The 115343-nt window shown below is 57.0% G+C and carries 103 protein-coding genes, 1 tRNA gene, 2 pseudogenes and 1 riboswitch (1 of these 107 running past the window's edge); of the genes and pseudogenes, 40 read left to right on the top strand and 66 right to left on the bottom strand.

Going from position 1 to position 115343, the window contains the following annotated elements:
• From lipA to SCD_RS00480, 11 genes are all read right to left on the bottom strand, one after another.
• Positions 1-93 carry the 5' portion of a lipoyl synthase gene (lipA, locus tag SCD_RS00530; protein WP_009207099.1) on the bottom strand. 855 nt of this gene lie to the left of the window's left edge, so the window shows 93 of its 948 coding nt (coding positions 1-93); the start codon lies at positions 91-93; its stop codon lies beyond the left edge, outside the window.
• Positions 94-131: 38 nt separating this feature from the next.
• Complete coding sequence (lipB, locus tag SCD_RS00525; RefSeq protein ID WP_232504468.1) at positions 132-677, bottom strand: lipoyl(octanoyl) transferase LipB; 546 nt, start codon at positions 675-677, stop codon at positions 132-134.
• A gap of 128 nt (positions 678-805) precedes the next feature.
• Positions 806-1072, bottom strand: coding sequence for a YbeD family protein (locus SCD_RS00520; protein ID WP_009207101.1), 267 nt, complete (start codon positions 1070-1072; stop codon positions 806-808).
• A gap of 1 nt (position 1073) precedes the next feature.
• The gene (locus SCD_RS00515; protein ID WP_009207102.1) at positions 1074-1925 is read right to left on the bottom strand and encodes a D-amino acid aminotransferase; all 852 of its coding nucleotides are present in this window, start codon (positions 1923-1925) and stop codon (positions 1074-1076) included.
• Positions 1922-3061 (bottom strand): D-alanyl-D-alanine carboxypeptidase family protein, encoded by a 1140-nt coding sequence (locus SCD_RS00510; RefSeq protein WP_009207103.1) that lies wholly within the window; start codon positions 3059-3061, stop codon positions 1922-1924. Before SCD_RS00510 ends, SCD_RS00515 begins: the two co-directional genes overlap by 4 nt.
• 18 nt (positions 3062-3079) lie before the next feature.
• Complete coding sequence (locus SCD_RS00505; RefSeq protein ID WP_070099564.1) at positions 3080-4003, bottom strand: septal ring lytic transglycosylase RlpA family protein; 924 nt, start codon at positions 4001-4003, stop codon at positions 3080-3082.
• Positions 4004-5110 (bottom strand): rod shape-determining protein RodA, encoded by a 1107-nt coding sequence (gene rodA, locus SCD_RS00500; protein ID WP_009207105.1) that lies wholly within the window; start codon positions 5108-5110, stop codon positions 4004-4006.
• Entirely contained in the window at positions 5103-7007 is a 1905-nt protein-coding gene (gene mrdA / locus SCD_RS00495; protein ID WP_009207106.1) for a penicillin-binding protein 2, read from the bottom strand. Before mrdA ends, rodA begins: the two co-directional genes overlap by 8 nt.
• On the bottom strand, positions 7004-7537 hold the full coding sequence (gene mreD, locus SCD_RS00490; protein ID WP_009207107.1) for a rod shape-determining protein MreD: 534 nt from the start codon (positions 7535-7537) through the stop codon (positions 7004-7006). The genes mrdA and mreD overlap by 4 nt, the downstream gene beginning before the upstream one ends.
• A gap of 2 nt (positions 7538-7539) precedes the next feature.
• Complete coding sequence (gene mreC / locus SCD_RS00485) at positions 7540-8445, bottom strand: rod shape-determining protein MreC (protein WP_009207108.1); 906 nt, start codon at positions 8443-8445, stop codon at positions 7540-7542.
• A 91-nt stretch (positions 8446-8536) separates the two neighbouring features.
• Complete coding sequence (locus tag SCD_RS00480; RefSeq protein ID WP_041673555.1) at positions 8537-9580, bottom strand: rod shape-determining protein; 1044 nt, start codon at positions 9578-9580, stop codon at positions 8537-8539.
• Between the two features lie 93 nt (positions 9581-9673).
• Here SCD_RS00480 and gatC point away from each other — a divergent pair, with 93 nt between their 5' ends.
• The 3 genes from gatC to gatB all read left to right on the top strand — a co-directional run bounded on the left by gatC (position 9674) and on the right by gatB (position 13026).
• Positions 9674-9961, top strand: a complete 288-nt coding sequence (gene gatC, locus SCD_RS00475) for an Asp-tRNA(Asn)/Glu-tRNA(Gln) amidotransferase subunit GatC (protein ID WP_009207110.1) — start codon at positions 9674-9676, stop codon at positions 9959-9961.
• A gap of 86 nt (positions 9962-10047) precedes the next feature.
• On the top strand, positions 10048-11523 hold the full coding sequence (gatA, locus tag SCD_RS00470) for an Asp-tRNA(Asn)/Glu-tRNA(Gln) amidotransferase subunit GatA (RefSeq protein ID WP_009207111.1): 1476 nt from the start codon (positions 10048-10050) through the stop codon (positions 11521-11523).
• A gap of 66 nt (positions 11524-11589) precedes the next feature.
• Positions 11590-13026, top strand: coding sequence for an Asp-tRNA(Asn)/Glu-tRNA(Gln) amidotransferase subunit GatB (gene gatB, locus SCD_RS00465; protein ID WP_009207112.1), 1437 nt, complete (start codon positions 11590-11592; stop codon positions 13024-13026).
• A gap of 43 nt (positions 13027-13069) precedes the next feature.
• On the opposite strand, the gene SCD_RS00460 is transcribed toward gatB, so the two are convergent.
• Positions 13070-13693, bottom strand: coding sequence for a DUF4124 domain-containing protein (locus SCD_RS00460; protein ID WP_009207113.1), 624 nt, complete (start codon positions 13691-13693; stop codon positions 13070-13072).
• 10 nt (positions 13694-13703) lie between these two features.
• Positions 13704-14345, bottom strand: coding sequence for an orotate phosphoribosyltransferase (pyrE, locus tag SCD_RS00455; RefSeq protein WP_009207114.1), 642 nt, complete (start codon positions 14343-14345; stop codon positions 13704-13706).
• A 32-nt stretch (positions 14346-14377) separates the two neighbouring features.
• On the opposite strand from pyrE, the gene SCD_RS00450 reads away from it, so the two are divergent.
• Together SCD_RS00450 and SCD_RS00445 are read left to right on the top strand one after the other, a co-directional pair.
• Positions 14378-15157: an exodeoxyribonuclease III gene (locus SCD_RS00450; protein WP_009207115.1), complete on the top strand. Its 780-nt coding sequence runs from the start codon at positions 14378-14380 to the stop codon at positions 15155-15157.
• Between the two features lie 180 nt (positions 15158-15337).
• Complete coding sequence (locus SCD_RS00445) at positions 15338-16201, top strand: FRG domain-containing protein (protein ID WP_041673262.1); 864 nt, start codon at positions 15338-15340, stop codon at positions 16199-16201.
• A 468-nt stretch (positions 16202-16669) separates the two neighbouring features.
• On the opposite strand, the gene SCD_RS00440 is transcribed toward SCD_RS00445, so the two are convergent.
• Positions 16670-17920: an AmpG family muropeptide MFS transporter gene (locus SCD_RS00440; protein WP_009207117.1), complete on the bottom strand. Its 1251-nt coding sequence runs from the start codon at positions 17918-17920 to the stop codon at positions 16670-16672.
• 41 nt (positions 17921-17961) lie between these two features.
• Here SCD_RS00440 and SCD_RS00435 point away from each other — a divergent pair, with 41 nt between their 5' ends.
• Positions 17962-18723 carry a sulfite exporter TauE/SafE family protein gene (locus SCD_RS00435; RefSeq protein ID WP_332370307.1) on the top strand — a complete coding sequence of 254 codons (762 nt, stop codon included), beginning with the start codon at positions 17962-17964 and terminating at the stop codon, positions 18721-18723.
• Between the two features lie 99 nt (positions 18724-18822).
• Here the strand turns inward: SCD_RS00435 and metW are convergent, their stop codons facing one another.
• The 8 genes from metW to gshA all read right to left on the bottom strand — a co-directional run bounded on the left by metW (position 18823) and on the right by gshA (position 26395).
• Positions 18823-19407 (bottom strand): methionine biosynthesis protein MetW, encoded by a 585-nt coding sequence (gene metW, locus SCD_RS00430; RefSeq protein WP_009207119.1) that lies wholly within the window; start codon positions 19405-19407, stop codon positions 18823-18825.
• The gene (metX, locus tag SCD_RS00425; RefSeq protein ID WP_009207120.1) at positions 19404-20546 is read right to left on the bottom strand and encodes a homoserine O-succinyltransferase MetX; all 1143 of its coding nucleotides are present in this window, start codon (positions 20544-20546) and stop codon (positions 19404-19406) included. Before metX ends, metW begins: the two co-directional genes overlap by 4 nt.
• A gap of 29 nt (positions 20547-20575) precedes the next feature.
• A complete protein-coding gene (gene ptsP / locus SCD_RS00420; protein ID WP_009207121.1) occupies positions 20576-22300 on the bottom strand; it encodes a phosphoenolpyruvate--protein phosphotransferase in 1725 nt (574 codons plus the stop codon).
• A 52-nt stretch (positions 22301-22352) separates the two neighbouring features.
• Complete coding sequence (locus SCD_RS00415) at positions 22353-22622, bottom strand: HPr family phosphocarrier protein (RefSeq protein WP_009207122.1); 270 nt, start codon at positions 22620-22622, stop codon at positions 22353-22355.
• A gap of 1 nt (position 22623) precedes the next feature.
• Positions 22624-23016: a PTS sugar transporter subunit IIA gene (locus SCD_RS00410; protein WP_009207123.1), complete on the bottom strand. Its 393-nt coding sequence runs from the start codon at positions 23014-23016 to the stop codon at positions 22624-22626.
• Positions 23017-23079: 63 nt separating this feature from the next.
• Entirely contained in the window at positions 23080-24180 is a 1101-nt protein-coding gene (locus tag SCD_RS00405) for an FAD:protein FMN transferase (protein WP_009207124.1), read from the bottom strand.
• Positions 24177-25127: a glutathione synthase gene (gshB, locus tag SCD_RS00400; RefSeq protein WP_009207125.1), complete on the bottom strand. Its 951-nt coding sequence runs from the start codon at positions 25125-25127 to the stop codon at positions 24177-24179. The genes SCD_RS00405 and gshB overlap by 4 nt, the downstream gene beginning before the upstream one ends.
• Positions 25124-26395, bottom strand: coding sequence for a glutamate--cysteine ligase (gene gshA, locus SCD_RS00395; RefSeq protein WP_009207126.1), 1272 nt, complete (start codon positions 26393-26395; stop codon positions 25124-25126). The genes gshB and gshA overlap by 4 nt, the downstream gene beginning before the upstream one ends.
• A gap of 168 nt (positions 26396-26563) precedes the next feature.
• Between gshA and SCD_RS00390 the strand changes: the two are divergent.
• Positions 26564-28170, top strand: a pseudogene (locus tag SCD_RS00390) (ABC-F family ATPase).
• A 49-nt stretch (positions 28171-28219) separates the two neighbouring features.
• On the opposite strand, the gene SCD_RS00385 reads toward SCD_RS00390, so the two are convergent.
• Entirely contained in the window at positions 28220-28753 is a 534-nt protein-coding gene (locus SCD_RS00385; RefSeq protein WP_232504420.1) for a TlpA family protein disulfide reductase, read from the bottom strand.
• 52 nt (positions 28754-28805) lie between these two features.
• Here SCD_RS00385 and hemJ point away from each other — a divergent pair, with 52 nt between their 5' ends.
• Positions 28806-29219 (top strand): protoporphyrinogen oxidase HemJ, encoded by a 414-nt coding sequence (gene hemJ / locus SCD_RS00380; protein ID WP_009207130.1) that lies wholly within the window; start codon positions 28806-28808, stop codon positions 29217-29219.
• On the opposite strand, the gene SCD_RS00375 is transcribed toward hemJ, so the two are convergent.
• The 3 genes from SCD_RS00375 to SCD_RS00365 are packed head-to-tail and all read right to left on the bottom strand — an operon-like array spanning position 29206 to position 33116.
• Complete coding sequence (locus tag SCD_RS00375; protein WP_009207131.1) at positions 29206-30870, bottom strand: AMP-dependent synthetase/ligase; 1665 nt, start codon at positions 30868-30870, stop codon at positions 29206-29208. The genes hemJ and SCD_RS00375 overlap by 14 nt on opposite strands.
• Before the next feature lie 54 nt (positions 30871-30924).
• On the bottom strand, positions 30925-32061 hold the full coding sequence (locus SCD_RS00370; protein ID WP_009207132.1) for a PilT/PilU family type 4a pilus ATPase: 1137 nt from the start codon (positions 32059-32061) through the stop codon (positions 30925-30927).
• Positions 32062-32072: 11 nt separating this feature from the next.
• Positions 32073-33116 (bottom strand): type IV pilus twitching motility protein PilT, encoded by a 1044-nt coding sequence (locus SCD_RS00365; RefSeq protein WP_009207133.1) that lies wholly within the window; start codon positions 33114-33116, stop codon positions 32073-32075.
• Between the two features lie 36 nt (positions 33117-33152).
• Here SCD_RS00365 and SCD_RS00360 point away from each other — a divergent pair, with 36 nt between their 5' ends.
• The 7 genes and pseudogenes from SCD_RS00360 (at position 33153) to SCD_RS00330 (ending at position 37384) form a co-directional block, all read left to right on the top strand.
• Positions 33153-33842 carry a YggS family pyridoxal phosphate-dependent enzyme gene (locus SCD_RS00360; protein WP_041673261.1) on the top strand — a complete coding sequence of 230 codons (690 nt, stop codon included), beginning with the start codon at positions 33153-33155 and terminating at the stop codon, positions 33840-33842.
• A 113-nt stretch (positions 33843-33955) separates the two neighbouring features.
• Positions 33956-34785 (top strand): annotated as a pseudogene (gene proC, locus SCD_RS00355) (pyrroline-5-carboxylate reductase).
• Positions 34786-34787: 2 nt separating this feature from the next.
• Complete coding sequence (locus SCD_RS00350; protein ID WP_009207137.1) at positions 34788-35363, top strand: YggT family protein; 576 nt, start codon at positions 34788-34790, stop codon at positions 35361-35363.
• Between the two features lie 3 nt (positions 35364-35366).
• Positions 35367-35666 carry a DUF167 domain-containing protein gene (locus SCD_RS00345; protein WP_009207138.1) on the top strand — a complete coding sequence of 100 codons (300 nt, stop codon included), beginning with the start codon at positions 35367-35369 and terminating at the stop codon, positions 35664-35666.
• Positions 35663-36682, top strand: coding sequence for a hypothetical protein (locus SCD_RS00340; RefSeq protein ID WP_009207139.1), 1020 nt, complete (start codon positions 35663-35665; stop codon positions 36680-36682). The genes SCD_RS00345 and SCD_RS00340 overlap by 4 nt, the downstream gene beginning before the upstream one ends.
• Before the next feature lie 43 nt (positions 36683-36725).
• A complete protein-coding gene (locus tag SCD_RS00335; RefSeq protein WP_009207140.1) occupies positions 36726-36974 on the top strand; it encodes a type II toxin-antitoxin system Phd/YefM family antitoxin in 249 nt (82 codons plus the stop codon).
• A complete protein-coding gene (locus tag SCD_RS00330) occupies positions 36971-37384 on the top strand; it encodes a type II toxin-antitoxin system VapC family toxin (protein ID WP_009207141.1) in 414 nt (137 codons plus the stop codon). The genes SCD_RS00335 and SCD_RS00330 overlap by 4 nt, the downstream gene beginning before the upstream one ends.
• 90 nt (positions 37385-37474) lie before the next feature.
• Here SCD_RS00330 and SCD_RS00325 read toward each other — a convergent pair whose 3' ends face one another.
• The 12 genes from SCD_RS00325 to leuS form a co-directional block, all read right to left on the bottom strand.
• Positions 37475-38818 carry an EAL and HDOD domain-containing protein gene (locus tag SCD_RS00325; RefSeq protein WP_041673260.1) on the bottom strand — a complete coding sequence of 448 codons (1344 nt, stop codon included), beginning with the start codon at positions 38816-38818 and terminating at the stop codon, positions 37475-37477.
• Between the two features lie 95 nt (positions 38819-38913).
• Entirely contained in the window at positions 38914-41277 is a 2364-nt protein-coding gene (locus tag SCD_RS00320) for a DUF1631 domain-containing protein (protein ID WP_009207143.1), read from the bottom strand.
• Between the two features lie 116 nt (positions 41278-41393).
• Positions 41394-41480, bottom strand: a riboswitch (cyclic di-GMP riboswitch).
• Positions 41481-41631: 151 nt separating this feature from the next.
• A complete protein-coding gene (gene rng / locus SCD_RS00315) occupies positions 41632-43083 on the bottom strand; it encodes a ribonuclease G (RefSeq protein ID WP_009207144.1) in 1452 nt (483 codons plus the stop codon).
• 190 nt (positions 43084-43273) lie between these two features.
• Positions 43274-43891: a Maf family protein gene (locus tag SCD_RS00310; RefSeq protein WP_009207145.1), complete on the bottom strand. Its 618-nt coding sequence runs from the start codon at positions 43889-43891 to the stop codon at positions 43274-43276.
• Positions 43892-43895: 4 nt separating this feature from the next.
• Positions 43896-44366 carry a 23S rRNA (pseudouridine(1915)-N(3))-methyltransferase RlmH gene (gene rlmH, locus SCD_RS00305; RefSeq protein WP_041673259.1) on the bottom strand — a complete coding sequence of 157 codons (471 nt, stop codon included), beginning with the start codon at positions 44364-44366 and terminating at the stop codon, positions 43896-43898.
• Positions 44363-44731, bottom strand: a complete 369-nt coding sequence (gene rsfS / locus SCD_RS00300; protein ID WP_009207147.1) for a ribosome silencing factor — start codon at positions 44729-44731, stop codon at positions 44363-44365. Before rsfS ends, rlmH begins: the two co-directional genes overlap by 4 nt.
• Entirely contained in the window at positions 44721-45392 is a 672-nt protein-coding gene (gene nadD, locus SCD_RS00295) for a nicotinate-nucleotide adenylyltransferase (RefSeq protein WP_009207148.1), read from the bottom strand. Before nadD ends, rsfS begins: the two co-directional genes overlap by 11 nt.
• Positions 45393-45496: 104 nt before the next feature.
• Positions 45497-45775 (bottom strand): hypothetical protein, encoded by a 279-nt coding sequence (locus tag SCD_RS00290; protein ID WP_009207149.1) that lies wholly within the window; start codon positions 45773-45775, stop codon positions 45497-45499.
• 28 nt (positions 45776-45803) lie between these two features.
• A complete protein-coding gene (locus SCD_RS00285; RefSeq protein ID WP_041673258.1) occupies positions 45804-47060 on the bottom strand; it encodes a glutamate-5-semialdehyde dehydrogenase in 1257 nt (418 codons plus the stop codon).
• Between the two features lie 19 nt (positions 47061-47079).
• Positions 47080-48087 carry a DNA polymerase III subunit delta gene (holA, locus tag SCD_RS00280; protein ID WP_009207151.1) on the bottom strand — a complete coding sequence of 336 codons (1008 nt, stop codon included), beginning with the start codon at positions 48085-48087 and terminating at the stop codon, positions 47080-47082.
• Positions 48074-48577: an LPS-assembly lipoprotein LptE gene (locus tag SCD_RS00275; RefSeq protein ID WP_009207152.1), complete on the bottom strand. Its 504-nt coding sequence runs from the start codon at positions 48575-48577 to the stop codon at positions 48074-48076. The genes holA and SCD_RS00275 overlap by 14 nt, the downstream gene beginning before the upstream one ends.
• A 13-nt stretch (positions 48578-48590) precedes the next feature.
• Positions 48591-51074: a leucine--tRNA ligase gene (leuS, locus tag SCD_RS00270; protein WP_009207153.1), complete on the bottom strand. Its 2484-nt coding sequence runs from the start codon at positions 51072-51074 to the stop codon at positions 48591-48593.
• Positions 51075-51332: 258 nt separating this feature from the next.
• Between leuS and SCD_RS00265 the strand changes: the two genes are divergently transcribed.
• Positions 51333-52235, top strand: coding sequence for a phosphoribulokinase (locus tag SCD_RS00265; protein WP_009207154.1), 903 nt, complete (start codon positions 51333-51335; stop codon positions 52233-52235).
• A 65-nt stretch (positions 52236-52300) separates the two neighbouring features.
• Here the strand turns inward: SCD_RS00265 and SCD_RS00260 are convergent, their stop codons facing one another.
• Both SCD_RS00260 and SCD_RS00255 read right to left on the bottom strand, forming a co-directional pair.
• Positions 52301-54172 carry a bifunctional acetyl-CoA hydrolase/transferase family protein/GNAT family N-acetyltransferase gene (locus SCD_RS00260; protein WP_009207155.1) on the bottom strand — a complete coding sequence of 624 codons (1872 nt, stop codon included), beginning with the start codon at positions 54170-54172 and terminating at the stop codon, positions 52301-52303.
• Between the two features lie 108 nt (positions 54173-54280).
• Entirely contained in the window at positions 54281-54529 is a 249-nt protein-coding gene (locus SCD_RS00255; protein WP_009207156.1) for a MoaD/ThiS family protein, read from the bottom strand.
• A 63-nt stretch (positions 54530-54592) separates the two neighbouring features.
• Here SCD_RS00255 and SCD_RS00250 point away from each other — a divergent pair, with 63 nt between their 5' ends.
• Positions 54593-56752, top strand: a complete 2160-nt coding sequence (locus SCD_RS00250; protein ID WP_009207157.1) for a UvrD-helicase domain-containing protein — start codon at positions 54593-54595, stop codon at positions 56750-56752.
• A 19-nt stretch (positions 56753-56771) separates the two neighbouring features.
• On the opposite strand, the gene SCD_RS00245 is transcribed toward SCD_RS00250, so the two are convergent.
• Genes SCD_RS00245 through SCD_RS00230 form a run of 4 tightly spaced genes read right to left on the bottom strand, consistent with a single transcriptional unit; the run spans position 56772 to position 59619 of the window.
• Complete coding sequence (locus SCD_RS00245; RefSeq protein WP_009207158.1) at positions 56772-57527, bottom strand: BPSS1780 family membrane protein; 756 nt, start codon at positions 57525-57527, stop codon at positions 56772-56774.
• A 10-nt stretch (positions 57528-57537) separates the two neighbouring features.
• Positions 57538-58485, bottom strand: a complete 948-nt coding sequence (locus SCD_RS00240) for a homoserine kinase (RefSeq protein WP_009207159.1) — start codon at positions 58483-58485, stop codon at positions 57538-57540.
• Between the two features lie 18 nt (positions 58486-58503).
• Positions 58504-58848 carry a DUF2782 domain-containing protein gene (locus SCD_RS00235; protein ID WP_009207160.1) on the bottom strand — a complete coding sequence of 115 codons (345 nt, stop codon included), beginning with the start codon at positions 58846-58848 and terminating at the stop codon, positions 58504-58506.
• A 42-nt stretch (positions 58849-58890) separates the two neighbouring features.
• Complete coding sequence (locus tag SCD_RS00230; protein ID WP_021035726.1) at positions 58891-59619, bottom strand: LOG family protein; 729 nt, start codon at positions 59617-59619, stop codon at positions 58891-58893.
• A gap of 137 nt (positions 59620-59756) precedes the next feature.
• Here SCD_RS00230 and polA point away from each other — a divergent pair, with 137 nt between their 5' ends.
• The 3 genes from polA to SCD_RS00215 all read left to right on the top strand — a co-directional run bounded on the left by polA (position 59757) and on the right by SCD_RS00215 (position 63973).
• Positions 59757-62477 carry a DNA polymerase I gene (gene polA / locus SCD_RS00225; protein WP_009207162.1) on the top strand — a complete coding sequence of 907 codons (2721 nt, stop codon included), beginning with the start codon at positions 59757-59759 and terminating at the stop codon, positions 62475-62477.
• A 90-nt stretch (positions 62478-62567) separates the two neighbouring features.
• Positions 62568-63185 carry a protein phosphatase CheZ gene (locus SCD_RS00220; protein ID WP_009207163.1) on the top strand — a complete coding sequence of 206 codons (618 nt, stop codon included), beginning with the start codon at positions 62568-62570 and terminating at the stop codon, positions 63183-63185.
• A gap of 170 nt (positions 63186-63355) precedes the next feature.
• Positions 63356-63973, top strand: coding sequence for a DUF2846 domain-containing protein (locus SCD_RS00215; protein ID WP_021035725.1), 618 nt, complete (start codon positions 63356-63358; stop codon positions 63971-63973).
• Between the two features lie 51 nt (positions 63974-64024).
• Here SCD_RS00215 and SCD_RS00210 read toward each other — a convergent pair whose 3' ends face one another.
• The gene (locus tag SCD_RS00210; protein ID WP_009207165.1) at positions 64025-64654 is read right to left on the bottom strand and encodes a MarC family protein; all 630 of its coding nucleotides are present in this window, start codon (positions 64652-64654) and stop codon (positions 64025-64027) included.
• 320 nt (positions 64655-64974) lie between these two features.
• On the opposite strand from SCD_RS00210, the gene dusB reads away from it, so the two are divergent.
• The 8 genes from dusB (at position 64975) to SCD_RS00170 (ending at position 73474) form a co-directional block, all read left to right on the top strand.
• Positions 64975-65976: a tRNA dihydrouridine synthase DusB gene (gene dusB, locus SCD_RS00205; protein ID WP_009207166.1), complete on the top strand. Its 1002-nt coding sequence runs from the start codon at positions 64975-64977 to the stop codon at positions 65974-65976.
• Complete coding sequence (locus SCD_RS00200) at positions 65973-66209, top strand: helix-turn-helix domain-containing protein (protein ID WP_009207167.1); 237 nt, start codon at positions 65973-65975, stop codon at positions 66207-66209. Before dusB ends, SCD_RS00200 begins: the two co-directional genes overlap by 4 nt.
• A gap of 101 nt (positions 66210-66310) precedes the next feature.
• A complete protein-coding gene (gene purH, locus SCD_RS00195) occupies positions 66311-67879 on the top strand; it encodes a bifunctional phosphoribosylaminoimidazolecarboxamide formyltransferase/IMP cyclohydrolase (protein ID WP_009207168.1) in 1569 nt (522 codons plus the stop codon).
• 41 nt (positions 67880-67920) lie between these two features.
• A complete protein-coding gene (gene purD, locus SCD_RS00190; RefSeq protein ID WP_009207169.1) occupies positions 67921-69216 on the top strand; it encodes a phosphoribosylamine--glycine ligase in 1296 nt (431 codons plus the stop codon).
• Between the two features lie 12 nt (positions 69217-69228).
• Positions 69229-69786 (top strand): L-threonylcarbamoyladenylate synthase, encoded by a 558-nt coding sequence (locus tag SCD_RS00185; protein ID WP_009207170.1) that lies wholly within the window; start codon positions 69229-69231, stop codon positions 69784-69786.
• 2 nt (positions 69787-69788) lie between these two features.
• Positions 69789-70688, top strand: a complete 900-nt coding sequence (gene hemF / locus SCD_RS00180) for an oxygen-dependent coproporphyrinogen oxidase (protein WP_009207171.1) — start codon at positions 69789-69791, stop codon at positions 70686-70688.
• Between the two features lie 98 nt (positions 70689-70786).
• Positions 70787-72109, top strand: a complete 1323-nt coding sequence (locus SCD_RS00175) for an alanine/glycine:cation symporter family protein (protein WP_009207172.1) — start codon at positions 70787-70789, stop codon at positions 72107-72109.
• Between the two features lie 6 nt (positions 72110-72115).
• Complete coding sequence (locus SCD_RS00170) at positions 72116-73474, top strand: sodium-dependent transporter (RefSeq protein WP_009207173.1); 1359 nt, start codon at positions 72116-72118, stop codon at positions 73472-73474.
• Positions 73475-73517: 43 nt separating this feature from the next.
• Here SCD_RS00170 and SCD_RS00165 read toward each other — a convergent pair whose 3' ends face one another.
• The 4 genes from SCD_RS00165 to ilvD form a co-directional block, all read right to left on the bottom strand.
• A complete protein-coding gene (locus tag SCD_RS00165; protein ID WP_009207174.1) occupies positions 73518-73859 on the bottom strand; it encodes a c-type cytochrome in 342 nt (113 codons plus the stop codon).
• A 43-nt stretch (positions 73860-73902) separates the two neighbouring features.
• A complete protein-coding gene (locus tag SCD_RS00160; protein WP_009207175.1) occupies positions 73903-75948 on the bottom strand; it encodes a thioredoxin domain-containing protein in 2046 nt (681 codons plus the stop codon).
• Between the two features lie 61 nt (positions 75949-76009).
• A complete protein-coding gene (locus SCD_RS00155; protein WP_009207176.1) occupies positions 76010-77797 on the bottom strand; it encodes a GspE/PulE family protein in 1788 nt (595 codons plus the stop codon).
• Positions 77797-79650 carry a dihydroxy-acid dehydratase gene (gene ilvD, locus SCD_RS00150; RefSeq protein ID WP_009207177.1) on the bottom strand — a complete coding sequence of 618 codons (1854 nt, stop codon included), beginning with the start codon at positions 79648-79650 and terminating at the stop codon, positions 77797-77799. The genes SCD_RS00155 and ilvD overlap by 1 nt, the downstream gene beginning before the upstream one ends.
• A gap of 75 nt (positions 79651-79725) precedes the next feature.
• On the opposite strand from ilvD, the gene lgt reads away from it, so the two are divergent.
• From lgt to SCD_RS00135, 3 genes are read left to right on the top strand one after another with little or no spacing between them, the layout of a single operon-like run.
• The gene (gene lgt, locus SCD_RS00145; RefSeq protein WP_009207178.1) at positions 79726-80508 is read left to right on the top strand and encodes a prolipoprotein diacylglyceryl transferase; all 783 of its coding nucleotides are present in this window, start codon (positions 79726-79728) and stop codon (positions 80506-80508) included.
• Between the two features lie 3 nt (positions 80509-80511).
• Positions 80512-81264 carry a DUF2189 domain-containing protein gene (locus SCD_RS00140; protein WP_009207179.1) on the top strand — a complete coding sequence of 251 codons (753 nt, stop codon included), beginning with the start codon at positions 80512-80514 and terminating at the stop codon, positions 81262-81264.
• The gene (locus tag SCD_RS00135; protein WP_161626917.1) at positions 81261-81644 is read left to right on the top strand and encodes a VanZ family protein; all 384 of its coding nucleotides are present in this window, start codon (positions 81261-81263) and stop codon (positions 81642-81644) included. Before SCD_RS00140 ends, SCD_RS00135 begins: the two co-directional genes overlap by 4 nt.
• A 19-nt stretch (positions 81645-81663) precedes the next feature.
• On the opposite strand, the gene SCD_RS00130 is transcribed toward SCD_RS00135, so the two are convergent.
• Positions 81664-82977 carry a pyridoxal phosphate-dependent aminotransferase gene (locus SCD_RS00130; protein WP_009207181.1) on the bottom strand — a complete coding sequence of 438 codons (1314 nt, stop codon included), beginning with the start codon at positions 82975-82977 and terminating at the stop codon, positions 81664-81666.
• Between the two features lie 197 nt (positions 82978-83174).
• Here SCD_RS00130 and SCD_RS00125 point away from each other — a divergent pair, with 197 nt between their 5' ends.
• Positions 83175-84557 (top strand): KamA family radical SAM protein, encoded by a 1383-nt coding sequence (locus SCD_RS00125; protein ID WP_009207182.1) that lies wholly within the window; start codon positions 83175-83177, stop codon positions 84555-84557.
• Between the two features lie 216 nt (positions 84558-84773).
• On the opposite strand, the gene SCD_RS00120 is transcribed toward SCD_RS00125, so the two are convergent.
• Positions 84774-85229 (bottom strand): bacteriohemerythrin, encoded by a 456-nt coding sequence (locus tag SCD_RS00120; RefSeq protein ID WP_009207183.1) that lies wholly within the window; start codon positions 85227-85229, stop codon positions 84774-84776.
• A 214-nt stretch (positions 85230-85443) separates the two neighbouring features.
• Entirely contained in the window at positions 85444-86733 is a 1290-nt protein-coding gene (locus tag SCD_RS00115; RefSeq protein ID WP_009207184.1) for an MFS transporter, read from the bottom strand.
• Positions 86734-86868: 135 nt separating this feature from the next.
• Here SCD_RS00115 and SCD_RS00110 point away from each other — a divergent pair.
• Positions 86869-86944, top strand: a tRNA-Ala gene (locus SCD_RS00110).
• 318 nt (positions 86945-87262) lie between these two features.
• A complete protein-coding gene (locus SCD_RS00105; RefSeq protein WP_009207185.1) occupies positions 87263-88705 on the top strand; it encodes a mechanosensitive ion channel family protein in 1443 nt (480 codons plus the stop codon).
• Positions 88706-88816: 111 nt separating this feature from the next.
• Here SCD_RS00105 and SCD_RS00100 read toward each other — a convergent pair whose 3' ends face one another.
• Positions 88817-89344: an adenine phosphoribosyltransferase gene (locus SCD_RS00100; RefSeq protein ID WP_041673257.1), complete on the bottom strand. Its 528-nt coding sequence runs from the start codon at positions 89342-89344 to the stop codon at positions 88817-88819.
• 242 nt (positions 89345-89586) lie between these two features.
• Here SCD_RS00100 and pepN point away from each other — a divergent pair, with 242 nt between their 5' ends.
• The gene (gene pepN / locus SCD_RS00095; protein ID WP_009207187.1) at positions 89587-92232 is read left to right on the top strand and encodes an aminopeptidase N; all 2646 of its coding nucleotides are present in this window, start codon (positions 89587-89589) and stop codon (positions 92230-92232) included.
• Positions 92233-92295: 63 nt separating this feature from the next.
• Here the strand turns inward: pepN and SCD_RS00090 are convergent, their stop codons facing one another.
• On the bottom strand, positions 92296-93264 hold the full coding sequence (locus SCD_RS00090; protein WP_021035724.1) for a PDC sensor domain-containing protein: 969 nt from the start codon (positions 93262-93264) through the stop codon (positions 92296-92298).
• Positions 93265-93407: 143 nt separating this feature from the next.
• On the opposite strand from SCD_RS00090, the gene SCD_RS00085 reads away from it, so the two are divergent.
• Positions 93408-94250 carry an NYN domain-containing protein gene (locus SCD_RS00085; RefSeq protein WP_009207189.1) on the top strand — a complete coding sequence of 281 codons (843 nt, stop codon included), beginning with the start codon at positions 93408-93410 and terminating at the stop codon, positions 94248-94250.
• A 23-nt stretch (positions 94251-94273) separates the two neighbouring features.
• Here SCD_RS00085 and SCD_RS00080 read toward each other — a convergent pair whose 3' ends face one another.
• The 7 genes from SCD_RS00080 to def all read right to left on the bottom strand — a co-directional run bounded on the left by SCD_RS00080 (position 94274) and on the right by def (position 103312).
• Positions 94274-96184: a potassium transporter Kup gene (locus SCD_RS00080; protein WP_009207190.1), complete on the bottom strand. Its 1911-nt coding sequence runs from the start codon at positions 96182-96184 to the stop codon at positions 94274-94276.
• A 115-nt stretch (positions 96185-96299) separates the two neighbouring features.
• Entirely contained in the window at positions 96300-97574 is a 1275-nt protein-coding gene (locus SCD_RS00075; RefSeq protein WP_009207191.1) for a sigma-54-dependent transcriptional regulator, read from the bottom strand.
• The gene (locus tag SCD_RS00070; RefSeq protein ID WP_009207192.1) at positions 97575-99701 is read right to left on the bottom strand and encodes a sensor histidine kinase; all 2127 of its coding nucleotides are present in this window, start codon (positions 99699-99701) and stop codon (positions 97575-97577) included.
• 25 nt (positions 99702-99726) lie between these two features.
• On the bottom strand, positions 99727-100353 hold the full coding sequence (locus SCD_RS16765) for a DUF4390 domain-containing protein (RefSeq protein WP_232504418.1): 627 nt from the start codon (positions 100351-100353) through the stop codon (positions 99727-99729).
• A gap of 34 nt (positions 100354-100387) precedes the next feature.
• On the bottom strand, positions 100388-101659 hold the full coding sequence (gene rsmB, locus SCD_RS00060) for a 16S rRNA (cytosine(967)-C(5))-methyltransferase RsmB (RefSeq protein WP_009207194.1): 1272 nt from the start codon (positions 101657-101659) through the stop codon (positions 100388-100390).
• 218 nt (positions 101660-101877) lie between these two features.
• On the bottom strand, positions 101878-102807 hold the full coding sequence (gene fmt, locus SCD_RS00055) for a methionyl-tRNA formyltransferase (protein ID WP_009207195.1): 930 nt from the start codon (positions 102805-102807) through the stop codon (positions 101878-101880).
• Between the two features lies 1 nt (position 102808).
• Positions 102809-103312 carry a peptide deformylase gene (gene def / locus SCD_RS00050; protein ID WP_009207196.1) on the bottom strand — a complete coding sequence of 168 codons (504 nt, stop codon included), beginning with the start codon at positions 103310-103312 and terminating at the stop codon, positions 102809-102811.
• Between the two features lie 117 nt (positions 103313-103429).
• Here def and SCD_RS00045 point away from each other — a divergent pair, with 117 nt between their 5' ends.
• The 4 genes from SCD_RS00045 (at position 103430) to topA (ending at position 108441) form a co-directional block, all read left to right on the top strand.
• The gene (locus tag SCD_RS00045) at positions 103430-104464 is read left to right on the top strand and encodes a LysM peptidoglycan-binding domain-containing protein (protein WP_009207197.1); all 1035 of its coding nucleotides are present in this window, start codon (positions 103430-103432) and stop codon (positions 104462-104464) included.
• A 26-nt stretch (positions 104465-104490) separates the two neighbouring features.
• A complete protein-coding gene (dprA, locus tag SCD_RS00040) occupies positions 104491-105579 on the top strand; it encodes a DNA-processing protein DprA (protein WP_009207198.1) in 1089 nt (362 codons plus the stop codon).
• Between the two features lie 42 nt (positions 105580-105621).
• Entirely contained in the window at positions 105622-106080 is a 459-nt protein-coding gene (locus SCD_RS00035; RefSeq protein WP_009207199.1) for a DUF494 domain-containing protein, read from the top strand.
• A gap of 78 nt (positions 106081-106158) precedes the next feature.
• Positions 106159-108441: a type I DNA topoisomerase gene (topA, locus tag SCD_RS00030; RefSeq protein WP_009207200.1), complete on the top strand. Its 2283-nt coding sequence runs from the start codon at positions 106159-106161 to the stop codon at positions 108439-108441.
• A 71-nt stretch (positions 108442-108512) separates the two neighbouring features.
• Here the strand turns inward: topA and efp are convergent, their stop codons facing one another.
• The 5 genes from efp to dnaA all read right to left on the bottom strand — a co-directional run bounded on the left by efp (position 108513) and on the right by dnaA (position 115330).
• Positions 108513-109073, bottom strand: a complete 561-nt coding sequence (efp, locus tag SCD_RS00025) for an elongation factor P (RefSeq protein ID WP_009207201.1) — start codon at positions 109071-109073, stop codon at positions 108513-108515.
• A 45-nt stretch (positions 109074-109118) separates the two neighbouring features.
• Positions 109119-110297 carry an elongation factor P maturation arginine rhamnosyltransferase EarP gene (gene earP, locus SCD_RS00020; RefSeq protein WP_051338755.1) on the bottom strand — a complete coding sequence of 393 codons (1179 nt, stop codon included), beginning with the start codon at positions 110295-110297 and terminating at the stop codon, positions 109119-109121.
• Positions 110272-112662 carry a DNA topoisomerase (ATP-hydrolyzing) subunit B gene (gyrB, locus tag SCD_RS00015; RefSeq protein ID WP_009207202.1) on the bottom strand — a complete coding sequence of 797 codons (2391 nt, stop codon included), beginning with the start codon at positions 112660-112662 and terminating at the stop codon, positions 110272-110274. The genes earP and gyrB overlap by 26 nt, the downstream gene beginning before the upstream one ends.
• A 31-nt stretch (positions 112663-112693) precedes the next feature.
• Positions 112694-113815 (bottom strand): DNA polymerase III subunit beta, encoded by a 1122-nt coding sequence (gene dnaN / locus SCD_RS00010; RefSeq protein ID WP_009207203.1) that lies wholly within the window; start codon positions 113813-113815, stop codon positions 112694-112696.
• Between the two features lie 186 nt (positions 113816-114001).
• A complete protein-coding gene (dnaA, locus tag SCD_RS00005) occupies positions 114002-115330 on the bottom strand; it encodes a chromosomal replication initiator protein DnaA (RefSeq protein WP_009207204.1) in 1329 nt (442 codons plus the stop codon).
• Between the last annotated feature and the right edge of the window lie 13 nt (positions 115331-115343).

Below are 115343 nucleotides of genomic sequence, written 5' to 3'. Positions count from 1 at the left end.
AATCCAGCTTGGCTTGCGCAACGGCTCGGAAGGGACGATCTTGATCGGGATGCGCGCGGTTTTTGCAGCGCCGGTTTGTCTGTTTTCAGCCATGGAATTTCCAAATACTCAGTTGAACCGCAGAGGCGCGATTAAAAATTTTGTCTCAATTTCACAGTCAATTTTTCACCGATAACCTCAAGATTATCGGTAACGCCGACATTACGGCACTGCGTCACGGCCAGCCCTTCGTAACCGCAGGGGTTGATCGCCGCATACGGAGACAGATCCATATCCACGTTCAGGCACAGGCCGTGGTAACAGCAGCCATTCTTGATGCGCAGCCCAAGGGCTGCGATCTTGGCGTTGCCGACATAGACACCCGGCGCCTTGTCGAGCCTCTCGGCCCTGGTGCCATATTCCGCCAGCAGATCGATCACCGCCTGCTCCATGCGCCGCACCAGTTCCTTGACGCCAATGTTGCGCCGCTTCAAATCCAGCAGCAGGTAAATGACGATCTGCCCCGGCCCATGGTAGGTGATCTGGCCGCCGCGGTCGATCTTCACGACCGGGATATCAGTTGCGCGCAGCAAGTGTTCCGGCTTGCCCGCCAAGCCCAGGGTGTAGACCGGCGGATGTTCCAGCAGCCATAGTTCATCGGGCGTATCCGGTCCGCGCGTGGCGGTAAAATCCTGCATCGCTTGCCAGGTCGGCAGGTATTCGACCAGACCTAAATTTCTGGTGAGGAGATAGGAGTGAGGAGTGAGGGGCAAAACCTCACTCTCCGCCTTTTTCTCCTCACTCCTCACTCTTCACCCCTCACGGTTCAAAGCGCCATCGACACCATCGGATGGCTGCTGATCTCGCGATACAGATCGTCGAGCTGGGCCTGGGAAACAGCGGTAATGGTGCAGGTCAGGGAAACGTACTTGCCGCTACTGCTTGCCTTCATTTCCGTACTTGCTGCGACAAAGTCCGGCGCGTGACGCAGCACGAGTTCCAGCATGGCATCGGCAAAGCCCTCTCTCGCTTCGCCCATGATCTTGATCGGGAAGTCGCAGGGGAATTCCAGCAGGGTGGTACGCTCTTCCATTTCAGCTTTCCTTGCGCATCACAGTATTCTTGTAATCCTGGTAAAGAGGGTACATCTGGCGGAACAAAGGACCGGGCCGGCCATCCGCGACAGGCTGGTCGTCCAGATGAGTGATCGCCAGCACTTCCTTGGTCGAGGAAGTGAGCCACAGTTCCTGCGCCGTCCTCACTTCATGCTCGCTGATGCGCCGCACCTCGGTTTTGAGGGATGCGGCCGCAGCGAGTTCCAGGATCACGTCGTAGGTAATGCCGGGCAGCATCAGGTTGTCTTTCGGCGGCGCCAGCAGGACAGTGTCGCGCACCACGAAGATGTTGCTGGCTGCACCCTCGGTGAGAAAGCCGTCGCGCAGCAGCAGGGTTTCGGCAGCGCCTGCATCTACCGCCAACTGGCGCAGCAATACGTTGGGCAACAAGGCTATTGCCTTGATGTCGCAGCGCAGCCAGCGATTATCCACCGCGCTTACCACGGCAACGCCACTTTCCACCAGCTCCGGCGTCGAAGTGACCAACGGGTTGCTCATCATGAACACCGTCGGCGCCACGCCCGGTGGGAAAGCATGGTCGCGCTTGGCCACACCGCGGGTCACATGCAGGTAGAGCGACTGATCTTCTTCTTCGTTGCGCTCGACCAGCTCACCGATCAGGCGCACCCATTCATCCTCGCTATGCGGATTGGCCAAACGGATGCCGTCCAGACTGTGCTGCAGGCGTTTCAGATGCTCGCGCAGGCGAAACGGCCGACGCGAGTAAACCGGGATCACCTCGTAGACGCCATCGCCGAAGATGAAACCGCGGTCGAGCACTGGTACGCGAGCCTCTTCGATTGGCATGAATTGGCCGTTAAGGTAGATCATTTGAACCACAGTTTCACACCATCCCAGCTACGCTTGAAGAAGTTTGCCCTGGCCACGCCTTCCAGCGCTACCAGCGGGTAGTCGGCATAAGGTTTATCATCCAGCATCAAACGGATAGTGCCGACTTCCTGCCCAGCGGAAAGTGGTGCCAGCAAGGGCTGCTTGCTGACCAGCGAGGCTTTGAGGCGCGCATATTGGCCCTTGGGCAGCGAAACATAGACATCCTGAGCAACGCCGGCCTTGAGAATATTTTCGCTTCCCTTCCACACCGGCAGGGAGGAAACGACCTGGCCCTTCTGGTACAGGTGGTGAGTGTCAAAATTCTGGAAGCCGTAATTCAACAATTTCTGGCTCTCGCTGGCGCGCATGCTTTCCGAAGTCGTACCCAGCACCACTGAAAGCAACCGACGTGTATCACGTTTTGCCGACGCGATCAGGCAGAAACCGGCAGATTCGGTATGCCCGGTTTTCATCCCGTCGACGGTAGGATCCTGCCACAGCAAGCGGTTTCGGTTGGCCTGGCTGATGTTGTTGTATTTGAATTCCTTCTGCGAATAGAGCGGATAGTAATCCGGAAAATCGCGAATGATCGCCCGTGCCAGCAGGCTTAAATCCCGGGCAGTGGTGTAGTGCTGCGGATTAGGAAGCCCGGTGGAGTTCATGAAATGGGTGCTTTTCATCCCCATACGCTGAGCCTCCAGATTCATGCGCCGGACAAACTCTTCTTCGCTGCCGGCAATGCCCTCAGCCAAGGCGATGCACGCATCATTGCCGGACTGAACGATCATGCCACGGATCAGATCGTCCACGACTACCGGTGTGCTTGGCTGAATGAACATGCGTGAACCCTCGGCACGCCAGGCCCGCTCTGACACCGGCAACGCCTGGGCAGACGCGATCACACCCTGACGCAGGGCGGAAAAAGTCAGGTAGGCCGTCATCAGCTTGGTTAGCGAAGCGGGCTCTATCCGTTCGTCCCCGCCTCGCTGAAGCAACGTCTGCCCGCTGAAAAAGTCCACCAGGATGTAACTTCTGGCGGCAATGTCCGGCGCTGGGGGCAGGGAAATGGCGGGAGATGATGCAAGCGCCGGAAGAACAGCAAATAGCAGTGCAAACGTAAGGAATTTTTTCATCATTAATAAACCTGTTGAAAATTAGCGGGTGGTCAACACTGTTTTGATGTTGAGCGAATTCTTGATCTCGGCTGCAATCTGACTGGCTTCGGCCAGGGTCTGGAACGGCCCGGCGCGCACCCGGAACAGGCCATCTGAAGAATGGATTTGCAACTTGTCGGCCAGCTGGGCCAGCTCAATCTTAAGCCTGCCACGGAAAGATTCCGCATTATCCTGCGCGCCGAACGCACCGAGCTGGACATAGTGGCCGGTAGTCGCTGCCGGCTGCAAAGGCGCCTCCGGCACCGCGACAACGCCCCCCTTGTCGGCCAAGGAAGCGGTGATCGGCGCTTCAGCCGGTTTTGCTGCGGCAGTGTAATTGGCTGGATCGATCGTCTCCACCTCAACCCGGGTGCTGCCCCCTGCGAGCACGCCCAGCTTGTAGGCTGCAGTGTAGGACAAATCGATCAGGCGGTCGCTATGGAACGGGCCACGGTCGTTGACCCGCACGATTACCGATTTGCTGTTCTGCAGGTTGGTGACGCGGACATAACTCGGGATGGCCAAAGTAGGGTGTGCTGCAGTCATACCGTACATGTCGTAGACCTCTCCGATCGAGGTTTTCTGACCATGATAGCGCCGGCCATACCATGAAGCCACGCCGGTTTCCTTGTAGGGCTTGAGGTAAGTATCGGGGGTATAGGTCTGGCCCAGTACGGTGTAAGGCCGGGTGGCGGCCTTGTGCAAAGGTTCTACTTTCGGTTCGGCATCGGGAATGGCATCGAGATTGGCTGGCGGGTTATCACCCGGGCCGTCGTCGAGGTAATAACCGCCCCCTTTTTTAGTCACCACAGCCGATTTTTCCTGTCTGGAAACAACCGGAGCATCCTGCCGTGGCGCGACGCTGCCGCAACCAACCAGAAGGGCGGCAAGTGGAACAAACAAGAACCAGCGGGACGTTTTCATTTATGACTGCACCAGTTTCCGGTGGGTTTGAATACTCATCAACATACCAAATCCAAGCAGTAGTGTCACCATGGAAGTCCCGCCGTAGCTGATCAGCGGTAACGGCACGCCAACCACGGGCAGAATACCGCTCACCATGCCCATGTTGACGAAGGCGTAGGTAAAGAAGGTCAACGTAAGGCTGCCTGCCAGGAGGCGGCTGAACAAGGTAGGTGCTTTGGCGGCGATTACCAGACCGCGGCCGATCACCAGAACGTACACTGCCAGCAGGATAAGATTGCCAGCCAGGCCAAATTCTTCAGCATAGACGGCAAAAATGAAATCCGTGGTTCGCTCCGGCAGAAAATCAAGGTGAGACTGCGTTCCATTAAGCCAGCCTTTGCCGAAAATTCCGCCCGACCCTAATGCAATGGTCGACTGGATAATGTGATAACCCGAGCCGAGAGGATCCTGGGAAGGATCGATCAGGGTCAATATTCGTTGGCGCTGGTAATCATGCAACAGCGACCACAGAATCGGTGCGCTCGCTGCGCCCAATCCAACCAGGCCGAGGATAATACGCCAGCTCAGTCCGGCCAGAAACAGCACGTAGAAGCCAGCGGCGGAAATCAACAATGAAGTCCCCAGATCCGGCTGTTTAATAATCAACCCTACCGGCACAACCAGCATCAGGACGGCGACGCCAAAATCCTTGATGTTAAGGGTTTTTTCTCGCCTGTCCAGGTACCAGGCAAGCATCATCGGCACGGCCAGTTTCATCATCTCCGAGGGCTGAATGCGGGTAACGCCGATATGCAACCAGCGCCGGGCGCCATGGCTGACATCGCCAAAAAGCGCGACGCCGACCAGTAGCAACAGACCAATAACATAAACCGGCAAGGCGAATCGCGCCAGATGTTGCGGCGGCACTTTAGCCACACCCCACATCACCAACAGCGCCACGGACATGTTGACCATCTGGCTGGAAGTCTTGGCGAGATCCTGGCCGGAGGCACTATATAACAGCCCCAGGCTGATCAGCATCAGCATCAGAATAAAGCTCATCAGCAAGCTGTCGACATTCTCGGTCAAGCGCAGCCAAAGCCGCCGCACATCGATTTTAATCATGCTCCTCCTCCGGCGCCTCGGTCAGCGGCACTGGCGGCGGCGGCAGCTTGCCAAGCAGGAAATAATCCAGCACCAAGCGGGCGATCGGCCCCGCCGTCGAGCCGCCGTGGCCGCCGTTTTCCACCAGGATGGCCATGGCAATCTTGGGATCGTCGGCTGGAGCATAAGCGATGAATAAGGCGTGGTCTCGATTGCGCTCCGACACCTTGCTTTCCACGTATTTTTCGGTCTGCTTGATGGCGATCACCTGGGCTGTGCCGGTCTTGCCGGCGGTAAGGTAAGGGGCACCCACGCCGACCTTCGCCGCCGTACCACCCGGTTGGGTGACAGCTATCATCGCCTTCTTCACCAACTCCAGATTCTCCGGCTTGAAAGGCAGAGTGGCGACGGGCTTGGCAGCCGGCGTCATCCGCAACTGATTGGTGGCGACATCGAGAATCGAGCGCACCAGGTGCGGGCGAATAACCGTACCGTTATTGGCCAGCACCGCCGTGGCGAAAGCTAGTTGCAGAGGTGTAGCCAGGTTATAGCCCTGACCGATGCTGGCGCTCACGGTGTCGCCGGTGTACCACTTTTGCTTGTAGCGCTTCATCTTCCACTCACGCGAGGGTAGCACACCGGAGGTTTCCCCCTCGATGTCGATGCCGGTTTTCCTGCCGAAACCGAACTGGCCGATGAAGTTGGTGATGTTGTCGATGCCCAGATCGACACCCAAGCCATAGTAGTAAGTATCACAGGAAATCACGATGGATTTGTACAAATCCACCGAGCCGTGCCCTCCCTTCTTCCAATCGCGGTAGTGATGGGCGTTGCCGGGCAGGGTAAAGAAGCCCGGGTCGGAAATAGTGTAGGAAGGGGTGCGCTTGCCCAGTTCCAGCCCGGCCATCGCCATGAACGGCTTGAAGGTTGAACCCGGCGGGTACTGCCCGCGCAGAGCTCGGTTATTGAGCGGCTTGTCGAGAGAGTTGTTGAGGGCATCCCAGTTAACCGGATCGATGCCATCAATAAACAGATTAGGGTCGAACCCGGGCTTGCTGACAAAGGCCAGCACCTCGCCGCTCTTCGGATCGATGGCCACTAGTGCTCCACGATATTCCCCGAACGCCTTCTCGGCCACTTCCTGCAAGCGACTGTCGAGCGTAAGCGTCAAGTCGCTCCCTGAAATCGGATCGCGCCGGCTCAGAGTGCGAATCGCGCGGCCGCCAGCATCGGTTTCCACATGGTCGAAGCCAGTGACACCATGTAACTGTTTTTCGTAACTCTGTTCGATGCCAAGCTTGCCAATATGGTCGCTACCGCGGTAATTAGCCATATCTTCCGAGGCTTCCAGTCGATCCAGGTCGGCTTCGTTGATGCGCCCGATATGTCCAATGGCGTGGGAAGCCAGCTCCCCCTTGGGATAATGGCGGAACAACCGTGCCTTGATGTCTACGCCGGGAAAACGGAAGCGGTTGGCGGTAAAGCGGGCAACCTCGACATCGTTCAAGCGGGCGCGAATCGGCAGACTCTCGAAATTGCGGCTTTCCACAAGCAATTTCTTGAAGCGCTTGCGATCGCGCGGCTGGATGTCTACCAGCGCCGCCAGTCCATTGATCGTTGCCTCCAGATCCTGGATCTTGCTCGGCGTAATTTCCAAGGTATAGGCAGAGTAATTGTGCGCCAGAACAATGCCATTGCGGTCAAGTATCAAGCCGCGATTGGGAACGACGGGGACAATCGAAATTCGGTTATTTTCTGCCAGGGTGTGAAAATGATCGTGCTCCACCACCTGCAGAAAAAAGAAGCGTCCCACCAACAGCGTGAACAACAGTACGGCGCCTGCCGCAGCGATGCCAAGCCGCCACCTGAAATAATACAACTCCCTCTGATGGTCTCTGAGTTCGGTCGGACGATTCACTTGTGGCCCGCGGAATACACCGAATCAGCATTCGGCCTGCCACGCTGAGGCAGCAGAAATAACAGGCTTAAGACCGGCCATAGCATTGCGCCAGTCAGGCAGGAAAAGAAATAACTGGGGCCAGGAAAAACGCCGCCCCCGAATAACCGTATGATCAACATCGTAGTCTGCAGTAGCAATAGCAGTAGCAGCACGTGGGACGCCTGCTTCCAAAGAGTGAACCGCTGAATACGTCGATGCAGCACGATCGCAGCATAGACGCCGAGACTGTAAGCAAAGGCATGCTGGCCCAAAATCACGCCATCGCCGACATCCATCATCAGCCCGGCAATCCAGGCTGCTGCGAAACCCAATTTTCGTGGCTCACGGATAGCCCAGAACAGGAGCACAAGAGCGACGAAATCTGGACGAAACGACAGCGCCAACCCTTGCCAAGGCAACAGGTTGATCAGTAACCCGCTCACCAGCGTAAAAAAGATAAATTTTCTACTGGCGGGCTTAAGCAGCTCCGGCGCTCCGGCGTAATGCATATCTAAGGCCTGTTCTTTCTAACAACCGGCGTCTTGCTGTCAGTCTTTCCTGTACCCACTGGATCAGGTTTCCGGAACCGTTGCACTTCGCCAACCAGGATTAAAAGCTGCTTGTGTCGGTTCACGCCCGCACTAGGGATGCATGTAATCTTGGCGAAAGAGGCGTTGCGCTCGATTTTCGATACCACCGCTACCGGCAAGCCGGCAGGATAAACGCCATCGATACCGGAGGTAACCAGGGTATCGCCGTTCTGGATATCCGCATTGGCCGCCATGAAAGGCAACTCAAGCGCACCATCCTGGCCATGGCCGAAAGCGATTGCACGGGCGCCATTGCGAACAATTTCCACCGGAATGGCCTGGTCCTTGTCGGTGAGCAGGGTGATTTCGCTGCTGAACGGGTATACCCGGGTAACCTGGCCGATTACGCCAATCTCGTCGAGCGCCGGTTGCCCGGCCTGGACTTTATGAGTCAAGCCCTTGTTTACGGTAATTTTCTGGGAAAATGGATCGCGTCCGGTATAGACGATTTCAGCCGCCACTACGTTTTCGCCTCGCTGTTGCTGGATACTGAGGATATTTCGAAGATGAACATTCTCTGCCTGCATCGCTTGCAACCGCTGCAATTGCGCAGACTGCACCAGCTGACGCTGACTGAGCATGGCATTTTCATTTTGCAGGCGTGCTTGAGTAACAAAAAAATCGCCGGTCCGGTCGAGAAGTTCAACAGGCGTCATAGCCAGACTCTGCAGTGGAGCAACGGCAACTGAAATTATCTGGCGCAGCGAATCCAGTGCATTCAGACGAGCATCCAACAGCATTAGCACCAGGGAAATCAAGGCGAAAAAGACGAAGCGCGCCAGCGGGCTGGGACCGTGGTTGAAAAATGGCGGAGCCTGGTGATCCATAATTTTAGTGCTGAGTCCTGAGTAAAAAGTCCTGAGTAGTTGGCGCTTCGCAATGTTTCTTGCGCAGCACTCAAGGACTCAGGGCTCAGGACTAGTCATTGGTGAAAACGCCACCCAATTTGTCCATTTCCTCGAGCGCCCGGCCACTGCCGCGCACCACGCAGGTGAGAGGGTCTTCGGCGACGATCACCGGCAGTCCGGTTTCTTCCATCAACAATCGATCCAGGTCGCGCAGCAAGGCGCCGCCGCCCGTCAGGACCATGCCCTTTTCTGCTATGTCCGAACCCAGTTCCGGCGGAGTCTGTTCCAGTGCCGACTTGACCGCACTGACGATGCTGTTGAGCGGGTCGGTCAGGGCTTCGAGGATTTCGTTACTGGAAATAGTGAAGCTGCGCGGGATGCCTTCGGCCAGATTACGGCCCTTCACTTCCATTTCGCGCACTTCCGAACCGGGGAAGGCTGAACCGATCTCTTTTTTGATTTTCTCGGCCGTGGCTTCGCCAATCAGCATGCCATAGTTGCGGCGAATATAGTTGATGATCGCTTCGTCGAACTTATCTCCACCGACCCTCACCGATGCAGCATAGACGATGCCGCCAAGAGAGATCACACCGACCTCGGTGGTACCGCCGCCAACGTCCACCACCATCGAACCGGTCGCTTCTGCAACCGGCAGGCCGGCGCCGATCGCCGCCGCCATCGGCTCCTCGATCAGATATACCTGACGCGCACCGGCGCCGATCGCCGATTCGCGGATGGCGCGCCGTTCCACCTGCGTGGACCCGCAGGGCACGCAAATGATAATGCGGGGGCTCGGGCTGAGCATGCGCGAATCGTGAATTTTTTTGATGAAGTACTTGAGCATCTGCTCGGTGATGGTGAAATCGGCGATCACACCATCTTTCATCGGGCGGATCGCCGTGATGTTGCCCGGCGTGCGGCCCAGCATCTGCTTTGCCTCTATACCTACCGCCTGGATAGTCTTCTTCGAAGAAGGTCCACCCTCCTGACGAATCGCTACCACCGAGGGCTCGTCCAGTACGATACCCTTGCCGCGTACGAAAATCAGGGTATTGGCGGTACCCAGATCGATGGCCAGGTCGTTGGAAAAATATCCGCGTAAGAATCCAAACATCATTGCTTAATTCCAGTGATTGAGGTGCGTGGGTTAAATGAAACATGATACCATTTTAAGCGTATCGCTTTAAAGTTCTCCGGGTGAATTTTTATGTCATTGAATCTGGCCGATGTAAAGCGCATTGCCCATCTTGCCCGCATTGCGGTGGAAGAGGACGAAATGCCGGGCTATTTACAGCAACTTTCCAACATCCTCAACTTGGTCGAGGAAATGCAAGCCGTCGACACTACCGGCATCGAGCCGATGGCGCACGCCCAGGACGTAGTGCTACGCCTGCGCAACGACGTTGCTACCGAAATCGACCGCCACGCCGCCTACCAGGCCGTCGCGCCGCAAGTTGAAGCCGACCTTTATCTGGTTCCCAAAGTTATCGAGTAATTCGTGAGGAGTTAGGGGTGAGGCGTGAGACGTGAGACGGTTTTGTATTTACCCTCTCACACCTCACCTCTCACCTCTCACCAAAAATGATCAACACATCGCTAAAAGAACTCTCGGCCCAGCTGGTCTCAAAGAAGATTTCCAGCGTTGAGCTGACGCAGACCTTTCTTGATCGTATCAAGGGACTGAACCCCAAGCTCAATGCCTTCATTACTATAGATGAAAACAAAAGCCTGGCGCAGGCCAAGGCTGCTGATGCATTGATTGCATCCGGCAAGGCCGGGCCACTCACCGGCATTCCGGTGGCACAGAAGGACATTTTCTGCGCCGAGGGCTGGCTCTCCACCTGCGGTTCGAAGATGCTGCACAATTTCGTCTCACCTTATGACGCCCATGTGATCGAACAGTTCAATCGCTCTGGGGCGGTCAACCTGGGCAAGACCAATATGGACGAATTCGCCATGGGCTCGTCCAACGAAACCTCGTATTTCGGCAAGGTAAAGAACCCCTGGGATCTCGATGCCGTTCCCGGCGGCAGCTCGGGTGGGTCGGCTGCGGCAGTCGCGGCACGGCTGTGCCCAGCCGCCACCGGCACCGACACCGGCGGCTCGATCCGCCAGCCCGCAGCGCTCAACGGCATTACCGGCATCAAGCCGACCTATGGCGTTGTGTCGCGCTATGGCATGATCGCCTTTGCCTCCTCGCTCGACCAGGGCGGCCCGATGGCGAAGAGCGCCGAAGATTGTGCGCTGTTGCTCAACGTGATGGCCGGTTTCGACGCGCGCGACTCGACCAGCCTGGAACGGGAAAAAGAGGACTACGGCCGCGACCTGGATCAACCCCTCAAGGGGTTGCGCATTGGCCTGCCCAAAGAATACTTCGCGGCAGGACTTTCCGCAGACGTGGCGCAAGCCATCGAAGCCGCCCTGGCGGAATACCGCAAGCTGGGTGCGCAAACCGTTGACATATCGCTACCCAACAGCAAGCTGGCGGTACCGGTATATTATGTTCTCGCTCCGGCGGAGGCCTCCTCCAACCTCGCCCGCTTCGACGGCGTGCGCTATGGCTACCGCGCCCCGGAATACACCGACTTGGCCGACATGTACGGCAAAACCCGGGCGCAAGGTTTTGGCGCAGAGGTGAAGCGGCGCATCATGATCGGCACCTATGTGCTGTCCGCCGGCTATTACGATGCCTATTACCTGAAAGCGCAGAAGCTGCGCCGCCTGATCGCGCAGGATTTCACCAACGCCTTCGCTCAATGCGACATGATCATGGGACCGACCTCACCGACCACCGCGTTCAACCTGGGCGAGAAAAGCGACGACCCGGTCTCGATGTATTTGTCGGACATCTACACCATCGCCGTCAACCTCGCCGGCCTGCCGGGTATGTCTATACCCGCCGGCTTCGGAGCCAACGGCCGTCCAGTCGGCTTGCAGATCATCGGCAATTACTTCAGCGAAGCGAAAATGCTCAACGTCGCGCATCAGTACCAGATGGCGACCGACTGGCATACGCGGCTACCGCCGCTCGGTGAGGGGTTAGGCGTGAGGGGTTAGGCGTATGGTTATCTTGCTCTTCTCCTCTTTCACCCCTCACCCCTCACCCCTCACGAGGTTATAACTATGCAGTGGGAAATCGTCATCGGGCTGGAAACGCATGCCCAGCTCAACACGCAATCCAAGATTTTCTCTGGAGCAGCCACCGCCTATGGCGCTGCGCCCAATTCCCAGGCCTGCGCGGTGGATATCGCCCTGCCCGGCGTGCTGCCGGTATTCAACCGAGTAGCGGCAGAAAAGGCGGTCAAGTTCGGGCTAGCCATCGGCGCACGGATCAATCGCAAATCGGTATTCGAACGCAAGAACTACTTCTACCCGGATTTACCCAAAGGCTACCAGACCACCCAGCTCGAACTGCCGATCGTGGCCGAAGGCGGAACGCTGCAGATACAGGTAGGCGATCGGGAAAAAACCATCCGCATCACCCGCGCCCACCTCGAGGAGGATGCCGGAAAATCGCTGCATGAGGACTTCCACGGCATGACCGGCATCGACCTCAACCGTGCCGGCACGCCGCTGGTCGAGATCGTCACCGAGCCCGACCTGCGCAGCAGCGCCGAAGCGGTGGCTTATGCCAAGAAGCTGCATTCCCTGGTGCGCTGGATCGGCATTTGCGACGGCAACATGCAGGAAGGCTCATTCCGCTGCGACGCCAACGTTTCGGTGCGGCCCATGGGCACGGAAACGCTCGGCACCCGCTGCGAAATCAAGAACCTCAATTCCTTCAAATTCATGGAAAAAGCCATCGAATACGAAGTTCGCCGGCAGATCGAGATCCTCGAGGACGGCGGCCGCATCGTCCAGGAAACCCGCCTCTACGACCCTGACCGGGACGAGACGCGTTCGATGCGCTCCAAGGAAGAAGCCAACGATTACCGTTACTTCCCCGACCCCGACCTGCTGCCGCTGGTAGTGGACGAGGCTTTCCTCGACCAGGCCCGCGCCACAATGCCGGAGCTGCCGCAGGCGATGCGCGAGCGCTTCATGCGCGATCAGGGACTGCCTGCTTACGATGCCGGCATCCTGACCACATCGCGTGAACTGGCGGGCTATTTCGAGGATACGGTCAAGGCGCTGGGCGGCGAGGCGAAAATTGCCACCAACTGGATCATGGGCGACCTGTCTGCCCAGCTCAACAAAGAGGGGCTCGAGATCACGAACGCCCCTATCTCCGCCGGCCAGCTCGCCGGACTGCTGAAACGCATTGTGGACGGCACCATTTCGGGCAAGATCGCCAAGGAAGTATTCACTGCGATGTGGGCCGGCGAAGGCGATGCCGACACGATCATCGAAGCCAAGGGATTAAAGCAGGTATCCGACAGCGGCGCGATCGAAAAGATCGTGGATGAGATCGTTGCGGCCAACCCGGCACAGGTCGCCGAATACCGCAGCGGCAAGGAAAAGGTGTTCGGCTTCTTCGTCGGCCTGGCGATGAAAGCCAGCAAAGGTAAAGCCAATCCGGCTCAGCTCAACGAAATCCTGAAGAAGAAGCTGGCCGGCTGAAGCAGAAACGCCGGGGCATATCAGCCCCCGGCGGTGTTACACATTACCTCTTCGCCGCCTCCTCGACCTGGCGCAATTCGCGGAAACGCTTCTTATCATCCTCGAACCTGGCGCGAATCGCATCCATTTCCATCCGCCTCAGCTTGGTCATTTCCTGCAGGCGCAGCATCTCTTTCTCGGCTTCCTCAATCTCCTGCTGCAAATCAGGCGGCAACGGCCTCTTCTTTGCAGCCAGGTCTACCGCCTGTTTCCGGGCTTGATCAAGGCGCGGCTGGACCTGCTTGGCGCGCAATTCCATGCTCTGAAGCTGGAGTCCGCCCTGTTGAAGGTTGCGGTCGCGCACCAGGTCGATTTCCTTCTCCGTGGTATAGGTGTTGAGCAGCGCCTTGTCGCGGCGTTGCTGTTCCAGCTTCTTCTTGTCTTCCTCCTTTTGCTGCGTCAGCTCCTCTTCCTTGGCCTTGCGCTGCTCCGGCGTCAAAGCGGCATCGGTTTTCTTGATTACCGAGCCTTTCTTGTCCAGCTCGGTGTTGCCCTGCTGGGCATACTGGGGCGGGACGGTGTTGCCGTAATGGGTCTTCCCATGCTCATCCACCCAGGAATACAGTTTCCCCGCTACAGCCGGAAAACTGGCGAGCAAAATCAGCAACAATGAGAAGCGAATGCGCATAGTGACTCCTTTAAGAAACGCCATATTGATTCTTGTATTCTAAAACCGCCAGCAGATTTTGCGCCATCTCCGGCTTCTGCCGCAAGTAGCCGATCATGTCATCCAGCTTAGCGATACTGACCACCGGAATGCCATAACCCTGCGTCACCTCCTGGGTCGCGGACAACTCTCCCGTGCCGCGTTCCTGCCGGTCGAGCGCGATCATCACGCCGCAGGGCTCGGCTCCGTTCGCCTTGATCAGCGCCACTGATTCACGCACCGAGGTGCCGGCCGAAATCACATCGTCCACGATCAGCACCCGCCCGGCCAGCGGCGCTCCGACGATGGCGCCGCCCTCGCCGTGATCCTTGGCTTCCTTGCGATTGAACGCAAAAGGCAGGTTGCGCCCATGCCCGGCCAGCGCCACCGCAATCGCCGCCACCAGGGGAATACCCTTGTAGGCCGGGCCGAACAGCATATCGAACGGGATAGGGGCGGAAAGAATGGCTTTGGCGTAAAATTGCGCCAGCTGCCCCAGGGATTCACCGTCGTTGAACAGGCCGGTATTGAAGAAGTAGGGGCTCAGCCGTCCAGCCTTGGTCTTGAATTCGCCGAAGCACAGCACGTTGCGCTCGATGGCGAAGCGAATAAAATCCTGGTGAAAATCCTGCATTCGGGCTTCCTTAATATTCTCGGAGAAAACAATTGCGCATTATAACGCTGAATCTGAACGGCATCCGCTCTGCCACCAGTAAAGGACTGCTCGAATGGCTGCCGCAGCAGCAGGCCGACATCGTCTGCCTGCAAGAACTCAAGGCGCAACTGCCCGATTTGTCACCGGAAATGCGCGCGCCACAAGGCTTTCATGGCTACTTCCATGCCGCTGAAAAGAAAGGCTACAGCGGCGTGGGCATCTACACTCGACGCCAGGCTGATAATGTGATCGAAGGCATGGGCATTGCCGAAATTGACGCCGAAGGCCGCTACCTGCAAGCCGATTTCGGCAAGCTCAGCGTCATCTCGCTCTACCTGCCTTCCGGCTCCAGCGGCGAAGAACGCCAAGCCGCAAAGTTTCGCTTTCTGGATTATTTCGCCCCTCACCTCGTGGAACTCAAGGCAGAAGGACAGGAAGTCGTACTGTGCGGAGACTGGAACATCGCCCACAAAGAAATCGACCTGAAAAACTGGAAGTCCAACCAGAAAAACTCCGGCTTCCTGCCCGCAGAGCGTACCTGGATGACCAAAGTATTCGACGAACTCGGCTGGGTCGACATCTACCGCCAGCTACACCCGGAAGCCACCGGCGAAGCCTATACCTGGTGGTCAAACCGCGGCCAGGCCTGGGCCAAGAATGTCGGCTGGCGCATTGACTACCAGATCGCCACGCCGGGTATCGCCGCGACGGCGAAAAATGCTGTGGTCTATAAGGAGCAGCGCTTCAGCGATCATGCGCCGTTGACGGTGGATTACGATTGGGCGTTCTGAGCTTTTCCGCCGCGCCCATAAAAGTCGGCAGATAGATATTGCCGCGCAACAAATTGTGACGTTTAATCCTTGAAAATATGGGTGCAGCGGCAATCACGAACCCGGCCGAGCGACTTCGGCGACCGACCGGACTGGAAGGAATCATTCGATGGCTTATAACGAAATACTGGCTCTCCAACGATGAACATCCGCCCTTCCCTCTCTGATACCGTTGTCAGCGCTATTACGCGGGAGTGGATTCCCAACTCGTTTGATGGCTTTCTTCATGAGCTAAATCACATCGTTGAATGCTGCAAGACAAAGAAAGCTCTTGCGCTGTTTCGTGGTCACCGCAACAGGGAATGGTTGTTGGACTCGACGTTCGTACGCTCATTCAAAACAACCCTTTTCAGGGTTCCATCAGAAAACAGACTTTCTCAGAGAATTGTGGACTCAGCTGAGTTTCATCCAGCCATTCTGAATCTATTTCTTCTGAAATTTGGAGTGCTCGCGCGCCCTTCAGATGAACTTGAGATGGTCGCACAACAGCATGACATCGATGCTTGGTTTGAATTTATGAAGCGACTCCAACAATACCCAGAGGAGGAGGATTCCTTCTTTTTCTTGAAGGGAACCAATCTCCTGGACTGGACGCAGTCGCCAGATATAGCACTGTACTTTGCGAACGAAAATCGGAATGCCGATGGAGCAATCTATATTTGTGACGCGACAGCGACGGGCAAGACCTTGCAGGTTCTTCGTCTTGGCGCAATCCTCGACAAAATGCGTGAATTAGGGAAAGCAGGTCTGCCGTTAGGCGCCCCCCTATTGTTCTCCCCACCAAAACAAATCCTGTGCCACAGGGCAAAGAATCAGCAGGCAGTGTATTTCGCTCAGATGGACCTTCGGTATGACTTGGAATACATCTGGCAACTCCGAGAAGCAGCGCTGTCAGGCGAAACAATTTCAATCAAATTAGTTCTCCCCGCTGGCAGCGAAGCGGCCGCCAGTGAGTACTTGGCAAAGAAGAAAATCACCCCTACTTTCATTTACCCAGACGTGTAGAGCAACGAATAATGGGTGAGGCACTCCTAATTCTATTAGCCGGATGATTGCGTGCGCTACGCGCGAATGTTTAGATGCCGAGGCGGTGAGGAGGAGGAACCGGGTGGCGTGCGTAGAGGGTCGATTCTCTCCTCTATTGCCCCCAGCCTCGCTGGGGGAGAGGTGGTAATAGTTCCTTCCCCTTCAAGGGGAAGGCTAGGATGGGGATGGGGTGTTTGGTTTGAATTCCCCTTGATCCGCCGCCGAGTAGCGCAGCCAAGTCGGGGGCTTTCGGCGAGGACTGTCTGAGCGCAAAGCGCGAGTTCCGCAGCCGCCCGGCTTGGCGAGCAACGCAGGGAACCCCGAAGGGGCGGTGGATGGGTGTCGCCTTCTTTGGGTTACCTTTCTTGGCGAAGCAAGAAAGGTAACCAGCTGCCGGGCTGCCCCCGGCAATCAAACAACGCGCGAAGCGCACAAAACTAAACCCCACTACAAATACTTATCCTCCCCCTCTTTCCAAGGCGCAACCTTAAGCAGCAACGCCATCCCCGGCAAAGCCAACACCGTACATAATATAAAGAAGGAAAACCACCCCAGCTGCTCGACCAGAAACCCGGTAGAAGCATTGATAAACGCGCGCGGCACCGAGGCCAGACTGGTGAACAGGGCGAACTGGGTGGCGGTGTAAAGCGGGTGAGTGGTGCGAGCGATGAAGGCAACGAAGGCCGCCGTGCCCAAGCCGACGCCCAGCGCTTCGAAGCCGATCACCAGGGCGAGCACGACCTTATCGTGGCCGACCTGCGCCAGCACGGCGAAACCCAAAATCGACACCACCTGCACCACGCCGAACAGCCACAGCGCGCGGTTGATGCCCAGGCGCATCATCCACACCCCCCCCAGCAACCCGCCGATGACGCTGGGCCACAGGCCAGCATGCTTGGCGATCAGGCCGATATCGGTCTTGGTGAATCCCATATCGAGGTAGAACGGCGTTGCCAGGGCAGTGGCCATACTGTCGCCGAGCTTGTAAAGAAAAATAAAACCGAGGATCAGCAGCGCGGAGCGCCAGCCCTGGCGATTGATGAACTCGCGGAACGGTTCGACCACCGCTGCCCGCAACGTTCTCGGACCGGACTTGACAAGATCGGGCTCGGACACCATCAGCGTCATGACGACGCCGGGCAGCATAAACAGGGCGGTGATCAGGAACACGCTGCTCCAGGGCAAGTGGTCGGCCAGGATCAGGGACAGCGAGCCCGGCACCAAGCCAGCGAGGCGGTAGGCGTTGACGTGAATTGAGTTGCCCAGGCCGAGTTCGACGTCGAACAGGATTTCCCGCCGGAAGGCGTCGAGCACGACATCCTGCGTGGCGGAAAAGAAGGCGACCGCCAAGGCCAGGTAGGCGATGCTCCATAGGTCCAGCTTCGGTTCGAACCAGCCGAACATCGGCACAGAAAGCAGCAGTGCAATCTGGGTAAACAGCATCCAGCCCCGCCGCCGACCCAGCTTAGGCCAAGCAAAGTGATCCAGCAGCGGCGACCAGAGGAACTTCCAGATATAGGGCAACTGGATCAGTGCAAACAGGCCGATCACCTTGAGGTCGACCTGCTCGGAGCGCAACCAGGCCGGCACCAGACTGATCAGGAAATACAGCGGCAGGCCGGAACTGAATCCGGTAAAAACGCAGATAAGCATTTTGCGGGTAAAGATCGCCCGCCACAGAGAGGAGTTTTCAGGCATACGGGAATAACAATAATTCAGACGCGCTACCTTACCTGAAAATGCGGCACAGAAACAGCAAGCCCTTCTCTTTGCCGGATGCTGCCGGCTATGTCAAAATAGTTATCCATGTCCTCTTTACACCCCCAAAAACCATGCCTGAAGTCAGCCTGATCTCGGCGTTGCTGGTTGGCCTGCTCGGCGGCACCCACTGCGTCGGCATGTGCGGCGGCATCGTCGGCGCATTAAGCCTGCAAATGCCGGCCAATGTCCCGCAATGGCGCTTCCATCTGGCCTACAACCTGGGCCGCATCGTCAGCTACGGCGCGGCGGGCGTACTGGTGGGCGCTGCCGGGGCGAGCAGCATGATGTTGAGCGACATGTTGCCGGTCAAGCTGGCCCTGTACCTGATTGCAAACCTGCTGCTGGTTTTCCTGGGCCTGTATCTGGCCGGTCTTTCCCATGCCATATTGCAGCTTGAGCGCCTCGGCGGTGTCATCTGGCAGCGCCTGCAGCCTTACTCGAAAAAGCTGCTACCGGTGCGTTCGGTGCCACAGGCTTTCGCCCTGGGAGCACTGTGGGGCTGTGTACCTTGCGGTCTGGTCTACAGCGTGCTGGTGGCCGCGATGGCCAGCGGCAGCGCCGCCAGTGGTGGCATGATCATGATCGCCTTCGGTCTCGGCACCTTGCCCAACCTGCTGGCGATGGGCTACTTCGCCCGACAGCTCAAAGGCTTCATGCAGCACAAAGGGGTGCGCCTCGCCGCCGGGCTTCTGGTGGCGGGCTTCGGCGTACTGGGCTTGTATCGGCTGGCGATGCTGTAGCCCAGATGTGTTCGTTTTTCGATGACAGTCTTTTCACCGCAGAGGACGCGGGGGGAAAACCCAGTAATGCTTCACCTCTACGGATAAAGTATTTAGCCCCTACGCCTTCTCGAAACGATATACCGCTAAATTTCCCAGCAGATTCGGTAGCAAGCTTACATCGTCGCCATCGCACATGACATGGCGCTCAAGGATGCGCACCCCCTGATCGCGGCAGAACGCCTCGAAATCGACAAAGGTGCAAAGATGAATGTTGGGCGTGTCATACCACTGGTAGGGCAAATCCTTCGACACCGGCATGCGCCCGCCGATGATCTGGATACGCCGCCGCCAGTAGCCGAAATTGGGTATGGTGACGATGCCCTGCCGACCGACACGCAGGATTTCCTTCACCACCAGTTCGATGTTGCGCATCGCCTGCAGGGTCTGCGACAGAATGACGAAATCGAATGACTGCGGCTCGAATCCGGACAACCCTGCCTCCAGGTCCATCTGGATCACGTTGACGTTTTTTTCGACGCAGGCGAGGATGTTGGTGTCGGCAATCTCGATGCCGTAGCCGTGGGCGTTGCGAGCTTCCTTGAGGTATTTCAGCAAGGTGCCGTCGCCGCAGCCCAGATCGAGCACCTTGGCATTCGGCTCCACCCATCGCGCGATGGCGGCGAAATCGGCTCTGGCGATCATATCCCCAACCCTTTGGCCGCATTTTTCATATAAGCGCTTACCAGAGCATGGTAGTGCGGGTCAGGCATGAGGAAGGCATCGTGACCGTGCGCCGCGGTGATTTCCGCGTAGCTGACGCGGCGGTCGTTATCCAGCAGCGCCTTGACGATTTCGCGCGAACGGCCCGGCGCAAAACGCCAGTCGCTGGTGAATGAGATCACCAGAAAATCGGCCTGGGCCGGACTCATCGCTGCACTCAGCCCGACACGGTGATGATGGGTGGGATCGAAATAGTCGAGCGCCTTGGTCATCAGCAGATAGGTGTTGGCGTCGAAGCTGTCGGCGAACTTGTCGCCCTGATAGCGCAGGTAGGATTCGACCTCGAACTCCACGCCATAGCCGAACTGGAATACGTCATTCTTGAGAATGCGGCCGAATTTCTCGCCCATCACGTCGTCCGACAGATAGGTGATATGACCGAGCATGCGCGCCAGGCGCAGGCCGCGCCTGGGCACCACGCCGTGGGCGTAGAAATCGCCGCCATGGAAATCCGGGTCGGTCAGAATGGCCTGACGCGCCACGTCGTTGAAGGCGATATTCTGCGCGGTCAGCCCGGGTGCCGAGGCGATCACCAGGGCATGGCGCACGCGCTGCGGATGCAGGATGGTCCACGACAGCGCCTGCATCCCGCCCAGGCTGCCGCCCATCACCACGGCAAAAGCTTCGATGCCGAGCCGGTCGGCCAGCCTTACCTGGGTTTCCACCCAATCTTCCACCGTCACGAAGGGGAAGGTCTTGCCGTAAGGCTTGCCGGTTTTCGGATCAGGGCTGGAGGGGCCGGTCGAGCCGTGGCAGCCGCCCAGGTTGTTGAGGCCAATAACAAAAAAACTCTCGGTGTCCACCGGTTTGCCGGGACCGATCATATTGTCCCACCAGCCCGGCCGCTTCTCCTGTTCGGAATGGAAGCCGGCGACATGGTGATGGCCGGACAGGGCGTGGCAAACCAGGATGGCGTTGGACTTGTCCGCGTTCAGCGTGCCGTAGGTTTCATAAACCAGGTCGTAGCTGTCCAGCGTCGCACCGCTTTTCAGGGCGATCGGCGTATCGAAGTGCGCGGTCTGTGGCGTAACGATGCCGACGGAGTTGGGTTGCGGGTGCATGGCAGAAATTATAACGTGATTTCGGGCACTCAGGCGTTCAGACGCGCCAGCAACTGGGGCAGCTTCTCCGGCTCCTGTGCCTTGAGAATTTTCTGCGCCACGCCAGTGATGTGAGGCAGGTCGGATTTGAGGATCTGCTGCTTGACCGTGAGCACGTGAGCCGGATGCATGGAGAACTGGCGCAACCCGAATCCGAGCAGCAGGCGAGTGAAGCTGGGATCACCCGCCATTTCGCCGCATACCGAAACCGGAATGCCGGCTTTATCGGCGGCGGCAATGGTCATGGCGATGAGCTGCAGCACTGCCGGATGAAGCGGATCGTAGAGGTGCGCCACGGTATCGTCGGTACGGTCAATCGCCAGGGTGTACTGGATCAGGTCGTTGGTGCCGATCGACAGGAAATCGAGATGCTTGGCGAAGGTCTGCACCGACAGCGCCGCCGCCGGGATTTCTATCATGCCGCCGACCGGAATGCGGGCATCGAAAGGTATCCCTTCCGTCGCCAGCTCCTGCTTGGCGTGGCCGATCAGGTGCAAGGTCTGGCGCAGCTCGGACAAGCTACACAGCATCGGGATCAGCAGGTGAATCCGGCCATAGTGCGAGGCGCGCAGGATTGCCCGCAACTGGGTATGGAACATCTGCGGCTCGGATAGACATAGACGGATGGCGCGCAGTCCCAAGGCGGGGTTATCGCCGCTACGGTCAGCGAACCTGAGCTGCTTGTCCGCGCCCAAGTCCAGGGTGCGGATGGTCACCGGCAGCCCCTTCATGTCCTGCGCTACCTTGCGGTAGGCGGCAAATTGCTCCTCCTCGTCCGGCAAATCGTCGCGATTAAGGAACAGGAATTCGCTGCGAAACAGGCCGATACCGGTGGCGCCTGACGCCTTTACCTGTGGAATATCCTGCGGCAATTCGATATTAGCGTGCAGTTCCACCGCTGTGCCGTCCAGGGTGGTGGCGGCAGTAGACTTGAGTCGCTTGAGCTTCTGCTTCTCGATTTCCCACTGACTCTGGCGCAGCTTGTATTCGGCCAGGATCTGCTTGTCCGGGTTGACGATCACCACGCCCTGCTGGCCATCCACGATCAACAGTTCATTTTCGCGGATCAGCTGGCGCGCATGATGCAGCGCCACGATCGAGGGGATATTCAAACTGCGGGCAACAATCGCGGTGTGCGAGGTAACACCACCGACATCGGTAATGAACGCAGCGAAGCGCTGCTGCTTGAACAGCATCATGTCGGCGGGGGAAAGATCGTGCGCCACCAGGATCCGGCTCACATCGGTGCTTGCCGGCTGACTAACCGAACCGGGATGGCCGAGCAGTTCCTTGAGCACGCGCTCTACCACTTGCACCACGTCGGCCTTGCGTTCGCGCAGGTAGTCGTCCTCGATTTGCTCAAACTGCGAGAGCAGGGCATCCATCTGCTGCTTCAGCGCCCATTCCGCGTTGATACGCTGGTTCTGGATCAGACCGATCGGCGCTTTGGATAGCGTGCCGTCCGCCAGAATCAGCAAATGCAGGTCAAGAAAAGCGTCGAATTCCGCCGGGGAACCAGCGGGTATATTCACCCGTAGCGCCTCCAGTTCGAGTCGGGTGGCGGTTATCGCCGCCTCGAAACGGGCGATCTCATTCGGCACTTGTTCCAATGACAGTGCGTAAAGCGGAACTTCAAGAACGGCATGGGAGATTAAATGGGCATAGCCGATGGCGATACCGCCAGACACTCCGACGCCATGCATGGCAAAACTCATTGTGCCTCGCTCCTGCTAACGACTGACGACCGATGGCTGACGACCATTTTCATTATTCCCCCTCGCCGAAACGATCGGCGATCAAGGCTGCCAAGGCCTGCATCGCCGCATCTTCATCGGCACCGTCGATCTCGAGATGGATCGTGCTGCCCTTGTTTGCCGCCAGCATCATCACGCCCATGATGCTCTTGGCGTTAACCCGGCGCTCATTACGCGTAATCCAGATTTCGCTTTTGAACTGCCCTGCCATCTGGGTCAGCTTGGCGGAGGCTCGCGCGTGCAAGCCGAGCTTGTTAACGATCGCTATATCTTGCTGTAACATCTCAGCATTCCTTGGTAACGTGAACCACACCGTCACGACCGCCGGAGAGCGCCTTCTCCGCCACCGCTTCCAGCGGGTCGTTGCGGTAAGTGATCGCCCGCACCAGCATCGGCAGATTGACGCCGGCGACACATTCCACCCGGCCAGGCTCGGCCAGACGACAGGCAATATTGCTCGGCGTGGCACCATACATGTCGGTCAGCACCAGCACCCCGCTGCCATCGTCTAGTCCCTCGACAATTTCCCGCACCTGAGACAACAGCCGACCGGGGTCGTCCTGAACCGCCACCCCAAACTCTTGCAATTGCGGCTGGGGGCCGCCGAAGACATGGCTGGCGCAGTGAATCAAGCTGTCGCCCAAAGTGCCATGCGCGATAATTAGAATGCCGATCATTGAGAGTCCCTGGTTCCTACCAAACACAAAACCGCCATTTTACCGCAAAGACGATGCGCTGAATCAGGGAACTTCATGAAAGACCAGCCCCTTTTCCTGAAATTCCAGACGTTTATTCATCGCCGCTGTCAGATAAACTTCGCCGCGTTCATCGATCAACATAGCACTCTCCGCTCCCATGGCTTGCGCCGCCGTGCGCCAGCCCTTCACACCTGCGATAAAGGCCGGCTTGGAGGCCACGTCGGACAATGTTCCGGCATGGCTTCCCTTGGGAATCAGCACGGTAACCGCCTGCACGCCCTGCGCCGGGTAGCCGGTGCGCGGATCGATGATGTGACAGTAGCGTTTGCCATCGAACTCGAAGTAACGCTGGTAATCTCCCGAAGTGCCGATTGCCTCACCATCGTGAAGTTCCAGCGAAGCAATGGCTCCCGCCTTGCGCGGATGTTGCACGCCGACGCGCCAGGGCTGACCACCGCGGCTGCCAATCGCGATGATATTGCCGCCAATATTGATCAGCGCGCCTTTCACTCCTTGAGTACGCAGATATTCCGCTGCCAGATCGAGCGCATAGCCCTTGGCATAGCCGCCAAGGTCGAGTTGGACCGCCGGGTTCTTGCTGTAGAACAGTATCCCTTCGAACACGATATCGGTCATGCGCGGATTGGCCTGGACCAGCGCCTTGATTTCCCTGGGATCAGGCTGTTGTGGCGTGAATTCGTCACCCTGGAACCCCCAGAGTTTAATCAGCTTACCGATGGCGGGGTTGAACAGGCCGCCCGACATTTCCGAAAGGCGCGTGGCATCCTGGATGATCGGAACCAGGCCGGGCACAACCGCCACCTTCGATGGGCTTTGCGCGAATACCGCATTCATCCGCGACAACGCACCCGGCTCCCAGGCATGCAGGGTGCGATGCAGATAATCAAAGTCCGCCAGCACCTTGCTCGACAGTTCCCTGGCACGCGCCGGCTCCTCGCCGGCAATCGTCACATCCACCATGGTGCCGAAGACGAAGCTCTGTTCGTGGTAGACGGGGGTTTCCTTGGCGCAGCCGGCGAGCGCAAACAGCAGGACAAACGTGGTCAGTAGAATGGTGAGGGGTGAGGGGTGAGGGGTGAGAAGAACCCGGAAATTCGCCGACCCTAACGTTTCACGCCTCACGCCTCACCCCTCACGCATTTCTCCAACGCATCCACAAACATCCCCGCCACATCGAAGCCGGTCTGGCTGGCGATCTCCTGCATCCCGGTCGGGCTGGTGACGTTGATCTCGGTAAGCCAGTCGCCGATCACGTCGAGACCAACCAGGAACAGTCCGGCATCCTTGAGTTTCGGCCCCAGTGCGGCGGCAATTTCCCTGTCCCGCTCCGAAAGCAACTGCGCCACGCCCTTGCCGCCGACCGCGAGGTTGCCGCGAGTCTCACCCTCTTTCGGAATACGCGCGAGCGCATAAGGTACCGGCTCGCCATCGATCAGCAGGATGCGCTTGTCTCCTTGGGAAATCTCCGGAATGTAGCGCTGCGCCATCACCGTTCGGGCCCCCAGTTGGGTCAGGGTTTCGATGATTACGTTCAGATTGGGATCATTGCGCGGGATACGAAATACCGAGCTGCCGCCCATCCCATCCAGCGGCTTGAGAATGATGTCGCCGTGCTGTTCGATGAACTCGCGAATCAGCGCTTCCTGCCTGGTGACCAGCGTAGGCGGCATGAATTCGGGAAATTTTGCGGTGGAAAGCTTTTCGTTGAAGTCACGAATCGCCGCCGGACGGTTAAAAATCTGTGCGCCTTGCCCCTCCGCCAGCTCCAGCAAATAGGTGCTGTAGATGTATTCCATGTCGAAAGGCGGATCCTTACGCATCAGCGTGACGTCAAAGTCCGAGAGCGCGTGCCAAGCCGCCTCTTCCAGCGTATACCAGCGCAACGCATCATCCACCAGATCAAGCTTGCGTGCGAAGCCGGCCACCGCACCCTCACGCAACACCATCTCATGCTGCTCCATGACATAGAGTTCGTGGCCGCGCGCATGCGCTGCGCGCATCATGGCGTAGGTCGAATCCTTGTAGGTTTTAATGGACTCCAGCGGGTCGAGAATGATCGCCAGCTTCATGGCGCCAGGTTTTCCAGTTCCATCGCGGCGGCCAGCAACGCCAGCCTGGCCACCACACCATAGGCGTAGAAGCGGTTGGGCTCGGCATCAGGGGCGGCGGCACAGTCCGGCAGGGTGAGCGCGGTCTCGAAGGCCAGCGGTTCAAAGCGCATCCCCGGCGCATTCAAGTTTTCATCCTTGCCGCGGCTGGTGTGGACACGGTAGAAGCCGCCCACCACGAAATGATCCATCATGTATACCACCGGCTCGGCGACCGCGTCGGCAAGACTTTCAAAAGTGTATACGCCTTCCTGGATGATGACGTCGGTCACCGCCATCCCCTCCTTGCCCACTGCCATCTTATTGCGCTGCTTGCGGTTCAGGTCGCGCACCTCGGAGGCGTCCTTCACTGTCATGATGCCCATTCCGTAAGTGCCCGCATCGGCCTTGACGATGACAAAGGGATCTTCGTTCACGCCGTATTCCTGATATTTTTCGCGGATATCCTTGAGCAGATCATCGACATGGGCGGCCAGGCATTCCTCGCCTTGCCGCTCCTGGAAATTGATCTGGCCACAGGTGGCGAACATCGGATTGATCAGCCAGGGGTCGATATGCAGCAGGCGCGCGAACTCCTCGGCAACCCGGTCATACTTGCCGAAATGGTCGGATTTCCGCCGCGTCGACCAACCGGCATGTAGCGGCGGAATCACCGGCTGATCGAGGTCTTTCAGAATGTCGGGAATTCCCGCCGAAAGGTCGTTGTTGAGCAGTATCGCGCAGGGATCGAAGCCATCCAGCTTCAAACGGTCACCCTCACGCTTCAACGGCTCCAGCGTCAGGGTCGAGCCATCCGGCAAATCGAGCGTGGTGGGCGCGGTGATTTCCGGCAGCAGGCTGCCGATGCGCACCTGCAAACCGGCATGCCGCAGTATGGAGGCGAGCGCCGCTACGTTCTGCAGGTAATAGATATTACGGGTGTGATTTTCCGGGATCAGCAGAAATCGCTGCGCCACAGGACAAACCTTCTCCACGGCCGACATCGCCGCCTGTACGCAGAGCGGCGTGAAGTCGCGGTTCAGGTTATTAAACCCGCCAGGGAACAGGTTGGTATCCACCGGGGCGAGCTTGAAGCCGCTATTACGCAAGTCCACCGAGGCGTAGAACGGCGCGGCATGATCCTGCCACTGGGTGCGGAACCAATGCTCGATCTGTGGCTGCGCATCCAGGATGTGTTGCTCCAGTTCGAGAAGAGGTCCGGTAAGCGCTGTAGTTAAATGGGGAACCATGGTTGTCCATGAAAAGTTCGGGGGTGATAGTGATTGTAGCGGATAAGGCCAGACTCGTCAGGATCCCAACTGGTAGAGCAGGCGCCATTGCGACAAAGGGCTGCTTATTTTGCACGCAGTTTGGTATAATGCTTGGTTTTTACAGCAAATTTTCAGGGCAGCTCCACATTGATCTCTACCTTCAACATCACCATGCAATTCGGGGCGAAGCCCCTGTTTGAAAACGTTTCGGTCAAATTCGGCGACGGCAACCGCTATGGTTTGATCGGCGCTAACGGCTGCGGCAAGTCGACCTTCATGAAAATTCTCGGTGGCGATCTGGAACCCTCTGCGGGCAACGTTTCGATCGACGCCGGCGAGCGCCTCGGCAAGCTGAGCCAGGATCAGTTCGCCTACGAGGACAGCGTGGTGCTCGACGTGGTGATGATGGGCAACACCGAACTGTGGCAAGTCAAGCTGGAAAAAGCACGATCTACGCCAATCCGGAAGCGACGGAAGATGACTACATGCGCGCCGCCGAACTGGAAATCCAGTTCGGCGAGCTAGACGGCTACACCGCCGAATCGCGTGCCGGCGAACTGCTGATCGGCGTCGGCATTCCGGTCGAGATGCACACCGGCCCGATGAAGGAAGTCGCCCCCGGCTTCAAGCTGCGCGTGCTGCTGGCGCAGGCGCTGTTTTCCGATCCCGATATTTTGCTGCTGGACGAGCCCACCAACAACCTCGATATCAACACCATCCGCTGGCTGGAGGACATGATCAACGCGCGCGCCAGCACCATGGTCATCATCTCCCACGACCGGCACTTCCTCAACAGCGTGTGCACCCACATGGCCGACCTGGATTTTGGTGAGATTCGTATTTATCCCGGCAACTACGACGAGTACATGATTGCCTCGACGCAGGCGCGTCAGCGGATGCTTTCCGATAACGCCAAGAAAAAGGAAATGGTGGTCGAATTGCAGGCCTTCGTCGCCCGCTTTTCCGCCAACGCATCCAAGGCACGTCAGGCAACCAGCCGCGCCAGGCAGGTCGACAAGCTCAAGTCGGGCATGGTCGAGGTCAAGCCTTCCAGCCGGCAGAACCCCTACATCCGTTTCGAAACCGACGACCGGGAAAAACTGCACCGCCAGGCGGTGGAACTGCTGGATGTCGCCAAAGGTTACGACAAGGTACTGTTCCACGGCCTCAACCTGCTTCTCGACGCTGGTCAGCGCCTCGCCATCATCGGCCCCAACGGCGCCGGCAAATCCACCCTGCTGAAAACCCTGGTGGGCGAGATCGAGCCCGACCAGGGCAACGTCAAGTGGCCGGATAAGGCCAAGATCGGCTACTTCGCGCAGGATCATCACTCCGACTTCGAGGATGACATGACCCTGTTCGAATGGATGGAGCGCTGGGGCCGCAAGAGCGACGACGACCAGATCATCCGCGCCACCCTCGGCCGACTGCTGTTTACCGGCGACGACTCGAAGAAATCGGTCAAAGTGCTGTCCGGCGGCGAAAAAGGTCGCATGCTCTACGGCAAGTTGATCCTGGAGCGGCCCAACGTGCTGGTGATGGACGAACCGACCAACCATATGGACATGGAATCGATCGAATCCCTCAACCTCGCGCTGGAGCAGTTCAAGGGCACGCTGATCTTCGTCAGTCACGACCGCCAGTTGATCTCATCGCTCGCCACCCAGGTGCTGGAACTCGACGGCAAGGGCGGCTTCAAGCATTTCTCCGGCGACTACGAGGAATACCTGCACAGCCAGGGCATCGAGGCATAAAACCCGCTACCCGGGTAGTCCAGAGGGAATCCGCTGAGTCCTTAAAGGCTTACTCGGCCAGCAGGGGCGTGACCAGATCCTCCAGCCGGGCGTAATGAACCTGCCCGCTGATTTTCTTGCGAATGCGGCCCTGCTTGTCGATCAGAAAAGAGGTCGGCAGACGGCTTACCCCGCCGAAGGCAGCGGCATGCCGTGCTTCCGCCATCGCCGCCGGAAAATGGTAGCCCTCTTTCTCCATGAACTGACGCACAGGTTCCAGCGCGTCATCCTGGCTCAGGGCCAGAATTTCGAAGCCCTGTGCCTTGTAATTGCGATAAAACCGCTCCATGTCGGGCATTTCGTGGCGGCAATAAGGGCACCAGGTGGCCCAGAAATTGACCAGCACCACCTTGCCGCGCAGCTGTTCCAGACTGGTTTGCCGGCCGTCCAGCAACACCACTCCCACCTCCGGAGCTGCACGGTTTTCGTCCGACACCCACGCCGGCGGACGGAACCAGACATAGGCAATCAGCCCGAGCAGCACCAGCGTTAGCCAGTCCGGCCGGTATTTTTTGACCCGCACCCACATGTTGCCTGCTTTCACCCACACTCCCGATAAGTTATAGTTGCTCCGGATTTTAACATTGGAACCCGACATGCTCTGGATCAAAGCATTTCACATCATCGCCGTAGTGACCTGGTTCGCCGCGCTGTTCTACCTGCCGAGACTGTTCGTCTATCACGCCATGAGTGAAGACGCCGTCAGCATCGCACGTTTCAAGGTCATGGAGCGCAAGCTCTACCGCGGCATCATGACGCCCAGCGCGATGCTGGCGGTTACGCTCGGCCTGTGGCTGTGGCTCGGCTTCGGTTTTTCCGGCGGCTGGCTGCACGCCAAGCTGGCGCTGGTGACGGTGTTGCTGGTTTACCACGTGTATTGCGGCAAACTGCTCAGGAACTTCCGAGATGACCGCAATCAACACGGCCATGTTTTCTACCGCTGGTTCAACGAATTTCCGGTGCTGATACTGGTAGCCGTGGTGATCCTGGTCGTCGTCAAACCGTTTTGATTCCCTTGCGGTAAACACTCTCGATCCGCTCGCGATACTTTTCGTGCACCGCATTGCGCTTGACCTTGAGGGTGGGTGTCAACAGGCCTTCCGCCAGCGTCCACGGCTCCGGCAAGGCAATTACCCGACGCACCCGCACCCAGCGTGAAAATGATTTGAGCCGGGCATTGGCGTGTTTGATCAAAGTTCTTTCATCGCTTTCCTGGGTCACGGCCAGCAGCACCAGATAGGCGCGCCCTTCACCAACCAGCATCACCTGCTCGAACAAAGGGTCGTCGAGAATCGCCATTTCCGCATCCTGGGGCGACACTTTCTCGCCATTGGACAGCACCAGAATATCCTTGGTGCGGCCCTTGATAATGATTTTGTCGGCCGGGATTTCCACCAGATCACCGGTATTCAGCCAGCCATCCGCATCCAGCACTTCCGCAGAGGCTTCCGGATTATGCCAGTAGCCCAGCATCACTGAGGGCCCGCGCACCAGCAGTTCACCCACGTCATTGACTCTGACCTCCACGCCCGGCAAGGGTGCGCCTACCGTAATCGGGTCATTGTCATACTCGCGGTTGCCAGCCACTATGGGCGATGCTTCGGTCAGGCCGTAACCCTGGAGCATGTTTAGCCCCAGGCCAATGAATGATTGCGCCACGCGTAACTCCAGCGGCGCGCCGCCTACCACCGCCAGGCGCATGCGCCCGCCGAGCCGGTTCAGTACCGGGCCGGCAACCAGGGGTTGCAACAGCTGGAACAACGCCTGCTCCACTTTGCCGGAGCGGCGCTCGAATTTACGCCAGCCCAGCGCTACCGTGAGAGAAAACAGCGCGCGTTTGAGTGGAGAAGCGGTTAATGCCTGCTCGATCCGAGCGAGAAAGCGCTGAAATACCCGTGGCACGGCAACCATCACCGTCGGTTTGAGGAAAGCCAGGTCCTCCGCCAGTTGGTTGATGGAACGGGCATAGGCCACCGGCACCCCGGCCTTGAGCGGCACATAATAGCCACAGGTGCGCTCGAACATATGGGAAAGCGGCAACACCGAAATCAACAGATCGCCAGGATGCAGGCTGACCACTTCCAGCGCCGCCGCCACGTTGCTAAGTATGTTGCGATGGGACAGCATCACGCCCTTGGGCCGCCCGGTGGTGCCGGAAGTGTAAACGAGAGTGGCAAGCAAGTTTTCGTCCAGGTCCTGCACCTTAAACGCGCTCCCATTTTCAGGCAACCAGCGGCAGGCCGGGATGGCGGGGGCGGGCACGTCTCCGTGCAAACAGATGATGGTGGGAAGGGTGGGCATCGCCCGAATCAGGGCATCGAGCAGACGGGTATTTTCCAGCACCAGCAAACGCGCGCCGGAGTCTGCCAGGCACCAGGCCAGGTTTTCCGGATTATCGTCCGCATACAGCGGCACCACCACCAAGCCCAGACCCAGCGCAGCCTGATCGATTGCCACCCAGTTGACACTATTCTTCAGGCACAGCGCAATACGGTCGCCCGGTTCATAATCTGCGGCACGGAAGGACTGTTGCCAGCGAGCCGCCAGGGCCATCACCTCATGAGCAGAAAAGTCGCGCCAGGTGTTGTCTGCATACTGGCGGTAAAGGATGACTTGCGGGTTAGCGCAGTGCTGTTCAAGCAAGCCGGCGAGGTTAACCATGAGGGGGCCTTCAACTGTAGCCCGGATGGGGAGTGCAATCCGGGCTACATGCTGCTAAACGATATCCAGATGTTCGAGTCCGCTCATCAGGTCGGCATCCTTGGTAGCTTTGCCGTGGAGCTTGATCTTGAGACGCAGATCGTTGACAGAATCAGCGTTTCTGAGCGCATCCTCGTAGTTGATCAGATCGGCCTCATAGAGCTTGAACAACGCCTGATCGAAAGTGATCATACCGAGTTCGTTGGACCTGGCCATGAGCTCCTTGATCTCGTGGACCTCGCCCTTGAAGATCAGATCGGCAATCAGCGGCGAGTTGAGCATGATCTCGACCGCCGCCACCCGTCCTTTGCCGCCAACCTTGGGGATGAGGCGCTGCGACACGAACGCCTTGAGATTCAGGGACAGGTCCATCAGCAGTTGCTGGCGCCGTTCCTCGGGAAAGAAGTTAATGATCCGGTCGAGCGCCTGGTTAGCGCTGTTGGCATGCAGAGTAGACATGCACAAGTGACCGGTTTCAGCGAAGGCGATGGCATATTCCATGGTTTCGCGGTCGCGGATCTCACCAATCAGGATCACATCCGGCGCCTGGCGCAGGGTGTTTTTCAGCGCCGCATGCCAGGAATCGGTATCCACGCCGACCTCGCGCTGGGTCAGGATACAGTTGAGGTGCGGATGCACGTATTCGACCGGATCCTCGATGGTGATGATGTGGCCGTAGCTGTTCTGGTTGCGGTAGCCGATCATTGCAGCCAGGGAGGTGGATTTCCCCGAACCGGTGCCGCCGACAAAAACCACCAGGCCGCGCTTGGTCATCGACACGTCCTTGAGCACGCCAGGCAACCCCAGATCTTCGAAATTGGGGATCTCGGTGGTGATGGTGCGCAGCACCATGCCGATCCGCCCCTGCTGGATAAAGGCGCTGACGCGGAAACGTCCGATATCCGCCGGACTGATGGCGAAGTTGCACTCCTTGCTCGCCTCGAACTCGGATGACTGCTTGTCGTTCATGATTGAACGCGCAAGTTCCTTGGTATGCTGCGGCGTCAGCCTCTGATTGGAAACCGGCGTCATCTTGCCATCCACCTTGATGGCAGGCGGGAAATCGGCGGTGATAAACAGATCCGAGGCCTTCTTCGACAGCATCAACCGCAACAGGTCGTGCATGAATTTGACTGCTTGATCGCGTTCCATAGTGCGTTTCCTTAACCTGGAAAGGTGTCTTTGTTTGAGGCCTTGGTACGAGCTTCAGCCGAGGACACGACGTTGCGTTTGACCAGTTCGGTAAGATTCTGGTCCAGCGTCTGCATGCCGATATTTCCGCCGGTCTGAATCGCCGAGTACATCTGAGCGATCTTGGCCTCACGAATCAGGTTGCGGATCGCGGGCGTGCCGATCATGATCTCGTGCGCCGCTACCCGACCGGTACCGTCCTTGGTCTTGAGCAGGGTTTGCGAAATGACCGCACGCAGGGATTCCGACAGCATCGAACGCACCATATCCTTTTCCGCGGCCGGAAACACGTCCACGATCCGGTCGATGGTCTTGGCGGCGGAACTGGTGTGCAGGGTACCGAACACCAAATGGCCGGTTTCCGCTGCAGTCAGCGCCAGGCGGATGGTTTCCAGATCACGCAACTCGCCCACCAGAATCACGTCCGGATCCTCACGCAAGGCTGAGCGCAGGGCGTTGTTGAAGGACAGCGTATGCGGCCCGACCTCGCGCTGGTTGATCAGGCACTTTTTGCTCTCATGCACGAACTCAATCGGATCTTCCACTGTCAGGATATGGCCGAAATCCTTTTCGTTGATGTGATTGACCATCGCTGCCAAGGTGGTGGATTTACCCGATCCGGTCGGTCCGGTCACCAGCACGATACCGCGCGGCTGCTCGGAAATTTCCTTGAAAATCCCCGGACATTTCAGCTCTTCCAGGCTCAGCACTTTCGATGGAATGGTACGAAACACCGCAGCAGCGCCGCGGTTCTGGACAAAAGCGTTGACGCGAAAGCGCGCCAGATTGGGAATCTCGAAAGAGAAGTCGACCTCCAGATTTTCCTCGTAGAATTTGCGCTGACCATCGTTCATGATGTCGTACACCATGCCGTGAACATCCTTGTGCTCCAGCACCGGCACGTTGATGCGGCGTACGTCGCCATGCACCCGGATCATTGGCGGCAAGCCGGATGACAGGTGCAGGTCGGAGGCCTTGTTTTTTACCGAAAAGGCAAGCAAATCCGAGATTTCCATTATAATTTCCCTTATGCACAAACGCGTCCCCCCATTATGACAACACTATCAAACGCATTGCAAGCAGTGCGGCTGCGCATTTCACAGGCTGCCACAGAGGCTGGGCGGCCCGTTGCGGGCATCCAGCTGCTGGCGGTCAGCAAAACCTTTCCCGCCTCCGCGGTGCGCCTAGCCTACACGGCCGGACAGCGCGCCTTCGGCGAAAGCTACGTTCAGGAGGCCATGGATAAAGTTGAAGCGCTCAGCGATTTGCCGCTGAAATGGCATTTTATCGGCCCGATCCAGAGCAACAAAACACGCCCGATTGCCGAAAATTTTGCCTGGGTACACAGCCTGGATCGGGCCAGGATTGCCGACCGGCTGTCTGCAGGCCGGCCATCCAATCTGCCCGACCTGCAGGTGTGCCTGCAGGTCAACGTCAGCGGAGAATCCAGCAAAAGCGGCGTTACGCCGGAAGATTTGTTGTCCCTGGCACGCTATGTACAGGCCTTGCCGCGCCTGAAATTGCGCGGACTGATGGCGATTCCCGAGCCATCCGACAACCCGGTGGATCAGCGCCTTGCTTTCGCCCGCCTGCGCCAGCTACTTGAGCAGCTCAATGCTCAAGGCTTTCAACTCGACACCTTGTCGATGGGCATGTCGGACGATCTGGAAGCGGCAATAGCCGAGGGTGCAACGATCGTGCGGGTGGGGTCGGCAATCTTCGGGGAACGGGAAAAGCTTTAAACATTCACCGCAGAGGCGCTGAGACGCGGAGAACGGCATGGTTTCTACCCGCATTGTTTTTCTCGGCGTCTCAGCGCCTCTGCGGTTAGCGATTGCTGTTTTTAGGATTAATCATGAACATCACTTTTATCGGCGGCGGCAACATGGCCGGAGCACTCATTACCGGCCTGCTGCAAAAGGGCTTCGATCCTGCAGCCATCAGCGTGGTTGAAATCTCCGCGGAAAGCCGCGCCCAACTGAGTGAAAAATTTGGCATCGCCACCCACGAGGAAATCAGCGCAGCATCCGTTGCCTCCGACGTCATTGTGCTGGCAGTGAAGCCGCAGCAACTGTGCAGTGTTGCTACGCAACTGCACGGCCTGCTCGACGGCAAGCTGGTCATTTCCATCGCCGCGGGGGTGCGTAGCGCCGATCTCTCTCTATGGCTGGGCGACCATACTGTAATCGTTCGCGCCATGCCGAATACGCCGGCGATGGTGCTGGCGGGGGTGACCGGCCTCTACGCTATGCCCGGCGTGCCAGAGACCAACGTCGCCAGGCCGAAATCATACTTGGTGCAGTGGGTACGACACTGTGGCTAGAGAAGGAAGCGCAAATTGACGCCGTCACCGCCATTTCCGGCAGCGGACCAGCCTATGTCTTCCTTTTCATCGAAGCATTGCAGGAAGCCGCTGCAGAACTGGGCTTCACCCCGGATCAAGCGCGCACCCTCAGCCTGGAAACCTTCCTCGGTGCCGCCAAGCTTGCCAGTCAAAGTACCGAGGATGCCGCCACCCTGCGAGCCCGCGTCACTTCCAAGGGCGGCACCACCGAGCGCGCCATTCTTGTGATGGAGAATGCCGGCATCAGGCAGATCATCGGCCAAGCCGCGCAGGCTGCCAGCCTGCGCTCTCGCGAGTTGGGGGAAGAATTGGGTAAAATGGGTTCCAGAGGGACAATTTGACCATGCTAAACCAAGCCTTCCAGTTCCTGATCGAGACCCTGCTAGGCCTGTTTGTGCTGGCTACGCTGCTGCGCTTCTACCTGCAATGGGCCCGCGCACCATTCCGCAATCCGGTCTCGCAGTTCATTGCGGCGCTCACCGATTTTGCCGTGAAACCGCTGCGTCGGTTCATTCCCGGCCTGTTCGGGCTGGATCTGGCTTCCCTGGTGCTGGCGTGGCTGGTGGAATACGTCATTCTGCTCGTTGTGTTCTGGCTGGGTGGCCTGTTCCTGCTTAAGGCCGGACCTTCCGTTTTTCTAGCCATCGCCTTCCTGGCAGTGATCAAGCTGCTGAAAATAAGCATCTATATTTTGCTTGGCGCGGTCTTCATCCAGGCAATTCTGTCCTGGACCAACCCGCACACGCCCCTGGCACCGGTTCTAAGTCGGCTGACCGATCCGTTCCTCCTGCCGCTACGCAAGGTAGTCCCGCTTTTTGCCAATGTCGATCTTTCTCCACTACTGCTGTTCATCATCTGCGAACTTCTACTGATGGTGCCTGTAGCTTGGCTGGAAAGCCTCGCCATGCAACTTGCCTGATATATGGCTGACTGGTATCAGCTCAGGGAAGACCGCCTCACTCTCACCGTGCACGTGCAACCCGGAGCCAAGCGTACCGAAGTGATCGGGTTACACGGCGATGCGTTAAAAATCAGGGTCGCTGCCGCTGCCGTGGAAGGGCAGGCCAACACCAGGCTGCTGGATTTTTTGCGCAAGGCATTCAAGGTTCCGGCCAGCCGGATTAGCCTGAAGCACGGCGAACATGCGCGCCGCAAGGTAGTGGAAATCCTGGGTTCGTCTCTTGCGCCGGAATTATTGTTGCCTGGGTTGAACACCCCATGACTGACACCTTGCTGCCATACATTGAGCTGGCTAGCGCGCTGGAAGCCTGCCTGTCCTTGCCGGATACGCCCGAGCTGCTCGACCCGCAGTTGCTGCGGCGCGCCCATGAACTGCTGGATATCCTGAAAACCACTCTGCCTGATGCCACTAATTTTGCTCAAATGAGCCTGATTACGGAAACCGTCCACGCAGGCGTGCAGCGCCGGTATGCCGAACTGCATCACGAACAAAACACATTGACCAGCCTGATCAGCAAAAACCGTGAGGTCGCAGATCAACTGGAGCAAAGTCTGCGGGCAGACCAGTACCTGAGCCAGGAGGCATGGAATAGCTTCGACATCGCGCGCAAACTCATTGCGAGGCAAGGTGGCATACTTCTCACCCACCTCGACAGCATACAGGTCGAACGACTGGTAGCAAAAAATCTGAATGAAATGCTTAAAAGTCCCACCACAAGTGCACTTACCCAGGCAATGCATTCACTTATAAGGGAGGCTTCTACCTTGTTTGAAGGTTTCGAGCGCCAAAATCGTCAAATCATGAGTGTGGTCGAAGCCGTATACACCCGATTCAATCAACTGCCCGGTTTTACACTTGGCCCTCCCCAACTTTCCAGCCTGGAAAATTACCGTCAGGACTTAGAGCAACTCGGTGAAAAAACTGCTGAATTCTGCCGCCGCCCGATCAACCTGATGACAGACAAAGCCAGCCTGGCAAAGAAATTCGGCATGGAAGTGGTGGTGCCACTGCGCGATCTGTTCACGCAGTTAAAAACAGAAACCGACTGGTGGCTAAGAGAGCTGTCCATCCCGATTCAGGAGCAAATCCAGGTAAAAAAAGTCGCCCTGGAGAAATGCGAAGAAGACGTCAGCATGATCCGTGACCAGATCACTACCCTGGAGGCACGGAAGGAAGAAACGGAAATCGCACTCTCTCGGCTGCACCAACAGGAAGCAGCGGTCGAGCGAATAATGGCGCTCACGCAAACATTCCCATTTGAGAAACCGGCCCAATAGATCTATACTGACTAGTCTGACTAGTTAGTATAGGAGACCTGCCATGCAGGCATGGCAACTGCAAGAAGCGAAAGCCCGCTTGAGCGAGGTAATTCAGAAAGCGATTAACGAAGGGCCGCAGGACATCTCCCTGCGGGGGCGCCCGGCGGCGATGATCCTTTCTCATGCCGATTATGAGATGCTAACCCGACCCAAGCCTTCCTTCACCGCCTTTCTGCGCGACTCCCCCCTGCACGGCGTTGAACTCGAATGGGAGCCGGACACCGCCCTCACCCGCGAGGTTGGACGATGAGCTACCTCATCGACACCAACGTCATTTTCGAACTCGCCCGAGCCAAGCCCGATCCACGAGTGGTGGAATGGTTTAATACCATACCGGATTCTGCCCTGTACTTGAGCGTCCTGACCTTGGGGGAATTGCGTAAAAGAGTGGAGAAGATGCCGGATGCAAACCGCCGGGAAAAACTGCGTCTGTGGCTGGAAAACGACTTGCCTGCCTGGTTCGGCGATCATCTATTACCTGTAAACGCCGCCATCGCCGACCGGTGGGGCCGCCTGCAGTCCGAAACCACTCGCCCCCTTCCCTCTGCCGATAGCCTGCTGACGGCCACCGCCCTGCATCACGACTTGCGGATAGTCACATGCAACGATAAGGATTTTGAGGTCCCGGGTTTGGTGGTGGTAAATCCGTGGAAGGATTAGTTTGTCTGAGGCCATGAGGGCCAATCTTTATACAACCACCCGATTTTCCCGAAAAAAACGGCGGCAGTTATTGGGTTGCTACAATTGCTTCTACACTTCGATCTGCTCAGACCAGATCAATGCATTCACATGCGCCACGTTAACCGCATCTGCATCAAGGCCGCAATCGGTGGAATAGCGAGAGATGGTGTCCTGATCGAAATTTTCGCAGGCAATGGCCAGTTGCAGATATGGCGCATACAGACCCTCGCGCCGGATCAAGGCGTCGACAACCGGTTTCGGCAGGTTCAGGCGGGCGAGCGCATCCCCCATGGGTATATTGAGCAGGGCATCCAGCAACGAAAAAATGCCGACGATAAACAAGCCGCCGAGTTCGGCTGGCCGCAGCCTGGTTTTGCCGAGCGACTCGCAGAAACGCCCGCGCACCAGTGCGTTTTTGAGTAGTGAGCGGCTGCGTTCATCCGCTTTCCCGCTGGAAAACATCAGCAGGGTGAGCCAACGGTACAACTGATCGTAGCCGATGAGCGTGATGGCATGCCCAATCGACTGGATTTGTTTCTGCATGCCGTTTGCCGGTGAATTAATGTAATTCAGCAAACGGTAGGTCAAGGCCGCATCCAGTTTGACCTTTTCTTCCAGCGCGTGAATATCGGCACGGTTGATGACCAGGTTGAGCAGTTCCATTACGCGAATGCGATTACTGTCCATGCGGTGCGGCGCAGCGGGCTGCAGGCAGGTAAAGTAGTAACCCTGAAACAGGTTAAAAGAAAGCTTACGGTAAGCCTCGAATGCTTCTTCCGTTTCTACTTGAGTGGCAATCAGGGTGGGCCCATGCATTTTAAGCAGTGCGACAGCCTGCTCACTCAATTGCAGCGCATCGTATTGACGTGTGTTAATCCTGACGTAACGGCAAAGTTCTAGCAGCGGATTCAGTTCCGGGCGGTATTCGAAATCTTCCAGTGCAATCTGGATGCCACGGGCAGTGAGTTCGCGGCATCGCTCAACCAGTTCTTGAATATCGGTTTTTTCAGGGCAAATAGCGACGACGATATTTTTTGCCGGCAGCTCATTCAGCAGGGGGTTGTCCAGCATGGAGGGAGACAGACTGATGAAGGTCAGCTTGGCGCCCAACGCCTTCTGGAAAGCGAGGTCGATGACGCCGATCACCAGCATTTCATTCTGCGCCTGTTGTCGTGCGCCTTCAGTTAACTCTTCCGGGGACAACACACCGCTTCTTATCTTCAGCTCGTATCCAACAATCCGGGATGCATCATCCAGGATCGGCTGGCGACCGAGAAAGCGCTGTAACGTGGCTTTTGCACCTGCGCGGGTCTCGTGTTCCGGGTTATCCAGCAAGGTTTCGATTCCACCGGGGGGAGGGGTGAACGATCTATCGCGACCACCGGTGATCAGTCTGAGGTATTTCTCTAGCATATAGGCTCTTCGCATAACATCCAGCAACAGGACACTAGCATGCAATAACCCGCATACTTTGTAAATGTTCGTGGGAAAGGTTTTCCACGGCCAAATCAGGCCACTTGCTGGAGACGTCCCATCATGTCGCTGACTGCACGGTCGATCAATGCTTCATCGTTGATGATTTGTGCCTGCCCGCTGCGGAATTTCTCCGTGAGGCGGGAAGGCGTAATCGAAAGCGCTCTGGAGCCAAGACGGTTGGTAAACAGGTACAGACCCTTGAGCGGACTCACCCACGCCAGCTTGCTGCGCGAGGTGGTGCCATCCGCCTGGACGAACTCAATCCATGTACCGCGCTTGAGTTTTGCCACTAACGCACCAGAGTCATCATTTTGAAGTTCATTAGCCTGCCACGGTACATCGCTGATTGGCACTTCCTCCAGATCAAAGTCTGCAGGAACAGGTTCCTCAGAAATCTGCTGAATAAGCGCCAAATCCGGCGCAGGGGCTTCAGGCGACGGGGTGATTTCTTCAAAATCCGTCGGCGCTTCGGCCACAACCTCTGTCTCTTCCGCAAGATTCTCTATGTCCGTGTCTTGCCATGCTTCTTCATCTTCAGCGCGCAAGCCAGATTTCACCGCATCCGCATGACAGCGGATGAGCTTGGCGAAGAATTGGTCGCGTTCGTCACCCGTCACGTCAATAGCGGCCATACCCTGCTGTAAGCGTTTCAGCAAATTAGGCAGCAGGCCAACCAGCTTTTTGCGGTCATCCGGCACTTCCTTGGCGACCACGCTCCATATCAGTTGATCCATTGTTTCCAGCGCTTCGTTCCATGCCTGGCTGTCTTCGCCAGATTTCTGATAGGTTAAGCTGAGCATGGACGCCCACTGGTGGGACAGGAATTCACGAATAATCTGTGGCAGTTTGCGCGATTCGATGCGACGTTTCACTTCGTCGTGCGCCATAATCCTGGCGATCTCTTCCTGCTCACGGGTCTGCACTACCTGAGCACTGCGCCCAGTCAGTTCGTCAGCACGCTCTTTCTCCGCTGCAAGATAGCTTTCCAGTTCTTCCTGCATATCGGCGAATACACCGACCTTATCTTCAAACTCGTTCAGGATGCGCTGTACCAGATGATCCACCTTCTTGTACAAGCCTCCCTGATGACCTTCTTCCTCATCCCAGCCAATCGCAGCATCTGCCAGCGTATCTAGGAACTTGCGGGCTGGATGCGCTTTTTTTGAGAAAAACGTTTTATCCAGCATGGCCACTTTAAGAACTGGTATTTGCAGCCTGCCGATTAACGCCTTCATGGCATCCGGAATATTACGGTCATCCAGAATATAGTCGAACAGCATGGCGACAATATCCAGCGTCATAGCATCGACGTGCCCCATGACGCTGGCCATACCGCTTGATTTTATTTCACGTAGAACATTCGTACGGCCATTAGCCAGCAGTGCAGGATTGAGCATGACACCTTCACCCAATACCCCTTCAAACTGACCCTGTTGCAACTTGGTCAGCGTACTCATTACTCCTGCGCTTTGTACAGCAGCGCCGTCCGAAGGCATTGTGCCTCCGATGGCTCCAGGCTGACCGGCTTGTTGTGGCACGCCCATTCCCGCCATACCCGAATTGCCAAGTGAGACGAGCTGTTGCAAGGTTGCAAATAAATCCGGTCCATTCGCCGTTGGCTCGGAACCCGTTGCACCAGCGGCGTGGAATTCAGGCTGGCGGGCAGCAGAACCACCGTGCTTCTTCATGCCAACCCGAATTTTGGGCAGCACGCCCTTTTCCACCAAATGCTGGTTGATGTCCTGGTACATATTTTTGATCTGATCCGGCATGTACTTGTTGAACATCATGACCAGCAGCAGCTTGACCTTCACGCTGCTGTCCAGCTCCTTGAGCGCTTCCATGAAGCTGGAACCGATTGCCTCCGGGCCAATCGGGTTGTCGGCGGAATCCAGCTCATGCACATGCAACAGCGTGCCCAGACGTTTTTCGATACCGAACAGTTCCTCGGCACAGGTACCATGAATGTTATTTGTAATATTGGCCAAGGCCAGGGATTCTTCCAGAGCATCCAGGTCGATCAGGCTAAGCTCCATCTCGGCGAGGTTGAATGATGATGCGCTGGAGGGCTGCGCGTATTTTCCTTTCCTGATGTGCTTGTTGAAACCCTGGATAAATTGTCGTTTGAACCCGGTTGTAATGGCTTCTTTTTCGTCGCGCGCGAGCGCCATCCCGTCCATGTAGAGATTGCGCATTTCACCGCCGAGGGATTTTTCGGCCTGCTCGAACAACTCGTTCACAGCCTTGTCCAGCATGGCAGCAGCAAATTGCGCCAGCTGTGCGGCGGCCATGTCTCGGCAATCATTGAGCAGAGGCACGCCGGAGGCTCCGGATACGGCACGCAGCTTATCGAACTTGCTCATATCCACGACATTTTTGTACGAGCTAGTGCTCATAATGGTTCTCCTGGTTAGCGGAGCGCAACGGTTGTGCCGAAAAACAGGTCCAGGGAATAGAGAATGCAGGCGAAAAGGAACGACGACTGGCTGACAGAAAGCGCCAGTCTGGCTCACCCAGCAATCCCGCTATCGTAGAGCTTTCGCCCCTTAGACCGGAAACTTTGCGCCCCCACCTTTCGATGGGTTTACCTTTTTTGGTTACTATAAAAATATCAGACAGAACAGCGTTTTGCAATAAATAATCGAGGGAATTTCAACAGAATTAACAAACTTTAATTTTGGCAGCACAGATTGAGGTGTGTCAGTTCATATTAGATATTCATCTGGCAAGATGGAAGTGGGGGGGTTCCCCTACATCAACACAATATCGTACTGCTCTTGGCTGTACTGACTTTCCACCTGAAGATAAATCGGCTTGCCGATAAAATCTCCCAACTGCGCCAGGCTTTGTGATTCCTCGTCGAGAAACAAGTCGATCACCTGCTGGGAAGCGAGTATGCGAAACTCGCGCGAACTGAACTGGCGCGCCTCACGCACTAGCTCGCGCAGAATGTCGTAGCACACTGTCTGCGCCGTCTTCAGAACACCTCGCCCCTGACAGGTGGAGCAGGGCTCGCACAGGATGTGGGCCAGGCTCTCGCGGGTGCGTTTGCGCGTCATCTCCACCAGGCCAAGCGCTGAGAAACCGTTTACTGTCATGCGCGTACGGTCTTTCGCCAACGTCTTCTTGAACTCGGCAAGGACGGCGGTCTTGTGCTCCTCGTTGTCCATATCGATAAAATCCACGATGATGATGCCGCCGAGGTTTCTTAGCCGCAACTGCCGGGCGATCGCCTGCGCCGCTTCGAGGTTGGTTTTGAAAATTGTGTCGTCGAAATTACGTCCGCCGACGAAGCCGCCGGTGTTCACGTCCACCGTGGTCAATGCCTCGGTCTGGTCGATAATCAGGTAGCCGCCCGACTTCAGGTCGACGCGCCGCGCCAGCGCTTTCTCGATCTCGTTTTCCACGCCATGCAGATCGAACAGCGGTCGCTCACCGGCATAATGTTCGAGCAGGCCGACGACGTTACTGGTGTACTCGAGGGCGAAACCCTGCATTTTCTGGAAGGTCTCACGCGAATCCACCCGAATTCGGATGGTTTCTTCATTGACGAAATCGCGTAGCACCCGCAGAGAAAGATTCAGGTCATGGTAGAGCATAGTGGTCGGCTTGGCGCTCTTGGCTTTGTCGTTGATATCGCGCCACTGCTTGCGCAGGTACTCGACATCGGCCTCAAGCTCGCTGCCGGAGGCCGCTTCCGCCATAGTGCGGATGATGAAACCACCGCCTGCGTCGGGTTGCAATAGATGCTGCAACTTTTCGCGCAGCAGTTCACGCTCGGCTTCGTCCTCGATGCGCTGGGAGATGCCGATGTGCGTCTCCTGCGGCAAAAACACCAGGAAGCGTCCGGCGATGCTGATCTGGGTGGAAAGGCGTGCGCCCTTGGTGCTGATGGGATCCTTGATCACTTGCACTAGCAGGGTCTGTCCCTCGTGCAATATCCTCTCAATCAGCCGGGTTTCCACATCCTGGCGCTCCTGCCAGATGTCCGCCACATGCAGAAAAGCGGCGCGATCCAGACCGATTTCGACGAATGCGGACTGCATCCCCGGCAGTACTCGGCACACCCGGCCAACGTAGATGTTGCCGACAAGACCGCGACTGCTCATGCGCTCGATATGGATTTCCTGCACCACACCCTGTTGCATGACTGCCACCCGGGTTTCCTGCGGGGTGACATTGATTAAAATTTCTTCACTCATATTTTTTCTTGGAAAAACTCATGGAACCGCAGAGGGTGCGAAGGAATTCAGAAAAGGGCACGCCATTGCACGCTCACCAGCAGGGACATTCGGCTTAAGTTTATCGCTTTTTCGAGTTGGGCGATAAAACCGCTCATCTCTGCTTACCCTGTTTCCTCCGCGACCTCCGCCATTTGTACTGCTTTCAGATTTACAAAACTTCAATGCCGAACCCTGCCAGCAGCTCTGTCGTTTCGTATAGCGGCAGCCCCATCACGCCGGAGTAACTGCCCTCGATTTTCTCGATGAACGCCGCCGCATGTCCCTGAATCGCGTAAGCCCCAGCCTTGTCGAGCGATTCACCGGTCATGGCATAACGACGAACGGCATGATCGGTCAGTTTGCCGAATTGTACGATAGTGGCTGACAGTTTTTGCTCGATTCTCCCTGCATTCGCCACCGCCACGGCAGTGAGTACTTCATGTCTTTTTCCCGACAACGCCAGCAACATCTCCATGGCCTCGTCCCGGTTCGCGGGTTTGCCCATGATCCTGTCGTTCAACACCACCGCAGTATCTGCCGCCAGCACGGGAAAATGCGGCAGCCTGCGCTGCTGCACGCGCTGCCAACCGGCCTCGGCCTTGGCGTGGCTGACCCGCAGCACGTAATCATGCGGGTTCTCGCCGGGCAAGGGGCTCTCGTCCAAATCGTTGCCACGCGACGGGTCATCCCGAAGCAGCAACAATTCGAAACCGACGCCGATTTGCGCGAGCAACTCTCGCCGGCGTGGCGAACGCGATGCCAAGTAAATTTTTTTGTCTAAAATCAAACCATTACTCCCGATGATAGGGGTGATTCTGGATTACGGTCACGGCGCGATACAGCTGTTCTGCCAGAACTACCCGTACCAGACCATGGGGCAGCGTCAAGCGGGACAGGGACCAGAGCCGGCTGGCTTGGCGCTTCACCTCCGGATGCAAGCCATCCGCACCTCCGATGACGAAAGCCACATCGCGCCCGCCACGCATCCAGTCTTTCAACTCATCGGCAAGCTCCAGGGTGCTCCAGTCCTTGCCATGCTCATCCAGCACGACTCGCACGCAATCGGCAGGCAGGGCGGCCTCGATGCGGCTCCGTTCTGCCTCGTGAACCTGTTCCCGGGTTTTTCCCCCAGCCCGCTTTTCCGGTTTGATCTCGGCCAGTTCGATACGGGACTCGCGCGGCATGCGCTTGGTGTACTCCCCGAAACCTTCATTCACCCAGGCGGGCATCTTGTGGCCAACCGCCATAATCAACAGTTTCACGGATGAGCTGTGGGTTCCGCCAATTTCGGTTTCTTGCTCATCGGCGGCCCACCCCACAATTGCTCGAGATTGTAATATTCCCGTATCGTGGGCTGCATGATGTGAACGATCACCGACCCGAGGTCGACCAATACCCACTCGCCGGTTTCCAATCCCTCCACGCCCTGCACATGCGCACCGGCTTCCTTGAGCTTTTTCTGAACGTTATCGGCCAGGGCCCGGGTCTGACGGTTGGAATCGGCGCTGGCTACGATCATGAAATCGGTCATGCTGGTGAGCTTGCGTACATCCATTACCGCGATATCGCGCGCCTTGATGTCCTCCAGCGCGGAAATTACCGCTTGTTTCATCGCTTCAGGTTCCATTAATGTCCTTATAAAGTCCGTTTGTCTGAATATAATCGAGAACCGCGTCGGGGAGCAAATAACGCGGACTGTGGCCGGCGGTGAGCTCGCTGCGAATTTGTGTGGCGGAAATATCGAGCGCCGTGACCGGATGAACCAGAATTGCGCCAGAGAGCTCATCACGCAAGGCTTCCGGCTCATGGGTCAGGCGCCGGTTGAGTTCATTCAGCAACTCGGCAGGCAGGGTTGCGGCGGCCCGGGTTATGCCGTCCACACCCGGACGTTGTGCCACCACGATATGGGCCAGATCGAACAGTTCGCGCCAGCGATGCCAGGCAGCCAGGCCGAGGAAAGCGTCCGCGCCCATGAACAGGCACAGCGACTGCATCGCGCCCAGCTCCCGGCGCAACTCCAACAGGGTTTCCACCGTAAAGCATGGGGTTGGCTTGAAGACTTCCCGCTCGTCGAGCGAGAATAACGGGTTGCCTGCAATGCCCAGACGCGCCATTTCCAGCCGTTGTTGCGGCGAGGCAAAGGGCTGGGCGCGATGTGGAGGCAGCCCCGCCGGAATGAAGCGAACCTCGCTCAGAGCCAGTCCTTCCGCCAGCTCCTGCGCCAGCCGCAGATGGCCAAAATGCAGGGGGTCGAACGTGCCGCCAAGTATGCCGATAGGGAATGTCATCTGGTGAGGCGTAAGGGGTGAGGAGAGAGGCGGAAAGACAACCCCCCTCCGCAGCACCGTTTTTGACTGTCTGCCTCACCCCTCACTTTCTCACCCCTCACCTATCAGTGATCTTCAAGGTGATGAGTTTCCTCAGCTGGCAGGCCGGTGTCGGGGTCATTCCAGTCCGCAATACCGATTTCCGCCTCCACTTCCGCCAGCGATTCGCCGGGCTCGTAATCGGAGTCGGCGCTATATTCCATGTCCTGCACCGCATCCAGTAGCGTCGGGAATGGCCCGAACACTTTGTCGGTTTCCTTGTCCTGCCAGTAAAAACCATCCGGTCGTTCGATAATCCGGGTTTGGTCATATCCGGCTGGAGTTTCTGGAATGTTGATCGTCATACCGCCCTCCTTAGTAAAAATCTGTTAACTAGCCACGAACGTGGCCATCACCCAGAACGATGAATTTCTGGCTGGTCAAGCCTTCCAGCCCGACCGGGCCGCGTGCATGTATCTTGTCGGTGGAGATGCCGATTTCCGCTCCCAGCCCGTATTCGAAACCGTCAGCGAAACGGGTCGAGGCGTTTACCATCACCGAGCTGGAATCCACTTCGCGCAGGAAACGGCGCGCCCGGCTGTAGTCCTCGGTAACGATAGACTCGGTGTGCTGCGAGCTGTAGGTGTTGATGTGCTCGATCGCCTCATCGATGTCCTTCACCACCCGCACCGAAAGGATAGGAGCGAGGTATTCAGTGTGCCAGTCTTCCTCGGTGGCTTCCTTCATCTGCGGAATGATCGCGCGCGAAGCCGGACAGCCGCGCAGCTCCACGCCCTTGTCCAGATAGATCTTGCACAGCGGTGGCAGCACCGTCACTGCCACACCTTCCGCCACCAGCAGGGTTTCCATCGTGTTGCAGGTGCCGTAGCGGCTGGTCTTGGCGTTGTCGGCGATCCGGATCGCCTTGTCCAAATCCGCCTTGTCGTCGATATAGACATGGCAAACGCCATGCAGGTGCTTGATCACCGGGATGCGCGCCTCGGCGATCAGGCGCTCAATCAACCCCTTGCCGCCGCGCGGCACGATCACGTCGACGAATTCCTTCATGGTGATCAACTCGCCCACTGCGGCGCGATCGGTAGTTTCTATCACCTGCACCGCCGTCGGCGGCAAACCGGCAGCTGCCAGCCCTTCGCGCACACAGGCGGCGATCGCCTGGTTGGAGTGAATTGCTTCCGAACCGCCGCGCAGGATCGCCGCATTACCGGATTTCAGGCACAGCCCGGCGGCATCCGCCGTGACGTTGGGGCGGGCCTCGTAGATGATCCCGATCACGCCCAGTGGAACGCGCATCTTGCCCACCTGGATACCGGAAGGACGGTAGTTGAGGCCAGTGATTTCCCCCACCGGATCGGGCAAGGCGGCAATCTGCAACAGCCCCTCCGCCATGCCGGCAACGCCTTTTTCGGTCAGGGCCAGGCGGTCGAGCAACGCTTCTTCCAGGCCGGCCTCGCGAGCTTCGGCCAGGTCCTTGGCATTCGCCTCAATCAGCTTGGCGGCATCGCGCTGGATCGCCGCAGCCATCGACGTCAGCGCCTTGTTCTTGGCATTGGTGTCGGCCTTCGCCATCAGGCGGGAAGCCGCGCGCGCCTGCTGACCGACAGTTTGCATGTAAGCTTTGATGTCCATGTTCACACCCTTTTCCGATTCAAGTCCGGGCTATCCCCAGCCCCAATTGCATTAGCTCGTCCCACACGTCGCCGCGTGCCAGACCCTTGATCATTCGGTCCAGCGCCGCGGCCTGCTTCAACCCCGCCACCAGCCGAGTTTCGCTCAGCCGACCCAGTGCGCGCTGCACCAAACCTTGACGGGATTCCCATACCCGCGCCTCGCGGAACAGCTGTGGCAGGGCGGCGCCCTTGCGCTGACCCTGCTTTAATTTTGCCAAGGTGCGGATTTCCTGGGTCAGCGCCCACAGCGCCAGCGTTGGCGCCACACCCTCGCCCTTCAGCCCTTCCAGAATCCGCACCAGACGGACGACATCTCCTGCCAGCATAGCATCGGAGAGGTTAAACACATCATAGCGCGAGACATCCAGCACCGCTTCGCGAACCGGGTCAAACAACAGCGGGCCTTCGGGGAACAACAACCCGAGCTTCTGGATTTCCTGGTATGCCGCCAAAAGGTTGCCCTCGACGCGGTCTGCCAGAAACTGCAAGGTCGTCGTGTCGGCACGCTGTTTCTGTGCCGCCAGCCGCAACCCGATCCATTGCGGCAGTCGCGCCCGCTCCACCGGATAAACCGGTATCGCCGTGCCGGCCTGCTCCAGCGCCTTGAACCATTTCGTCGCCTGCGCCTGCTTATCAAGCTTGGGGCAAGTTACCACGGTGATAGTGTCATCCGGCAACCGCGCGCAATAATCCTGCAGCGCCTGACCACCCTCCGTGCCCGGCTTGCCGGTGGGGATGCGAATTTCAATGATACGCCTGGTCGCGAATAGCGACAGACTGTTGCCGCTCGTCAGCAGATTTTGCCAGCTGAAGCCGGGCTCAACCGTAAACACCTCGCGCTCGACATAGCCCTCCTGTCGGGCTTTGGCGCGGATCGCATCGGCAGCCTCCAGCGCCAGCAACGGCTCATCGCCGTAGATCAGGTACAGCGGCGCGAGGCTGCGCTGCAAATGCGCCCCCAGCTGATCCGCGTTAAGGCGTGACATCCGCAAATTGCGGCTTGGCCTTCGCTAGACGCCGCATCAGTTGGCCAATTACATCTTTTTGCATATCGGCATAGAGCAGCGCCTCTTCTCCCTGCTTCGCCAGAACCAGCGCATCGTCCCAGAGCATGGCGCGCCTCATTTCGATTGGCTGGGGAGTGATCAAGTTACGCCCCTCCTTGTCCGTCAAGCGAAAGCCCACGCGATAAATCAATTCGTATTCCCTTACCCGCCCGGCACCACTCAGCGCTAGAATTCGCTTTTCAATTGTGGCCCCCTGGACCTGCAACACCGCCTGCGCGTCTTCAGCCTTGTCGGTTAGCTTGGTCTGCGTCCCGGAGCTGATCGCCCGGCCGATCTCCGCCGCCAGCGCAGGATTGCCGCTGCCATCCACATACAGGGACTCGAACGGCAGAGTCGCCACGCCGCGCAACTGAAAGCCGCAAGCGGCTAGCAGCAGGGTCAGGATGAATCCGGTCAGCACATTCCGCATCGGTTTCCTTTGTCTAAATAACCACGTTAACCAGCCTGCCCGGCACCACGACGATCTTCTTCGCCGGCTTGCCTTCCATGAACTTCTGCACATTGGGGTTAGCCAAAGCCAGTTGCTCTATCGCTTCTTTCGATGCGTCCTTGGCAACGGCGATGCTGCCCCTGAGCTTGCCGTTGACCTGCAGCACCAGTTCGATTTCATCCTGCACCAGCGCCACCGCATCAACTTGCGGCCAAGGGGCATCGAGCAGATTGGCGCCGTCCTTGAGTTCGGCCCACAGCGCCTGGCAGACATGCGGCACGATCGGTGCAAGCAATTGCACCGCCGCCTCCAGAGCCTCCTGCATCACAGCGCGCCCGGCAGGGCTGTCATCGCCGGATTTGGCCAGCGCATTCATCAGCTCCATCACGGCGGCAATGGCGGTATTGAACTGCTGGCGACGACCGTAGTCGTCGCTGACTTTCTGTATGGTGCCATGCAACTGGAAGCGCAGCGCCTTGAGTTCGGCGGAAAGATCGCCGCCCTTGAACCCCTCTACCACGCCCTTTTCGATATGATCGTGTACCGCCTTCCAGAGTCTTTTCAGAAAGCGGAACGCGCCTTCCACCCCGGCATCGGACCACTCCAGGCTTTGCTCCGGTGGTGCTGCGAACATCATGAACAGGCGCGCAGTATCGGCGCCGTACTGGTCGATCAGCGCCTGGGGGTCAACCGTATTGCCCTTGGACTTGGACATTTTGGTGCCGTCCTTGAGTACCATACCCTGAGTCAGCAGCTGGGTGAAGGGTTCGTCGCAATTCACCAGCCCGACGTCACGCATCAGCTTGTTGAAGAAGCGCGCATACAACAGATGCAGAATGGCGTGCTCGATGCCGCCGATGTACTGGTCGACCGGCAGCCAGTAGTTGGCGCGCTCGTCGAGCATGGCCTGGTCGTTGTCCGGGCAAGTATAGCGGGCGTAATACCAGGACGACTCGACGAAAGTGTCCATGGTGTCGGTCTCGCGCTCGGCGGGGCCGCCGCACTTGGGACAGGTAGTTTCGTAGAAGGACGGCATTTTCTTGATCGGCGAACCGATGTCGATCTTCACGTCCTCCGGCAACACCACCGGCAGGTCTTTTTCCGGCACCGGCACGTCGCCGCAGCTCGCGCAATGAATAATCGGGATCGGGCAGCCCCAGTAGCGCTGGCGCGAGATACCCCAGTCGCGCAGGCGGAACTGGGTGCGCTTGGCGCCCAGGCTCCTGGCTTCGAGGTCGGCGGCGATAGCATCGGAAGCCTGACTGAAATCCAGTCCATCGTACTTGCCGGAGTTAACGCAGACGCCATGCTCGGCATAGGCATCCTGCCACGGCGCAGGGGCGACATCACCAGCCGATGTACGGATCACGGCCCTGACCGGCAAACCATATTTGGCGGCAAAAGCGAAGTCGCGCTCGTCATGGGCCGGAACGGCCATCACCGCGCCCTCGCCATAACCCATCAGCACATAGTTGGCCACCCACACCGGCAGTTTCTCGCCATTGAGCGGGTGCGTCACGAAGCGACCCGTGGGCAGGCCCTTCTTTTCCATCGTCGCCATGTCGGCTTCCGCTACGCTGCCGTGCTTGCATTCCTCAATGAAAGCGGCAAGCTCCGAATTGCCCTGAGCGGCTTCGGCGGCGAGCGGGTGCTCGGCGGCCACCGCCACATAGGTCGCGCCCATCAGGGTGTCGGGGCGGGTGGTGTAAACCTTTAAAACCGGGTGAGGGGTGAGGAGTGAGGGGTGAGAAGAACCCGCATTTTCCGCATAGGGGAAATGAACTTCGGCACCGAAGCTCTTGCCGATCCAGTTCTTCTGCATGGTTCTGACCTGCTCCGGCCAGCCGGTCAACTTGTCCAGGTCGGCGAGTAGCTCTTCGGCGTAGGCGGTGATCTTCATGAAATACATCGGGATCTCGCGCTTTTCCACCGGCGCGCCTGAACGCCAGCCGCAACCGTCGATCACCTGCTCGTTGGCAAGCACGGTCATGTCCACCGGGTCCCAGTTCACCGTGGCGAGCTTTTTGTAGATCAGGCCTTTTTCGAACAATTTTGTGAACAGCCACTGTTCCCACTTGTAATAGTCAGGCTTGCAGGTAGCCAGTTCACGGCTCCAGTCTATGGCCAGACCGAGGCTTTTGAGCTGTCCGCGCATGTAGTCGATGTTGGAGTAGGTCCACGCCGCTGGCGCCACCTTGTTCTGGATCGCCGCATTTTCAGCAGGTAGGCCGAAGGCGTCCCAGCCCATCGGCTGTAGCACGTTGAATCCCTGGAAACGGTGGTAGCGCGCCAGCACGTCGCCGATGGTGTAGTTGCGCACGTGCCCCATGTGCAACTTGCCGGAAGGATAGGGGAACATCGACAGGCAGTAGTATTTTGGCTTGTCGGAGATTTCCACGGCCTTGAAGGCATTGCTTTGATCCCAGAAAACCTGGGTCTGACGCTCGATCTCAGTGGGTAAGTATTGCGCTTGCATGAGCGGTTGATATTCCTCTTTAACGATATGCAATTATACCCGCGAACGGCAGGCTCGGTTTACGCCATATCAAAACAAGCGCCCTTTACCAGTGCACCCGTTCCCGCTTGCGGGAGAGTTGAGGTAAGGTGCGTCGACAAGGCATCTTTTATCCCTCCATTCAAGAATCGAATGCCCCGCATAGTGACAAAAGCGGCAGCGCCAGATTATACTCGACCCATTCGTAATTAATGACTTAAGCAGCGGGAGGAAAGCCAGATGTCCAAGAAGCACCCAGTAATTGCGGTTACCGGTTCGTCCGGTGCCGGCACAACCACCGTCAAGGTTGCATTCGAACACATTTTCCTCCGGGAAAACATCTTGGCGGCCGTAGTGGAAGGCGACAGCTTCCACTCGCTGAACCGTGCTCAATTCAAGGAAGCGGTAAGCAAGGCCGAAGCCCAGGGCAATAACCATTTCAGCCATTTCGGTCCGGAAGCCAATCACTTCGACAAAATCGAAGCTTTATTCAAGAGCTACGGCGAAACCGGCAGCGGCAAGAAACGCTACTACCTGCACAACGCCGATGAAGCCGAGTCACACAATACCCGTCTGAAGCTGAAAACCAAGCTGGGTGCCGGCGAATTCACACCATGGGAAGACATCCCCGGCGGCACTGATATCCTGTTCTACGAAGGCCTGCACGGCTTGGCAGCGAACGGCAAAACGGATGCATCCAAATATGTGGATCTAGGTGTCGGCGTGGTACCGATCGTCAACCTGGAATGGATCCAGAAAATCCATCGCGACGCCAAGGAGCGCGGCTACACGGCCGAAGCCACGGTAGAAACCATCCTGCGCCGCATGCCTGACTACATCAACTACATTACTCCACAGTTCTCGCGCACCGACGTCAACTTCCAGCGCGTGCCGACCGTGGACACCTCCAACCCTTTCATCGCCCGTGACATTCCGACGCCCGACGAAAGCTTTGTAGTGATCCGGTTCAAGGACCCTAAGGGGATCGATTTTCCTTATCTGCAAAGCATGATCCACGACTCATTCATGTCGCGCCGCAACACTCTGGTAGTGCCAGGCGGCAAAATGGGCTTCGCGATGGAAGTGGTTCTCGCCCCGATGATCCACGATATGATGGAAGCCAAGAAAAAGAGCAAGAAATAAACTCTGCACCTGAAACAAAAAAAGCCGGGAGTTTCCCGGCTTTTTTTGTGCCTGAAACTCCTATCCTACTCGAATAACATAGTCACTTCGTGTGTGTCGCCATGCCGCTCGATGCTGATATCGTCGCAGGCCCGCTTCGCAAGGTTGATCATGTTGGCGTTATAGGCCTGAATTTCGGCGGTGAAGCCCCGCAAACCGCGCTTCTTGGCATGCTCCATGAGCCTGAGCTGCATGGCGGTGCCGATTCCCTTACCCTGCCATCCCGGCGCCACCATATAGGCGACCTCCGCCATATTGGCGGATGGGTTCACAAAGTAAAATGCGCTGCCGATAATAGCTTCCTTTCCTTTCTCGCCATACAGCACCAGGAAAGCCACCTCGCTATCCTGGTCGACATGGCACAGGCGCTGCGCCTCGGCATCGGAAAGATGGCTCAGGCGCCGGAAAAAACGCGTGTAACGATCTTCCTTGCTCATGCTCCGGAAAAAACCCTGCAAAGCCGTCGTATCGCCTGCCCGGGTCGGACGTATCAGCACCGTCTTCTGGTCCCTCAGGAGCAGGCGCCGCTCCTCCCTGTCCGAAACCGCGGCGGCCTTCTTGAGCGACAGCCCTTTCTCGACATAACCTAGCTTCCTGGCCTCTTTCAGCAGCTTGGAGCGGAAATCCGGATGGGCGATCCGAATCAGCGCGAGCGCCCTTTCGCGAATCGACTTGCCAAACAGGTAGGCAACTCCATACTCGGTCACCACATAGTGTACGTCAGACCGCGCAATGGTCACGCCCTCGCCCCCCAGCAGCAACGGACGGATGCGCGACACCTTGCCGTCCTCCGACGTAGAGGTCAGACAGACGACGGGCTTACCGCCGGGCGACAGGGCCGCGCCCCGAATAAATTCCGCCTGCGTCGACACCCCGCCGCAAAACTGGCCAGCAAACTGGTCAGTGCAAATCTGCCCGGTCAGGTCAACCGAGCAGACCTGATTCACTGAAACCATCTTGTGCTGCAAGGCAATGGTACCGACTGCGCTGACGCGCTCGATAGCCTGGAAGGAAAACAGGGGGTTGCCGTCGATCAGATCGTAAAGCCGCCGAGTGCCCAGGCAGTAGCTGCCGACGATCATCCCCCGGAACCGGCTTTTGCTGCGGCCGGTCACCACCCCTTTCTCCAGCAGTTCGACCAGAGCATCCGTAATGACGTCCGTATGAATGCCGAGATCACGCCGGTCACCGAGATACCGAAGCGTCGCCTGCGGCAGGTTGCCCAGCCCGATCTGCAAGGTGGAGCGGTCTTCGATGATGCTCGCGATACGCCGTGCTATCTGCTCAGTCACCTCGTCGAGGGGCACCGCAGGCACTTCGATAACCGGCGTGTCATACCAGACCATGCGGTCGAAGCGGCTGACATGGACGAGGCTGTCCCCGGTGGTGCGGGGCATATTGGGGTTGATTTCGGCTATCACGCGCCGTGCGTTCTGGACCATCGAGGCGGTCACGTCGACCGAAACGCCCAGGCTCAAATAGCCGAACTCGTCCGGCGGGGACACCTGGACAAACGCCACGTCGATCGGGATACGCCCGTTTTCGACGAGCCCGGGCACCTGCGACAGTGAGACGGGGATGTATTCGACCAACCCCTTTGCGACGGCAGCGCGCAGGTCGCTGCCGACAAAGAAGCATTTGTGCCTGTACCGCGTCGAGGGTTTGCCTCCCTTGTGCGACACCGCGCCATCGGTCAGGAAATGGTAAAGCGTTACATCAGGGGGCGGTTCGGCAAGATTTTCCAGCGCCTCGCACAGCAGGCGGGGGGTTGCACAAGCTGTACCGAGATAGACATTGTTACCAGCCTGAACCATGGCAACAGCTTCATTCGCCGAAACCATCCTGGACTCGTGTCCCGCCAGAGCGGGATGCATCGAAACGATTTTTGCTAGTTCCATTGTCTGGCTGCCCTCTCTATATTTCCAGATCGAAGATAAAACCTGACCTAACCCTTCAAATCATATTATGTTTATCCCGGCCTGTCTGCTTTAAGCCACCAGACTTCCCTATTTCAGCCGTTCTGGAATGAAAGCAATCTCGTCGCCATCCTTGATCGCCGTCTCTGGGCCTGATGGCTGCCGATTCACCATCACCGCCACCTTATCCCCGGCCAGCGCTTTCCAGCAGGCGTCCTCACGGCGGCCCAGCCAGTCCACCAACTGACTCACGTTGCCGACTGAGACTGGCAGCGTTACCTGTTCCGAGGTGCAGTCCAGCGTTTCGGCCAGTTGTGCGAAATACATCAGTTTCACCATGAAATTTTTCTCCGTTACTTTGACTTATAATCCAGTATTCCCCGCCACGAATCTTACCACGCCATGACCCAGCCTTTCCTTGCCGGCCTCAACCCCGAACAGCTCGAAGCCGCCACCCTGCCGCACCAGTCTGCACTGATCCTGGCCGGCGCCGGCAGCGGCAAGACGCGGGTACTGACCACCCGCATCGCCCATCTGATCCAGACCGGCCAGGCCAGCCCTGCAGGAATCCTGGCCGTGACCTTCACCAACAAGGCCGCCAAGGAAATGCTGACGCGGCTGGGCGCGATGCTGCCGATCAACACCCGCGGCATGTGGATAGGCACTTTCCACGGCCTGTGTAACCGCCTGCTCCGTGCCCACCACCGTGAAGCCGGCTTGCCCGCGCTGTTCCAGATTCTGGATTCAGCCGACCAGCTCGGCGCGATCAAGCGCCTGCTCAAGGCGCTGAATGTCGATGACGAGAAATATCCGCCCAAGCAATTACAGCATTTCATCAACAACACCAAGGATCAGGGGTTACGCGCCAAGGACGTAGAGGCGCACGACCCCTATACGCGCAAGCAGCAGGAACTGTTTGCCGCCTATGACGAGCAGTGCCAGCGCGAGGGCGTGGTGGATTTCGCCGAGCTGTTGCTGCGGAGCTACGAACTGCTTTCCCGCGATGCAAGCTTGCGCGCCCATTACCAGAGCCGCTTTCGCCACATCCTGGTGGACGAATTCCAGGACACCAATCGCCTCCAGTACCTCTGGCTCAAGCAATTGGCAGGACCCGATGCCGCGGTATTCGCGGTCGGCGACGATGACCAGTCGATCTACGCCTTCCGCGGTGCACGGGTAGGCAACATGCAGGATTTCGAGCGTGATTTTGGCGTCGATAAAGTCATCAAGCTGGAGCAGAACTACCGCTCCCATGGCAACATCCTGGATGCCGCCAATGCCCTGATCGCCCACAACCGTGGCCGCCTCGGCAAGAATCTGTGGACTGCCGAGAGCACCGGCGAACCGATCCGCCTGTACGAGGCCGCCAACGACCAGGAAGAAGCCCAGTTCATCGTCGACGAAGCCAAGGCGCTAAAGCGCGAAGGCATAGAGTTCGCTCATATCGCCCTGCTGTACCGCTCCAACGCCCAATCCCGCGTGCTGGAGCACGCCCTGTTCAATGCCGGCATCCCCTATCGCGTCCATGGCGGCCTGCGCTTCTTCGAGCGCCAGGAAATCAAGCACGCGCTGGCCTACTTGCGCCTGATCGGCAACACCGACGACGACGGCGCCTTGTTGCGGGTAATCAACTTTCCGGCTCGCGGCATCGGCGCGCGCAGCCTGGAGCAGCTGCAGGAAATCGCCAGACAAAACCAGTCCAGCCTGTGGCAGGCGGCAAAAAGCGGACAACTCGGCGGTAAGGCAGGAACGAGTATTGGCTCCTTTCTTGAGCTGATCAGGGCAATGCAGGACACCTGCGAAGGACTGCCATTGCCGGAGCAGATCGAGCACATGCTGGCGCAGAGCGGATTGCTGGCGCATTACCAGGCCGAAAAGGACGGCGCCGACCGGGTCGACAACCTCAATGAACTGGTCAATGCCGCCGTCGGCTTCGTCAACGAGATCGAGGACGACAGCCTTGTCGCTTTTCTTACCCATGCCGCGCTGGAGGCGGGCGAGCACCAAGCCGGGGAGGGCAGCGACGCGCTCCAGTTGATGACCGTACATGCCGCCAAGGGGCTGGAGTTCCACGCCGTGTTCCTGAGCGGGCTGGAGGAGGGACTGTTTCCTCATGACAATGCCCGCAACGAAGCGGATGGCGTTGAAGAGGAAAGGCGTTTGATGTACGTCGCCATCACTCGGGCCCGGCGCCGGCTTTACCTCAGTCTGGCACAAAGCCGGATGCTGCATGGCCAGTTCCGCTACGGACTGGCTTCGCGCTTCCTGAACGAAATTCCGGAAAACCTGCTGAAGCGGATCAACCCGGCGCCCAAAGCCTACTATGCGCCGGAAAAGACGACCTGGGCGCCGCAGCCCACGCCTGCCGGCAGCCCAGCCGCCTACAGCCGCGACTCAAGCTCACCCTGGCACGTCGGCCAGAATGTGGCTCACGCCAAGTTCGGCTCGGGCGTTATCGTTAACTGCGAAGGCAGCGGCGCGGATGCAAGGGTACAGGTGAAATTCCGCAATGCCGGGGTGAAGTGGCTGGCGCTGGAGTATGCCAAGCTGACGCCGGCTTAGGCGTGAACGGAAGGAAGGATTACGCCGGCAATACAGGCGCTTCGGCTTCCATCTCCGGTTCAGCCGGAAAAACATCCTTGTAGCCCAAATAGATCGAGGCGTTCAGCACCGGCACCAGAATCAGCATGCCGAGACCGAAAGGAATCATGGCGATCATCATCAGGATAAAGGCGATCACCCCGTAAACCAGAAACGGCCACATATTGCGCAGACAACCCACAAAGCTCAGCTTCATCGCATCCATGGCCGTCATGTTGCGCAACACCACCAGCGCCGGGGCGAACCAATACGCCATCAGCAGCGGAACCAATAGCGCCATGGCCACCAGCAGGGCGACCAGCATTCCGCCCATCGCACCCACCATCGCCTCGGTCGGTTCAGCGCCCTGCATCTGACCCAGCGCCGCAGAACCTAGAATGGAGCCGCCGCCGGCCATCATCATCAGACCCAGGATGGTGATCGAACCCACCAGATAAATGCCGCCCACGGTAATGAGTTGACCGGTGTTGTTCTTGAATCCGGCTATCAGATAGCCCAGCTCGAGCTCTTCACCCGCTTCCACGTCGCGACAGGCCAGCATGAAACCCGCGGTAAACACCGGCGCCAGCAGCGTCATCACCAGCGGCCCCACCACGGGAACGATGGAAACCACGATGACGATCAGGAAATAAATAACAAACAACGTAATCCAGATCGGCGGGTTTTTCCTGAACAGGCCGAAACCGTCAGCAATCCACCGCCAACCCTGTCCAGCATCCGCTTTACGAATTTCCATGCTTAATTCCTTACAATAAATGCTGAAGTTCCAGCGACGTCGCTACATGCCGCTGCAGGATACGTCGGAAATGGCCGGGGTCTTTGGCATGGGTGAGTTCACCCGGGCGTGGGAAATGTAAATCGTAAAGCCGCGACAACCAGAAACGCAGGGCTCCCGCGCGTAGCATGGTCGGCCATGCCTGCTGCTCCATTTCGGAGAGGGGGCGGGTACCATGATAGGCTTGCAGCATGGCTGCAGTTCGCTCACTATCCAGTGATCCATCTTCAGTGACGCACCAGTCGTTCACCGTAATCGCCAGGTCGTAAAGCCAGGCATCGCTACAGGCGTAGTAAAAATCGATCGCGCCACTCAGGGTATCATCCTTGAACAAGACATTATCGCGGAACAGGTCACCGTGGATAACGCCTCGCGGCAGATCCACGAAGCGGAAGCTGGACTGGTGGGTGATTTCCTGGCTGAGCAGCGCACTGTCCTCAGCCGTAAGCCTGGGCATAACCTGTGGCGCGGTCGCCTTCCACCAGGCCGGACCGCGCGAGTTCGGCATTTCGACCTTATAGGAACGACCGGCAAGGTGCATGTCAGCGAGCATTTCGCCGACCTGGCCGCAGTGGTGCGCATTTGACTGCTCCAGCGACTTGCCCTCAAGGCAGCTGACGATGCAGGCCGGTTTGCCGTTCAACTCACCGAGAAAATTGTTGTCCAAACTGGCGATCGGCCGCGGACAGGGAATGCCGTGAGAAGCAAGATGGTCGAGCAGGTTGAGAAAAAATGGCAGTTCTTCGCGGGTGAGCTTCTCGAACAGAGTCAGCACGTAGCGCGCATGACTGGTGGTGACGAAATAATTGGTGTTTTCGATGCCCGCAGAAATACCCTGCAAGCCGACCAGGCCGCCCAAAGAATAATTCTTCAGCCAGACGGCAAGTTCATCCCTGGAAACAGTAGTAAATACTGACATGCTTTGACGATCTGGCCCCTAAAACCGGATTAACACCCACTGCGGCACGCGCACGCCGGAGTCCAGATTGTCCTGCCGGGAGAATTGCCCATCGCCCTTGTGGTCAACCAGGTAATAGGACACACCATGGGGTGGCGTAACTTTCAGCATGTACAGCTTGCCGCCGATGCGGTATTCCTCGACCTTTTCCTCACCGCGCTTGATGATAGTCACCTGCGGTTCGAAAGCCGGGTCGAGTTCCATGCCGGCGGGCGCCGCAGGCGGCTCCGGAATCGGCTGCAGATCCTTCGGCAGGGATTTGGCTCCCTCGGCATGAACCGGCAGGGCCAAGACTAGCAGCAATGTAGCGATGAGGGCGCGCATATTTTTTCCTTAAAACGGGTGGCCATTATACATTTGAAGGGCTTACAGACTGAGCAGCATTTCGCGCTCGGCGGGGGAAGGCTCGAAACCGCGAGTTTCATAGTACTTGAAGATCGCGTCCACCACGTCCTTGGGCTCGTCGATGATCTGGATCAGATCCAGATCGTCCGCGTTGATCGTTCCTTCCTTGACCAGGGTATCCCTGAACCAGTCCACCAGACCGCGCCAGTAGGGCCCATGCACCAGGATAATCGGGATCTTGCGGGTCTTGCCGGTCTGCACCAGTGTCAGCGCCTCCATCAGTTCGTCCAGGGTGCCGAAGCCACCGGGCATCACGACGTAAGCCGTGGCGAACTTGACGAACATCACCTTGCGCGCGAAAAAATGGCGGAAGGTCTGGCTGATGTTCTGGTAGGGGTTGGTGTGCTGCTCGAACGGCAACTGGATGTTCAGGCCGACGCTGGGGGATTTGCCGAAAAAAGCGCCCTTGTTGGCCGCCTCCATGATGCCCGGGCCACCGCCGGAAATCACGCTGAAGCCGGCATCGGACAGCTGCCGGGAAATTTCCTCGGTCAGCTTGTAATAAGCATGATCGACGGGGGTGCGGGCGCTGCCGAAAACGCTCACCGCCGGACGGATGCAACTTAGGCGCTCCGTCGCTTCGACGAATTCTGCCATAATCTCGAACACGCGCCAGGATTCCCTGGCTGAATAAGCGTGCCCGGCTATGTCCGCGCCCTGCATTTTGGGAATTTTTTCTGAGCCGTTCATGTTTAGAAACAGTGAGGAGTGAGGAGTGAGGCGTGAGGAGAAAAACCACCACAATTTCTTGGATGCGCTTTTGACCCTACTCCTAACTCCTCACCCCTAACTTCTCACTCCTTTATTTTTAAAGGTCAAATCGCAATATGGAAACTAAAACGTTGCTGCTGGTGGATGGATCATCTTACCTGTACCGCGCATTTCACGCGCTGCCGGATCTGCGCAACCGCCACAACGAGCCGACTGGCGCGATCTACGGCGTACTCAACATGCTGCGCCGCCTGCACAAGGATTATAACGCCGATTATAGCGCCTGTGTGTTCGACGCCAAGGGGAAAACCTTCCGCGACGACCTCTACCCGGAATACAAAGCCCACCGCCCGCCGATGCCGGATGATCTGGCGCGCCAGATCGAGCCGCTGCACGAGGCGATCCGCGCCATGGGGTGGCCGCTGCTGATGGTGGACGGAGTAGAGGCCGACGACGTCATCGGCACTCTGTCCGAACTGGCTTGGCGCCAGGGCATCCGCACCGTGATCTCGACCGGCGACAAGGACATGGCACAGCTGGTCAATCCGCACGTGACGCTGGTCAACACCATGAGTAACGAAAAGCTTGACGAGGCCGGGGTCGAGACCAAGTTCGGCGTGCCCGCCACGCGCATCGTCGATTACCTCTCCCTGGTCGGCGACGCGGTGGACGGCGTGCCGGGAGTGGACAAGGTCGGCCCGAAGACAGCCGTCAAATGGCTGGCCCAGTATGGCTCGCTCGATAACCTGATCGCCCATGCCAACGAAATTGGCGGCGTGGTCGGCGAAAACCTGCGCAACACCCTGGACTGGCTGCCCAAGGGCAGGGAACTGGTCACCATCAAGTGCGACGTGGCGCTGCCGGTGGAACTGACCGAACTCGGCCCGCAACCGCCGGACACGCCCAAGCTGATCGAACTGTTCGAGCGTTGCGAGTTCAAGACCTGGCTGAGGGAGTTGTCATCAGAGGTCAGCACGCAGCCTGCGGTCGGCAGCGGGCAGCCATCGGCGGGCGAGCTGAATTTTCAGCCGCCAGCCAGCTACGAAACCGTGCTTACGCAAGAGGCGCTCGACCGCTGGCTGGAGAAAATCGCCGATGCCGAGCTGATTTCCGTGGATACCGAAACCACCAGCCTCGATCCGCTGGCAGCGCAGATTGTCGGCATTTCGCTGGCCACCGAGGCCCATCTTGCCGCCTACATCCCGCTTGCCCACCACTACGCCGGCGTGTCGCAGCAGCTTGATCGGGAAACGGTGCTGAACCAGCTAAAACCGCTGCTGGAGAGCAAGTCCCGGCCCAAGCTCGGGCAGAATCTCAAGTACGATAAGCACGTGTTCGCCAACCACGGCATCCTTCTCGACGGCATCATTCACGACACCCTGCTGCAATCCTACGTACTCGAAAGCCACAAGCCCCACGACATGGACTCCATGGCACTGCGCCACCTCGGCACCAAGACCATCACCTACGCCGAGGTCGCAGGCAAGGGCGCCAAGCAGATTGGATTCGACCAGGTCGACCTCGAAACCGCCACCCGCTATGCCGCCGAGGACGCCGACATCACTCTGCAACTGCACCAGAACCTGTACCCGCAGATCTCTCCCAACGCCAGGCTGGACTTCGTTTATCGCCACATCGAAATGCCCCTGCTCGATGTGCTGTTTACCGTGGAGCGCAACGGGGTGCTGCTGGATACCCAACTGCTCGCCCAGCAAAGCCACGAGCTCGGCACCAGCATGTTGCGGCTGGAGAAGGAAGCGCACCTGCTGGCGGGCCAGCCGTTCAACCTCAATTCCCCCAAGCAGATCCAGGAAATCCTGTTCGATCAGCTCAAGCTGCCGGTGAAAAAGAAAACCCCGAGCGGCGCCCCTTCCACCGACGAGGACGTACTGCAGGAGCTGGCGCTGGACTACCCCTTGCCCAAGGTGCTGCTGGAATACCGCGGCGTCGCCAAGCTCAAATCTACCTACACCGACAAGCTGCCGCGCATGGTCGACCCGCAAACCGGCCGCGTCCACACCCGCTACAATCAGGCCGTGGCGGTCACTGGCCGGCTGGCCAGTTCCGACCCCAACCTGCAGAACATTCCGGTGCGCTCACAGGAAGGACGGCGCATTCGTGAAGCCTTCATCGCCACGCCGGGCAGCCACATCATCGCCGCCGACTACTCGCAGATCGAACTCCGGATCATGGCCCACCTGTCGGGTGACGAAAGTCTGCTCAAGGCCTTTGCCGCCGGCGAGGACATCCACCGCGCCACCGCAGCGGAAGTCTTCGGTACCACGCCGGCCGAAGTCAGCAGCGAACAACGCCGCTACGCCAAGGTGATCAACTTCGGGCTGATCTACGGGATGTCCGCATTCGGACTGGCCTCGCAATTAGGCATCGAGCGCTCCGCCGCCCAGTCCTACATGGAACGCTACTTCGCCCGCTATCCCGGCGTGGCCCGGTACATGGAGCGCACCCGAGAAGCCGCCAAGGCGCAGGGTTATGTCGAAACCGTGTTCGGGCGCAGGCTATGGCTGCCGGAAATCAGCGGCGCCAACGGCATGCGCCGCCAAGCCGCCGAACGCGCCGCAATCAACGCGCCGATGCAGGGCACCGCCGCCGATCTGATCAAGCTCGCCATGATCGCAGTGCAGGGTTGGCTGGAGAAAAATCGCATGCAGAGCCTGATCATCATGCAGGTGCATGACGAACTGGTGCTGGAAGTGCCGGACGCCGAACTGGAAACCGTCCGGCGCGAGCTGCCTGGCCTGATGTGCGGCGTGGCGCAGCTCGCCGTGCCGCTGGTAGTAGATGTGGGGGAGGGGCCGAACTGGGAGCAGGCGCACTGAAACAAGCGCCAGAACCATGACGAACGAGTAGCCGTGCCGCGAAAAAGCTGGCAAACTGCGCAAAAATGACAAAATAATAAAGGTTGCCGCATGAACGATGAATCGCAACACCCCGCACCGGTCAACGAATCCAGCTACAACGAACTCGGCCATCTGATACGCCAGCTCCACGACACCCTGCGCGAACTCGGCTGCGACGAGGTAATCCAGAACCTGGTCGGCGAACTGCCGGACACTCAGGATCGCCTCAGCTACATTGCCCAGCTTACCGAGCAGGCCGCCCAACGAGTGATCAATGCCGTGGAAAAGGCTCAACCCCTGCAGGAAAAGATGGAAACTGACGCCCTAGGCTTGGCCGAGGAATGGCGAAATGCCCAAGGGAATGGAGAACGCCAGCGCATCGGCGAAAAAATGCACGCCTTTCTCACTGGTATCCCCACCCTCACCCGGGAAACCTCATCGCAGCTTACGGAAATCCTGATGGCCCAGGATTTTCAGGATCTCACCGGCCAGGTCATCAAGAAAATCTCCCAACTCACCCGGGAACTTGAGCACCAACTGGTGCACATCCTGCTCATCAGCAAACCGGCTGACGACAGCAAAAACGACGGCCTGCTTAACGGCCCGGTCGTCAAAAAAGATGGGCGCACCGATATCGTGAATGGGCAGGAGGAAGTCGACGACCTGCTGACTAGCCTAGGGTTTTGATCATCTGACTACATACATAGCGACCGAAACATGGGGTCCGGAATATGGCTGGAGACAGGGCAGAGCCACTTAAAACAATTCGACTTCGGCACCTTTTACCATAGGTGTGTTTTCCGGAGGCTTTTGGGTGACCACTTCAAGTTAGCGCTTTCAACAAGGGGGATGTACTCATGAAAAATACCGTAAGAATATTTGTGTCTGTTTTGGTCCTGCTGCTAACAGGATGCGCTTCAGTTCTAATGGCACCATTGGACCAAGACACCAAGGCGAAGGATTTTTCACCCGTCCCAAACAAGGCATCTTTGTACATCTATCGCAACGAAAGTATGGGTGCCGCAATACCGATGACAGTATCTGTTAATGGAAAAGCCTTGGGCCAGACGGCAGCACAAACATATTTCAGGTTAAACCTCTTGCCAGGAAAATATAATATCGAATCCCACGCTGAGAATGTTTCAAGCTTTCCTTTGCCTGTTGAGGCAGGAAAGAACTATTTCGTGTGGCAAGAAGTAAAGATGGGAATGTGGATGGCAAGAAGTTTGTTGCAACAGGTAGACGAAATCACTGGGCGAGCTGGCGTATTAGAGTCGAAACTGATTGCATCGTCAATTTCAGATAATGATTTGGCACCACTTGATGCGCAAATGGCCACGCTTCCCGCATCCCAATCGACCTCAAATGAGTCCGTAAGCCAAAAGCCACGAGAATTACAAAATCTACGAAAGGATGGAATCATCACCGAAGAAGAGTTTCAGAAAAAGAAACAGCCGCTTATGGAAAAACTCTAATCCGGCAATCGAGAGGGGTCAGCTTCGGATTGTTTTTCCGGAGACGAAACCCTATCCCAGCAACCCGCTCTGCGCGATCCCATCGAACACGAACTGCACTGCCAAGGCGGACAGCAGGATGCCGAAAATCCGGTTGATCACCTGCATGCCTGTCACGCCAAGGAAACGGTGGAGTTGGCTGGCGGTCAGCATGGCGACGAAGGTGGCCAGCATCACTACCAGCAGGGCGGCCAGGATGATCAGCTGATGCGTGACATGCCCCTCGGCATTCGCCATCAACAGGATCGCCGCTCCGATGGCGCCAGGGCCGGCGATCAGGGGGGTGGCAAGCGGAAATACGGCAATGTCGTGCTTGTGTTCAGCCTCCCGGTCCTCCTCATCCGTCGTCGAAGTGGCGCCGGAGGTGCGCGCGAACACCATATCGATGCTGATCAGCAGCAGCAAGATACCGCCAGCCGTCCTCAACGCCGCCAGAGAAATCCCCATTCCGGCCAGCAGAAACTTCCCGAGCAGTGCAAACACCAGCAGGATCACGGTGGCGATCACGATCCCGCGGATAGCGATAGAACGCCGCTCCGCAGGGGCGGCTGTTGCCGTCAGGGCGGCAAACATCGCCGCCACATCGATCGGAGCGACCGTTGCAAAGAAGGTTGCCAGGGCAATGCCCGCTGTCTCAAACATTGATACTCTCAAAAGGTTTTGCTGCACATTATTCATTGAAGCACATATTGAGGGGTTGCCCCGGTCAAACGATAGCATGCTACGCGCCACACTTTACCCCTGCACCAAAGCAGGGCATATACCGGTCGAATTAAACACCGCATTCTTCTTCACGACAAGCACCCTCTCGCTGGCATGCCACGCACCACATCAAGGCATGTCCCTACCCGGAAACCGGCTTGCCGGCCTCCATCAGAGAAGTGGTTTTTCGTTGAGTTAATCCCTTTCCCGGCAACGGGTTTGGGATTACAATACCGGCCTTCCCGCTCAAAAAATAAGCAATGAAAATCGGCCCCTATTCCCTGAATAGCAATTTGGTCGTTGCCCCCATGGCAGGGGTGACCGACCGTCCTTTCCGCAAACTGTGCCGCAGCTTCGGCGCGGGACTTGCCGTTTCTGAGATGGTCGCCTCCAATTCCCTGCTCTATGGCAGCGAGAAAACCAAGCGCCGAGCCAACCACGAAGGCGAGGTTGGTCCAGTGTCGGTACAGATCGTTGGCGCCGATCCGGATATGCTGGCCGAGGCAGCGAAATACAATGCGGACCGCGGCGCACAGATTATCGACATCAACATGGGCTGCCCGGCGAAGAAAATCTGCAACGTCATGGCCGGTTCAGCACTGCTACAGAACGAGCCGCTGGTGGCGCGCATCCTGGAAGCGGTAGTCAAGGCGGTGGACGTGCCGGTGACTCTGAAGATTCGTACCGGCTGGGACAAGGACAACCGCAACGCGGTCAACGTGGCGCGCATCGCCGAGGCCTCCGGCATCCAGGCGCTGGCCATCCATGGCCGCACCCGCGCCTGCGGCTACAGCGGTGATGCCGAGTACGACATTATCGCCGCGGTCAAGGCTGAGGTAGGCATTCCAGTTATTGCCAACGGCGATATCACCACGCCGGAAAAAGCCAAATTCGTGCTCGATTACACCCGGGCCGATGCCGTCATGATCGGTCGCGCTGCTCAGGGCCGACCCTGGATTTTCCGCGACATTGCCCATTACCTGAAAACCGGCGAGTTGCTGCCGCACCCCGATGTGGCTGAAACTCACAGCCTGCTGAACAGCCACCTGCATGAGCTTTACGCCTTCTACGGCGAACACACCGGCGTGCGCATGGCGCGCAAGCACATTGCCTGGTACACCCGCGGCCTGCCGGATTCCGCCGGATTCCGCCATGCCATGAACCAGTTGCTAACCACCCGCGAGCAACTTGACTCCGTCGAGCGCTTCTTTGCCGAATCTACCGGACATACTTATACGATGGAAAACGAGATGGCAGCATGATCAACGAAAACGAAATTTCCACCTGCGTGCGCAAGGCCCTGGATGGCTACTTCAAGGATCTGGACGGGGAAAAGCCCTGTGCCATCTATGAAATGGTGGTGGGCTGCGTAGAAAAGCCGCTGCTGCAGGTGATCCTCGACCACGCCCAAGGCAACCAGACCCGCGCCGCCGAAATCCTCGGCCTGAACCGCAACACCCTGCGCAAGAAAATGAAAACCCACGGTATCAAATGATTAATAGTGAGGGGTGAAGAGTTAGGAGTAAAAGCGGCGTAGCTGTTGCTCCTAACTCCTAACTCCTAACCCCTTACTCCTCACCGCATCCAGGATCAAACATGACCAAAATCAGTCGAGCCCTCATCAGCGTTTCCGATAAATCCGGCGTTCTCGAATTCGCCAAGACCCTGCGCCAGTTCGGTGTGGAAATCCTCTCCACCGGTGGTACTGCAAAAATGCTTGCTGAAGCGGGCGTGGCAGTTACCGAAGTCGGCGATTACACCGGCTTTCCTGAAATGCTGGATGGCCGGGTCAAGACCCTGCATCCGAAAGTGCACGGCGGCATCCTGTTCCGGCGCGATCTGCCGGCCCATGTATCGGCTGCGGCCGATGCGGGCATCCCGCCGATCGACCTGGTAATCGTCAACCTCTACCCGTTCCGCGCCACCATCGCCAAGCCCGACTGCTCGCTGGAAGATGCCATCGAGAACATCGACATCGGCGGCCCGACCATGGTGCGCGCTGCCGCCAAGAACCATCGCGATGTGGCGGTAGTGACCGACCCGGCCGACTACGCTGCGCTGGAGGCCGAGCTCCAGGCCAATGGCGGCGCGCTCAGCAGCGAAACCAAATTCAAACTGGCGGTGAAGGCTTTTTCCCACACCGCCGAGTACGACGGCGCGATCAGCAACTACCTCACCGCCGTCGCCCCGGACGGCAGCAAGCAGCAATTTCCGGAACGGCTCAATTTCCAGTTCGCCAAGGCTCAGGCCATGCGCTACGGCGAAAACCCGCATCAGCAGGCCGCTTTTTATATCGCGCCCGGAGAAAAAGAGGCGAGCATCGCCACCGCCCGCCAGCTGCAGGGCAAAGAACTGTCCTACAACAATATCGGCGATGCCGATGCTGCACTGGAATGCGTCAAGCAGTTCGACGAGGCGCCGTCCTGCGTTATCGTCAAGCACGCCAACCCTTGCGGCGTGGCCTACGGCGCCAACCTGCTTGAAGCCTATGACCTCGCCTACAAGACCGACCCTGAATCCGCCTTCGGAGGCATCATCGCCGTCAACGGCGAATTGGATGCCGCAACTGCGCAGGCCATAGTCGAGCGCCAGTTCGTCGAAGTCATCATCGCCCCCAAGGTTTCAGCAGCGGCCAGCGAAATTGTGGCGGCGAAAAAGAATGTGCGCCTGCTGGAATGCGGCCAGTGGTCGAAGGAGCCGGCCCAGCGCCTGGATTTCAAACGCGTTACCGGCGGCCTGCTGGTACAGGGAGCAGACCTGTCACTCTACAATGAACTCAAGGTGGTCACCAAGCGTGCACCGACCGAAGCCGAGATGGCCGATCTGCTGTTTGCCTGGCGCGTAGCCAAATTCGTCAAATCCAACGCCATCGTCTATGCCAAAGGCAAAATGACCATTGGTGTCGGCGCAGGCCAGATGAGCCGAATCAATTCCGCGCGTATTGCTGCCATCAAGGCCGAGCATGCCGGCTTGCAAGTCAGCGGCTCAGTAATGGCCTCGGACGCGTTCTTCCCGTTCCGTGACGGCATCGATTCAGCCGCCCAATCCGGCATCGTCGCCGTAATCCAACCCGGCGGCTCAATGCGCGACGAAGAAGTCATCGCCGCGGCGGACGAGCATGGCATGGCGATGGTGTTCACCGGGATGAGGCACTTTAGGCATTAAGCTTGAACCGCGTCCTCCGCGGTGAAACGGGATTTTAAAACATGAAAATATTAGTCATTGGCAGTGGCGGTCGTGAGCACGCACTCGCGTGGAAGCTGGCGCAAAGCCCACGTTCAACCAGGATCTTCGTTGCCCCCGGCAACGCGGGCACCGAGCTCGAACCCGACCTGACCAACGTCGCCCTCACCACCATTCCTGAGCTGCTGGAGTTCGCCAAACAGGAAAAGGTCGCCTTTACCGTGGTCGGCCCGGAGGCGCCGCTGGCCGCTGGCATCGTCGACGCCTTCCGCGCCGAAGGGCTGAAAATCTTTGGCCCGACCCAGTTCGCGGCACAACTGGAAAGCTCCAAGGATTTCGCCAAGGCCTTCATGGTGCGTCATGGCATCCCGACCGCCGCCTACGCCACCTTCACCGATGCAGCACCGGCCCACGCCTACATCGACCAGCAGGGCGCCCCCATCGTGATCAAGGCTGACGGTCTGGCGGCAGGCAAGGGCGTGGTAGTGGCTCAGGACCTGAACGAAGCGCACGCCGCCGTGGACATGATGCTGGCTGGCAACAATCTGGGCGCTGCCGGTGCCCGGGTGGTGATCGAGGAATGTCTGCTCGGCGAGGAAGCCAGTTTTATTGTCATGGCTGACGGCAAGCACGTGCTGCCGCTCGCCACCAGTCAGGATCACAAGCGCCTGCTGGATGGAGATCAAGGCCCCAACACCGGCGGCATGGGCGCTTATTCGCCGGCTCCCGTCATCACGCCGGCACTGCACGCGCGCGTGATGCGCGAAGTGATCGACCCGGTGATGCAGGGCATGGTGCAGGAAGGGGAGATGTTCACTGGATTCCTCTATGCGGGCTTGATGATCGACGCCACGGGCAATCTCAAGGTGCTGGAATTCAACTGCCGCATGGGCGACCCTGAAACCCAGCCTATCATGCTGCGACTGAAGAGCGATTTGCTAACTCTGGTGGAACACGCCGTCAACGGCACGCTCGACCAGGTCGAAGCGGAATGGGACCGCCGCACCGCGCTGGGCGTGGTCCTGGCTGCCGCACACTACCCCGACGACCCGCGCAAGGGCGACGTCATCAACGGCCTGCCGCCGCTCAATGACCTGCTGGAAGAAACCCCGCGCGACTATCACGTCTTTCATGCCGGCACCGCCATGAAAGACGGCAAGGTAGTCACCAGCGGCGGTCGTGTGTTGTGCGTCACCGCCTTGGGTGACAAGGTGCAACTGGCGCAGCGGCGGGCTTACGAGATCGCCGAGCAGATCAAGTTCGACGGTTGCCAAATGCGCCATGACATCGGCTATCGGGCGATCAAATCCAAACCCTGATCGCAAGGACTGATGCCATATTCTGCTGCCCTGATCCGGAAAGTGCGCGCCCACATCAGGGGTGGCGGAGTCATCGCCTATGCCACTGAATCCTGCTATGGCCTGGGCTGTGACCCACGTAGCTATTGCGCCGTCAGGCAAATTCTCCAGCTCAAGAACCGCCCCCAGTCCAAGGGCCTGATTCTGATCGCCGACCGCTACAGTCGCCTGCGGCGCTACGTGCTGCCGCCCACGCTGGAACAATCGATGCAACTCGACCTCACTTGGCCGGGACCGCATACCTGGCTGATGCCTGCTTCCCGCCACACGCCACGCTGGCTACGTGGCCGGCATGAAAGCATTGCCGTGAGAGTGACCGCACACCTAGACGCCTCCGAATTGTGCCGGGCTCTTAGAACGGCACTGGTTTCGACCAGCGCCAACCGTGCCGGTCTGAAGCCGTTAAAAACCCGCTCTGCCTGTTTCAAAGCCTTTGGCCAAAATGTTCTGGTACTGCCGGGTCGGGTCGGCGCCCGCAAAACTCCCTCCACCATCCAGCATCTACTAACCGGCAAGATCATCCGACCCTGAATATGAACCGAGACGCCGTCAAAACCTATCTTACCGATTTGCAGGAACGCATCGTAACCCTGCTGGAGCAGACCGATGGCGATACCTTCCTGCGCGACGCGTGGCAACGGCCAGAGGGTGGGGAAGGCTTGAGCTGCGTGATCGAGGAGGGCAAGGTGTTCGAGCGTGGCGGGGTCAATTTCTCCCACGTGCGCGGGCAAAAGCTGCCCGCCAGCGCTACGGCCAAACGCCCCGAACTGGCCGGCTGTGGCTTCGAAGCGATGGGCCTGTCGCTGGTGCTGCACCCGCGCAATCCTTATGTGCCTACCACCCATTTCAACGTGCGCTTCTTCTGTGCGCAACCGCCCGGCGCTGAGCCGGTGTGGTGGTTCGGCGGCGGCATGGATCTGACGCCTTATTACGGCTTTACCGAGGATACGGTGCATTTCCACCGTACCTGTCGCGATGCGCTGGTGCCATTCGGCGCGGAATACCACCCCCGTTTCAAACAATGGTGCGACGAATATTTTTTCCTCAAACATCGCAACGAACCACGTGGCATAGGCGGCATCTTCTTCGACGATTTCCATGAGCGGGATTTTGACTTCAGCTTCAGCCTGATGCAAAGCGTCAGTGAGCACTTCCTGTCTGCTTATATGCCCATACTACAACGCCGCAGCGCAATGCCATACGGCGAACGCGAGCGCGATTTCCAGGCTTATCGCCGTGGCCGTTATGTCGAGTTTAACCTGGTGTGGGATCGCGGCACCTTGTTCGGCCTGCAATCTGGAGGGCGTACCGAGTCCATCCTGATGTCGCTTCCGCCCATCGTCAAATGGCGCTATGACTGGCAGCCGGAGAAGGGCTCGGAAGAGGAGCGTTTGTATCGCGAGTTTCTGGTAGGGAAAGACTGGCTTGCATAGCACAGGTCGACGGCTCTTCCATTAACGGGAGAGTTTCTGGTTATAATTCGCGGAAGTACTATAAAAACAAGCCGCCACAGCGGTCAGGGGGAAACAACATGCAAACAATCGAAGCGCTGATCGCGACGCTGTCCGGCTGGGTATGGGGGCCACCCATGCTGACCCTGCTAGTGGGCACTGGCCTGTACCTGACTGTGCTGCTGAAAGGCTTGCAGTTTCGGGCGCTGCCGCTAGCTTTTCGTCTGGTTTTTCACAAGGACCACGGCCACGCCGGCGACATCAGCCATTTCGCCGCACTGATGACGGCACTGGCAGCCACAGTCGGTATCGGCAACATCGTCGGCGTTGCCACCGCGATCACGCTAGGCGGTCCTGGCGCGGTGTTCTGGATGTGGATGACCGGTCTGGTCGGAATGGTAACCAAGTATTCCGAAGCCGTGCTGGCGGTCAAATACCGTGAGAAAGGGGAACACGGGATGCGCGGCGGGCCCATGTATTACCTTGCAAAGGGTGCCGGGCTGCCGTGGCTGGGATGGCTGTTCGCACTGTTTACCGCCCTCGCCACCTTTGGCATCGGCAACATGGCGCAGGCCAACGCCACCGCCAAGATCTTTGAGGCCACTTTTCATGTCGAGCCGTGGGTCACCGGTGTCGTGCTGATGGTGTTGACGGCCCTGGTGATTCTGGGCGGCATCCGCTCGATCGGTAAATTCACCTCTTTTCTCGTGCCGTTCATGATCATCGGCTACGTGGGTTCGGCCCTGGTGGTGCTTGCACTCAATGTTACCGAAATTCCCCATGCCTTCGGCCTGATCTTCAGCCATGCCTTCTCGCCAGCCGCTGCCACCGGCGGATTTGCCGGCGCTACCATCGCCGCAGCCATGCGCTTCGGCATCGCGCGCGGCGTGTTCTCCAACGAATCCGGCCTGGGCTCGGCGCCGATTGCCGCCGCCGCCGCACGCACCAGTGATCCGGTCAAGCAGGCACTCGTCAGCATGACCCAGACCTTCATCGACACCCTGGTGGTCTGCACCATGACCGCCCTGGTGATCCTCAGCGCGAACTCGTGGACACAGGGCGTCAGCGCCGGCCAGCTGACCAGCGCCAGCTTCGGTGAGACGCTTGGCAGCGCAGGCGAGATCATCGTCGCCCTGGCAACGGCCGTGTTCGCCTATTCCACCCTGATAGGCTGGAATTACTATGGCGAGAAGGCCATTGAATATCTGTTCGGCGCGCGTTCCATCCGCATCTACCGCATTTTTTTCATCGCCATGGTGGTCGTCGGGGCGATGATGAATCTGGAATTCGTCTGGAACTTCTCCGACCTGATGAACGGGATGATGGCCATCCCCAACCTGATCGGCCTGCTGTTGCTGTCCAAGGTCATCAAAGCGGAGACCGACCGCTATTTCAAGTCCTGACCGGCCATGACCCAGACCCAACACCGTAGCCACTGGACCAGTCGCTGGACCTTCATCCTGGCCACGGCCGGCTCTGCGATAGGTCTTGGCAATATCTGGAAATTCCCATACATGACCGGGGTCAACGGCGGTAGCGCCTTCGTCCTGGTTTTTATCGCCTGTATCGCCGTAGTTGGCCTCCCGCTGATGATGTGCGAGATCATGCTCGGCCGTCGCGCTCAGCGCAATCCTGTAGATGGCATGGCCGCTCTGGCGAAGGAAGCAGGCGCTCCTATGTTATGGCGATGGGTGGGCATTATGGGCCTGATCGCGGGACTGCTGATTCTGGCCTTTTACAGTGTAATCGCCGGCTGGGTGCTGGATTACGTGGTTCGTGCGGCCAGCGGCGCCTTCAAAGGTATCGATGGAGCGATGGCACAGAATCAGTTCAACGCATTTCTTGCCGCGCCACTGGAGCTGGGCTTGTGGCATAGCCTGTTCATCGTGATGACTATGAGCGTAGTAGCGCGCGGCGTGAATTCGGGTCTGGAAAAGGCCAACAATATCCTGATGCCCGCACTGTTTGCCATTCTGCTAGTGCTGCTTGGCTACAGCCTGGCCGAAGGCGATGTCGCCCGCTCTGCCGATTTCATGTTTACCCCCGACTTTTCCAAAGTCACGCCGGTGGTAGTGCTCTCGGCGCTCGGCCATGCCTTCTTTTCCCTGAGCCTAGGGATGGGAGCGGTGATGGTATACGGCTCCTACCTCCAGCGCCATGTCTCCATCGCACGCACCTCACTGTTCGTAGCCCTTGCCGACACCGCTATCGGCCTCCTGGTGGGGCTCGCCATTTTCTCCCTGGTGTTCGCCAATGGACTCGAGCCGGCGGCAGGGCCTGGGCTGATCTTCCAGACTCTGCCTATCGCCTTCGGAAAAATGCCGGGCGGAGCTTTTATCGGCACGCTGTTCTTCCTGCTGGTCGCCTTCGCTGCCTGGACATCGGCGATTTCCCTGGTCGAACCGGCAATTTCCTGGCTGACCGAAAATACACGCCTGACCCGCAAGGGTGCGGCATTGCTGATCGGCCTGACCGACTGGTTGCTCGGCATTGCCGTACTGCTCTCGTTCAACGTCTGGAAAGACGTGCACCTGCTGTTCGGCCTCGGTATTTTCGACACCCTCGACAAGCTGACCACCAATATCCTGTTACCCCTGGGCGGGCTGCTCATGGCGCTGTTCGCAGGATGGGTGATGAAGACCCATCACGTTCAGGATGAGCTTAATGTAAGTGCATGGCCTTACCGGCTGTGGCGCTTTACCATCCGCTTCGTCTCGCCGCTGGCGATCATCGCCATCTTCCTCTATCTGTTCGGGCTGGTGAAATAAAAAAAGCCGGCGCTGTGCCGGCTTTTTTCGTTCAACTGCCAAATTACTTCAGGCTGAGGATCCACTGGACCAGTTTGGCGGCATCTTCCGGCTTCACCGCAGCGTTTGGCGGCATAAAAGGCATGCCGGCCTTGCCCTCTTTCATCCACCCCAAGCCAGCAGGTCCTGTCCCCTTTACAACATGATCGGTGAGCCTGGCTTGGGCACCTTTATCACCAGCATATTTCTTGGCCACATCCTTGTAAGCCGGGCCTAGCACCTTAACGGCGACCTGATGGCAAGCCAGGCAGCCACTCTTTCCTGCCAGAGCGCTTTCATCCGCAGCAACAGCTTGTCCAGCCACCAGCAGGGCCGCAGCAGCGGCAATTCCCAGAATTGCTTTCATTTAAGACTCCTTGTTTAACTTGAAAAAAAATTGATCCGACATCTTATCCAATTTTTCCGACTTTGCAAACCTGTAGCAGGATATCAATATCCGATATTGCCGGTAAACATTTAACGCTCTGGCACACCCAGGCGTTGACAACAGATGTTGCCGGCTTGTCGAGACTGCCAGGCAGCTTTTCCATCTCGTCCGACAACGCCAGAACCATGGTAGAGGGCCGATATTCCTTCGCCAGGGTTTGTTGCCAAGCCGCGACCTGCTCGGCAGGGCCGCGCAGGACGGCGATCTGCGGCGGATCCAGATATTCCTCCAGAACCGAAAGAAAGGACATGAAGCCGGCCGGCTGGCTGGCAATCTGAGGGTAAAACAGCTTGAGAGCACGCTCCGCCGCTGCCAGGTACCGGGTTTCGCCGAGCAGGTGCCCTAGCCGCTGCAGCGCGAACGCCGCCACGGCATTGCCGGATGGGGTTGCATTGTCGAACCCTGTTTTCGGCCGGAAAATCAAGGTTTCGTGATCGTGCGCGGTGAAATAGAAACCGCCCTGATCGCAGTCCTCGAACCGGACTAGCAGCGCTTCCGCCAGCTCACACGCGAAGGTCAGATCGGCCGTGCGAAAACGGGCCTGTAACAATTCCACTAAAGCGTCGAGGAGAAAGGCGTAATCGTCGAGATAGCCACCCAGATTGGATTTGCCATCTTTCCACGAGGCCAGCAGCCGGTTGTTTCGCCACAATTCAGCGTGAATGAAATCCGTTGCCTGCTGTGCCAGGGCGATCCAGTCTTCCCGCCCGAAGGTACGGCCGGCATGAGCCAGTCCTTTGATCATCAGTGCGTTCCAGCTGGTCAGGATCTTTTCGTCCCGCCCTGGCCGCACCCGTTGTGCACGCAAGGCTATCAGTTTGGTTCGCGCACTTTCCAGCAAACGCCACGCATCGTCCAATTCCACGCTTAGCTCCCGCGCTACCTGGTCGAGCGGATGGGCGACATAAAAATGCCAGTGGCTGCCTTCGAAGTTGGCCGGTTGGTCAAGGCCGTAATGGCGCGACAGGACGGCATATTCGTCGGCAGAAAGCGTGGCGGCAACTTCCTGCGGCGTCCATACGTAGAACTTGCCCTCCACGTGCTCGGAATCGGCATCCAGCGCCGAATAGAAGCCGCCCTGCGGCGCGCGCATTTCACGTTCCAGCCATGCTACGGTCTCTTCCGCCACCCTGCGGAAACGCTCGTCGCCGCTGCAACACCACGCGTTGGCATACAGTTCGAGCAGCGGGCCGTTGTCGTAAAGCATTTTCTCGAAATGCGGGATCAGCCAGCGCTCGTCCACACTGTAACGGCAGAAGCCGCCGCCAAGCTGGTCGTTGATGCCGCCGTCGGCTATTTTGCGCAGCGTCTGGCGTGCCATCTCCAGCGCTTGTGCATTCTCTTCGGCGGCATAACGGCGCAGGCAAAAGGCGATTTCGCTCGGCCGGGGAAACTTGGGGGCACCGCCGAAGCCGCCATGCACCGGATCGAAGTTTTTCTCGAGCTGGGATTGCGCACCTGCCAGGGGCGCCGGGTTGGGCTCTATCCCTGCCTGTGGTACTGGCCCGCCGGACGCCAGGCTTTCCCGCAGCGAGATATTTTGCTGGGCAATATCATGCCGGCGTTCGCGATAAGCCTGCGCCACTTTCGGCAGCAGGTCCTTGAAGCCAGGCCGGTTGTAGCGAGCCTCGGGAGGGAAATAGGTGCCGCCGTAGAAGGGGGTCTGATCCGGGGTCAGAAACAGGGTCAGCGGCCAACCGCCGCTCTTTCCGGTGAGCAGATTGTGGGCACTCTGGTAGATCTGGTCGAGGTCAGGCCGCTCTTCACGGTCGACCTTGATGGCGATATAGTCGCGGTTGATCAGATCGGCAGTGGTCTGATCCTCGAACGATTCGTGCGCCATGACATGGCACCAGTGGCAAGTTGAATAGCCGACAGAAAGCAGAATCGGCTTGTCCTGTTCGCGCGCAAGAGCTAGCGCTTGCTCACACCATGGATGCCAATTCACCGGATTGTCGGCATGCTGCTGCAAATAGGGGCTGGATTCTGAAACAAGATGGTTGGCCATGACGATCTCCTGAAAAGGCGATAATCAGGATACCATAAAGACCGACTATTTTGGTCAACAATTAGATGCCGTAGGGCGGCGGGGCGACTTTCAAAACTTCCTCTATGGTGGTGAGTCCGCTCGCAACCTTCTGAGCGCCGCTGATCCTGAGCGGCTTCATGCCTTCCTTGTAGGCCTGCTCGCGCAGGGCGGCGACATCGCAGGCCGGCTTGATCAGCTTGCGCAGGCCAGGTGACATGATCAGCATCTCATACAAACCAATGCGCCCGAGATAGCCGGTCATGCGGCATTCCAGGCAGCCTTTCGGCGCGCAGGCCGTCGCCGGCGCGGCGGCTTTCCATGGTTTGACCATAGATTCCCAGACTTCGCCGTCGAGTGCTTCGCGCTCCTTGCAGTGTGGACACAGGGTACGCACCAGGCGTTGCGCCATCACCCCGAGCAGGGTCGCGTTGAGCAGATAGGGCGGGACACCCAGATCGAGCAGGCGGGAAATCGCCGAGGGCGCGTCGTTGGTGTGCAGGGTGGACAGCACCAGATGCCCGGTCAGCGCCGCCTGGATTGCCATTTCCGCAGTTTCCAGGTCACGGATCTCACCCACCATGATGATATCCGGGTCCTGCCGCATCAGTGTGCGAACACCGCTGGCAAAATCCAGGCCGATATTGTGTTGCACCTGCATCTGGTTGAGCTGAGGTGCAATCATCTCGATCGGGTCTTCGATAGTGCAGACGTTCACTTCCGGCACAGCGAGCTGGCGCAGTGCGGAGTACAGCGTGGTGGTCTTGCCCGAGCCGGTCGGTCCGGTAACCAGAATGATGCCGTTGGATTGGCTGGTCATCTGGGTCCAGCGCGCCACGTCCTCATCGGAGAAGCCCATTTCCCTGAAGCTCTGCGTGATCACGTCGGGATTGAAGATGCGCATTACCATCTTCTCGCCGAAGGCGGTCGGCATGGTGGAGAGGCGTAGTTCGATTTCGTTGCCGTCGGGGGAGCGCGTCTTGATACGGCCATCCAGGGGACGGCGCTTCTCGACGATGTCCATCCGCCCGAGGCCCTTGAGGCGGCTGGTCACCGCACCCATCACCGCGAGCGGAATCTGGTAAACGTGGTGCATTACGCCGTCAATGCGGAAGCGCACGTCGCCGAAGTCACGCCGCGGCTCGAGATGGATGTCGGAAGCGCGCTGATCGAAGGCGTATTGCAACAACCAGTCGACGATATGGACGACATGCTGGTCATTGGCATCGAGGTTGCCGGTGCGCCCCATGTCCACCAGCTGCTCGAAGTTGGAAAGACCCCCGCCGAAAGCCGAACTCTGCGATTGCGAGGCTTTCTTGACCGAACGCGCCAGATTATAGAACTCGACAAGATAGCGCTGGATATCCAGGGGGTTGGCGACGACACGTTTGATGTCGAGGCGCAAAATCGGCATCAACTCCTTTTCCCATTCTTTCAGGAAAGGCTCGGCCGTGGCAACCACCACCTCTCGCGCGGTGACTTCGACCGGCAGGATGCGAAAGCGCGCCGCATACGTATCCGACATGATGTTGGTGACGGCGGTCACATTTATCTTCAGCGGGTCGATGTGGTAATAGGGCAGCTTGACCCAGTCCGCCAGCCACTCGGTCAAGACCTCGAGGCTAAGCAGCTTGTGCGGGGGCTTGGCCGATTTCCATTTCTGCTCGGCAATTTGCACCAGTGGATGAACTTCCCCACGAGCGCTTCGTGCCGGCAACAACAAGTTAGCGGCATCCGCTTCTTCAATCAAGCCGTCTGCGATCAACGCATCGACCAACTCGCGCAAGCCGAGCTTGTGGTCGGTCAACTTGGGGGCGCCCTTATCGGTCACTAGCGGCGTTCCACCTGCGACACATCGCGCACAGCACCTTTGGCCGCGCTGGTGGTCATCGCCGCGTAGGCTCGCAAGGCCGCCGAAACGATCCGGTTACGGCTTTCCGGCTGCCATGCCTTGGCGCCTTTTTCTTCCATCAGCGCACGGCGATGAGAAAGCTCTTCCCACGTCACCTTCAGATTAATGCTGCGATTGGGAATGTCGATCTCGATAATGTCGCCTTCCTCGATCAGGCCGATAGCGCCACCTTCTGCCGCTTCCGGCGAAGCGTGGCCGATAGACAGGCCCGAGGTGCCGCCGGAGAAGCGCCCATCGGTGAGCAGGGCGCAGGCTTTGCCTAACCCTTTCGATTTCAGGTAGCTGGTGGGGTACAGCATTTCCTGCATGCCGGGGCCACCCTTGGGTCCTTCGTAGCGGATTATCACCACGTCGCCGGCGACGATCTTGTCGGCGAGAATGCCCTCCACGGCATCATCCTGGCTCTCGAAAATACGGGCGCGACCATTGAATTTGAGGATGCTTTCGTCCACCCCGGCGGTTTTGACGATGCAGCCGTCCTCGGCGATGTTGCCATAGAGCACGGCCAGGCCACCGTCCTGGGAATAGGCATGGGCCTTGTCGCGAATGCAGCCGCCGACGCGGTCGATGTCGAGATCCGGATAACGCCTGTCCTGGCTAAATGCGGTCTGGCTCGGTACGCCGCCAGGCGCAGCGCGATAAAAGGTTTTTACTTTTTCGTCGTGGGTAAGCGTTACGTCCCAGTGTTCCAGCGCCTGCCCCATGGACGGGCTGTGGATGGTCGGCAGATCGCTATGCAGCAGCCCGGCGCGGTTGAGTTCGCCCAGAATGGACATGATTCCGCCGGCGCGATGCACGTCTTCCATGTGGTAGGTCTGGATGCTGGGCGCCACTTTGCATAGATGAGGCACCTTGCGCGACATGCGGTCGATATCCTTCATGGTGAAATCCACGCCCGCCTCATGGGCTGCTGCCAGCAGGTGCAAAACGGTGTTGGTGGAACCGCCCATGGCGATATCAAGCGCGACGGCATTCTCGAAAGCTTTGAAACTGGCAATCGACCGTGGCAGCACGGACATGTCATCGCGCTCGTAGTGACTCTTGGCGAGCGCCACAATCAGCCTGCCCGCTTCGAGGAACAGGCGTTTCCTGTCTGCATGGGTCGCCAACAGCGAACCGTTACCCGGCAAGCCCAGGCCAAGCGCCTCGACCAGGCAGTTCATCGAGTTGGCGGTGAACATGCCGGAACAGGAACCGCAGGTGGGGCAGGCGGAGCGCTCCATACTCAGGGTTTCGGCGTCGGTAAACTGGGGATCCACCGCCGCCACCATGGCATCCACCAGATCCAGGTGCAGCGTCTTGCCCTGAATGACCGCCTTACCCGCCTCCATCGGCCCGCCGGAAACGAAGATCGTCGGGATGTTGAGGCGCAGGGACGCCATCAGCATTCCGGGGGTGATCTTGTCGCAGTTGGAAATGCAGATCAGGGCATCGGCGCAGTGGGCGTTGACCATGTATTCGACGCTGTCGGCGATGAGTTCGCGCGAGGGCAGGCTGTAGAGCATACCGGCATGGCCCATGGCGATGCCGTCGTCCACCGCGATAGTATTAAATTCCTTGGCCACGCCGCCGGCAGCCTCGATCTCGCGCGCCACCAGCTGCCCCATGTCCTTGAGGTGGACGTGGCCCGGCACGAACTGGGTAAAGGAATTGGCGATAGCGATTATGGGTTTGCCAAAGTCGCCATCGGTCATGCCTGTGGCGCGCCACAGGGCGCGCGCGCCAGCCATATTGCGGCCGTGGGTGGAGGTCTTGGAACGGTAAGCGGGCATGGTCGATCCTTGCTAGCAGGAAAACATTAAGATTAACGTATAATCTGCATTTTAACCGAATTCCTTGCCGCCTCAATGCTGATCCATCCGCAATTCGATCCCGTCGCCCTCCATCTCGGCCCGCTCGCCATCCGCTGGTACGGCCTGATGTATTTGCTGGCTTTCGGCCTGTTTCTGCTGCTCGGGCGGCAGCGCGTCAAGAACGGCCCGCAACCTGGCTGGGATGTCCGGCAACTTGACGACCTGCTGTTCTACGGCGTCCTGGGCGTCGTGCTGGGCGGCAGACTGGGTTATGTGCTGTTTTATCAGCCAGCCCATTTCCTTGCCCATCCGCTCGAAATTTTTTCTGTCTGGCAGGGCGGCATGGCATTCCATGGCGGTTTTCTCGGCGTACTTGTAGCAATGTGGCTATTCGCCCGCAAGGCCGGGAAAAGCTGGCTCGCCATCACCGATTTCATCGCCCCCCTGGTGCCGCTCGGCTTGGCCGCCGGGCGCCTCGGCAATTTCATCAACGGCGAACTGTGGGGCCGCCCCAGCGATGTCCCCTGGGCCGTGGTGTTTCCGCAAATTGACAGCGTGGCACGCCATCCGTCGCAACTTTACCAGTTTGCGCTTGAAGGTCTGGCGCTATTCGCCCTGCTCTGGCTATTCTCAAGCAAGCCGCGTCCGACCGGCGCAGTATCCGGCCTGTTCCTGATCGGCTATGGCAGCTTCCGCTTCCTGGTTGAATACACACGCGAGCCGGACAGCTTTCTTGGGCTGCTGGCTCTCAACCTCAGCATGGGGCAGTGGCTTTCCCTTCCGATGGTCGTGGCAGGCATAGCCATGCTGCGATGGGCATACCGAAAAGGCACTTGAGTCGTGGAACAAGCGCGTAATTATCGCAAGGTTACATTTCCCCATATCCGAAGCTGGATCTCCCATGGCTGGCGGATGTTCCGCCAAACTCAAAATGCCAGCATTGCCTACGCCGGCATCTTTGCGGTAATCGGAGCCATCCTGCTAATCGGCGCGGTAAAACTGGACATCGCACCGATGGCCTTTCCGTTGGCGGGCGGCTTCATGCTGGTCGGTCCGGCCTTCCTGGCAGGGTTCTTTCATGTGGCCGCCCTGCGCACACAGCAAAAACCGGTGCGCTTTATCGATTTTTTCCGCGGCTTCCGGCATGGTCCGGCGGGGCTGTGGGTCATCTCCGTCATCTGTGCCTTCCTGTTCCTGGTCTGGCTGACCGATGCCGCCATCGTCTACAGCCTGTATTTCGGAACCGCGCCCCTGCTCGGATCGCTGGAATTGATTTCCGGAATCGGGGAGGGCAGTAAACTGCTGTCTTTTGTGCTGTTCTGTTCGCTCACCGGATCGGTATTGGCCTTCATGATTTTTGCCATTTCCGCGTTTTCCGTCCCGCTGATCGTCAGCCGCCACATAGGACTGACAAATTCCGTAGGAACCAGCGTACGCGCGGTTTTCGGAAATTTTGGAGTGATGATTACCTGGGGAATCATATTGTCGGTCAGTATCGCCGGCACCATCCTGCTGTTCATGCCCCTGTTCGTAATGGTGTTTCCGGTCCTGGCTTATGCCAGCGAACGGGCTTTCCGGGATGTATGCGTTTGAACCCGACAAAAATCACTCACTACTGGCGTGCGGCAGGATGGTTCGGGGTCGGTCTCATCATCTACCTCTCGCTGACCCCTTCACCACCACAAATTAACATTGATAACGGAGACAAGCTTGGTCATTTCGCCGCCTATGGCCTGGTAACCTTGTGGTTCGCGCAGCTCTATACCGGGCTACGCCAAAGAATTGGGCTAGTTATCGGCATGGTGGGGCTGGGAATCGCCATGGAATACGCTCAGGGTACAACCGACTACCGCTCGTTCGAAGTCGCCGACATGGTTGCGGACGCGATTGGCGCCTGCCTCGGCTGGATAGCTGCACCACCGCGCCTGCCCAGTCTGCTGTCCTGGGCTAAGAAACACCTTTCCAAATGCTGACTTCCTTTCCGCTAAATTTTCAGACATCTTTGGCTGGCTCTCTTAACCATAGGCACATCGCGCTGATCGCATTAACGACATTGGGGCAGTAATGCTCCAGAAAATCCTGGTCTAGCTCCCTGTCCGGCGGTATCTGTTGCGCTGCGACCAGCGTCCGGGCGCCATCAAAATCAACATAGGCCAGGCGCAGGGTCAATTCTTCTCGCGGCCGACCAAACTCGACGCCCGGCAAGGTCGCCACCCCGGTTTCCTCCAGCAGTCTTTCACACAGTGTCACGCTGTCGTTGATCCCGCGCGCTGCCAACACCTCGCGCAGAGGGCCAAAATCCGGAAACAGGTAAAAGCCTCCGACCGGCTCGGAGACGATCGCCCCCACAGCCTTAAGCCGTTTCCAGATATGCCGCCCGAGATGACGCAGAATCCGGCGCGACTGATTAAGGTACTGCTCCATCTCCATGCCGCCCTGAAAAGCACGCACTGCTGCGTACTGAATCGGGGCGCTGGTTGAAGTAAAGGTTTCGCTCGCCACAACCGCCATGGCGTCCAGTAGCCAGCGCAGGGAATGCGGAAAGGTGAAGGTGCCGAGCCGCCAGCCACCGGCGCCACACCATTTGCTCAGGCCGCCGCTGATGATCGTACCCTCTGGGTAGAAGCGGGCAATCGAGACATGCTGGCCGCGATAATGGAGTTCGCCATAGATCTCGTCCGAAAGCAGGATCACCTTGTAACGCCTGGCCACCTTGGCCAGCGCTTTGAGCTCGTCCAGGGTATAGCTGTCGCCGGTAGGGTTGGACGGATAATTAAGAATCACGATGCGAGGCCGGCTCGAGTCCTCCCGGCAGATCCGGTCCAGTTCCTCGGGCATCAGGCGCCAATCGTTCTCCAGGCCAGTCGGCACCCAGCGGATCTGGCGCCCGACGATCTGTGCCTGGGGCGCATAAGACACCCAGCTGGGCGTGGGTATTACCAGGTCGCCGTAGTAAACCAGTTGCAGGATAAACATCAGCTCCTTGGAGCCGGGACCGATCAGGACATCCGCCGCGGAACGGTCGATACCATGCATGCGCCGGTGGTAGGCCGCCACCGCTTCACGCAACACATATAGCCCCCGCACCGGCTGATAGTCTTTCTGGTGAGCATTGGCCTTGAGCTCGTCTACCACCGGTTGTGGCACCGGAAAGGGCGACTGGCCCAGACCAAGGCGGAATATCTGACGCCCTTCCTGCTGCAGTTGAGCACTGCGCTCATTGATGGATAGGGTCGCGGACTGTTTCAGTCCACGTACGTTCAGATTGAGGTGGACATCAGGCAAAGCGGTTTTGCGTCGCGTCATGATCAGCTCCGAGTATAGATAATGAAGTCCACCGCACGGGGCAGACACACGCAAACTGTTTTACAAAAAACAATGGGTTACGGCAGATAGGCGGCATCAGCTCGCCTAGCATGGTATTATCGTACAATATTGTTTTGTGCAATACATATTTTTACATGTGCCGCCACTCTGCGCATCAGGCAACAGGAGACAAAACCATGCAGGCGCCCAATGCCAATGTTCCAGCCCCCACGCTTCAGAAACCGCAATACAAATCCTATCTGCTGAACAATTTCCGCGATATTCCGCAAATGTCACGCCTGTCTGAGCAACAGAAATTCGACATCGAGGTGGTTGGAAGCGTCCTCCCTTTCAAGGCCAACAACTTTGTCGTCGAGCAGCTGATCGACTGGGACAACATTCCCAACGACCCGATCTTTGTGCTCACCTTCCCCCAACGCGACATGCTGCTGCCGGAACACTACGACGAAATCGCCGCGCTGCTGAAGCAGGGCGCGGACAAGACGATCATCCGCGAGGCAGCCAACCGCATCCGCATGCAGCTCAACCCCCACCCGGCTGGGCAGATCGACCATAATGTACCGGTACTGAACGGGGAGCGGCTGCACGGCATGCAGCACAAGTACCGGCAGACAGTATTGTTTTTCCCCAGCCAGGGCCAGACCTGCCACGCCTACTGCACCTTCTGCTTCCGCTGGCCGCAGTTCGTCGGCATGTCGGATTTCAAGTTCGCCAGCCGGGAAATCGACCTGCTGATCGCCTACCTTCGCGAACACCCCGAAGTGACGGATGTGTTGTTCACCGGCGGCGACCCGATGATCATGTCGGCAAAAAACCTGGCCTCCTACCTGGAGCCGCTGATCCAGGCGAATCTGCCAAATCTGCGCCGCATCCGCATCGGCACCAAGGCACTCGGCTACTGGCCTTACAAGTTCGTCAGCGATGACGACACCGAAGACCTGCTCGACCTGTTCCGCAAAGTAAGCGGCTCAGGCCTGCACTTGGCGCTCATGGCCCACTTCAACCATCCGCGCGAGCTGGAACCCGAGGTAGTGCGTGAAGCCATCCGGCGCATACGGGAAACCGGAGCGGAGATTCGCACCCAGTCGCCCGTGCTGCGCCACATCAATGACGACCCCGCGACATGGGCCAGAATGTGGAACGCGCAGGTCGATCTGGGCTGCATCCCGTATTACATGTTCGTGGCACGGGATACCGGCGCGCAGCATTATTTCTCGGTGCCGCTGGAACGGGCCTGGCAGATTTTTCGCGAGGCCTACCAACAGGTCAGCGGGCTGTGCCGCACGGTGCGAGGCCCCAGCATGTCCGCCAACCCGGGCAAGGTCCAGCTGCTTGGCGTATCCGAAGCGAAAGGGGAGAAAATTTTCACGTTGCGCTTCCTGCAGGGACGCGATCCGGACTGGGTTCAGCGACCTTTCTTTGCCGCCTACGACGACAAAGCAACCTGGCTGGATGACCTCAAGCCCGCTTTCGGTGAGGAAAAGTTTTTCTTTGAAGAAGAGATGGAGCAGCTTTTCCGCGAGAAAAAAGGCGCCAGCACCGCGGACGACTTTGAATAGCCCACGGGGTTACGACTATGCAACAACTCCCTGTTTTAGGATTATTGTCCCGCTAAAAGTGAGGTTGAAGAAGGGGCGATAAAGTTGGTCAGAACCAGCCCGAGCAGGCACTTCGCGCAAGTCAGGACTGCGGCAGCCGGGGCAGCCAGACCCCAGAACGGCTGTTTTTTCGGCAGTGTAGTGCGCTAAGCCTGTTCTAGAGCGAGGTCCAGCGTACTACCCGAACTTTCCGAGCCAACTCTTGACCGTACCCCGAACCGCACTCCGACTCTGCACATGACGTGAATAATCCATGTCCATGACAACGATGTGATCGACCAGCCAGTCCTTCAGCTTGAACAGCATTTCCATGCCAACCAGCTGCTCGCTGCCGTGGCTCATTTTAGCGCGCCGCTTAAGCGCTTCCACTTCGTTGATAAACTGCTCGTGCCTCGCTTTGTGCGCCTCATACCCCGGGAAATCGGAGTTCCGCATCAAGGCTTCTTCCTCCTCAAAATGCGTGCGGGTGTAGTGGATCAACCTCGCCAGCACTTCGCATACCGTGCCCGGGTCGTGTTTCTTGACGATGACCCCATGCAGGTCATTAATCATCTGGATCAGGAGCTTATGTTGCTCATCGAGTTCCGGATCGTTGACGCTGTATTCTTTTTTCCACGGGACTGCATCCGCCATGATTCTCTAAACTCTCTCAAACCCAGTGTCTTTGGACTTTAGCAGAAGCTGAAATTTATCAGTATCGGGTAAACCCTTATTCTAAATAAGGGAAATCCATACCATCAGCAGCAACGTCGGATACCGTTCCATTTCCTGTCATGATCCTGCCTATGGACGATGCTGCTGCTGAGTAGCATCGAACGCAGGGGTGCAAAATTTTGCGTTCCTGTCATTAAAAATTCCGGCGTTTTTCACTGCGCCACAGATACAACCCAGTCAGCCCCCCCACAACGCTAAGCGCCATCACATAATGCGCCGGGGCCATCGGGTCGAGGGGCAACAACAGACTGACCACAATGGGCGTCATGCCACCGAAGATCGCGTAGGCCAGATTGTAGGAGAACGACAGCCCGGAGAAACGCACCGCAGCCGGGAAAGCATGAACCATCACAAAAGGTACCGCGCCGATCACGCCCACGCTCAAACCAGCCAGCGCATACAGCATATTTATCCGCGTCGGGTCGATTTTCAGCCCGCTATAGAGTAGCCAGGAAGTCGTGGCCATTAGCGTGCATCCAATCACCAATGTTTTTCCGGCACCAAAGCGATCGACGGTGAAACCTGCCAGCACGCAACCGAAGAACAGGAACAGCGTCGCCAGCGTGTTGGCCCGCAAGGCGGTGGTGGCGGGGATGCCATACAGTTTCTGCACCAGCGTCGGCGTCATCAGGATCATCACCACGATGGCGGCGGAAAGCAGCCAGGTCAGGATCATTGACAGCACGACCGCGCCGCGATGCTCACGCAGCACGGTTTTGAGTGGACGCTCCACAGCCAGCGCCTGATTGGCCTGCATTTCTTTGAACACAGGGGTTTCGTGTAGCCACTGGCGCAGCCACACCGAGACCAGGCCGAAAACTCCGCCGATGATGAACGGAATCCGCCAGCCGTAGTCCAGCATTTCCTGCGGCGAAAATTGTATATTCATCGCGGTGGCGACCAGCGAACCCAGCAGGATACCGCCAGTTAAGCCAGCGGTTAGCGTGCCACAGGCAAAGCCAATATGCCGTGTTGGCACATGCTCGGCAACGAAAACCCAAGCACCCGGCACCTCGCCTCCGATGGCCGCCCCCTGTACGATCCGCAAAGCCAGCAACAATATGGGCGCCCCGATACCCAAGGTCTGGTAGGTCGGCAACAAACCGATTGCCAGGGTCGGCACCGCCATAAGGAAAATACTGAGCGCAAACATCTTTTTCCGCCCAAGCAAGTCGCCGAAATGCGCCATGACGATACCGCCGAGCGGACGCGCCATGTAACCGGCGGCGAAAATACCAAAGGTCTGCACCTGGCGCAGCCAGTCCGGCATATCGGGCGGGAAAAACAACTGCCCGATGATCATCGTGAAAAAGATGAAAATCACGAAATCGTAGAACTCCAGCGCACCGCCCAGCGCCGCGAGGGCGAGGGTATGGTAGTCACGGCGATTGAGGGGGCGATGGACGGTGAGTAGGTCGGTCATGAGCAGCTTGTAAAGTAATCCAAAAAATTCGAAAAAGGACGCCGTCACACGCTGTAAGGCTGGAGAACCAGCGCAATCCCCGGAAGAGGTTTTTTAATTTATGGAAATTATAATGTAAAATTGATCAATAAACGTGGGCCGATAGCTCAGCTGGGAGAGCGCCGCGTTCGCAATGCGGAGGTCGTGAGTTCGATCCTCATTCGGTCCACCAAATATCCAAGGCCGGCTGTGCTCAGTCGGCCTTTCCTTACAAGATTGAATCGTGCCTGGCCATTCGATTCTGCATAGACATATTTTCAATAAATACTGAATCAATCGAGTCTGACCCTATTGACCGTGACCGCTGGCTCCGGTCAGGATGGCAAATGGCATTTTGGCACCGCTTGACCTGAACCACGCTTCAAAATTCATTATGACGGCGTACTGGAACGTCCCGCCCGCCAACTCTGGTGCCGAGGCAGCTAAATGCTGACCGGCTAAAGCCGGTAGTTTCGATCTTCTGATCGACAATAAAGGATAAAAACTGACTATGGCCATCGATTCAAAGCTAAACGGAAAAGATTATTTAGACGGACTCTCGACCGCACTGACCACGCTGATAAGCCAGTGGCTTGAACGGCTGTTCGGCCCAAGCATAAACAACATCGCTTTTGGCTCGGTCACTTGGGCGGATCTGGGCGTGATGCTTTGCTTTGCCCTGCTGGTGTTGCTGCTTAACGGGGTCGCCGCCGGTTACGTGCGGTACAAGTTGAAAAAGGCCGCTACGGCACCGGAGGAGGAAACGTTGCAGCATCATGTTTTCGGCGCATTGGGCAAGCCGCTCTATGTTCTGATCTGGTGCTACGGCATCTATTTCGCGGCCACCCCGTTTTTGATAAAACTGAGTCTGGGTGAGGGGCTGCACGTTGTGCGCGAGATTTTCAACAAAGTGTTCGACCTCGGTGTGTTCGCCGTTCTGTTCTGGCTGTTCTTCCGGTTTACGCATGTGCTGGAGGCGCAACTGGCACACTGGACCGCCAAATCCAACAGCAAGCTAGATGACTTGCTCGTGCCGCTGGTAGGAAAAAGTCTGCGCGTCATAGTGCCAGTGGTCGGCGTCATCTTTGCCCTGCCCATCCTCGGCCTCCCACCGGAATACGCGGGTATGCTTGGCAAGGGCACCAGCATCATGCTGATCGTGACGGTGGCCATGATTCTGTTCCAAGCGGTGAACCTCGGCGAAAAAACGGTGCTGACCAAGTTCGACATCAAGGCCGTCGACAACTTGCAGGCGCGCAAGATATTCACCCAGGTTCACATCATCAGCAAGGTGGTTTACTCCGTAATTACAATCTTCACCATCGCATCCATCTTGATGCTTTTTCAGGAAGTGCGGCAGTTCGGTGCCAACATTCTGGCCTCCGCAGGCGTCCTTGGCATCATTCTTGGCTTTGCCGCGCAGAAAACCATTTCCAACCTGTTTGCCGGTTTTCAGGTCGCCATCACTCAACCTATCCGGCTGGACGATGTGGTCATTGTCGAGGGCGAATGGGGTCGCGTGGAGGAAATCACGTTGACCTATGTCACCATCCACATCTGGGATGACCGCCGGCTGGTTGTGCCGCTGGGATATTTCATCGAGAAACCGTTCCAGAACTGGACGCGTGTCTCGGCACAGTTGCTCGGCTCGGTGTTTCTCTGGGTGGATTACACTATGCCGCTGGAGGAACTCCGCAAGGCGCTCAAGGAAATCATCGAGACCCATCCGCTCTGGGACAAACGTTTCTGGAATTTGCAGGTGACCGATGCCACCGAAAAGACGATGCAAATCCGCGTGCTCGCCACCACGGCCGATTCATCCAAGGGCTGGGACTTGCGCTGCGACATCCGCGAAAAGATTATCGCTTACATTCAGAAAAATCATCCGCAAAGCCTGCCACAATTCCGCACGCAAATCAGCGGAGAGAAGCCCTGCTTGCTGACGACACCTTGAGAGACATGACATTTCGTGCGGTCAGACGGGCCGTCCATTGCCGAGGGCAAGCAGTCATTCTTGAACAGTATCTATCAGGTCAGGGCGACGAGAAGACTATCGATACCATCTTCATTCGCCCTCGAATTCGCACAGCGCAAAAACTTTGTGCCCCTGCTTTTCCAGGCGGGCACGCCCCCCAAGATCCGGCAAGTCGATGACAAAGCAACATTCCACGATCTTGCCGCCCATGCTCTCGATGAGTTTGCAGGCCGCTCCTGCTGTACCGCCAGTCGCGGTCAGATCATCCACAAGCAGCACCCGTTCGCCTTTAGATACGGCATCCACATGCATCTCAATACGATCGGCGCCATATTCAAGTTCATAGTCATGGCCCACTGTTTCTGCCGGCAACTTGCCCTGCTTGCGGATGGGCACAAAGCCCAAGCCCAGTTGATAAGCCAGTGCCGAGCCAATGATGAAACCGCGTGCCTCGATAGCAGCAACCCGATCAATTTTTACACCCGTATAGCGTTTGACCAGTTCATTGATGGTGACACGAAAACCCACCGGGTCTTTCAACAGCGTTGTGATATCCCGAAACATCACTCCTTGCTTGGGATAATGGGGGACGGTACGAATGCGTGACTTTATTGGCATAATAAATCCCAAAAAACAAACTTTGTTTTGAAATACCCTTACTCCACCGACTACGAATCAACAGGGCCAGATTCGATTGATCCTGTGTTTATACATGAAAATGTCGGGGTCGGGCCAGGCCCCGAGGGGTCCTCATAGCAGCTGCCGCCAGCAATAACTCAGACCGAAGTCCAACGCCTCCCCCGGAAACCAGGCATCATTTTCTGTCACACTACGGGTTTTCCCTGATCGCCATGCCTCCAATGACTCAAGATACCCCGCAAACCATTAACCTGGCCGACTACGCACCACCCTCCTTCTTGATTGACACGGTCGATGTTGACGTCGATTTCCGGCGCGGCGAAGCGCTGGTAACGGTGCAGCTGTCGGTGCGCCGCAACCCGGCGGTAAAGACATCCAATGACCCGCTAGTGCTCGATGGCGAAGACCTGGAACTGATCTCCCTCCGCCTCGATGGCGTGCACATGGCGCCCGACAGCTACCACCTGGATGCCGGCCATCTGACGCTGGCCGACTTGCCGGATGCCTTCAGCCTGGAGACGGTGACGCGGATTCACCCTGACGGCAATACCCGCCTGTCCGGTCTCTACCTCTCGGCTAACGGCTATTTCACCCAGTGCGAGGCGCAAGGCTTTCGCCGCATCACCTGGTTTCTGGACAGGCCGGACGTGATGTCACGCTATACCGTTACCCTGCATGCCGACAAGGCGGCGTTCCCTCAGCTGCTAGCCAACGGAAATCCCGTCGCCAGCGGTGACGAGGAGGGAGGGCGGCACTGGGCGAAGTGGCAGGACCCCTTTCCCAAACCCTGCTATCTGTTCGCCATGGTTGCCGCCAAACTCGACGTGCTGCGCGACAACTATCGAACCACGTCGGGCCGCGAGGTCCAGTTGGCGATCTTTGTCGAGCCGGGCAAGCTGGACCAGTGTGCGCACGCCATGTCGGCCCTGAAAAAGTCGATGCATTGGGATGAGCAGACCTTTGGCCTGGAATGTGATCTCGACCATTACATGATCGTCGCCGTCGGCGACTTCAACATGGGGGCGATGGAAAACAAGGGCCTGAACATTTTCAACACTAAATACGTGCTGGCCAGGCAGGATGTGGCCACCGACGTGGATTATGAAAACATCGACCGGGTAGTGGCGCACGAGTATTTCCACAACTGGACCGGCAACCGCGTGACCTGCCGCGACTGGTTCCAGCTTTCGCTCAAGGAAGGGCTGACGGTCTTTCGCGACCAGGAGTTCGGCGCCGATGTGCACCATCGTTCGGTGGCCCGTATCCGCGAGGTGCGCGGACTGCGTGCCGCCCAGTTCCCGGAGGACAGCGGCCCAATGGCGCACCCGGTGCGGCCGGCTTCGTACATCGAGATCAACAATTTCTACACGGCTACCGTGTACCAGAAGGGGGCCGAAGTCGTGCGCATGATCCAGACCCTGATCGGCAAGCCAGCCTTCCGTCGCGGCATGGATCTGTACTTCGCCCGTCACGATGGACAGGCGGTGACCTGCGATAATTTCGTCGTCGCCATGGCCGATGCATCTGGCGCCGATTTCAGCCAGTTCATGCGCTGGTACGAGCAGACCGGTACGCCACACGTTGCGGCTACTGGCCGATACGATGCCGCCAGTCAGCGCTACATTCTGCGGCTGAGCCAGTCCTGCGCGGCCACGCCAGGCCAAGCCGACAAGCAACTCTACCATATTCCCGTTGCCATCGGCCTGGTCGGCCCGGACGGGCAAGATCTGCCCTTGCGTCTGGCCGGGGATGATTCCGGCACCCCTGCCAGCCAGATAGTGCTGTCGCTGTGCACCGAAACGCAGGAATTCATTTTCGAAGACGTCCCGGTCGCGCCCGTGCCCTCGCTATTGCGCGATTTTTCAGCCCCGATCGTACTCGAATATGCTTACAGCGATGCCGATCTCGCTCACCTGATGGCGCACGACAGCGATCCTTTCAACCGCTGGGAAGCGGGGCAGCGCCTGGCCAATCGCCTGATCATCGCAGCAACCGCCACTCTCAGTACGGGAGGCACGCCGATCTGGCCAGCCAGCTTTGCTCAGGCAGCGGCGCGGGTGCTGGCGGATGCCGACACCGATCCTGCCTTTGCCGCCGAAGCCTTGTCATTGCCGAGCGAAGCAACGCTGGCCGAACAACTCGACGTGGTTGACCCCGATGCCCTGCACGCCGCCCGCAACGGCTTGCGCCGCTTCCTCACCGAGCATCTCGGCGCGGAATTTCTGGCTTGCTATGAGCGCCTTGCACCAAGAGGGGGTTATCGCCCTGATCTGATCGATGTGGGCCACCGTACGTTGCGTAACGTCTGCCTGAGCTACCTGTGCGAAGCGGATAGCCCGTCTACTCGTGCGCTGGCGCGGCAACAGTTCGATACCGCTGACAATATGACCGACCAGTTTGCCAGTCTGATGGTTCTGGCGCAGTCCGAAGGCGAGGAGCGACAGCAAGCACTGGACGCCTTTTACCAGCAATGGCAAGGCGAGGCGCTGGTTGTCGACAAGTGGCTTCAAGTCCAGGCCACCAGTCGTCGCCCCAGCGTTCTGAATGAGGTCAAGCGGCTAGTCGAACATCCCGCATTCGACTTGCGCAACCCGAACAAGGTCTATTCGCTGTTGCGCGCTTTCGGCAGCAACCACGTACACTTTCATGCGGCCGATGGCAGCGGCTACCGCTTTCTTGCCGAGCAGACGCGTCAGCTCGACGCCGTCAATCCGCAGGTCGCTTCCCGGGTTGCCCGTTGTTTTGATCGGTGGAGAAAGTTTGATGCCAGTCGCCAGGCACATGCCCGTGCTGCCCTGGAGATGTTGCGCAACCATGCTGGTATGTCGCGTGATTTGTTCGAGATTGTGGATAGACAGCTGGGGTAATTCCTCTTGCATCAACAAGGGTGAGTGCCATTTACGGCTTTCCCGATAATGGAAGCACTCGGTTCAGCTCCCCTTGCTTGAGGTAATGCCCGTCCAGAAATCGTGATCCTTGCGGAGAAACTCATCGTAAGGGAGGTAATGGGAGCCATCGCACGAGAAGGTAAGTCCGACGAGGCCATTAAAAATGTTCAACGTGCCGGAGCGCAGGTAGAACATCTCGTCCATAAGACGTAGTGTGCGAAAGGCTTCCAGCACGCCGCGGACTTGCTCTGGGGGCACTCGCGCTCCCGAAGGGTAGGGGGTACGAGGGTAGGCAAGACAGATATCCGGGCCAATCAGGGCTTCGATATCCAACAGACGATAACTGTAGGGATCCTCCATCACCCAGACGATGGCACGGCTGCTGGAAAAATGCAGCATCACGTGAAACACACCGTGGTAGAGCATAAGTTCGACCACCACGCCCAGCACCGTGTCGACATGCTGGTCCATCTCGCTGTCTGAACGGGTCTGGTGGAATACCGTGCCGCGGATGGATGGGTCGCCCTTGATTTGGCGCCAGTATCTCGGCTCTTCGTAGAGCTCACGCGTCAGCGGCAAATCGCGCAAGCCGAAATAGGCGCCAACATATCCCAGCACTTCGCCAGCAGCGTTACGCACAGCTTGGATGGCCGTGAGGGAGGGACGCCGCTCGCGCAGACTGATGTAGGCGTCTGAAAGGAAAAAATCTGTGCTGTTCGTGATTTCGCGCAGGTAGGGCCGCTTGGCCCGATTCCGGCCAAAGCCCTCCAGCAGCCCTTCGTGACTCACGTTATCACTGATCTGGATTGCGTTGGCATCCAGCGCATAGAGGTGCTTGCAGTAAGGCAATTCTTTCAGCGCCGCGCCCAGCAACACATCCAGTTTTTCCCGATCGCCCCATACCGGAACACATTCTTCCGCCAGCCGGCGCATGGGCTCCTGCAACAGACTCACCAGCGATTCACGCTGGTGAGCGATGCTTTCCTGCAATGTTTCCTTTGGGGGCTTCATGTCCAGGCTATCGACAGTTCTTCTGAGTCATTCGGTTGTTGCGCGCGTTTAGCGGTATTCTAGGCGATTCTGCTAAACTTTATCAGGGAAATATTCATTAACGTTTACCGCCACCTCAGGGTGCACTACCGCAGGAGCCATTCATGACCACTCCCCAAAAAATCCAAAGCATGGCGCTGTTCTGCGATTTCGAGAATATTGCTTTGGGCGTGCGCGATGCCAAGTACGAAAAGTTCGATATCAGCAAGGTTCTTGAACGTTTGCTGCTCAAGGGCAGCATCGTGGTGAAAAAAGCCTATTGCGACTGGGATCGGTACAAGGAATTCAAGGCTCCCATGCACGAGGCCTCGTTCGAGCTGATCGAGATTCCCCATGTGCGCCAGTCGGGAAAAAACTCGGCCGACATCCGCATGGTAGTCGACGCTCTCGACCTGTGCTACACCAAATCTCACGTGGACACCTTCGTCATCATCAGCGGCGATTCGGATTTCTCACCCCTGGTGAGCAAACTGCGCGAGAACAACAAAACCGTAATTGGCGTCGGGGTCAAAAATTCCACCTCCGACCTGCTGATCGCCAACTGCGACGAATTCATCTACTACGACGATCTGGCACGCGAGAACGCCGAGAAAGCAGAAAAAGCCAAGAAACGCACCATCAAGAAAAAACCCGCCGCCAAAGGCACCGCTGAGGCGGCTCCTAAAACCACGCCCCCGGAAGAGAGTAACAAGTCACAGGAAGCCCTGGACCTGATGATGGAGACGGTAGAAGCTCTGTTTGCGGAGCGCGGCGAAGAGGAAAAAATCTGGGGTTCGATGGTCAAGCAGGCGCTGAAGCGGCGCAAACCGGGCTTCAATGAAAGCTACTATGGCTTTCGCTCGTTCAGCAAGCTGCTTGAGGAGGCTGCAGCGCGCAAGCTGCTGGAAGTTGAGCACGATGAAAAGTCGGGCGGCGTCATCATCAAGAATTTCAACCCGGAATATTAGGCTAAAATAAAGGCAAAGCCGCGTCACAGCTCGATCTGCGTCCCCAGCTCCACCACCCGATTGGTCGGAATCTTGAAGTAGGCAGAGACACTGCCGGCGTTGCGAGCCATGCTGATGAACACCTTTTCCCGCCACAATGCCATGCCCGGCGCAATTGTTGCGATCAGGGTTTCCCGGCTGATGAAAAAAGAGGTTTCCATCATCTGAAACTCCAATCCACATCCCGTACATTGCGTCAGTGTTTCAGGAATGTCTGGCTCGTCCTTAAAGCCGTAGCGCACGATAATCCGATAAAAATTGTTACCCAGCGGCTGCACCTCGGCATGATCAATTTCCGGCACATGCGGCACGTCTTCAGTGATGACTGTCAGCAGCACCACCCGTTCGTGCAACACTTTGTTATGGATCAGATTATGCAGCATGGCATGGGGCACACCATCGAGATTGGCCGTAAGGAAAACCGCCGTGCCGGGCACGCGTAGTGGCGGATGAGCGGCAATTCCGGCAAGGAAAGGATCCAGTGCAATCGCGCCATCCCGTAGCCTGTCGAACAGCAAAGCCCGCCCCCGCTTCCAGGTGGAAAGCAGGGTGAATACCGCGATTCCGACTACCAGGGGAAACCACCCTCCCTGTGGAATCTTCATGGCATTAGCGCTGAAGAAGGACAGGTCGATGAACAGGAAAAAGGCGGCTACCGCTACACACGTCGCCCAGCCCCAACCCCACATCGCACGCGCTACCACCACGGCCAGGATGGTATCGATCGCCATCGTGCCAGTGACCGCAATGCCATAAGCGGCAGCGAGGTTGCTGGAGGAACGGAACCCCAGCACCAGCGCGACGATTGCCACGAGCAGAGCCCAATTGATTGCCGGCAGATAGACCTGGCCGATTTCCCGCTCAGACGTGTGCCTCACTTCCAGCCGCGGGCAGTAGCCCAGCTGTATTGCCTGGCGAGTGACGGAAAAGGCGCCCGAAATCACGGCCTGAGAAGCGATCACTGTGGCCAGGGTGGCCAGAGCCACCATCGGATAAAGCGCCCACGGCGGTGCAAGCATGTAAAACGGGTTTTCCACCGCCGCAGGGTTGTGGATCATCAGCGCACCCTGACCGAAGTAGTTGAGCAGCAGCGCTGGCAGCACGAAGAAGAACCATGCCGTCTTGATCGGCATGCGGCCAAAATGGCCCATGTCAGCGTAGAGCGCCTCGCCTCCGGTTACCGCCAGCACCACCGCGCCCAAGGCCAGAAAGCCATACCACTGGTGTTCAACGAAGAAATTGAAACCGTGGAACGGGTTCACCGCCTGCAATACCGCTGGATATTCGAAGATATTGATGATGCCAAGCAACGCCAGGGTGGCAAACCAGACGATCATCACCGGCCCGAACAGCGCGCCCACGCTGGCGGTACCCTTGCGCTGAAAAAGAAACAATCCTGCCAGCACAATCAGAGTAATCGGAATAACGTAGGGCTCAAGCGCGGGGGTGGCGATTTTCAGCCCCTCTACGGCGGACAACACCGAGATCGCCGGAGTAATCACACCATCGCCGTAAAACAGCGCAGCGCCGAAAATCCCCATCGTCATCAGCAACCAGCGGCTGCGCGTGTCGCCGGGCGAGCTTTTAAGCGTCAACGCCAGCAGCGCCATAATTCCGCCCTCGCCATTGTTGTCCGCGCGCATGATGAAAATCACGTACTTGAGCGAAACCACGATCAGCAGCGCCCAAAGCACCAGTGAAAGCGCGCCGAGCACATTATCATGGCTGGTTGCAATGCCGTGAGAGCCGTGAAACACTTCTTTCAGGGTGTAAAGCGGGCTGGTGCCGATGTCCCCGAATACCACGCCGATAGCGGCAAGCATCAGTCCGGAGGATTTGCTCTTGCCGCTTGTGCCCGTTGAGGCGTGGTCGGAATTTTTTTCGGTTGTACTCATGGCTTGCTATTTATATACCGCCAGCTGTCGCAGCTTGCTTCGCCGCTTTCCAAGGAGCGCCATTCTATTCCTTTTTTTGCTCGGCTTAAACCATTTGCCGGCAGGAAAAGGCTCGTCAGCTCCCGATTTCTCCCTTGCCTACGACTATGCCGAGTTGTTTCAATTTTCGGTAGAGATGGGTACGCTCCAGCCCGACGCTTTCCGCCAAACGGCTCATGTTGCCGCCGACCTTCTTGAGCTGATGCTCGAAATAAATTCGTTCGAACTCGTCACGCGCTTCGCGTAACGGCTGATCAAGGGGTAAGGTGTACTGGGACGCTGAGGATGGAACGGCGGGAGCAAATTGCCCCAGCACGCGGCTGACGTCCTCAGCAGTAATCTCTTTAGAAAGGGCTGTTAGCGCCAGTGTTTTCACCGCGTTGCCCAGCTGAGGCAAATTGCCGGGCCAGTTTTCATCGCGCAGAAGATTCAACGCAGCGGCACTGAAATGGCGCGGGGCCGATTGCCCGGTTTCGATCAGTCGCGCCAGCGCTTGCCTGGCGAGATCTGGAACATCTTCGCTGTGTTCGCGCAGGCTGGGCACCGCCAGCGCCAAGCCATTGATCGCCTGAAACAGCCGAACATCGAACACCCCCTCATCGACCAACTGGTGGAGTGGCATGGACGTAGCGCACACGAGGCGCACGCCATACTTTTCCAGCTTGTTCAGGATCAGCGCGAGGCCCTTCTGTTCCAGCTTGCCTAAATTTCCGATCTCATCCAGGTAGAGCACGCCATCGCGCGCCTTTTCCAGCAGGCTCATCGGGTCATCTGCCAGAACGGCCAGGGTTTCCGGCGCAACCCAGGGGGTGTTCAGTCGGTGCAGGTAGCGCGCGCACAACTCCATGCCGGCGCCGGCTTCCCCGGTCAACAGCAGGGGGGTTATCTGATTGGCCACCTGCGCCAGGCGTACCTTCAATTCGCTGACGGCGGTACCCGTACCCAGGCCGGCCAGCGCCTCTCCATTGCACGGTAGCGGCTCACTTTTCTTGAGCGCGCGCTCTACGGTGCTGAGCAGCTTTTGCAGGGCGATAGGCTTTTCCAGAAAGTCCGCGGCACCGACACGCGTTGCCTCCACCGCAGTATCAATGGTGCCATGGCCGGACATCATGATCACCGGCATAGTCAACAGCCCGTTGCTTTCCCACTCCTTAAGCAGCGTGATACCGTCGGTGTCTGGCATCCAGATGTCGAGCAGCACCAGATCCGGGCGTTTCTGGCTGCGATAAAGGCGTGCCGCACCGGCATTCTCCGCCAGCGCGACAATATAACCTTCGTCATGCAAAATTTCCCTCAGCAGCTCGCGGATGCCAACCTCATCGTCCACCACCAGTATTTCATTGGCTGCCATTTAAACCGCTTTCTCGCAGGGCAAATAAATGCAAATGCTTGCCCCGTGGGGCTGTAGATTTTCGATTTTCATCTTGCCGTGATGCTCCTCGATGATCTTTTTGACAACAGCCAATCCCAATCCGGTACCTTTAGGCTTGGTCGTGACATAAGGTTCGAACAATCGCGCCATGAGCGCTTCGGGAAAACCGCAACCGTTATCCCGGACGGTCAACCTGACCGCGTTTTCTTCCACGGCGGTTTCCACCGTGATTTGAGGTCCTTCCGTTTCGGCCAGGGCATCCTGAGCATTTTGCAGCAAGTTATGCACCACCTGGCGTAACAGAGTCGGATCCCCTGTTACCAGCGGCAACACCGGTGCGAGACGGGTCGAAATTTGTGCATCGGAGTGCTCGTACAATGCCAGGATTTCGTATACCAGCTGATTGAGGTCCACCGCCTCCAGGTTCAGGCTGGGCGCGCGGGCGTATTCGCCAAAAGCGTTTACCATACTCTTTAACGCCGTTACCTGGTTGACGATGGTTTGCGTCGCCCGCTTCAGCACCTCGGCATCCGGCGCGCTGAGTTTGCTCGCAAGCTTGTGTTCGAGTCGCTCGGCCGAAAGCTGAATCGGTGTGAGCGGATTCTTGATTTCATGCGCCAGGCGGCGCGCCACCTCGCCCCAAGCCGCATCGCGCTGGGCCTGGAGCAAATGAGTAATATCGTCAAAGACCACGATGAAGTCATTACCCACAGCCGCCGGCAATCGTGTGCCACGCACCAGCAATACCTGATTGCCGTTCTTGCCGGCATATTCCATCTGGGTTTGCCATTCTTTTTCTTCATTGTGTCGGAAGAGACCTTCGACTGCCACAACGAGTGCCTTCAATGATTCGTCATTAAGCGCCCACTTGTAGAACCGGCGCTTGCTCAGGACGGACAAATCCACACCCAGGATTTCCGCGGCGGCAGGGTTCATGGTCTTGAGGCTGAGATTTTCATCAAATGCCAGCACTCCGCTCGACAAGTGCGCCAGGAGACTTTCCAGGTAAGCTTTCGCCGTCTCCAGCTGACGCTGGTTGAGCTCGACCACCGCGCGCGCCTCCGCCAGTTGCCGGGTCATGTCGTTGAACGACTGCATCAGGGAACCCAACTCGTCCCGGCTATGCACCGTCGGCATGATACTGAAATCTCCCGAGGCGACGGCCTGAGTCCCCTTCGCCAGCAAGCCGAGCGGCGCCGAAAGACGCGCGCTCAACAAGAAAGCCAAAGCAATCGAGGAAAGCAATGCCAGCAGCAAAGCCAGCGTCAGGGTAAGGCCATACACCCGCTTCATTCCCAGCCGCGATACGGAAAGCTCCTGGTAATCACGGTATACCTCCTGCACCGTCTCTGCATCCTTGGCCAACCGTTCCGGAACGGGCTGGAACAGTTGTAATACCCGAATATTTTCATTCAGGCCCAGCACATTGACCGGAACAACCACGCGCAAATACAAGCCTTTTCCAGGAATCGACTCGATTGCGGCGTAAGGCTGCTGCTGGCGCGCCTGGCGCAACAACGAAGGCGCAGGGCGATCAGGTTGCAGGCCCGCGCGCTCACTGCCGGAAAAAGCGATGAGCAAGCCACGGGAACTGAATAGCGTCGCTTCTTGCACGCCGGCCTGTTCACGCAAATTGTTAAGCAACGTCAAAGGTTCGCCGCCGACCGGCTGATCCGCCAGCGCCAGCGACATGTATTCCCCTTTTTTATTGAGGTCGCGCAACAGGTTGTCTAGCGCGCTGCGGCCCAGACTCAAACCGCCCTCCAGAGCATTGTCCACGCGCACGTCGAACCAGGTCTCGATGCTCTTGCTTAAAAATTGTACCGAAACCCCATACACCAGTACGCCGGGAAGCACCGCCATCAAAACAAACATCAGGAGTAGCCTTAAAGTCAGCTTCGAACCGAATACCCGAGCCTTGAGTTTGCGCCGCAGATTCCACAACTGATAAAGAACCAGGGACAGCAAACACACCGCTAGCACACCGTTAAGGCCCAGCAACAAAGTGTAATACTGGGAAAATGCCGCCGCGTTGCCGCTGGCGCTTGAGAGCATGTACAGCGCAACGGCACCGAGGCCGACGCACAGATAGAGGACGTATTTCATTGCTTCCGCCCTGTGGCTGCCAACATCAAGGATTTACATTCCAGCGATGCCATTCCGAATCCAGATTCCAGTCTTTTGACGTCAGTGCATTCACCTGCAAAGGTTTGGGCAGCTGAGTCAGATCCAGCTTCATTCGCAGACCCGCTAGATAACCATCCCGTTTTTTCAACAGTGGCGATTTATCCGGCAGCGGCGTTTTGCCCTCAGCTAAAGGTTTGCCATCCACCAGCGCCTTGTCCACCGCCAGAGGCTTGCTGGTTACCAGCGGCCTCTCCGCTACCAGCGTTTTTTCAGCGACACGCCATTCCTGAAGACGTCCAAGTTCGGAAAGGGCTTCGTTCAAGGAGGAAAAATTCTGGTATTTGGCGTTATTGGTAAGCTGAAATTGCCGCGTCAGGGCATGGTAGCTCAAACGGATATGTTGCTGCGCCGTGACCATGACTTCATCCAGCCAGTACCAGCGCGGCTTCTTGAGTTCAAATTCGGCGATAAAGTTGAGTGGGACCCCCTTGTTCAGAGCATCTTCGAGCGCCGGGCTAAGACCGATTTCCAGGTTCGCTTTCAGCACCAAGGCTTCGTCCACCACCGCCAGCTCGGCGGATTTAACCTCAATGCCATCCGCCTTGGCAATCAAGGATGACGCTAGGAGCACGCCCAGAAGGAAAGCTCTGGCAGAGTCAAACCGCTTAGGCTTTGAGCAATAACGCATAAAAAAACCCATCATGCTGGAGATTGGGCGTTAACTGCCCGTCCTTCATGGCCGGCAGGGAAAGTGGCAAGCATTGGGCATCCTCGTGCCGCACCAGAAATTGGGCGATTTGTTGTTGGTTTTCCTCGGCAAACACCGAGCAGGTGGCATACAGCAATTTACCACCACTACCCAGGACACGCCACAGCGCGTCGAGTATTTCAGCCTGCTGGGCGGCAAAGGCCGTAATGTCCACTTCGCGTCGCAGCCACTTGATGTCCGGATGACGCCGTACTACGCCTGATGCGCTGCACGGTACATCGGCCAGAATACGCTGAAACGGTTTGCCGTCCCACCACTCATCAGGCCGGGCGGCATTTCCCGTCAGACAATGCGCTTCGAGCTTGAGTCGTTGCAAGGTCTGTTCAATTTTCTTCAACCGCTCCGGATCCGAGTCCAGGGCGGTCAATTCGATCCGAGCCAGTTCCAGCAGGTGCGCAGCCTTTCCTCCCGGCGCAGCGCACGCGTCCAGCACCCGCATCCCGTCGGCAACATCGAGTAACCTGGCCGCAAACTGCGCCCCGGCATCCTGAACTGACGACACCCCTTCGCCAAAACCCGGCAACTTGTCGACTGAAACTGGTTGGTCCAACAATATCGCATTTTCTCCGACTTGCTGCCCTTCGATCCCCTGTTGATGCAGCAAATCAAGATAGATTTCAGTCGATGTCACTCGAGCATTCACCCGCAACGTCATCGGCGGGTGCTGGTTGTTGATTTCCAGCTGTGTTGCCCAGTCATCTGGATACTGCCGACGCAACTTCTCTATCCACCATTGCGGGTGGGAGTAACGCCCTTCCTCGCTGGCCGCAGCCTGTTCAAGCAAGCTGATACGCTGGCGCAGGAAATTGCGCAACACCGCGTTGACCAACCCCTTGGCCCAGGGTTTTTTCAGGGTCTCGGCAGCCCTGACGGCATGATCCACCACGGCGTGTTCCGCCGACCGGCTGTATTGCAACTGATAAAGCGCGACCAGCAGGAGGGATCGCACCGCAGCATCCTGTATCGGCTTTTGCAACAGCAAGTCGAGAATGGAGCGCAACTGACCATAAAAGCGTAGTGTGCCGTAGCTCATATCCTGGGCGGCAGCTCGCTGCTGAGGGGTGAGCAAAGAATGGCGGGGCAGCAAGCTTTGCAAAACCTGGTTGAGATTTCGCCCAGCCAGAACCTGGGAAACCGCCGTACTGGCGAGGCGCTGTGATTCAATCATAGCGAGCGCCCTTCTCGATTGCCTCCTCTCCCGCGGGCGGGAGAGGATTGAGGAGAGGGTGACCCCTCCGGAAGAAGGCTGAGAGGAGGACAGCCCCGTTTGCACTCGCAAGGAGTGTCCCCGCCGAGAGCGGCTGCAAAGCGGCTCGCTCTGACGAGACGGGAGAGGATAGGGGAGAGCGGGTGAGGCATTTGTGGATAGGAACTGGTTATCAAAATTCAAGTTTCAAATCGGTCACCCGGTTTCACCGGATTTCCCACCAGGAAACTTGACGCCGGCAAGCGCTTGCCGCCGGGTTTCTGAAGTTCTTTCAACAGCAAAGCACCTTCACCGCATCGGACCAGAATGCCCTCCTTGTCCGCTTGCAGTATCTCTCCGGGAGCACCCTCACTCCGTTGAGCCACCTGCGCCTGCCAGATGCGCCAGATTTCACTCTGAAATCGGGCCTGCGCCACCGGAAAAGCATTGTAAGCACGTACTGAGCGGGCAAGTTCAGCAGCGCTTTTGTGCCAATCGATCAAACCTTCCGCTTTGGATAGTTTCGCAGCATACGTTGCGGCACTGTCATCCTGGGGTTGCGCATGCAAAGTCCCGTGCTCCAGCTGCTGTAGTGCGGAAACGATACTCGATGCGCCCAGAACCGCTAACTTGTCATGCAGGGTTTGCGCCGTATCATCGTCCGCGATCGGCAGTGCGGCTCGCAACAGCATGCCGCCGGTGTCCAGCCCTCTATCCATCTGCATAATGGTAATACCAGTTTCCGGATCGCCCGCCAGAATCGCTCGTTGTATCGGTGCCGCGCCGCGCCAGCGTGGCAGCAACGAGGCGTGGATGTTCAGGCAACCGAGACGGGGGATGGTTAGCACCGGCGGCGGCAGCAACAAGCCATAGGCAGCAACGACCATCGCGTCGGCGTTAACGGCCGCTAGCTGCGCCTGTACCTCGGCATCCTTCAGCGCCGCGGGTTGCAGTACACTTAATTCGTGCTGCAAGGCCATTTGCTTGACCGGGCTGGGCGTCAGCCTCATGCCGCGTCCGGCAGGCCGGTCTGGCTGAGTCAACACCAGGGCAATGTCATACCCCGCTTCTATCAGCGCAGCCAGAGCGGCAGCCGAAAATTCCGGCGTGCCGGCGAAAATCAACCGCATCTTATAGGGTCTCCCGCATCAGCTTTTTCATCTTCAGGCGAATGCGGTTCAACTTCAACCGCGACAGGTATTCGACGAATACTTTACCTTTCAAATGATCGATTTCATGCTGAATGCAGATCGCCAGCAACCCGTCCACCTTCAACGTAAAAGATTTTCCTTCGACATCCAGCGCTTTCACGGTGACTCTCTCTGCCCGAGTGACATTTTCGTAAATGCCCGGCACGGAAAGACAGCCTTCTTCGTGCTCGATTTTCCCCTCGCTGGCAATGATTTCCGGGTTAATGAACACCTGCAGGCGGTTCCGCTCCTCGGAAATGTCTACCACGACAACCTGTTTGTGCACATTTACCTGGGTTGCGGCAAGACCAATACCGGGCGCAGCATACATGGTTTCCGCCATATCGGAAGCTAGGCGGCGGATTTCCTCGTTTACTTCGACCACGGGAGTCGCCACGGTATGCAGCCGTTCATCGGGATAATGAATGATATTTAATATAGCCATAAGTGCTTGCTTGTTTAATCAATTACATGCAAAATTTAACCCAACCCCTGAATTCGTCAAGGATTGTAGTGCTCCATTGATGCTGACCAGGAACAACTCACCCTTTGAGGCCCGCTCATGAAAAAGCCTATTTTAGCTCTGATTTTGCTTTTCGGCTTAAGTTCGCTCTCCACCGCCACCGAAATCACTCTGCAAGACCGCCATCCAGATCGCTACGTCGTGGTCAAGGGCGACACGCTTTGGGGCATTGCGGGGAAATTTCTCAAGGACCCTTGGCGCTGGCCTGAAATCTGGAAAATGAACAAGCAGCAGATCAAGAATCCACACTGGATATATCCAGGCGACATGGTCGTACTGGACATGTCCAGCGGTTCGCCAGAATTACGCCTGGTCAAGGGTATCGAAACAATCAAGCTGAGTCCACGCGTCCGGGTTGAATCCGCAGAAGCCGGCGCCATTCCCAGCATTCCGCAGACGGCCATCGGGCCGTTCCTCAGCAAGCCGCTGGTCATAGCAGAAGGTGAGCTTGAAAAGGCACCCTATATTATCGGCACAGAAGAGAGCCGCGTCATCCTCGGTGCTGGCAATTCCGCCTATGTCCAGTCCATCATGGAAGGCGGGGCGCTGAACTGGCATATTTACCGCCCGGGCAAGGCGCTAATCGATCCCGACTCCAATGAAACCCTGGGGTATGAAGCAGTCTATCTGGGAGATGCCAGAATCAACCGGTTCGGCGCACCAGCCACGATAAATATCACCAAATCCACCCAAGAAATCAATATCGGCGACCGTTTGGTTGAAATGAAGGAAGAGGCAACCAGCGCTTATGTACCCCACGCGCCGGAGACGACGATTCTCGGCAGGATAGTTTCTGCCTATGGCGGCGTCGCAGAGGTTGGTAAGGGCTCGATGGTCACCCTGAACAAGGGAAGCCGAGACGGCCTAGAAGTCGGACATGTGCTGGCTCTTTACCGCCACGGCCGCAACATTTCACCTGGCAAGCACGACGATACCTCGCCGGAAATCGTCAAATTGCCCGACGAACGCTATGGTCTGGTTTTCGTGTTTCGCGTATTTGATAAACTGTCTTATGCGCTGGTAATGCAAAGCGAGCGTCCGGTGCAAGTGCTGGACGATGTGCGCACACCGTAAACGGCATTTTCCCGCAGCCCCTGAGGATGCTCTCATCCGACGATATTGCTTCCTGGGTTGGCTTGAGCCTGATTCCGGGGCTGGGTGACGAGTCGTACCGCAAACTGCTGCGCGCCTTCGGCGAACCGAAAGAGATTTACGCCGCTTCCTACGCATCCCTATCAGGTATTGTCGGCAAAGACGTAGCTGAGGGCATCCGTCGCAGCGCTGACCCGGAAAGTCTTGCGCCTCTCTTCGCCTGGCTCAGCAATGAGCACAACCATGTTATTACCCTGGCCGATGCCGAATACCCTCAAGCCCTGCTACAAATTCCCGACCCGCCACCCCTGCTTTATGTCAAAGGCCGCCTCGATCTTCTGAATCGGCCGGCAATGGCGGTTGTCGGCAGCCGCAATGCAACGCCACAGGGGAAAATGAATGCCGAATCATTTTCCAAAAACCTAAGCGACAGCGGACTGTGCATCGTCAGCGGAATGGCGTTGGGCATTGATGCGGCCGCACACCGAGGGGGACTGGATGGCGCGTCCAGCAGTATCGCAGTGGTCGGAACCGGCCTGGATGTCGTTTACCCCTCACGCAACCATGCCTTGGCTCACGAATTGGCGCAGCACGGTACCCTGGTTTCCGAATTTTCATTGGGTACCTCCGCTTTGGCGCACAACTTTCCGCGCCGCAATCGCATAATCTGCGGGCTGTCTCTCGGCTGCCTGGTGATCGAGGCGGCAATTCGGAGCGGTTCGTTGATCACCGCCCGTTTGGCCGTTGAGCAAGGGCGGGAGGTCTTCGCCATTCCCGGCTCCATTCACTCTCCTGTGTCCAAAGGTTGCCACTCACTGATCAAGCAGGGCGCAAAGCTGGTCGAGTGCGCGAACGACATTCTTGATGAACTAAAGTGGTCATCACAGCAGAATCCTGTTGCGGTGAATGACAGAGGCTCACCAGAGGACAACCGCCATCCGCTGCTGGACGCTCTTGGGTTCGACCCTGTCGGGATCGACGCACTGACGGCACGCAGCGGCTTGACGAGCGATACTGTTTGCGCCATGCTGTTACAACTGGAATTGGAAGGGCGAATCGCCTGCCTGCCCGGCGGGCTTTACCAATTAATCACCTGACCCAAACGAGCTCCAGCGTTAAAACCACTTGAAGCCAGCACAATGTTCGATATTTTAGTCTACCTGTTTGAAAACTATTTCGAGGCCAACGTTTACCCCGACGAGGGTACGTTGACCCGTGAACTCAGTGCGGCAGGCTTCGACCGGGATGAGATCAACCAAGCCATGGCGTGGGTCAATGGCCTGGAGAAGCTAACGCAACAAAGCTATCTGCCCAGTCTGGCGGACTCCAGAGCACAGCGGTTCTATTCCGATGCGGAAGAAACCAAGATCGGGACCGAGTCCCGTGGCTTCCTTTTGTTTCTCGAAACTTCCGGCATACTTAATCCCGTTCAACGCGAATGGGTTATCGACCGTATTATGGCGCTCAACGAACACGAGGTCTCGCTTGAACAGGTTAAATGGACTGTTCTGATCGTGCTCTCGAGCCAAGGCCAGGCAAGCGACTTCATGTTCATTGAAGATCTGCTATTCGGCGATGCCGAGCCCACCATGCACTGACTGGGCAACAGGCTCTTGCCATTACCGCCGGTTCTTCATATCATCCGCGCCCAAACCCACTAATTTTAGCGAGAGCGCATGTCCTCCAGCCTCCTGATCGTCGAGTCCCCCTCCAAAGCCAAAACCCTAAAAAAGTACCTTGGCAAGGATTTTGAAATCCTCGCCTCTTACGGCCATGTGCGCGACCTCGTGCCGAAACAGGGGGCCGTGGACACTGAAAACGACTTCAAAATGAAGTATCAGCTGATCGAGCGAAATGCAAAGCACGTCGATGCAATTACCAAAGCGGTCAAGCTGGCCGACAACATCTATCTGGCAACTGACCCAGACCGTGAGGGTGAGGCGATTGCGTGGCATCTTGCGGAAATTTTGAAATCCAAGAAACTGCTCGCCAAAAAGAATGTCAAGCGCGTGGTTTTCCATGAAATTACTCAGTCCGCCGTGCTGGCGGCTATTGCAAATCCGCGCGATATTCTCATGCCCCTGGTGAACGCCCAACAGGCGAGGAGGGCGCTCGATTATCTGGTTGGCTTCAATCTTTCGCCGCTACTATGGCGCAAAATACGTCGTGGACTTTCGGCCGGTCGGGTACAAAGTCCGGCGCTTCGTCTGATTTGCGAGCGTGAAATAGAAATAGACGCATTCAAAACCCAGGAATACTGGAGCATCCATTTCGATTCACACAAAGGCAAACAGAAGTTTTCTGCCAAGCTGTTCCAGTACAAGGGTGAAAAGCTGAACCAGTTCAGCGTTGGCACCGAATCCGCGCAGGCCGATATTGTTGACTATATTTCACAACGCGCTGGCGGCAAGGCAACGGTCGTTCAGGTCGACAAAAAACGCAAGCAACGCCAGGCTTCCGCGCCGTTTACCACCTCCACCTTGCAACAGGAGGCCGTACGTAAGCTAGGATTTACCACCGACCGCGCGATGCGTGTTGCTCAACAACTTTACGAAGGGGTAGATACTGGTGGCGGGGCCGTTGGTCTGATCACCTACATGCGAACCGACGCGGTTATCCTCGCCAACGAGGCCTTAACAGAAATTCGCGATTACATCTCCGCCAAATTCGACCCTGACTATTTGCCCAAAGCACCGGTCCTGTATAAAAACAAATCCAAGAACGCCCAGGAGGCGCACGAAGCCATCAGGCCAACCTCGATCCTGCGCACGCCGGATGACGTTCGCACCTTCCTTACCGCAGACCAGATAAAGCTTTATGAAATGATCTGGAAGCGTACCCTGGCTTGCCAGATGAGTCCGGCGAAGTTCGACACAGTCAGCTTGGACCTCGCGGTAGCGGATGAAGGCACTCTATTTAGGGCTTCTGGCCAGACCCTGGTTTTTCCAGGTTTCATCGCGGTTTACCTGGAAAGCGAAGACGACCAGGAGGAAGAGGGCGAAAGCAAGCTGCCCCCAATGGAAGCTGGCGATCAGATTCCAGTGGACAAACTATATGGTGACCAGCACTTTACCCAGCCCCCGCCTCGCTATACTGAAGCCAGCCTGGTCAAGGATCTGGAAGAGCACGGTATAGGCCGCCCATCCACTTACGCCAGCATTATCTCGACACTACAGGCTCGGGAATACGTAAACCTCGACAAAAAACGTTTTTTCCCTACCGACGTAGGCTCGGTGGTCAACAAGTTTCTTACCGAGCATTTTACGCGCTATGTTGATTACGACTTTACCGCCAAGCTTGAAGACCAGCTGGACATCATCTCCATTGGCGAAAAAGAATGGATCCCTGTACTAGCGGATTTCTGGAAAGGCTTTAGCCAGCAAATCGATGAAAAGAAAAATATCGAGCGCAAAGACCTTACTCATGAGCAGCTCGATGAAGCCTGCCCAAAATGCGGCAAACCCCTGTCCGTCAGACTAGGAAAACGAGGAAAATTCGTTGGTTGCAGCGCTTATCCAGAATGCGATTTTACCCGTAGCATGGATGGTGAGGTTAAACCAGACGAGCCTGTCGTGGTAGAAGGGCGCCTGTGCCCGAAATGTGACAGCCCTCTGCACGTTAAATCCGGCGCATATGGCAAGTTCATTGGGTGCTCGGCTTATCCTAAGTGCAAGTTTCTCGAACCGCTGGAGAAACCCAAAGATACTGGGGTAATCTGTCCAGAGTGCAAAAAAGGTAGCTTGATCGAGCGTAAAAGCCGTTACGGGAAGCTGTTTTATTCCTGCAATACGTACCCGGATTGTAAATATGCGGTCTGGAACCCTCCCGTCGCCGAACCTTGCCCAAAGTGCAACTGGCCTGTGCTAACCATCAAGACGACCAAGCGTCGCGGCACAGAAAAAGTTTGTCCGCAGAAAGAGTGTGGCTATACCGAACCGGTTGCTACAGCTGAAGAATAACAATTCGTAGTAAACAAAAAGGGGCCATCAAGGCCCCTTTTTGTTTACTCACAATCTCTTTTTTCTGGATTTCAGGCCGCGACGCGGCGTTTGAATTCACCGGTTCGGGTATCAATTTCGATTCTGTCACCAATCTCGCAAAACAGCGCAACAGGTAACTCAAACCCGGTTGCGACCTTAGCGGGTTTCATCACTTTACCGGATGAATCACCACGTACTGCAGGCTCGGTATAAACGATTTCACGTACCACAGTAGTCGGCAATTCAACGGATATGGCTTTATCATTATAGAAAACCACTTCGCAAGGCATGCTGTCTTCAAGGTAATTAATGGCGTCGCCCAGATTTTCCTGTTCGACTTCGTGCTGATTGTAATCAGCGTCCATGAATACATACATCGGGTCAGCGAAGTAGGAGTAAGTCACATCCTTGCGCTCAAGCTGCACCACTTCAAACTTGTCGTCCGCCCGGTAAATCGCCTCGCTGGGGGAGTCAGTAAGGAGATTTTTCATTTTCATCTTGACCACGGACGCATTGCGTCCGGATTTGGTGTACTCGGCTTTAAGGACCACCATAGGGTCATTACCGATCATGATTACGTTGCCTGGGCGGACTTCTTGTGCGGTTTTCATGGTTCTTCCTGCAGAATATTAAAAATTGTGGCGGTTCAAAGCCGATTATTTTAACTTATTATTACAAAAGTTTACCAGCTTTGTAGACAAATCTTCTTTTTTTATCAGTCTGTTTGCCCATTCCTGGGCATGCTTTTCCAAGGTGGCACGGTGCATCCATAAGCCTTCCCAATCTGCAGAAGAAGCGCCCAACCCAACGGTATTCCATGCTTCAAAAAATGTAGTTAGTGCTTCCCTCGTTGATTGGGGTAAGTCAGCACAATAACGATGCAGAAAAGCGCTCAGTTTTGGCCAATGCGCTCCAGCTTCCTGTGGATATATTTGCCAGACCATGGGTCGCTCAGCTAGCTGCGCACGAACAAAAGAATCTTCGCCCCTTATGAAATTAAAATCGCATGCCCACAAGAGCCTGTCATATTCGTCTTGTTCAAGAAATGGCAAAACCCTGACTATGAGATTCCCTTTTTTGAAAAGATTCCCCACTTCTGGATTGGACACCCCAAAAAAAACGGATACTTGATCCATTGCGACCCGATCTGGTATCAGGCACACCACGGGTGTCGCGCCTTTCGCCCAGCCTGTGAACAGGCTTAACGCTGCATTATTATCATAACAAAATAGGGAAATCCGGACTTCGTTTTTTTCGGGGGCCGGGATGCCCAGGTCCTGCCAAAAATCTGCACGCAATTGAACGGCTTCCTGGAAAATTATCCGTTGCTCCAACCAGCGTTTTTCAACCAACAAGCTCCCTGCTTTTTGAGAAAATCCTGGGAAAAAGAAATGCTTAATCAAGGGAAGTCGTGGATGAGGGGAGGGAAGACCATGATGGCTATCAACCCACTCTTCGGCGCTGAGATATTCCAGGTTTACCCAGGCATGTCTGCGTCCACTCTTCGCCATCGCTTCCACATAGGTGGACGGTAGCTCGCAGGCGAAGGCTTCTATCACTACATCCGCCGGGTCAACGGACATGTTGAATTCACCCCACTGCCTTATTTCCACGTCCTGGGAAAACTGTATTGGCGAGCACGGGTCAATTTCTGGGTTAATCTTTTGAAAGCTGATCAGGTCGTCCGTCCACAGACGGACCCTTAGGCCATGCTCGGCAGCCAGTTGGCGGGCGAGCCGCCAACAGACGCCGATATCACCGTAATTGTCGACTACTGTGCTGAAGATGTCCCATCTCGGCAGGACAATATCAGATGTCGAGGTTTCTTGCTCCAAGTGCGTTTGTTTCGATAAAAGCACGTCGCGGTTCAACCTGGTCGCCCATCAAAGTGGTAAAAATTTCGTCAGCGGCGATTACATCGTCAATCTGCACCCTAAGCAGCCGTCTTACCTGAGGATCCATGGTTGTTTCCCAAAGCTGCCCGGGATTCATTTCACCCAAACCCTTGTAGCGCTGGATACCCAAGCCGCGTTTCACCTCTTCCAGCAGCCAGTCCATTGCAGCCTTGAACTCGCTGACAGGCTGGGATCGTTCTCCACGCTTGATGCTTGCACCTTCTTTAAGCAAGCCATGCAGCACTTGTGCTGTTTTCAATAGCTGTGCGTAGTCGCCGCTTTGCTGAAAATCCCGATCAAGATAGCTGATCTGCAAATTTCCGTGCACCATCTTGCTTATTTTCAGTCGGAAACTTTCTGTAGCTTCATTGTAGGAAGCCGAAACAGTATACTGCTCGTTAACCAACGCTTTTTTAAGCTGTTCTGCGCTCTCATTCGCCGAAGCAAGATCACTCAGGTCAAGCACGAAGTTTTTAAGCAAAGCGTAGAGGATTGGCTCTGAGATAATACGGCTCAAGCGCTCGACAATCGCTTCGGCCAGCAGGAATTCTTTGGCCACTTCCTCTAGAGCGGCCTTGCTGATCGGCTCTTTGCCAACCTCCGTAACCAGTTCAGCCTCGCTCAACGCCATTTGCAGCATGTATTGCTTCAATTCATGGTCATCCTTCAGGTAGCGTTCCTGCTTACCATGTTTGACCTTGTACAGCGGAGGCTGGGCTATGTAGATATGACCCCGTTCCACCAGTTCAGGCATTTGCCTGTAGAAAAAAGTGAGTAGCAGGGTGCGAATATGGGAACCGTCCACATCCGCGTCGGTCATGATGATAATGCGGTGATAGCGCAATTTCTCTGCTGAGTATTCATCCTTGCCGATGCCTGTACCCAGAGCAACGATCAGAGTTGCGATTTCCTGGGAAGACACCAGTCGGTCGAAGCGAGCTCGCTCAACGTTGAGAATTTTTCCTTTCAGGGGAAGGATCGCTTGGAATTTCCTATCCCTTCCCTGCTTCGCCGAACCTCCGGCTGAATCTCCTTCTACCAGGTAAATTTCAGACAATGCAGGGTCTTTTTCCTGACAGTCTGCCAACTTGCCCGGCAAACCCATGCCGTCCAGCACGCCTTTTCGACGCGTTATTTCCCGTGCTTTGCGCGCCGCTTCTCGTGCACGCGCTGCATCAACAATTTTTCCACAAATAATTTTAGCGTCATTCGGGTTTTCCAGCATATATTCTGCAAGTTTCGCAGAAACGATTTCCTGTACTACTGGCATCACTTCGGAAGAAACCAATTTTTCTTTGGTCTGTGATGAAAATTTTGGGTCAGGGATTTTTACCGACAATACGCACGTCAGTCCCTCGCGCATATCATCGCCAGCAGTTTCTACTTTTGCTTTTTTTGCCTGCTCGCTTTGTTCTATATACGTATTTAATGTACGTGTCATTGCGTTACGGAGTCCCGTCAAATGACTTCCTCCGTCACGCTGTGGGATGTTATTAGTAAAACATTGAACAGATTCCTGATAGGAGTCATTCCACTGCATTGCTACTTCCACAGTCATGCCGTCTTTTTCACCTATTGCATAAAAAACCTTGGGGTGCAGGACAGTTTTACTGCGGTTTACATATTCAACAAACCCCTTTACACCACCACTAAAAGCAAAGTTATCACTTTTCCCTGTTCTCTGGTCAACGAGTTCAATGTGTACGCCATTGTTAAGAAACGAAAGTTCGCGCAGTCGTTTAGCCAGAATCTCGTAATGATATTCGACCAAACCAAATATTTCCTCATCTGCAATAAAATGTACATCAGTACCATGTTTTTCAGTCTGGCCAATAAGCTTTAGTGGTTCGACTGGTACGCCACAACGAAACTCCATGGAATGCGTTTGCCCATCACGCCGAATAGTTAATTTCAACCATTTTGAAAGGGCGTTGACGCAGGACACGCCTACACCATGCAACCCCCCGGAAACCTTGTATGAATTGCTGTCGAATTTTCCCCCGGCATGCAACTCCGTCATGACAATTTCTGCCGCAGACCGCTTGAATTCGTCATCGTCCTTGATTCCGGTGGGAATCCCGCGGCCATTGTCATGTACGCTGATGGAATTATCCGGATGAATAACGACTTTTATTTCGTTGCAATGGCCGGCAAGTGCTTCATCTATGGCGTTGTCTACCACCTCAAATACCATATGGTGCAACCCTGAACCATCACTGGTATCTCCAATGTACATGCCGGGCCGTTTGCGCACGGCTTCCAGGCCCTTCAGTATTTTGATGCTATCGGAAGTATATTCAGACATTATTTATGGGTTCCACGTGAAACAATTTATTTTAAATACGCATTGGCATGACAACATACTTGAAGCATTCATTATCTGGAATAGTGAATAAGCCGCTACTGTTGGCGTCACCAAACGAGAGAGTAATGGATGGGATACTTAAATTGGTTAGAACATCCAGCAAATAATTGACGTTGAAACCTATATCCAGCGGTTCACCACTATAGTTAACTTCAATTTCCTCTTGAGCTTCTTCCTGCTCATTATTGTTACAAATTATACGCAGGCTATTTTGTGTTAATACGAGCCTGACACCACGAAACTTTTCGTTGGATAAGATGGACGCACGCTGCAGAGATTGCAACAGGAGTATACGATCAATCTGAATGTGGTTCTGATAATCAGAGGGAATTACGCGATTATAATCTGGAAACTTTCCTTCTACTATTTTTGATACTAGAACTACATTAGAAAAAGAGAAGCGAGTTTGACTTTGGCCAATTTCAATGGTTACTTCCTCATCGTTATCAGTAAGCAATTTAATTAATTCAATAACCGTTTTACGCGGGAGAATCACCTCTTGGGCCGATCCTTCTGCCATGTCCTCAGTATTTTCCAAGGGGAAACAAGCCATACCAAGTCGATGGCCATCTGTAGCCACAACCCGTAGTAATTTGCTTTCTACCACAAGTAATAACCCATTTAAATAATAGCGTATATCTTGCTGTGCCATTGCATACTGAACAAGATTGAGCAGATTTTTCAGGGTTTTTTGGGTTGTTTTAAAATAAGACCTGTTTTCTCCTGAGGGAGCTAATATTGGAAAATCATTTGCTGGCAATGTTTGGAGGTTGAAGCGGCTTTTTCCAACTTTTATTTGCAGTCTCGACTCATCTTTTTCTAACGCAATTTTGGAATCCTCTGGAAATGCACGGCAGATATCCTGAAGTTTTTTTGCTGATGCTGTTACCGAAAAATCCGGAAGTTCATCCTGACAAATGGATGTCGCTGTAATTTGTATTTCCAAGTCTGTAGCAATAACAGAAAGATTTTCCCCGTTTTTTTCTATCAGGATATTGGAAAGAATGGGAAGTGTATGCCGCCGTTCCACAATACCAATTACGGATTGAAGTGGCTTTAAGATCGCATCCCTGTTTGTTTGAATTAATAACATATATATATCCTAAGACTAATAGTAAGCCTAATCAATTACCGGTATAGTTAATATTTTTACTTATTAATCAACTTGTTAATGTATCAATAAGCTTGTGGACAATCTCGCCAAGGCTTGTGGATTAAATGGGGTAAAAAATTTACTTAAGCAAGGAAATAAGCTTTATCAACATTTGATCCATATGATTTAGCTACGCAGAATTTGCAACAATATTTCAAAGTCTCTGCTAATTGTAGGGTCGGAAATTTTTAATTCCGTAATCTTTCTACATGCATGTATTACTGTTGAGTGGTCACGCCCACCGAATGCATCGCCTATTTCCGGGTAACTCGATTGTGTAAGTTCTTTTGCGAGTGCCATAGCGACTTGCCGTGGTCGAGCTACATTTCTTGATCGTTTCGGAGAGAACATTTCAGCAACTTTGATTTTATAGTAATCCGCAACGGTTTTTTGAATATTATCTAGTGAAACTTGACGATTTTGAACAGCCAGTAAATCCTTGAGCGCTTCTTTGGCCAATTCCAGGTTAATTGGATGTCCCGTGAATCGAGAATAAGCTAGAACTCGCTTTAGTGCGCCTTCCAGTTCACGTACATTGGAACGTATTTGTTTGGCGATGAAAAAAGCGACTTCTTCTTGTAATTTTATTTCTTCGGCCCTTGCTTTCTTTAGCAAGATTGCTACACGCATTTCCAGTTCTGGAGGCTCAATTGCAACGGTCAGGCCCCAGCCGAAGCGGGAAATGAGGCGATCCTCCATTCCCGCAATTTCTCTGGGAAAGGTATCGCAAGTGATGATTACCTGTTTATGGTCTTCGATCAAGGCGTTAAAAGCGTAAAAAAACTCTTCTTGGGTCCGATTTTTGCCCGCAAAAAATTGTATGTCATCGATCAACAGCAAATCCAGAGAGTGGTAATACCGTTTAAAATCGTCAAACGCTTTATGCTGGTAAGCGCGCACTACGTCAGAAACGTAGCGCTCTGCATGTAAATAGCTGATTTTCGCCTTGCTATTTTGTTCTTTAACCAGATTGCCGATGGCTTGTATTAAATGGGTTTTGCCTAGCCCCACTCCACCATAAACAAATAAAGGGTTGTAAGCGGTACCTGGATTTTCAGCTACTTGTATGGCTGCAGCCCGGGCTAGCTGGTTCGCTTTGCCTGTAACAAAATTGGAAAAAGTGAACAGTGGATTGAGGCGTGATTGATCAGGTTTTGTATTTTGTCGTACAGGTGTTGCCGCGGCAGCTATTGTTGGTTGTGTCGTGTTATTTTCCGGTGTATCCGGCAGAGAAAGCAGCAGCAATAGGGGTTCGGAAAAATGGGCTTCAACCATCTCCTCGATTCGAGCTAGGAACTTATCTTTGACCCACTGCAGGATAAAGCGGTTTGGTGCGATCAGGCGAGGGATACCGTCCGATGAGTCGAACTTTAGCGGCTTAATCCAAGTATTGAATTGCTGGGGGGGCAAGTCTTCTTTAAATTTATTTACGCAATCAAGCCAAAAACTTTCCATTGGGTAATCCAAA

The sequence above is a fragment of the Sulfuricella denitrificans skB26 genome (assembly GCF_000297055.2).
Lineage (GTDB): Bacteria > Pseudomonadota > Gammaproteobacteria > Burkholderiales > Sulfuricellaceae > Sulfuricella > Sulfuricella denitrificans.
This window is presented reverse-complemented; position numbering and strand designations above follow the sequence as displayed.

What these genes read in the sequence shown, in the direction of transcription:
- lipB (WP_232504468.1), bottom strand. Translation starts at nt 677, where the DNA reads ATGCAGGATTTTACCGCCACGCGCGGACCGGATACGCCCGATGAACTA.
- SCD_RS00520 (WP_009207101.1), bottom strand. Translation starts at nt 1,072, where the DNA reads ATGGAAGAGCGTACCACCCTGCTGGAATTCCCCTGCGACTTCCCGATC.
- SCD_RS00515 (WP_009207102.1), bottom strand. Translation starts at nt 1,925, where the DNA reads ATGATCTACCTTAACGGCCAATTCATGCCAATCGAAGAGGCTCGCGTA.
- SCD_RS00510 (WP_009207103.1), bottom strand. Translation starts at nt 3,061, where the DNA reads ATGATGAAAAAATTCCTTACGTTTGCACTGCTATTTGCTGTTCTTCCG.
- SCD_RS00505 (WP_070099564.1), bottom strand. Translation starts at nt 4,003, where the DNA reads ATGAAAACGTCCCGCTGGTTCTTGTTTGTTCCACTTGCCGCCCTTCTG.
- rodA (WP_009207105.1), bottom strand. Translation starts at nt 5,110, where the DNA reads ATGATTAAAATCGATGTGCGGCGGCTTTGGCTGCGCTTGACCGAGAAT.
- mreD (WP_009207107.1), bottom strand. Translation starts at nt 7,537, where the DNA reads ATGCATTACGCCGGAGCGCCGGAGCTGCTTAAGCCCGCCAGTAGAAAA.
- mreC (WP_009207108.1), bottom strand. Translation starts at nt 8,445, where the DNA reads ATGGATCACCAGGCTCCGCCATTTTTCAACCACGGTCCCAGCCCGCTG.
- SCD_RS00480 (WP_041673555.1), bottom strand. Translation starts at nt 9,580, where the DNA reads ATGTTTGGATTCTTACGCGGATATTTTTCCAACGACCTGGCCATCGAT.
- gatC (WP_009207110.1), top strand. Translation starts at nt 9,674, where the DNA reads ATGTCATTGAATCTGGCCGATGTAAAGCGCATTGCCCATCTTGCCCGC.
- gatA (WP_009207111.1), top strand. Translation starts at nt 10,048, where the DNA reads ATGATCAACACATCGCTAAAAGAACTCTCGGCCCAGCTGGTCTCAAAG.
- gatB (WP_009207112.1), top strand. Translation starts at nt 11,590, where the DNA reads ATGCAGTGGGAAATCGTCATCGGGCTGGAAACGCATGCCCAGCTCAAC.
- SCD_RS00460 (WP_009207113.1), bottom strand. Translation starts at nt 13,693, where the DNA reads ATGCGCATTCGCTTCTCATTGTTGCTGATTTTGCTCGCCAGTTTTCCG.
- pyrE (WP_009207114.1), bottom strand. Translation starts at nt 14,345, where the DNA reads ATGCAGGATTTTCACCAGGATTTTATTCGCTTCGCCATCGAGCGCAAC.
- SCD_RS00445 (WP_041673262.1), top strand. Translation starts at nt 15,338, where the DNA reads ATGAACATCCGCCCTTCCCTCTCTGATACCGTTGTCAGCGCTATTACG.
- SCD_RS00440 (WP_009207117.1), bottom strand. Translation starts at nt 17,920, where the DNA reads ATGCCTGAAAACTCCTCTCTGTGGCGGGCGATCTTTACCCGCAAAATG.
- SCD_RS00435 (WP_332370307.1), top strand. Translation starts at nt 17,962, where the DNA reads ATGCGGCACAGAAACAGCAAGCCCTTCTCTTTGCCGGATGCTGCCGGC.
- metW (WP_009207119.1), bottom strand. Translation starts at nt 19,407, where the DNA reads ATGATCGCCAGAGCCGATTTCGCCGCCATCGCGCGATGGGTGGAGCCG.
- metX (WP_009207120.1), bottom strand. Translation starts at nt 20,546, where the DNA reads ATGCACCCGCAACCCAACTCCGTCGGCATCGTTACGCCACAGACCGCG.
- ptsP (WP_009207121.1), bottom strand. Translation starts at nt 22,300, where the DNA reads ATGAGTTTTGCCATGCATGGCGTCGGAGTGTCTGGCGGTATCGCCATC.
- SCD_RS00415 (WP_009207122.1), bottom strand. Translation starts at nt 22,622, where the DNA reads ATGTTACAGCAAGATATAGCGATCGTTAACAAGCTCGGCTTGCACGCG.
- SCD_RS00410 (WP_009207123.1), bottom strand. Translation starts at nt 23,016, where the DNA reads ATGATCGGCATTCTAATTATCGCGCATGGCACTTTGGGCGACAGCTTG.
- gshB (WP_009207125.1), bottom strand. Translation starts at nt 25,127, where the DNA reads ATGAAGCTGGCGATCATTCTCGACCCGCTGGAGTCCATTAAAACCTAC.
- gshA (WP_009207126.1), bottom strand. Translation starts at nt 26,395, where the DNA reads ATGGTTCCCCATTTAACTACAGCGCTTACCGGACCTCTTCTCGAACTG.
- hemJ (WP_009207130.1), top strand. Translation starts at nt 28,806, where the DNA reads ATGCTCTGGATCAAAGCATTTCACATCATCGCCGTAGTGACCTGGTTC.
- SCD_RS00375 (WP_009207131.1), bottom strand. Translation starts at nt 30,870, where the DNA reads ATGGTTAACCTCGCCGGCTTGCTTGAACAGCACTGCGCTAACCCGCAA.
- SCD_RS00370 (WP_009207132.1), bottom strand. Translation starts at nt 32,061, where the DNA reads ATGGAACGCGATCAAGCAGTCAAATTCATGCACGACCTGTTGCGGTTG.
- SCD_RS00365 (WP_009207133.1), bottom strand. Translation starts at nt 33,116, where the DNA reads ATGGAAATCTCGGATTTGCTTGCCTTTTCGGTAAAAAACAAGGCCTCC.
- SCD_RS00360 (WP_041673261.1), top strand. Translation starts at nt 33,153, where the DNA reads ATGACAACACTATCAAACGCATTGCAAGCAGTGCGGCTGCGCATTTCA.
- SCD_RS00350 (WP_009207137.1), top strand. Translation starts at nt 34,788, where the DNA reads ATGCTAAACCAAGCCTTCCAGTTCCTGATCGAGACCCTGCTAGGCCTG.
- SCD_RS00345 (WP_009207138.1), top strand. Translation starts at nt 35,367, where the DNA reads ATGGCTGACTGGTATCAGCTCAGGGAAGACCGCCTCACTCTCACCGTG.
- SCD_RS00340 (WP_009207139.1), top strand. Translation starts at nt 35,663, where the DNA reads ATGACTGACACCTTGCTGCCATACATTGAGCTGGCTAGCGCGCTGGAA.
- SCD_RS00335 (WP_009207140.1), top strand. Translation starts at nt 36,726, where the DNA reads ATGCAGGCATGGCAACTGCAAGAAGCGAAAGCCCGCTTGAGCGAGGTA.
- SCD_RS00330 (WP_009207141.1), top strand. Translation starts at nt 36,971, where the DNA reads ATGAGCTACCTCATCGACACCAACGTCATTTTCGAACTCGCCCGAGCC.
- SCD_RS00325 (WP_041673260.1), bottom strand. Translation starts at nt 38,818, where the DNA reads ATGCTAGAGAAATACCTCAGACTGATCACCGGTGGTCGCGATAGATCG.
- SCD_RS00320 (WP_009207143.1), bottom strand. Translation starts at nt 41,277, where the DNA reads ATGAGCACTAGCTCGTACAAAAATGTCGTGGATATGAGCAAGTTCGAT.
- rng (WP_009207144.1), bottom strand. Translation starts at nt 43,083, where the DNA reads ATGAGTGAAGAAATTTTAATCAATGTCACCCCGCAGGAAACCCGGGTG.
- rsfS (WP_009207147.1), bottom strand. Translation starts at nt 44,731, where the DNA reads ATGGAACCTGAAGCGATGAAACAAGCGGTAATTTCCGCGCTGGAGGAC.
- nadD (WP_009207148.1), bottom strand. Translation starts at nt 45,392, where the DNA reads ATGACATTCCCTATCGGCATACTTGGCGGCACGTTCGACCCCCTGCAT.
- SCD_RS00290 (WP_009207149.1), bottom strand. Translation starts at nt 45,775, where the DNA reads ATGACGATCAACATTCCAGAAACTCCAGCCGGATATGACCAAACCCGG.
- SCD_RS00285 (WP_041673258.1), bottom strand. Translation starts at nt 47,060, where the DNA reads ATGGACATCAAAGCTTACATGCAAACTGTCGGTCAGCAGGCGCGCGCG.
- holA (WP_009207151.1), bottom strand. Translation starts at nt 48,087, where the DNA reads ATGTCACGCCTTAACGCGGATCAGCTGGGGGCGCATTTGCAGCGCAGC.
- SCD_RS00275 (WP_009207152.1), bottom strand. Translation starts at nt 48,577, where the DNA reads ATGCGGAATGTGCTGACCGGATTCATCCTGACCCTGCTGCTAGCCGCT.
- leuS (WP_009207153.1), bottom strand. Translation starts at nt 51,074, where the DNA reads ATGCAAGCGCAATACTTACCCACTGAGATCGAGCGTCAGACCCAGGTT.
- SCD_RS00265 (WP_009207154.1), top strand. Translation starts at nt 51,333, where the DNA reads ATGTCCAAGAAGCACCCAGTAATTGCGGTTACCGGTTCGTCCGGTGCC.
- SCD_RS00260 (WP_009207155.1), bottom strand. Translation starts at nt 54,172, where the DNA reads ATGGAACTAGCAAAAATCGTTTCGATGCATCCCGCTCTGGCGGGACAC.
- SCD_RS00255 (WP_009207156.1), bottom strand. Translation starts at nt 54,529, where the DNA reads ATGGTGAAACTGATGTATTTCGCACAACTGGCCGAAACGCTGGACTGC.
- SCD_RS00250 (WP_009207157.1), top strand. Translation starts at nt 54,593, where the DNA reads ATGACCCAGCCTTTCCTTGCCGGCCTCAACCCCGAACAGCTCGAAGCC.
- SCD_RS00245 (WP_009207158.1), bottom strand. Translation starts at nt 57,527, where the DNA reads ATGGAAATTCGTAAAGCGGATGCTGGACAGGGTTGGCGGTGGATTGCT.
- SCD_RS00240 (WP_009207159.1), bottom strand. Translation starts at nt 58,485, where the DNA reads ATGTCAGTATTTACTACTGTTTCCAGGGATGAACTTGCCGTCTGGCTG.
- SCD_RS00235 (WP_009207160.1), bottom strand. Translation starts at nt 58,848, where the DNA reads ATGCGCGCCCTCATCGCTACATTGCTGCTAGTCTTGGCCCTGCCGGTT.
- SCD_RS00230 (WP_021035726.1), bottom strand. Translation starts at nt 59,619, where the DNA reads ATGAACGGCTCAGAAAAAATTCCCAAAATGCAGGGCGCGGACATAGCC.
- polA (WP_009207162.1), top strand. Translation starts at nt 59,757, where the DNA reads ATGGAAACTAAAACGTTGCTGCTGGTGGATGGATCATCTTACCTGTAC.
- SCD_RS00220 (WP_009207163.1), top strand. Translation starts at nt 62,568, where the DNA reads ATGAACGATGAATCGCAACACCCCGCACCGGTCAACGAATCCAGCTAC.
- SCD_RS00215 (WP_021035725.1), top strand. Translation starts at nt 63,356, where the DNA reads ATGAAAAATACCGTAAGAATATTTGTGTCTGTTTTGGTCCTGCTGCTA.
- SCD_RS00210 (WP_009207165.1), bottom strand. Translation starts at nt 64,654, where the DNA reads ATGTTTGAGACAGCGGGCATTGCCCTGGCAACCTTCTTTGCAACGGTC.
- dusB (WP_009207166.1), top strand. Translation starts at nt 64,975, where the DNA reads ATGAAAATCGGCCCCTATTCCCTGAATAGCAATTTGGTCGTTGCCCCC.
- SCD_RS00200 (WP_009207167.1), top strand. Translation starts at nt 65,973, where the DNA reads ATGATCAACGAAAACGAAATTTCCACCTGCGTGCGCAAGGCCCTGGAT.
- purH (WP_009207168.1), top strand. Translation starts at nt 66,311, where the DNA reads ATGACCAAAATCAGTCGAGCCCTCATCAGCGTTTCCGATAAATCCGGC.
- purD (WP_009207169.1), top strand. Translation starts at nt 67,921, where the DNA reads ATGAAAATATTAGTCATTGGCAGTGGCGGTCGTGAGCACGCACTCGCG.
- SCD_RS00185 (WP_009207170.1), top strand. Translation starts at nt 69,229, where the DNA reads ATGCCATATTCTGCTGCCCTGATCCGGAAAGTGCGCGCCCACATCAGG.
- hemF (WP_009207171.1), top strand. Translation starts at nt 69,789, where the DNA reads ATGAACCGAGACGCCGTCAAAACCTATCTTACCGATTTGCAGGAACGC.
- SCD_RS00175 (WP_009207172.1), top strand. Translation starts at nt 70,787, where the DNA reads ATGCAAACAATCGAAGCGCTGATCGCGACGCTGTCCGGCTGGGTATGG.
- SCD_RS00170 (WP_009207173.1), top strand. Translation starts at nt 72,116, where the DNA reads ATGACCCAGACCCAACACCGTAGCCACTGGACCAGTCGCTGGACCTTC.
- SCD_RS00165 (WP_009207174.1), bottom strand. Translation starts at nt 73,859, where the DNA reads ATGAAAGCAATTCTGGGAATTGCCGCTGCTGCGGCCCTGCTGGTGGCT.
- SCD_RS00160 (WP_009207175.1), bottom strand. Translation starts at nt 75,948, where the DNA reads ATGGCCAACCATCTTGTTTCAGAATCCAGCCCCTATTTGCAGCAGCAT.
- ilvD (WP_009207177.1), bottom strand. Translation starts at nt 79,650, where the DNA reads ATGCCCGCTTACCGTTCCAAGACCTCCACCCACGGCCGCAATATGGCT.
- lgt (WP_009207178.1), top strand. Translation starts at nt 79,726, where the DNA reads ATGCTGATCCATCCGCAATTCGATCCCGTCGCCCTCCATCTCGGCCCG.
- SCD_RS00130 (WP_009207181.1), bottom strand. Translation starts at nt 82,977, where the DNA reads ATGACGCGACGCAAAACCGCTTTGCCTGATGTCCACCTCAATCTGAAC.
- SCD_RS00125 (WP_009207182.1), top strand. Translation starts at nt 83,175, where the DNA reads ATGCAGGCGCCCAATGCCAATGTTCCAGCCCCCACGCTTCAGAAACCG.
- SCD_RS00120 (WP_009207183.1), bottom strand. Translation starts at nt 85,229, where the DNA reads ATGGCGGATGCAGTCCCGTGGAAAAAAGAATACAGCGTCAACGATCCG.
- SCD_RS00115 (WP_009207184.1), bottom strand. Translation starts at nt 86,733, where the DNA reads ATGACCGACCTACTCACCGTCCATCGCCCCCTCAATCGCCGTGACTAC.
- SCD_RS00105 (WP_009207185.1), top strand. Translation starts at nt 87,263, where the DNA reads ATGGCCATCGATTCAAAGCTAAACGGAAAAGATTATTTAGACGGACTC.
- SCD_RS00100 (WP_041673257.1), bottom strand. Translation starts at nt 89,344, where the DNA reads ATGCCAATAAAGTCACGCATTCGTACCGTCCCCCATTATCCCAAGCAA.
- pepN (WP_009207187.1), top strand. Translation starts at nt 89,587, where the DNA reads ATGACTCAAGATACCCCGCAAACCATTAACCTGGCCGACTACGCACCA.
- SCD_RS00090 (WP_021035724.1), bottom strand. Translation starts at nt 93,264, where the DNA reads ATGAAGCCCCCAAAGGAAACATTGCAGGAAAGCATCGCTCACCAGCGT.
- SCD_RS00085 (WP_009207189.1), top strand. Translation starts at nt 93,408, where the DNA reads ATGACCACTCCCCAAAAAATCCAAAGCATGGCGCTGTTCTGCGATTTC.
- SCD_RS00080 (WP_009207190.1), bottom strand. Translation starts at nt 96,184, where the DNA reads ATGAGTACAACCGAAAAAAATTCCGACCACGCCTCAACGGGCACAAGC.
- SCD_RS00075 (WP_009207191.1), bottom strand. Translation starts at nt 97,574, where the DNA reads ATGGCAGCCAATGAAATACTGGTGGTGGACGATGAGGTTGGCATCCGC.
- SCD_RS00070 (WP_009207192.1), bottom strand. Translation starts at nt 99,701, where the DNA reads ATGAAATACGTCCTCTATCTGTGCGTCGGCCTCGGTGCCGTTGCGCTG.
- rsmB (WP_009207194.1), bottom strand. Translation starts at nt 101,659, where the DNA reads ATGATTGAATCACAGCGCCTCGCCAGTACGGCGGTTTCCCAGGTTCTG.
- fmt (WP_009207195.1), bottom strand. Translation starts at nt 102,807, where the DNA reads ATGCGGTTGATTTTCGCCGGCACGCCGGAATTTTCGGCTGCCGCTCTG.
- def (WP_009207196.1), bottom strand. Translation starts at nt 103,312, where the DNA reads ATGGCTATATTAAATATCATTCATTATCCCGATGAACGGCTGCATACC.
- SCD_RS00045 (WP_009207197.1), top strand. Translation starts at nt 103,430, where the DNA reads ATGAAAAAGCCTATTTTAGCTCTGATTTTGCTTTTCGGCTTAAGTTCG.
- dprA (WP_009207198.1), top strand. Translation starts at nt 104,491, where the DNA reads ATGCTCTCATCCGACGATATTGCTTCCTGGGTTGGCTTGAGCCTGATT.
- SCD_RS00035 (WP_009207199.1), top strand. Translation starts at nt 105,622, where the DNA reads ATGTTCGATATTTTAGTCTACCTGTTTGAAAACTATTTCGAGGCCAAC.
- topA (WP_009207200.1), top strand. Translation starts at nt 106,159, where the DNA reads ATGTCCTCCAGCCTCCTGATCGTCGAGTCCCCCTCCAAAGCCAAAACC.
- efp (WP_009207201.1), bottom strand. Translation starts at nt 109,073, where the DNA reads ATGAAAACCGCACAAGAAGTCCGCCCAGGCAACGTAATCATGATCGGT.
- gyrB (WP_009207202.1), bottom strand. Translation starts at nt 112,662, where the DNA reads ATGTCTGAATATACTTCCGATAGCATCAAAATACTGAAGGGCCTGGAA.
- dnaN (WP_009207203.1), bottom strand. Translation starts at nt 113,815, where the DNA reads ATGTTATTAATTCAAACAAACAGGGATGCGATCTTAAAGCCACTTCAA.
- dnaA (WP_009207204.1), bottom strand. Translation starts at nt 115,330, where the DNA reads ATGGAAAGTTTTTGGCTTGATTGCGTAAATAAATTTAAAGAAGACTTG.